At 63.4% G+C, this 115,343-nt stretch carries 100 protein-coding genes, 6 tRNA genes and 1 riboswitch (1 of these 107 running past the window's edge); of the genes, 35 read left to right on the top strand and 71 right to left on the bottom strand.

All coding sequences use genetic code 11. The features are described from left to right. Nucleotides 1-160: the 3' end of an alpha/beta hydrolase gene (locus ACX80C_RS00530; RefSeq protein ID WP_459324277.1), read on the top strand. 890 nt of this gene lie to the left of the window's left edge; the window shows 160 of its 1,050 coding nt (coding positions 891-1,050); its start codon lies beyond the left edge, outside the window; it ends in the stop codon at nt 158-160. Here the strand turns inward: ACX80C_RS00530 and ACX80C_RS00525 are convergent. From ACX80C_RS00525 to leuA, 3 genes are all read right to left on the bottom strand, one after another. Continuing rightward, nucleotides 148-942, bottom strand: coding sequence for an isoprenyl transferase (locus ACX80C_RS00525; RefSeq protein ID WP_459324276.1), 795 nt, complete (start codon nt 940-942; stop codon nt 148-150). The two genes, ACX80C_RS00530 and ACX80C_RS00525, sit on opposite strands and share 13 nt — an antisense overlap. Beyond that, nucleotides 939-1,688, bottom strand: coding sequence for a DNA repair protein RecO (gene recO / locus ACX80C_RS00520; RefSeq protein WP_459324275.1), 750 nt, complete (start codon nt 1,686-1,688; stop codon nt 939-941). The genes ACX80C_RS00525 and recO overlap by 4 nt, the downstream gene beginning before the upstream one ends. A 71-nt stretch (nt 1,689-1,759) precedes the next feature. Continuing rightward, entirely contained in the window at nt 1,760-3,499 is a 1,740-nt protein-coding gene (gene leuA / locus ACX80C_RS00515; protein WP_459324274.1) for a 2-isopropylmalate synthase, read from the bottom strand. 229 nt (nt 3,500-3,728) lie between these two features. Between leuA and ACX80C_RS00510 the strand changes: the two genes are divergently transcribed. After that, nucleotides 3,729-5,678 carry a M13 family metallopeptidase gene (locus ACX80C_RS00510; RefSeq protein WP_459324273.1) on the top strand — a complete coding sequence of 650 codons (1,950 nt, stop codon included), beginning with the start codon at nt 3,729-3,731 and terminating at the stop codon, nt 5,676-5,678. A 6-nt stretch (nt 5,679-5,684) separates the two neighbouring features. Here ACX80C_RS00510 and ACX80C_RS00505 read toward each other — a convergent pair whose 3' ends face one another. From ACX80C_RS00505 to ACX80C_RS00485, 5 genes are all read right to left on the bottom strand, one after another. Continuing rightward, complete coding sequence (locus ACX80C_RS00505) at nt 5,685-7,208, bottom strand: LCP family protein (RefSeq protein WP_459324272.1); 1,524 nt, start codon at nt 7,206-7,208, stop codon at nt 5,685-5,687. A 96-nt stretch (nt 7,209-7,304) separates the two neighbouring features. Next, nucleotides 7,305-8,234, bottom strand: coding sequence for a GTPase Era (gene era, locus ACX80C_RS00500; RefSeq protein ID WP_459324271.1), 930 nt, complete (start codon nt 8,232-8,234; stop codon nt 7,305-7,307). Then, nucleotides 8,231-9,553, bottom strand: a complete 1,323-nt coding sequence (locus ACX80C_RS00495; protein WP_459324270.1) for a hemolysin family protein — start codon at nt 9,551-9,553, stop codon at nt 8,231-8,233. Before ACX80C_RS00495 ends, era begins: the two co-directional genes overlap by 4 nt. 17 nt (nt 9,554-9,570) lie before the next feature. Next, the gene (gene ybeY, locus ACX80C_RS00490) at nt 9,571-10,044 is read right to left on the bottom strand and encodes an rRNA maturation RNase YbeY (RefSeq protein WP_459324269.1); all 474 of its coding nucleotides are present in this window, start codon (nt 10,042-10,044) and stop codon (nt 9,571-9,573) included. Further along, nucleotides 10,034-11,080 (bottom strand): PhoH family protein, encoded by a 1,047-nt coding sequence (locus ACX80C_RS00485; protein WP_459324268.1) that lies wholly within the window; start codon nt 11,078-11,080, stop codon nt 10,034-10,036. Before ACX80C_RS00485 ends, ybeY begins: the two co-directional genes overlap by 11 nt. Nucleotides 11,081-11,544: 464 nt before the next feature. Here ACX80C_RS00485 and ACX80C_RS00480 point away from each other — a divergent pair, with 464 nt between their 5' ends. Then, a complete protein-coding gene (locus tag ACX80C_RS00480; RefSeq protein WP_459324267.1) occupies nt 11,545-12,426 on the top strand; it encodes a GerMN domain-containing protein in 882 nt (293 codons plus the stop codon). A gap of 9 nt (nt 12,427-12,435) precedes the next feature. On the opposite strand, the gene ACX80C_RS00475 is transcribed toward ACX80C_RS00480, so the two are convergent. The 3 genes from ACX80C_RS00475 to hrcA form a co-directional block, all read right to left on the bottom strand. Continuing rightward, nucleotides 12,436-13,191 (bottom strand): 16S rRNA (uracil(1498)-N(3))-methyltransferase, encoded by a 756-nt coding sequence (locus ACX80C_RS00475; RefSeq protein ID WP_459324266.1) that lies wholly within the window; start codon nt 13,189-13,191, stop codon nt 12,436-12,438. A gap of 15 nt (nt 13,192-13,206) precedes the next feature. Then, nucleotides 13,207-14,334: a molecular chaperone DnaJ gene (gene dnaJ, locus ACX80C_RS00470; protein WP_459324265.1), complete on the bottom strand. Its 1,128-nt coding sequence runs from the start codon at nt 14,332-14,334 to the stop codon at nt 13,207-13,209. A 67-nt stretch (nt 14,335-14,401) separates the two neighbouring features. Further along, nucleotides 14,402-15,418, bottom strand: coding sequence for a heat-inducible transcriptional repressor HrcA (gene hrcA / locus ACX80C_RS00465; RefSeq protein ID WP_459324264.1), 1,017 nt, complete (start codon nt 15,416-15,418; stop codon nt 14,402-14,404). Between the two features lie 143 nt (nt 15,419-15,561). Between hrcA and ACX80C_RS00460 the strand changes: the two genes are divergently transcribed. Together ACX80C_RS00460 and ACX80C_RS00455 are read left to right on the top strand one after the other, a co-directional pair. Further along, nucleotides 15,562-16,416 (top strand): DUF3097 domain-containing protein, encoded by an 855-nt coding sequence (locus tag ACX80C_RS00460; protein ID WP_459324263.1) that lies wholly within the window; start codon nt 15,562-15,564, stop codon nt 16,414-16,416. Between the two features lie 118 nt (nt 16,417-16,534). Then, nucleotides 16,535-16,966, top strand: coding sequence for a DUF4870 domain-containing protein (locus ACX80C_RS00455; RefSeq protein WP_459324262.1), 432 nt, complete (start codon nt 16,535-16,537; stop codon nt 16,964-16,966). Nucleotides 16,967-17,013: 47 nt separating this feature from the next. On the opposite strand, the gene hemW is transcribed toward ACX80C_RS00455, so the two are convergent. Together hemW and lepA are read right to left on the bottom strand one after the other, a co-directional pair. Next, on the bottom strand, nt 17,014-18,243 hold the full coding sequence (gene hemW / locus ACX80C_RS00450; protein ID WP_459324261.1) for a radical SAM family heme chaperone HemW: 1,230 nt from the start codon (nt 18,241-18,243) through the stop codon (nt 17,014-17,016). Between the two features lie 27 nt (nt 18,244-18,270). After that, nucleotides 18,271-20,124 carry a translation elongation factor 4 gene (lepA, locus tag ACX80C_RS00445; RefSeq protein ID WP_459324260.1) on the bottom strand — a complete coding sequence of 618 codons (1,854 nt, stop codon included), beginning with the start codon at nt 20,122-20,124 and terminating at the stop codon, nt 18,271-18,273. Between the two features lie 177 nt (nt 20,125-20,301). Between lepA and ACX80C_RS00440 the strand changes: the two genes are divergently transcribed. Further along, entirely contained in the window at nt 20,302-20,808 is a 507-nt protein-coding gene (locus tag ACX80C_RS00440) for a type II toxin-antitoxin system PemK/MazF family toxin (RefSeq protein WP_459324259.1), read from the top strand. Nucleotides 20,809-21,015: 207 nt separating this feature from the next. Next, on the top strand, nt 21,016-21,279 hold the full coding sequence (rpsT, locus tag ACX80C_RS00435; protein WP_459324258.1) for a 30S ribosomal protein S20: 264 nt from the start codon (nt 21,016-21,018) through the stop codon (nt 21,277-21,279). Nucleotides 21,280-21,342: 63 nt separating this feature from the next. Here rpsT and holA read toward each other — a convergent pair whose 3' ends face one another. The 5 genes from holA to leuS all read right to left on the bottom strand — a co-directional run bounded on the left by holA (nt 21,343) and on the right by leuS (nt 29,622). Then, the gene (gene holA, locus ACX80C_RS00430) at nt 21,343-22,332 is read right to left on the bottom strand and encodes a DNA polymerase III subunit delta (RefSeq protein WP_459324257.1); all 990 of its coding nucleotides are present in this window, start codon (nt 22,330-22,332) and stop codon (nt 21,343-21,345) included. An 80-nt stretch (nt 22,333-22,412) separates the two neighbouring features. After that, complete coding sequence (locus ACX80C_RS00425; RefSeq protein WP_459324256.1) at nt 22,413-25,007, bottom strand: DNA internalization-related competence protein ComEC/Rec2; 2,595 nt, start codon at nt 25,005-25,007, stop codon at nt 22,413-22,415. Next, a complete protein-coding gene (locus ACX80C_RS00420) occupies nt 25,007-25,942 on the bottom strand; it encodes a helix-hairpin-helix domain-containing protein (RefSeq protein WP_459324255.1) in 936 nt (311 codons plus the stop codon). The genes ACX80C_RS00425 and ACX80C_RS00420 overlap by 1 nt, the downstream gene beginning before the upstream one ends. Before the next feature lie 223 nt (nt 25,943-26,165). After that, entirely contained in the window at nt 26,166-27,095 is a 930-nt protein-coding gene (locus ACX80C_RS00415) for a DegV family protein (RefSeq protein WP_459324254.1), read from the bottom strand. A 28-nt stretch (nt 27,096-27,123) separates the two neighbouring features. Beyond that, the gene (leuS, locus tag ACX80C_RS00410) at nt 27,124-29,622 is read right to left on the bottom strand and encodes a leucine--tRNA ligase (protein WP_459324253.1); all 2,499 of its coding nucleotides are present in this window, start codon (nt 29,620-29,622) and stop codon (nt 27,124-27,126) included. A gap of 361 nt (nt 29,623-29,983) precedes the next feature. Here leuS and ACX80C_RS00405 point away from each other — a divergent pair, with 361 nt between their 5' ends. Continuing rightward, a complete protein-coding gene (locus ACX80C_RS00405) occupies nt 29,984-33,442 on the top strand; it encodes a bifunctional proline dehydrogenase/L-glutamate gamma-semialdehyde dehydrogenase (protein ID WP_459324252.1) in 3,459 nt (1,152 codons plus the stop codon). A gap of 234 nt (nt 33,443-33,676) precedes the next feature. On the opposite strand, the gene glpK is transcribed toward ACX80C_RS00405, so the two are convergent. The 3 genes from glpK to ACX80C_RS00390 form a co-directional block, all read right to left on the bottom strand. Next, nucleotides 33,677-35,191 carry a glycerol kinase GlpK gene (glpK, locus tag ACX80C_RS00400; RefSeq protein ID WP_459324251.1) on the bottom strand — a complete coding sequence of 505 codons (1,515 nt, stop codon included), beginning with the start codon at nt 35,189-35,191 and terminating at the stop codon, nt 33,677-33,679. A 51-nt stretch (nt 35,192-35,242) separates the two neighbouring features. Next, nucleotides 35,243-35,986, bottom strand: a complete 744-nt coding sequence (locus ACX80C_RS00395; RefSeq protein ID WP_459324250.1) for an MIP/aquaporin family protein — start codon at nt 35,984-35,986, stop codon at nt 35,243-35,245. A gap of 136 nt (nt 35,987-36,122) precedes the next feature. Further along, the gene (locus ACX80C_RS00390; protein WP_459324611.1) at nt 36,123-37,850 is read right to left on the bottom strand and encodes a glycerol-3-phosphate dehydrogenase/oxidase; all 1,728 of its coding nucleotides are present in this window, start codon (nt 37,848-37,850) and stop codon (nt 36,123-36,125) included. A 159-nt stretch (nt 37,851-38,009) separates the two neighbouring features. Here ACX80C_RS00390 and ACX80C_RS00385 point away from each other — a divergent pair, with 159 nt between their 5' ends. The 4 genes from ACX80C_RS00385 to ACX80C_RS00370 all read left to right on the top strand — a co-directional run bounded on the left by ACX80C_RS00385 (nt 38,010) and on the right by ACX80C_RS00370 (nt 41,895). Further along, on the top strand, nt 38,010-39,008 hold the full coding sequence (locus ACX80C_RS00385) for a sugar-binding transcriptional regulator (protein WP_459324610.1): 999 nt from the start codon (nt 38,010-38,012) through the stop codon (nt 39,006-39,008). Between the two features lie 64 nt (nt 39,009-39,072). After that, nucleotides 39,073-39,909 (top strand): aldo/keto reductase, encoded by an 837-nt coding sequence (locus tag ACX80C_RS00380; RefSeq protein ID WP_459324249.1) that lies wholly within the window; start codon nt 39,073-39,075, stop codon nt 39,907-39,909. A 1-nt stretch (nt 39,910) separates the two neighbouring features. Continuing rightward, nucleotides 39,911-40,792: an alpha/beta fold hydrolase gene (locus ACX80C_RS00375; RefSeq protein WP_459324248.1), complete on the top strand. Its 882-nt coding sequence runs from the start codon at nt 39,911-39,913 to the stop codon at nt 40,790-40,792. Further along, nucleotides 40,789-41,895 carry a glycosyltransferase family 4 protein gene (locus tag ACX80C_RS00370; RefSeq protein ID WP_459324247.1) on the top strand — a complete coding sequence of 369 codons (1,107 nt, stop codon included), beginning with the start codon at nt 40,789-40,791 and terminating at the stop codon, nt 41,893-41,895. The genes ACX80C_RS00375 and ACX80C_RS00370 overlap by 4 nt, the downstream gene beginning before the upstream one ends. Before the next feature lie 4 nt (nt 41,896-41,899). On the opposite strand, the gene ACX80C_RS00365 is transcribed toward ACX80C_RS00370, so the two are convergent. The 13 genes from ACX80C_RS00365 to pyrR all read right to left on the bottom strand — a co-directional run bounded on the left by ACX80C_RS00365 (nt 41,900) and on the right by pyrR (nt 56,761). Beyond that, nucleotides 41,900-44,032, bottom strand: a complete 2,133-nt coding sequence (locus ACX80C_RS00365; RefSeq protein WP_459324246.1) for a primosomal protein N' — start codon at nt 44,030-44,032, stop codon at nt 41,900-41,902. Nucleotides 44,033-44,048: 16 nt separating this feature from the next. Beyond that, nucleotides 44,049-45,248 carry a methionine adenosyltransferase gene (metK, locus tag ACX80C_RS00360; RefSeq protein ID WP_459324609.1) on the bottom strand — a complete coding sequence of 400 codons (1,200 nt, stop codon included), beginning with the start codon at nt 45,246-45,248 and terminating at the stop codon, nt 44,049-44,051. A 109-nt stretch (nt 45,249-45,357) separates the two neighbouring features. Continuing rightward, a complete protein-coding gene (gene coaBC / locus ACX80C_RS00355) occupies nt 45,358-46,575 on the bottom strand; it encodes a bifunctional phosphopantothenoylcysteine decarboxylase/phosphopantothenate--cysteine ligase CoaBC (protein WP_459324245.1) in 1,218 nt (405 codons plus the stop codon). A gap of 24 nt (nt 46,576-46,599) precedes the next feature. After that, nucleotides 46,600-46,857: a DNA-directed RNA polymerase subunit omega gene (gene rpoZ / locus ACX80C_RS00350; protein ID WP_459324244.1), complete on the bottom strand. Its 258-nt coding sequence runs from the start codon at nt 46,855-46,857 to the stop codon at nt 46,600-46,602. Between the two features lie 46 nt (nt 46,858-46,903). Beyond that, entirely contained in the window at nt 46,904-47,473 is a 570-nt protein-coding gene (gmk, locus tag ACX80C_RS00345) for a guanylate kinase (RefSeq protein ID WP_459324243.1), read from the bottom strand. 17 nt (nt 47,474-47,490) lie between these two features. Next, the gene (gene mihF / locus ACX80C_RS00340) at nt 47,491-47,826 is read right to left on the bottom strand and encodes an integration host factor, actinobacterial type (protein ID WP_459324242.1); all 336 of its coding nucleotides are present in this window, start codon (nt 47,824-47,826) and stop codon (nt 47,491-47,493) included. Between the two features lie 100 nt (nt 47,827-47,926). Next, complete coding sequence (gene pyrF / locus ACX80C_RS00335) at nt 47,927-48,790, bottom strand: orotidine-5'-phosphate decarboxylase (RefSeq protein WP_459324241.1); 864 nt, start codon at nt 48,788-48,790, stop codon at nt 47,927-47,929. Further along, the gene (gene carB, locus ACX80C_RS00330) at nt 48,783-52,088 is read right to left on the bottom strand and encodes a carbamoyl-phosphate synthase large subunit (RefSeq protein WP_459324240.1); all 3,306 of its coding nucleotides are present in this window, start codon (nt 52,086-52,088) and stop codon (nt 48,783-48,785) included. Before carB ends, pyrF begins: the two co-directional genes overlap by 8 nt. Continuing rightward, nucleotides 52,089-53,336, bottom strand: coding sequence for a glutamine-hydrolyzing carbamoyl-phosphate synthase small subunit (gene carA / locus ACX80C_RS00325; RefSeq protein WP_459324239.1), 1,248 nt, complete (start codon nt 53,334-53,336; stop codon nt 52,089-52,091). Further along, nucleotides 53,333-53,872 (bottom strand): PH-like domain-containing protein, encoded by a 540-nt coding sequence (locus tag ACX80C_RS00320; RefSeq protein ID WP_459324238.1) that lies wholly within the window; start codon nt 53,870-53,872, stop codon nt 53,333-53,335. The genes carA and ACX80C_RS00320 overlap by 4 nt, the downstream gene beginning before the upstream one ends. Continuing rightward, on the bottom strand, nt 53,863-55,194 hold the full coding sequence (locus ACX80C_RS00315) for a dihydroorotase (RefSeq protein ID WP_459324237.1): 1,332 nt from the start codon (nt 55,192-55,194) through the stop codon (nt 53,863-53,865). The genes ACX80C_RS00320 and ACX80C_RS00315 overlap by 10 nt, the downstream gene beginning before the upstream one ends. Further along, nucleotides 55,191-56,189, bottom strand: a complete 999-nt coding sequence (locus ACX80C_RS00310; RefSeq protein ID WP_459324236.1) for an aspartate carbamoyltransferase catalytic subunit — start codon at nt 56,187-56,189, stop codon at nt 55,191-55,193. The genes ACX80C_RS00315 and ACX80C_RS00310 overlap by 4 nt, the downstream gene beginning before the upstream one ends. After that, nucleotides 56,186-56,761: a bifunctional pyr operon transcriptional regulator/uracil phosphoribosyltransferase PyrR gene (gene pyrR / locus ACX80C_RS00305; protein WP_459324235.1), complete on the bottom strand. Its 576-nt coding sequence runs from the start codon at nt 56,759-56,761 to the stop codon at nt 56,186-56,188. Before pyrR ends, ACX80C_RS00310 begins: the two co-directional genes overlap by 4 nt. Before the next feature lie 293 nt (nt 56,762-57,054). Between pyrR and ACX80C_RS00300 the strand changes: the two genes are divergently transcribed. After that, a complete protein-coding gene (locus tag ACX80C_RS00300) occupies nt 57,055-58,143 on the top strand; it encodes a PrsW family intramembrane metalloprotease (RefSeq protein ID WP_459324234.1) in 1,089 nt (362 codons plus the stop codon). Between the two features lie 42 nt (nt 58,144-58,185). On the opposite strand, the gene nusB is transcribed toward ACX80C_RS00300, so the two are convergent. The 13 genes from nusB to ACX80C_RS00235 all read right to left on the bottom strand — a co-directional run bounded on the left by nusB (nt 58,186) and on the right by ACX80C_RS00235 (nt 70,691). Then, the gene (nusB, locus tag ACX80C_RS00295) at nt 58,186-58,596 is read right to left on the bottom strand and encodes a transcription antitermination factor NusB (RefSeq protein ID WP_459324233.1); all 411 of its coding nucleotides are present in this window, start codon (nt 58,594-58,596) and stop codon (nt 58,186-58,188) included. Beyond that, on the bottom strand, nt 58,593-59,156 hold the full coding sequence (gene efp, locus ACX80C_RS00290; protein WP_459324232.1) for an elongation factor P: 564 nt from the start codon (nt 59,154-59,156) through the stop codon (nt 58,593-58,595). Before efp ends, nusB begins: the two co-directional genes overlap by 4 nt. 122 nt (nt 59,157-59,278) lie before the next feature. Beyond that, nucleotides 59,279-60,370: a 3-dehydroquinate synthase gene (gene aroB, locus ACX80C_RS00285; protein WP_459324231.1), complete on the bottom strand. Its 1,092-nt coding sequence runs from the start codon at nt 60,368-60,370 to the stop codon at nt 59,279-59,281. Then, nucleotides 60,360-60,875, bottom strand: coding sequence for a shikimate kinase (locus ACX80C_RS00280; protein WP_459324230.1), 516 nt, complete (start codon nt 60,873-60,875; stop codon nt 60,360-60,362). Before ACX80C_RS00280 ends, aroB begins: the two co-directional genes overlap by 11 nt. Nucleotides 60,876-60,916: 41 nt before the next feature. Beyond that, nucleotides 60,917-62,116: a chorismate synthase gene (gene aroC, locus ACX80C_RS00275; RefSeq protein ID WP_459324229.1), complete on the bottom strand. Its 1,200-nt coding sequence runs from the start codon at nt 62,114-62,116 to the stop codon at nt 60,917-60,919. A 31-nt stretch (nt 62,117-62,147) separates the two neighbouring features. Beyond that, nucleotides 62,148-63,041 carry a shikimate dehydrogenase gene (locus tag ACX80C_RS00270; RefSeq protein ID WP_459324228.1) on the bottom strand — a complete coding sequence of 298 codons (894 nt, stop codon included), beginning with the start codon at nt 63,039-63,041 and terminating at the stop codon, nt 62,148-62,150. Beyond that, complete coding sequence (gene mltG, locus ACX80C_RS00265; RefSeq protein WP_459324227.1) at nt 63,042-64,265, bottom strand: endolytic transglycosylase MltG; 1,224 nt, start codon at nt 64,263-64,265, stop codon at nt 63,042-63,044. It lies immediately after the preceding gene. Then, entirely contained in the window at nt 64,262-64,840 is a 579-nt protein-coding gene (gene ruvX / locus ACX80C_RS00260; RefSeq protein WP_459324226.1) for a Holliday junction resolvase RuvX, read from the bottom strand. The genes mltG and ruvX overlap by 4 nt, the downstream gene beginning before the upstream one ends. Nucleotides 64,841-64,858: 18 nt before the next feature. Beyond that, complete coding sequence (alaS, locus tag ACX80C_RS00255; RefSeq protein WP_459324225.1) at nt 64,859-67,537, bottom strand: alanine--tRNA ligase; 2,679 nt, start codon at nt 67,535-67,537, stop codon at nt 64,859-64,861. A 62-nt stretch (nt 67,538-67,599) separates the two neighbouring features. Further along, nucleotides 67,600-67,824, bottom strand: a complete 225-nt coding sequence (locus ACX80C_RS00250; protein WP_459324608.1) for a hypothetical protein — start codon at nt 67,822-67,824, stop codon at nt 67,600-67,602. 42 nt (nt 67,825-67,866) lie between these two features. Further along, nucleotides 67,867-68,241 carry a DUF948 domain-containing protein gene (locus ACX80C_RS00245; RefSeq protein WP_459324224.1) on the bottom strand — a complete coding sequence of 125 codons (375 nt, stop codon included), beginning with the start codon at nt 68,239-68,241 and terminating at the stop codon, nt 67,867-67,869. 153 nt (nt 68,242-68,394) lie between these two features. Continuing rightward, nucleotides 68,395-69,021: a 30S ribosomal protein S4 gene (gene rpsD, locus ACX80C_RS00240; protein ID WP_167993055.1), complete on the bottom strand. Its 627-nt coding sequence runs from the start codon at nt 69,019-69,021 to the stop codon at nt 68,395-68,397. A gap of 209 nt (nt 69,022-69,230) precedes the next feature. Next, a complete protein-coding gene (locus ACX80C_RS00235) occupies nt 69,231-70,691 on the bottom strand; it encodes a replication-associated recombination protein A (protein ID WP_459324223.1) in 1,461 nt (486 codons plus the stop codon). A 61-nt stretch (nt 70,692-70,752) separates the two neighbouring features. Between ACX80C_RS00235 and ACX80C_RS00230 the strand changes: the two genes are divergently transcribed. After that, entirely contained in the window at nt 70,753-71,412 is a 660-nt protein-coding gene (locus ACX80C_RS00230) for an acVLRF1 family peptidyl-tRNA hydrolase (RefSeq protein ID WP_459324222.1), read from the top strand. Nucleotides 71,413-71,457: 45 nt separating this feature from the next. Here ACX80C_RS00230 and rpe read toward each other — a convergent pair whose 3' ends face one another. From rpe to ACX80C_RS00205, 5 genes are all read right to left on the bottom strand, one after another. Beyond that, nucleotides 71,458-72,111, bottom strand: coding sequence for a ribulose-phosphate 3-epimerase (gene rpe, locus ACX80C_RS00225; RefSeq protein WP_459324221.1), 654 nt, complete (start codon nt 72,109-72,111; stop codon nt 71,458-71,460). Nucleotides 72,112-72,157: 46 nt separating this feature from the next. Continuing rightward, nucleotides 72,158-73,654 carry an RsmB/NOP family class I SAM-dependent RNA methyltransferase gene (locus tag ACX80C_RS00220; RefSeq protein WP_459324220.1) on the bottom strand — a complete coding sequence of 499 codons (1,497 nt, stop codon included), beginning with the start codon at nt 73,652-73,654 and terminating at the stop codon, nt 72,158-72,160. Continuing rightward, nucleotides 73,651-74,568, bottom strand: coding sequence for a methionyl-tRNA formyltransferase (locus tag ACX80C_RS00215; RefSeq protein WP_459324219.1), 918 nt, complete (start codon nt 74,566-74,568; stop codon nt 73,651-73,653). Before ACX80C_RS00215 ends, ACX80C_RS00220 begins: the two co-directional genes overlap by 4 nt. Beyond that, nucleotides 74,565-75,152, bottom strand: coding sequence for a peptide deformylase (def, locus tag ACX80C_RS00210; protein WP_459324218.1), 588 nt, complete (start codon nt 75,150-75,152; stop codon nt 74,565-74,567). Before def ends, ACX80C_RS00215 begins: the two co-directional genes overlap by 4 nt. Before the next feature lie 107 nt (nt 75,153-75,259). Next, entirely contained in the window at nt 75,260-76,165 is a 906-nt protein-coding gene (locus ACX80C_RS00205) for a cytochrome (RefSeq protein WP_459324217.1), read from the bottom strand. A 239-nt stretch (nt 76,166-76,404) separates the two neighbouring features. On the opposite strand from ACX80C_RS00205, the gene ACX80C_RS00200 reads away from it, so the two are divergent. From ACX80C_RS00200 to ACX80C_RS00185, 4 genes are all read left to right on the top strand, one after another. Further along, nucleotides 76,405-76,478: transfer RNA gene (locus ACX80C_RS00200), tRNA-Gly, on the top strand. Between the two features lie 54 nt (nt 76,479-76,532). Then, nucleotides 76,533-76,606, top strand: a tRNA-Cys gene (locus ACX80C_RS00195). Between the two features lie 21 nt (nt 76,607-76,627). Beyond that, nucleotides 76,628-76,699 (top strand) — tRNA-Val (locus tag ACX80C_RS00190). Nucleotides 76,700-76,730: 31 nt separating this feature from the next. Continuing rightward, nucleotides 76,731-76,804, top strand: a tRNA-Gly gene (locus tag ACX80C_RS00185). Between the two features lie 45 nt (nt 76,805-76,849). On the opposite strand, the gene ACX80C_RS00180 is transcribed toward ACX80C_RS00185, so the two are convergent. Both ACX80C_RS00180 and zapE read right to left on the bottom strand, forming a co-directional pair. Beyond that, the gene (locus ACX80C_RS00180; RefSeq protein WP_459324216.1) at nt 76,850-77,164 is read right to left on the bottom strand and encodes a DMT family transporter; all 315 of its coding nucleotides are present in this window, start codon (nt 77,162-77,164) and stop codon (nt 76,850-76,852) included. Between the two features lie 14 nt (nt 77,165-77,178). Then, a riboswitch (guanidine-III (ykkC-III) riboswitch) is annotated at nt 77,179-77,239 on the bottom strand. A 356-nt stretch (nt 77,240-77,595) separates the two neighbouring features. Continuing rightward, complete coding sequence (gene zapE, locus ACX80C_RS00175) at nt 77,596-78,630, bottom strand: cell division protein ZapE (protein ID WP_459324215.1); 1,035 nt, start codon at nt 78,628-78,630, stop codon at nt 77,596-77,598. 214 nt (nt 78,631-78,844) lie between these two features. Here zapE and ACX80C_RS00170 point away from each other — a divergent pair, with 214 nt between their 5' ends. Together ACX80C_RS00170 and ACX80C_RS00165 are read left to right on the top strand one after the other, a co-directional pair. After that, nucleotides 78,845-79,747 (top strand): sulfurtransferase, encoded by a 903-nt coding sequence (locus ACX80C_RS00170; RefSeq protein ID WP_459324214.1) that lies wholly within the window; start codon nt 78,845-78,847, stop codon nt 79,745-79,747. Nucleotides 79,748-79,836: 89 nt separating this feature from the next. After that, entirely contained in the window at nt 79,837-80,331 is a 495-nt protein-coding gene (locus tag ACX80C_RS00165) for a SufE family protein (RefSeq protein ID WP_459324213.1), read from the top strand. Here ACX80C_RS00165 and ACX80C_RS00160 read toward each other — a convergent pair. After that, on the bottom strand, nt 80,268-81,506 hold the full coding sequence (locus tag ACX80C_RS00160; protein ID WP_459324212.1) for an alpha/beta hydrolase family protein: 1,239 nt from the start codon (nt 81,504-81,506) through the stop codon (nt 80,268-80,270). The two genes, ACX80C_RS00165 and ACX80C_RS00160, sit on opposite strands and share 64 nt — an antisense overlap. A 104-nt stretch (nt 81,507-81,610) precedes the next feature. Between ACX80C_RS00160 and ACX80C_RS00155 the strand changes: the two genes are divergently transcribed. From ACX80C_RS00155 to ACX80C_RS00115, 9 genes are all read left to right on the top strand, one after another. Beyond that, nucleotides 81,611-82,102, top strand: a complete 492-nt coding sequence (locus ACX80C_RS00155; protein ID WP_459324211.1) for a hypothetical protein — start codon at nt 81,611-81,613, stop codon at nt 82,100-82,102. Nucleotides 82,103-82,116: 14 nt separating this feature from the next. Beyond that, nucleotides 82,117-82,563 carry a peptide-methionine (R)-S-oxide reductase MsrB gene (msrB, locus tag ACX80C_RS00150; RefSeq protein ID WP_459324210.1) on the top strand — a complete coding sequence of 149 codons (447 nt, stop codon included), beginning with the start codon at nt 82,117-82,119 and terminating at the stop codon, nt 82,561-82,563. A 160-nt stretch (nt 82,564-82,723) separates the two neighbouring features. Beyond that, on the top strand, nt 82,724-84,100 hold the full coding sequence (locus ACX80C_RS00145) for a DUF6421 family protein (protein ID WP_459324209.1): 1,377 nt from the start codon (nt 82,724-82,726) through the stop codon (nt 84,098-84,100). Then, the gene (locus tag ACX80C_RS00140; RefSeq protein ID WP_459324208.1) at nt 84,097-84,816 is read left to right on the top strand and encodes an SDR family NAD(P)-dependent oxidoreductase; all 720 of its coding nucleotides are present in this window, start codon (nt 84,097-84,099) and stop codon (nt 84,814-84,816) included. The genes ACX80C_RS00145 and ACX80C_RS00140 overlap by 4 nt, the downstream gene beginning before the upstream one ends. A gap of 26 nt (nt 84,817-84,842) precedes the next feature. Next, nucleotides 84,843-85,916, top strand: coding sequence for a threonine aldolase family protein (locus tag ACX80C_RS00135; protein WP_459324207.1), 1,074 nt, complete (start codon nt 84,843-84,845; stop codon nt 85,914-85,916). A gap of 81 nt (nt 85,917-85,997) precedes the next feature. Then, nucleotides 85,998-86,636 carry a DUF3000 domain-containing protein gene (locus ACX80C_RS00130; RefSeq protein WP_459324206.1) on the top strand — a complete coding sequence of 213 codons (639 nt, stop codon included), beginning with the start codon at nt 85,998-86,000 and terminating at the stop codon, nt 86,634-86,636. A gap of 82 nt (nt 86,637-86,718) precedes the next feature. Beyond that, nucleotides 86,719-88,011 carry an HRDC domain-containing protein gene (locus ACX80C_RS00125; protein ID WP_459324205.1) on the top strand — a complete coding sequence of 431 codons (1,293 nt, stop codon included), beginning with the start codon at nt 86,719-86,721 and terminating at the stop codon, nt 88,009-88,011. 78 nt (nt 88,012-88,089) lie between these two features. Further along, the gene (locus ACX80C_RS00120; RefSeq protein WP_459324204.1) at nt 88,090-89,337 is read left to right on the top strand and encodes a thiolase family protein; all 1,248 of its coding nucleotides are present in this window, start codon (nt 88,090-88,092) and stop codon (nt 89,335-89,337) included. Continuing rightward, nucleotides 89,334-91,445, top strand: coding sequence for a 3-hydroxyacyl-CoA dehydrogenase NAD-binding domain-containing protein (locus tag ACX80C_RS00115; protein WP_459324203.1), 2,112 nt, complete (start codon nt 89,334-89,336; stop codon nt 91,443-91,445). The genes ACX80C_RS00120 and ACX80C_RS00115 overlap by 4 nt, the downstream gene beginning before the upstream one ends. Before the next feature lie 79 nt (nt 91,446-91,524). On the opposite strand, the gene ACX80C_RS00110 is transcribed toward ACX80C_RS00115, so the two are convergent. From ACX80C_RS00110 to ACX80C_RS00085, 6 genes are all read right to left on the bottom strand, one after another. After that, a complete protein-coding gene (locus tag ACX80C_RS00110; RefSeq protein WP_459324202.1) occupies nt 91,525-92,484 on the bottom strand; it encodes an aldo/keto reductase in 960 nt (319 codons plus the stop codon). A 17-nt stretch (nt 92,485-92,501) separates the two neighbouring features. Beyond that, entirely contained in the window at nt 92,502-92,918 is a 417-nt protein-coding gene (gene ndk / locus ACX80C_RS00105) for a nucleoside-diphosphate kinase (RefSeq protein ID WP_459324201.1), read from the bottom strand. An 81-nt stretch (nt 92,919-92,999) separates the two neighbouring features. Continuing rightward, entirely contained in the window at nt 93,000-93,446 is a 447-nt protein-coding gene (locus tag ACX80C_RS00100) for a DUF4233 domain-containing protein (protein ID WP_459324200.1), read from the bottom strand. Between the two features lie 9 nt (nt 93,447-93,455). Then, nucleotides 93,456-94,841, bottom strand: coding sequence for a bifunctional folylpolyglutamate synthase/dihydrofolate synthase (locus ACX80C_RS00095; RefSeq protein WP_459324199.1), 1,386 nt, complete (start codon nt 94,839-94,841; stop codon nt 93,456-93,458). Then, a complete protein-coding gene (gene ileS, locus ACX80C_RS00090) occupies nt 94,838-98,119 on the bottom strand; it encodes an isoleucine--tRNA ligase (protein WP_459324198.1) in 3,282 nt (1,093 codons plus the stop codon). The genes ACX80C_RS00095 and ileS overlap by 4 nt, the downstream gene beginning before the upstream one ends. Nucleotides 98,120-98,430: 311 nt before the next feature. Beyond that, entirely contained in the window at nt 98,431-99,189 is a 759-nt protein-coding gene (locus tag ACX80C_RS00085) for an SDR family oxidoreductase (RefSeq protein ID WP_459324197.1), read from the bottom strand. Nucleotides 99,190-99,263: 74 nt separating this feature from the next. On the opposite strand from ACX80C_RS00085, the gene valS reads away from it, so the two are divergent. Continuing rightward, entirely contained in the window at nt 99,264-101,900 is a 2,637-nt protein-coding gene (gene valS / locus ACX80C_RS00080; RefSeq protein ID WP_459324196.1) for a valine--tRNA ligase, read from the top strand. A gap of 95 nt (nt 101,901-101,995) precedes the next feature. On the opposite strand, the gene ACX80C_RS00075 is transcribed toward valS, so the two are convergent. The 6 genes from ACX80C_RS00075 to ACX80C_RS00050 form a co-directional block, all read right to left on the bottom strand. Continuing rightward, entirely contained in the window at nt 101,996-102,616 is a 621-nt protein-coding gene (locus ACX80C_RS00075; RefSeq protein ID WP_459324195.1) for a mycothiol-dependent nitroreductase Rv2466c family protein, read from the bottom strand. 101 nt (nt 102,617-102,717) lie between these two features. Beyond that, a complete protein-coding gene (clpX, locus tag ACX80C_RS00070; RefSeq protein ID WP_459324194.1) occupies nt 102,718-104,010 on the bottom strand; it encodes an ATP-dependent Clp protease ATP-binding subunit ClpX in 1,293 nt (430 codons plus the stop codon). A 185-nt stretch (nt 104,011-104,195) separates the two neighbouring features. Then, entirely contained in the window at nt 104,196-104,870 is a 675-nt protein-coding gene (locus tag ACX80C_RS00065; RefSeq protein ID WP_459324193.1) for an ATP-dependent Clp protease proteolytic subunit, read from the bottom strand. A 42-nt stretch (nt 104,871-104,912) separates the two neighbouring features. Continuing rightward, entirely contained in the window at nt 104,913-105,509 is a 597-nt protein-coding gene (locus tag ACX80C_RS00060; protein ID WP_167995921.1) for an ATP-dependent Clp protease proteolytic subunit, read from the bottom strand. Nucleotides 105,510-105,730: 221 nt separating this feature from the next. Then, nucleotides 105,731-107,155: a trigger factor gene (gene tig / locus ACX80C_RS00055; protein WP_459324192.1), complete on the bottom strand. Its 1,425-nt coding sequence runs from the start codon at nt 107,153-107,155 to the stop codon at nt 105,731-105,733. Nucleotides 107,156-107,261: 106 nt separating this feature from the next. Beyond that, nucleotides 107,262-107,335: transfer RNA gene (locus ACX80C_RS00050), tRNA-Pro, on the bottom strand. A 146-nt stretch (nt 107,336-107,481) separates the two neighbouring features. Between ACX80C_RS00050 and ACX80C_RS00045 the strand changes: the two genes are divergently transcribed. Then, a tRNA-Gly gene (locus tag ACX80C_RS00045) sits at nt 107,482-107,555 on the top strand. Nucleotides 107,556-107,575: 20 nt separating this feature from the next. On the opposite strand, the gene ACX80C_RS00040 is transcribed toward ACX80C_RS00045, so the two are convergent. Together ACX80C_RS00040 and ACX80C_RS00035 are read right to left on the bottom strand one after the other, a co-directional pair. Then, complete coding sequence (locus ACX80C_RS00040; protein WP_459324191.1) at nt 107,576-108,469, bottom strand: Fpg/Nei family DNA glycosylase; 894 nt, start codon at nt 108,467-108,469, stop codon at nt 107,576-107,578. Further along, on the bottom strand, nt 108,469-108,942 hold the full coding sequence (locus ACX80C_RS00035; RefSeq protein WP_459324190.1) for a ribose-5-phosphate isomerase: 474 nt from the start codon (nt 108,940-108,942) through the stop codon (nt 108,469-108,471). Before ACX80C_RS00035 ends, ACX80C_RS00040 begins: the two co-directional genes overlap by 1 nt. A 176-nt stretch (nt 108,943-109,118) precedes the next feature. Between ACX80C_RS00035 and pepN the strand changes: the two genes are divergently transcribed. Together pepN and ACX80C_RS00025 are read left to right on the top strand one after the other, a co-directional pair. Beyond that, nucleotides 109,119-111,668: an aminopeptidase N gene (gene pepN, locus ACX80C_RS00030; RefSeq protein ID WP_459324189.1), complete on the top strand. Its 2,550-nt coding sequence runs from the start codon at nt 109,119-109,121 to the stop codon at nt 111,666-111,668. 66 nt (nt 111,669-111,734) lie between these two features. Then, nucleotides 111,735-112,229: an OsmC family protein gene (locus ACX80C_RS00025; RefSeq protein ID WP_459324188.1), complete on the top strand. Its 495-nt coding sequence runs from the start codon at nt 111,735-111,737 to the stop codon at nt 112,227-112,229. Here ACX80C_RS00025 and ACX80C_RS00020 read toward each other — a convergent pair. Next, nucleotides 112,226-113,209 (bottom strand): NAD-dependent epimerase/dehydratase family protein, encoded by a 984-nt coding sequence (locus ACX80C_RS00020; RefSeq protein WP_459324187.1) that lies wholly within the window; start codon nt 113,207-113,209, stop codon nt 112,226-112,228. The genes ACX80C_RS00025 and ACX80C_RS00020 overlap by 4 nt on opposite strands. A gap of 94 nt (nt 113,210-113,303) precedes the next feature. Here ACX80C_RS00020 and ACX80C_RS00015 point away from each other — a divergent pair, with 94 nt between their 5' ends. Both ACX80C_RS00015 and ACX80C_RS00010 read left to right on the top strand, forming a co-directional pair. Next, nucleotides 113,304-113,918, top strand: coding sequence for a mechanosensitive ion channel family protein (locus ACX80C_RS00015; protein ID WP_459324186.1), 615 nt, complete (start codon nt 113,304-113,306; stop codon nt 113,916-113,918). Continuing rightward, nucleotides 113,915-114,388: a globin gene (locus ACX80C_RS00010; protein WP_459324185.1), complete on the top strand. Its 474-nt coding sequence runs from the start codon at nt 113,915-113,917 to the stop codon at nt 114,386-114,388. The genes ACX80C_RS00015 and ACX80C_RS00010 overlap by 4 nt, the downstream gene beginning before the upstream one ends. 25 nt (nt 114,389-114,413) lie before the next feature. Here the strand turns inward: ACX80C_RS00010 and ACX80C_RS00005 are convergent, their stop codons facing one another. Continuing rightward, a complete protein-coding gene (locus ACX80C_RS00005; protein WP_459324184.1) occupies nt 114,414-115,085 on the bottom strand; it encodes a hypothetical protein in 672 nt (223 codons plus the stop codon). Nucleotides 115,086-115,343: the final 258 nt, after the last annotated feature.

Below are 115,343 nucleotides of genomic sequence, written 5' to 3'. Positions count from 1 at the left end.
GACGCAGCGCGCCATACAGCTCGGTTCGCACGTCACCGTGTGCAGGTTCGACGGCGCCCTCCACGACACCTTGCTCTCCCCTCCCCCGGTCCGGCAACAGGTCTACGCGGAGCTGGCGCGGTGGATCAACTGCTACAGCAGGCCGAATCAGCCGGATTGAGCCCGGTCCACGGCGCCGCCGTAGCGTCGGTCCCGCGAAGCGTACTCCTCCACGGCCCTCCAGAGGGTGCGCCTGTCGACATCGGGCCAGAGCACATCCAGGAAAACCATTTCCGCATAGGCGGACTGCCACAGCATGAAGTTGGAGGTCCGCTGCTCCCCGGAGGTGCGGAGGAACAGGTCGACGTCGGGCAGATCCGGTTCATCCAGATAGCGTTGGACGGTTTTCTCCGAAACGGATGACGCCTTCAGCCGCCCCGCAGCCACGTCTTCAGCGATTGCGCGGGCTGCGTCAGCAATCTCGGCCCGTCCCCCATAGTTCACGCACATGGTGAGCGTGCAGGTGGAGTTGGTCCTGGTGTGATCCTCGGCGATCTCAAGTTCCTTGATAACTGAGCTCCACAGGCGTGGACGCCGTCCTGCCCAGCGTATGCGCACGCCCCATTCATTCAGCTGGTCCCGTTGGCGGCGCAGCACATCGCGGCTGAATCCCATCAGGAACCGCACTTCGTCGGGAGATCTTTTCCAGTTCTCGGTGGAGAAAGCGTAGACGGAAACATAGCGCACGCCGATGTCAATAGCCCCTGCCAGCACGTCAAGAAGTGCGGCCTCACCCGCACGGTGGCCCTCGGTCCGCGGCAGTCCCCGCTGGTTGGCCCACCGGCCGTTGCCGTCCATCACGATTGCGACGTGTGCAGGAACCAGTTCCGGCGGTAGCGCGGGCGGCAAGGCTCCGCTTGGATGGGGCCAGGGTATGGTCGGCCTACTCTTGGGCTTGCTCACACACGCTCCACATGTTTGAGGGATTTGATTGCTCGTTCCAGATGCCACTGCAGGTAGGCCGCGACAAGGCCGGCACTCTCCCGCCGCGCGAGGTCATCGGACGCGTCAGCCACCTCCCAGTTCCCCGAAAGGAGTGCCCCAAGGAGCGCCATCGTTTCCGACGACGGCGAGGCGGAGCCGGGAGGGCGGCAAGCCGCACACACCGCTCCTCCGAGCGCCGCTGAGAAAGCGGAGTGCGGACCTGCCGCACCGCAACGGGCACAGTCCGTGAAGCTCGGTGCCCAGCCTGCAGTGGCGAGGGCACGCAGCAGATAAGAGTCCAGAATCAGCTCCGCTGCATGGAGCCCGCGGCTCAATGCGGAGAGCGCGCCAATCACCAACGCATAGTGGGCTCCCGCAGATTCGCCGTCAGCGTCGGTGAGCTTCTCCGCCGTCTCAGCGATCGCCGCAGCGGCAGTGTAGCGGGAATAGTCCGCAGCAATCCCCTGACCGTAGGCGCCGCGGGTTTGAGCCTGTGTGACGACATCGAGTGTTCGCCCGGAGACGAGTTGCAGGTCAACTGTCATGAACGGCTCAAGCCGCGCACCGAACTTGCTGCTGGTACGGCGGACACCTTTGGCCACAGCCCGCACCTGCCCGTGCTCGCGCGTCAGCAGTACGATGATCCGGTCCGCCTCCCCGAGCTTGTAGGTACGCAGTACAACGCCCTCTGCCCGGTAGGTACGGGATGCGAACGATCTGGCCACAGTCTATTTTCCCACTCGATGAACCCGATCGGACCAAAGCCGCGCCAACGAGCTTCGGGGACCAGGAAGGATCAGCCGCGGTCCCGGATAGCGCGGTTGACTGCGGAAATCACGGCCTTCAGCGATGCCATGGTCGAGTTGGAGTCGATGCCCACGCCCCACAGGACCCGTTCGCCCACGGCACACTCCACGTACGCCGCGGCTCGGGCATTACCGCCGGAAGAGAGCGCATGCTCGGTGTAGTCAAGGACCCGGACATCCACTCCGTCCTGCCCGAGGATTGCCACCAGCGCATCAATGGGCCCGTTGCCCTGCGCAGTACGCCGCTGTTGGATACCGTCCACCATGAGGGTCGCAGTCAGCTTGAACCGCCCGTCCTCGGCGGTGTCGGTGTTGGTGGACGTCAGCGCATAGTGGCCCCACGCGGGGGAAGCTCCTGCCCTCGAAGGAAGGTACTCGTCCTGGAAAACCTCCCACAGCTGCGTACCGCTGACTTCACCGCCCACGGTCTCGGTGCGGCGCTGGACGACCCCTGAGAACTCGATTTGCGCGCGGCGGGGAAGATCCAGGCTGTGCTCGTGCTTGAGCAAGTAGGCAACGCCGCCCTTACCCGATTGTGAATTGACGCGGATGACCGCTTCATAGGAACGTCCGATATCCTTCGGATCGATCGGCAGGTACGGGACGGCCCACGGTATGTCCTCGACCGTCTTTCCGGCGGATGCCGCGTCGGCTTCCATCCGCTCAAAGCCCTTCTTGATGGCGTCCTGGTGTGATCCGGAGAAAGCGGTAAAGACGAGATCGCCGCCGTAAGGGGAACGCTCCGGGACGCTCAATTGGTTGCAGTACTCCGCGGTGCGACGGATGTGGTCCATGTCGGAGAAGTCAATCTGCGGATCGATACCCTGCCCGTACAGATTCATGCCAAGGGTTACCAGGTCAACGTTCCCGGTCCGCTCCCCATTGCCGAACAGGCAGCCTTCGATGCGGTCAGCGCCTGCAAGGTATCCCAGCTCTGCGGCCGCAACACCGGTTCCGCGGTCATTATGGGGATGCAGCGAAAGAATGATGTTGTCCCGGTTGTCCAGGTTGCGGCACATCCACTCGATGGAATCGGCATAGACGTTCGGAGTTGCCATTTCGACCGTCGCCGGCAGATTCAGGATCATTTGCCGGTCGGAGGAGGCCTCGAATACGGCCGCAACCTCATTCGAGATGCGCGCCGCGAACTCAAGCTCAGTTCCCGTGAAGGACTCCGGCGAGTACTCGTAGGTGATCTGGGTGTCGCCCATATTCTCTTCGAACTTGCGGCATAACCGTGCTCCGGTCAGCGCGATGTCCACGATGCCGTCCATATCCTGGTTGAACACAACGCGTCGCTGAAGGACCGACGTCGAGTTGTAGAGGTGGACGATCGCGCGGTCGGCTCCCTCGAGGGACTCATAGGTCCGCTCAATGAGGTGTTCGCGCGCCTGCGTCAGGACTTGGATGGTGACGTCATCCGGGATGCGGTCGCCCTCGACTAACTGCCGGACGAAGTCGAAATCGGTCTGGGAAGCTGAGGGAAACCCGACCTCGATCTCCTTGTATCCCATCTTGACCAGGAGGTCGAACATCTTGTGCTTGCGCTCAGGGCTCATGGGATCGATGAGCGCCTGGTTTCCGTCGCGCAGGTCCACCGCGCACCACCGAGGCGCCTTCGAGATCACCCGGTCCGGCCAGGTGCGGTCCGGCAGGTCCACCGTGATCTGATTCTGGAACGGGACGTATTTGTTGAACGGCATTCCGGAGGATGTCTGTGCGTTGCGCATGGCGATGGTGGCCTTTCCCTTTTCAAGCTTGTCTCAAGCACTGGCTTTGCGAAATGGTGGCCGGCAACACAGACTCCGCGGCGGGGATTCGGCCTGCGACAGAAGTCAGTTGGTGACTAGATAGTCGGTTGGGCCCCGCCACGGCAGCTAAGAAGGAGCAGCTCTGCGCGCACGATCCCACCCTAACACGGCCCCTAGGATGAGAAGACGCACCAATAAAGGAGCCCACATGAGCGCAGCCGGCATCAACCTTGCCAACGTCGATCCAACCGTTCGCCCACAGGACGATCTCTTTCGCCACGTCAACGGCGGCTGGCTCAAATCCACGCCCATTCCGGACGACCGAGCGCGGGAAGGGTCCTTTTCGCAGCTTGCCGACGCCGCGGAAGGCTTTGTCCGGGGGATAATCGAGGAAGCAGCGCTGAACCACGACGACGACGGCGACATGTTCCGCATCGGCACCCTTTTCGCGGACTTCATGGACACAGACCGGTTGAACAGCGAAGGAAGCACTCCCGTACGGTCGCTGCTCAGCACCATCGACGCCGTCGCATCCGTTGACGAGCTCGTGCGGCTCGATGCTCAGTTGACCAGCACGGGGGCGGCAGGCCTGCTCCTGCCATATGTGAGCAACGACGCGGGGAATCCGGAGCGATACCTATTGCACCTGTACCAGTCCGGCCTCGGCCTTCCTGACGAATCGTACTACCGGGAAGATAAGTTCGCTCTCACCCGAACCGAGTACGCAGCACTGCTGGAGCGGCTTTTCGAACTGGCCGGGCGCAACGATGCACGCGCTGCGGCGGCATCCGTTCTCGACCTCGAGTCGAGGCTCGCGTCGTCGCACATGGATTCGGTCACCCGCAGGAACCCGCAGGCCACGTACAACCTGAGGGCAGTCAGGGACCTGACGGCCGACACCCCGTTTGTTGCAGAATGGCTCAAGGAACTGACCATTGGCACCGGTCTTCCCTCCGAGGTGATAGTCAACCAACCCTCGTACCTGTTCGCCCTTGCGGCCTCACTGGGCGAGGCTCCCCTCTCGGTATGGAAGCACTGGCTTGTGGCAAGAGTGCTCCTGCAGGCCGCACCCTACCTGAGCGAGAACTTCGTCAGTGCGCATTTCGACTTTTACGGAACGCATCTCAGCGGTACACCGCAACTGAAGGAGCGCTGGAAGCGGGGTGTCGCCGTCGTCGAAAGTGCTCTCGGTGAAGCCGTCGGCCGCGAGTACGTTGCGCGTCACTTCCCCGAGTCCCACAAGGCGATCATGCGCCAGCTCGTGGATAACGTGATCGCCGCCTATCACGAGCGGATCAATACCCTCGAGTGGATGAGCGCCGGAACCCGAGAACGGGCTCTCGAGAAGCTCAGCCTGTTCACCACGAAGATCGGTTACCCGGATCAATGGATCGACTATTCCGGGCTTGAGCTCGTTCCCGGTGACTTGTATGGAAACGTTCGTCGCGCGACAGCGTTCGAAACGAAGCGCCAGCTCAATAAGCTGGGAGGCCCCATCGACCGTCGTGAGTGGCACCTCACGCCGCAAACTGTGAATGCCTACTACATGCCAACGATGAACGAGATCGTTTTCCCCGCCGCGATCCTGCAGCCGCCGTTCTTTGACGCGGCGGCGGACCCTGCCGCGAACTATGGGGCCATTGGCGCGGTTATCGGTCACGAGATCGGCCATGGCTTCGACGACCAGGGCTCACAGTTTGACGGTACCGGTGCTTTGAACGACTGGTGGACCGAAGCGGACAGGACCGCGTTCGAGTCGCTGACGCAGCGGCTTGTTGACCAGTATGCCGACCTCGCGCCAACTGAAGCGCCCGAGCAAACAGTCAACGGCAAGCTCACCCTCGGCGAGAACATCGGGGACCTCGGCGGGCTCGGTATCAGCCTTGCCGCGTACCTGATCAGCCTCGATGGAGAGGACCCGCCCGTCGTCGACGGACTGAGCGGCATTCAGCGCTTCTTCTTCTCGTGGGCGGAGTGCTGGCGGCAGAACATGCGTCCTGAGGAAGCCGCGCGCCGCATTGCCATCGACCCGCACGCACCGAACGAGTTCCGGTGTAATCAGGTGGTGCGCAACCTGGACGAGTTCCACACCGCGTTCGATGTAGCGGAGAGCGACGGGCTATGGCTTGCCCCCGCAGGCAGGGTCCGGATCTGGTAGACCTGCTCAGGACTGGCAGGTGACCTGGGCGGCGGTCTGGCCGCTCAGGTCTCCCGTCACGCCCTGGGTATCCATGGAGTCGCCGTCCGTGAAATCGCCGCCGACGGACAGCTCAAGTCCAACGGTGGTTGCGCTCGGAATCAGCTGCACGTCGCTCAGACCGAAGAGCTCCGCGATCGCCGGCGCGATTCCCTCATAGCCCGGTCCCACGAACAGTTGTGTGGCGGGGCGGTCAGCCGTCTCCGAGACGGAAGCCTGCGAGTAGCCTTCGTTGAGCAGGATCTCCTGAAGCTCCCCTCCCCTGCCGGTCTCACCCGATGCGTTGAGCACAGAGATTGGTACCAGTGCGGGGTCGAAGCCCAGCGTTTCCGCTGTCGCTGCCTCAGAGGGGGCGGCGGTTGGTTCAGCTGAGACTGATGGGCTGGCACTCGCCGACGCGGACGACTCCGCGCCGGGGTCTCCCTCAGTGATATCGCGGTCCGCTCGAAGATCCGCGAACAGCTCACCTGCCATCTGATCGTCGAGCACCAGCCGGTTAATATCCGGTTCATACGGCACGACCGGAACGGTGACGAATGCGACGTTACCGAGATCCACCTCCTGGAGGCGGCCGGCAAGTTTCAGCAGTTCCGGAATCTCGGCCAGACCGTCGTCAACGGTGAGGTTCTGAGTTACGGCTTCGGCAATGGAGTAGAGCCGTGGGATATTGCTGAGAGTGCCCTCTTCCTTGATCTTCCGCGCGAGCGATGCCATGAAGGACTGTTGCGCCCGGATGCGGCCCTCATCGCCGCCGGTACCGAACGAGTGGCGGGTCCGCAGGAAGGCTAGGGCCTGCTCTCCTTCGACCTCGCTGGTTCCCGCAGGGAGCTGCAGGCCCGAATACTCGTCGTCGACCGGTTGGTTCACGCATACTTCGACGCCGCCGACTGCCTCGGACAGCTCGGTGACCGCGTTGAAATCCGCCATCATGAAGTGGTCAATCTGCAGTCCGGTCAGTTCGTTGATCGCCGCAACGGTGCATCCCGGTCCGCCGTTGGACAGAGACTCGTTCAACTGGCCTAGGGCCATCGGCTCGCTCGCTTCCCCTGTCTCGGGGTCTACACAGGCCGGTAGGGGTACCAGGAGATCGCGTGGGAAACTCACCATGGTGACGTTGCTGCGGTCGCCGGACATCGTCATGAGCATCATGACGTCCGCCTTGCCTTCTTCTGTAACCGGTTCGGTTGTACCTGCCTGCCCGGCCCGTGTGTCGCTTCCGATGATCAGGATCTGGACGGGATCCCTGCTCAGATCTACAGGAAGCTGCTCTTCACCATCGGTTGAGAGATTCAACGGTTGGGTTTCAACGTTTGACTTCAGCCGCAATACCGAGACCGCAGCGAATCCGGCACCGCCGACCAGCACTGCCACAAGGGCGAGCGCTACGACCGCGAGGGCACGCGGTCTGGTACGCCGGCCTAGATGGCGGCCGCCGGTTCCCACGCGGATGCCCTCCGGGGGTGCGGCCGGCTCGTCGCCGGATCGAGTCATGACGCTTTGGACCTTTCGCAGGAAATAGTATTTGGCATTGCCCTAACACCGGGCATCTTTGGCACAACGAGCGACGCGCGCCCGAAGTGCCCGGGTCTAGAAGCCGAGACGGACAAGCTGCTTTGGATCGCGCTGCCAGTCCTTGGCGATCTTGACATGCAGGTCAAGGTAAACCCTGGTTCCCAGCAGGGCTTCGATGCTCTTCCTGGCGGCAGTACCCACCTCGCGCAGGCGCGCACCGCCCTTCCCGATGATGATTGCCTTCTGTGAGGGCCGTTCGACGTAGAGGTTGACCCTCACATCGAGTAGTGGCTTGCCCTCCGGCCTGCCCTCCCGCGGCACGATCTCCTCGACGACGACAGCGAGCGAGTGCGGAAGTTCATCACGAACCCCTTCCAGCGCGGCTTCTCGTACCAGCTCGGCGACCATGACGGCCTCCGGCTCATCCGTCAACTCACCGTCGGGGTAGAGCGGCGGCGACTCGGGCATGTGGGAGGCGAAGACATCGGCAACCGTCGCTACCTGAAATCCATCCACCGCGGAGACGGGAACGATGTCGGCCCAACCCTCTTCACCGAGGACCTCGACCCCGAGGGCGGTCACGTCCAGAAGTTGCTTCGCCAGCAACTCCCGGCTTACGAGGTCCGCCTTCGTCACCACGGCGATCACCGGCTTGCCTCTCAGCTGACTGAGCTGCGACGCGATGTAGCGGTCCCCGGGCCCGACCTTTTCGTTGGCAGGAAGGCAGAAACCGATAGCGTCCACTTCGGCGAGGGTGTCTGCCACGAGATCGTTGAGGCGCTGCCCCAGCAGCGTCCGTGGGCGGTGCAGCCCCGGGGTGTCAACGAGTATGAGTTGGGCATCTTCCCTGTGCACGATGCCCCGGATGGTATGCCTGGTTGTTTGCGGCTTGGCGGAAGTGATGGCAATCTTCTGGCCCACCAACGCGTTGGTCAGGGTCGACTTGCCTGCATTTGGCCGACCGACGAGTGAAATGAAACCCGCCCGGTACTGTTCCATACTCATAGGTTCTCCACCGTTTCCTTTGTGCCTTCGTGGCTCTCGCCGGCGTGCCCCGGGTCGCCGTGGCCTGAATCCTGAATCTTCCAGGCAAGAATGTGTGAGACGCGGTTGCGCCGGCCTTCGAGTCGCTCCGCCCTCAGGGCGATCCCTCCAACCTGGACTTCGCTCCCTACAATCGGCACGCGGCCCAGCGTCTTGGCGAGTAGCCCGCCGACTGTGTCCACCTCGTCATCCTCGAGGTTCAAATTGAAAAGCTCCCCCAGGTCATCGATGCTCATCCGAGCGCTGACACGGAAGCCGCCCTCGGGAAGGTGCTCCATCTCGGGCATCTCAGAGTCGTATTCATCTACTATCTCACCGACGATTTCCTCGATCAGGTCCTCAAGGGTGACCAGGCCCGCTGTGCCGCCGTATTCGTCGATGACGATCGCAACGTGCGTCGATTCCCGCTGCAGTTCCTGCAGGAAGTCACCCACGGGCTTCGACTCCGGAACGTAACGCACATCCCGGCACACGCCGTCCACGGGATCATGTTCGCCCTGAGCTCTGCCGTTCAGGACCGCTACCACGTCCTTGAGGTAGAGGATGCCGCGTACATCGTCCGCGCTGTCCCCGATAACCGGGACCCGCGAGTAACCCGAGCGCAGGAAAAGGGACATAGCCTGTTTGAGTGTGGATCCTGCCTCAATGGACACCATGTCCGTTCTCGGGACCATCACGGATCGGACCTTGGTGTCGCCGAGTTCAAATACAGAGTGGATCAGCTCGGCTTCACTGTCCTCAATCATCTCGGCTTCGCTGGCACGCGAGAGCAGTTCACGGAATTCCTCCTCCGTGAAGAAGGCTGCTTCCGCGCGGGCCGCACCGGGGGTCAGCGCACTGCCGAGACCCACGAGCCAGCGCGGAACCGGTCCAAGAACTGAACGCAACACGCGGACCAGACGTGCGGTCAGCGGAACGAGGGTGTTCGCGTGGGTGCGGCCCAACTGACGCGGTGAGACTCCTACGAGCACGAAACCGAGACCGGCCATAGTGACAGTCGCAAGGAGCCCGGCAGTCCAAATATTGCCCAACAGGTCAAAGAACAGTAGGGCTACTGCCACAGCGGCAGCCATCTCGAACCACACCCGCCAGAACCTCAACGCATGCATGTGGGCGACCGGGGAATCCAGAATATGCCGGATCGATCCGCCCCTGGGCCCCTGCAGTTGCACTTCGGCATCCTGGCGCGGCAAGAAGCTGAACGCCGCTTCGGCGGCGGTCACAAGCGCTGCGATCAGGACGAATACGATGGCCATCAGGGCCAGGAGAATGACGGCCATGGATCAGAGGAGTTTCTTCACTGGGTAGTCTCCCGAGGTGCCTCACGGCCCAGGAAGTCGGCAAGGAGCTGCCTTTGCAGTGCGAACATTTCCTTCTCCTCCTCAGGCTCCGCGTGATCGAACCCGAGCAGATGCAACATGCCGTGCACCGTCAGGAGCAGAAGTTCTTCCGCCATACCGTGCCCTGCGTTAGCGGCTTGCGTTCGAGCCACCTCAGGGCACAGGACAATATCGCCCAGGATGCCGGAGGCTGTAGGTCGCGCCGCGGTGCCGGGACGAAGTTCGTCCATGGGGAAGGAAAGGACGTCGGTGGGCCCAGGCTCATCCATCCACTCGATGTGCAGCTTTTCCATGGCTTCGGCATCCACCAGGATGATCGACACATCCGATTCCGGATGAACATAGAGGCGTTCGAGCACATGACGGCCCACACGCACCAGGGATTCGTCCTCTACCTCTACGCCTGATTCGTTGTTGACCTCAATGCTCACGGCGCGGGCCCTTTCCTGAGAGCCTGCGGCCATCGGGTGATGCGCGCTGCGACTCGTCCCATCTGCTGTATGCGGAGACGATATCGCCCACCAGACGGTGCCGGACGACGTCAGTCGCTTCCAACCGGGAGAAGGCAACATCCTCGACGCCTTGAAGGATCTCGCTCACCACTCGTAGACCCGAACTGGTTCCTCCGGGGAGATCAACCTGGGTAACGTCGCCGGTGACTACCATCCGCGAGCCGAATCCGAGACGCGTCAGGAACATTTTCATCTGCTCCGGGGTGGTGTTTTGGGCTTCGTCGAGAATGATGAAGGCGTCATTCAGCGTTCTTCCCCGCATGTAGGCAAGCGGCGCCACTTCGATCGTGCCGGCAGCCATCAGCCGTGGGATCGAATCAGGGTCCATCATGTCGTGCAGAGCATCATAGAGCGGACGCAGATACGGATCGATCTTGTCATTCAGGGTCCCGGGCAGGAAGCCAAGTCGCTCCCCTGCTTCAACCGCGGGACGGGTAAGGATGATCCTGTTGACTTCCTTGTGCTGCAGAGCCTGAACGGCCTTGGCCATCGCCAGGTAGGTTTTGCCGGTGCCGGCCGGGCCGATACCGAAAACGATGGTGTGGGAGTCGATGGCCTCGACGTAGCTCTTCTGGTTCACTGTCTTGGGTCGGATGGTCCGTCCTCTCGAGGACAGGATGTTCATCGACAGGACCTCGGCCGGCTTCGCAGCGCCCTGTGTCTTGAGCATAAACAGCAGTTGCTCTAGAACCTGGGGGGTCACAGGGGTCCGGTTTACTGCCAGGGTCCGTACCTCGGCGATAAGGCTCGCCGTCCGTCCCACATCCGTCGCCGGTCCGGTGATGGACAATTCATCGCCGCGCACATGGAGACTGATGCCCGGAAACGCCCCCTCGATCAGGGCCAGGGCTTCATCATTCGCACCAAGTGCCTGCACCATCTGGTCGGCCGAATCAAAGTGTATGACCCGGCTGTCCAGGCCCGCTGCACCCATACCCACTGCAGAATCCGTCATAGTAGCGGCCCGTGGCCTTCCATCTCTCCTTATATCGCAATCAGTTGCCTGGCTCTCAGCCGTCCGGGCTGGTTCCAAGACGTTTGGGTGCCGCGCTGACAGCACCTCTCTAGGGTACCGCCGGAGGCTGCGCGCGGCGCGCAACGCGAGCAACCCAGAAGGATCCGGCGATCCCCCGACTGCTTCATAAGTCTCAACTCCGCAACAAGCGGATATCAATCACGTCTCAGTCGTGCGCCGATTCTATGAAAGCGCGCAAGGAGACTAGCGGCCTGTGCGAAGCTGGATTCTGAGGTCTTGCGCAAGCCGCCGGCTCTGCGCCCGTCAGACCTGTGCAGCTTGTTACCCCGAACCTGCACTCATCGCGACTGGAAGGAGAGGAAACGCCAGTGAAGCCTGCTCCTTTGCCCCCATCGCGAAGGCGGCGTTCCCCCTCCTGGAGGGTTGCAACCTTCCTTGCCGTTTTGGTATCGCTTCAGGCCTGCACAGTGGATGAAGAGCCGGCCTCTGCCCCCCAAGCCGCCAGCGAATCCGATGTCCTCCTCGAGTCCGCCACCAGCCGCCTGCCGGACGTTGAGCTGCCCAGTACCGCACCAGCCGAAAGCGCACCGCTTATCCCGGTGTACTGGCTGGGGGAACAGGACCAATTGCTCTATCGGGAGTTCCTGCCCGGCGAATCGACGGGCGATCCGATTGCCGCGGCGATCTGGGCGATGACCAGCACAGAGCCGCTGGATGACGATTACTACAGTCCCTGGCAGACGGCAACCGCTGTGAATACATCAATTTCCCCGGACAACGTCATCACCGTCGACATAACGTCAGATGCCTTCGGAAGCGACCTCGAGCCGGAGGTCGCATCGAACGCGATCCAGCAGTTGGTGTATACCGCCACGGCAGCTGCCGCCAACGCAGGACTCATCGCAAGTGGCAGCCCCAGCAGCGTGCGTTTACTGGTCGACGGTAAGGCCGGATACGAGGCTTTCGGCGGGGTCGAACTCGGCACGGAGTTGCGGCGGGATGTCGAGGCGATGGCTCCTGTGTGGATCATCAATCCACAGGACAGTTCCATCCGCAACGACCCGACAATCATCGTTCAGGGCAGTACCACGCAGACCGGATCCGAACTCGGCTGGCTTATACGACGTGTGGATGGGGGTGGTTCGCCTGCAGAAGAAGTGCTCAGTGGGACCGTCGCTGTGGACGCCGACGCGGGGTCAACCGGGCAGTACGAGTTCAGTGCCTCACTTGATCCTGGCACGTACATCGTCGAGGTCTATGTGCCGACAGAGGGCGAGCCGGCTGAATCAGGTAACGCCGACAACAAGCTGTTCAGCATTCGCTGAGGAGGCGTCCTACCATCGCCCAGCCAGGTGATTGAGGACGGAGATCGCGGCGGGCCCGGCTGTTGAGGTTCGCAGGATGTTAGCGCCAAGACTGACCGCAACTGCGCCGTGGGCAGTGAACAATTCAACTTCCTCCGGACTGACTCCGCCTTCCGGCCCGACGATGACGGCGAGGGTACCCGAGGTTGTTGTTCCGCTCAGCGACCAGTGGTCAGCAAGCGATTGCGCTGCGTCTTCATGCAGGACAACGGCTTGTTCAACACCGCCCAACCAGCGTGCGAGAGCGCGGCTGTCCAGCACATCGAGAACGTCGGGGACCCGCGTACGCCTGGACTGCTTCGAAGCAGCACGGACCAGGAACTCCCACTTCGTTTTGCCCTTCAGAACCTTCTCGGCACGCCACCGAACAATGCTTCGGTCTGCCTGCCATGGGACAACGGCGTCAACACCGAGTTCCGTTGCAGCCTCAACCGCGAGTTCTGCGCGGTCCCCTTTTGCGAGCGCCTGAACAAGCACTATCCGGTGTTTGGGATGCGGATCCCGGCCGATGGAATCCACAGTCAGCGTCACCGCTTGGGCGGACGCAGCAGTGACTGTGCCGGTCAATCGGCAGCCCTCGCCGTCCAGTATGTCCACCGATTCACCGGCTGCAACCCTCTTGACTCTGGCAGCGTGATGCGCCTCTGGGCCTGTCAGGGTGAAACGCGCGCCTACTACGGCTGACGCAATTTCAGCCGGTTCGCCGAAGAAAGCCTGGTTGGTCATGCGTTCGCGACGCCGCTAGAAGTTGCCGAGGCGTTCGCGCAAACGGGCAAAGACGCCTGATCCAGTGCTCGCAAGCTGGCCTTCGGCAAACTGCTCGCCGCGCAACTCCGCCAGGCGCCTGAGCAGCTCTTCCTGGGCAGCGTCTATGTTCCGGGGAGTCTCGACGCTGAGATGCACCAGCAGGTCCCCGCGTCCGTAGCCACGAAGGTGGGTGACTCCGAGCTCGCGCAGAGCGATCACCTCACCAGACTGTGTTCCCGGCTTAATGGTGATTTCCTGATCTCCGTCGAAGCTCGACATCTTCACGGTTGTTCCCAGGGCAGCAGCAGTCATCGGCACGCTCAGCGTGGCGTGGAGGTCATCAGCCTCACGCAGGAAGGTTGGGTCGCTGTTGACCCGGATCTCGACATAAAGGTCGCCCTGCGGCCCCCCGGCGGTCCCGGCCTCCCCCTGCCCGGCCAACTGGATGCGTGTTCCCGTTGATACACCGGCAGGCACCTTGATGGTCAAGCTGCGGCGGCTACGTACGCGGCCGTCGCCGTTGCACTCTGAGCAGGGATGGGGAATGACCGTGCCGAAGCCCTGGCACGTTCCGCACGTGGCGGTGGTCATGACCTGCCCGAGGATCGACCGCACCGCACGCTGAACCTGTCCGGAACCGCCGCAAATGTCACAGGTTCTCGGGGACGTACCCGGCTGGGTGCAGGATCCGTCACAGGTAGAACAGACGGCGGCGGTGTCGACGTCAATCTTCTTGTTGGTGCCGAAAACCGCGTCTTTCAGGTCGATACGCACATTGATCAAGGCATCCTGCCCGCGCTGCGTACGGGATGGCGGGCCGCTCGGTCCGCCCCCGCCGAAGAACGTCTCGAAAATGTCCTGGAAGGCGAACCCGGATCCTGAATATCCGCTCCCGAAGCCGTTATCAGTACCATTCTCATTGCCGGTGGTGTCGTATACGCGGCGCTTTTGCGCGTCCGAAAGAACCTCGTACGCGCGGGTCACCAATTTGAATTGGTCGGCGGCCTCCGGCCCCTGGTTCACATCCGGATGGAGCTTTCGGGCGAGCTTCCGGTAAGCCTTCTTGATTTCTTCTCCGCTGGCATCGCGTGCGACGCCGAGGACTTCGTAGTGATTACTCACTCCTGCACATCACTTCCTATGGTTCTTACCGCGCAAACGGTTGTGGATTGTTGGCCCCGCCATCCGGTCACGACTCATCGAGGATGCGGGAAAGATATCGAGCGACCGCTCGCACAGCGGCCATGGTTGTGGGGTAGTCCATTCTCGTGGGGCCGAGCACTCCCACCTTCGCCAACGCATCCGGTCCGTAACCGGTCGCAATCACCGACGCTTCGGACAGGCCTCCATGAGGGTTCTCGCGGCCGATGCGGACGGAGACGCCGAGTGCGTCCTGCTTCATTTCGGACAAGAGATGCAGCATCACGACCTGCTCCTCCAACGCTTCGAGGACGGGCCCGATGGTCAAGGGGAAGTCGAGCGTGGAACGTGCAAGGTTCGCCGTACCCGCCAGAACGATTCTGTCTTCCCTATTGGACGCGGAGAGTTGCTCAAGACTCTGCCCCAGCGATTGTGCGATGTCCTGCAGCGGCTGCGGGAGCGCAGCTATACACGCGGCAAGCTCCTGGGGGACGGTGGCGAGACGAACGCCTGCTACCTTCTCAAGGAAGCGCTGGCGCAGATCCGCCAGTTCGGATTCCTTTGTTTCCGTAGGAACCACCACGACCCGTTGCTGCACAGCGCCGTTGGTGGAGATCAACACGACTAGTACACGTCCGGGAGCGAGCAATACAAACTCAATGTGACGGACCGCAGCGCCGCCGAGGTGCGGATATTGCACCACCGCAACCTGGTTGGTCAGCTGTGCCAGCAGTCTCACAGTCCGGTCGAGTACGTCGTCGAGGTCGTCGGCGCTCTCAAGCAGAGATTGGATCGCCTTCTTTTCAGGACTGGATAGCGGCTTCACCTCGGCGATCCGGTCGACGAAAAGCCGGTACCCTTTGTCAGTCGGGATCCGCCCCGAACTCGTGTGCGGAGCGGTGATCAGTCCCTCCTCTTCGAGGAGGGCCATGTCGTTCCTGATGGTGGCTGAGGACACACCAAGCCGGTGACGCTCGACGAGGGCCTTGGATCCCACGGGCTCCCGCGAATGCACATAATCCTCGACGATGGCACGCAGCACCTCAAGCCTTCTGGGCTCGCTCATGTTCACCTCCGATGTCCTCAGCCGCACCTATCAACGAATTAGCACTCAACACGCCTAAGTGCCAAGTCTAATACGCTCGGACCGATTGTTAGCATTGGGGCGGTCCCGCGAAAGACGCGGATTCCGGAGGCGAGCTTCTTTATATGTCACATCATCCGTGGGGATCCCAGGATCTCTCAGTGCCACGATCGTCCCCTCTTGAGAAGGTGGAGGCCCGACCCGGCGTCGTTCTGGAGGACGTTCAGACTGGGTTCGTCGGAGAGATCCTCAGCACAGAGAAGTCCGGCGGGCTACACGTCATGGTGCTCGAGGACCGCCGCGGCAAGCGACGCACGTTTCCTCTTGGTTTCGGGTTTCATATCGACGGCGCTCCGGTCGAAGTCATCGCACCTCTCGGTGTCCGGGACACCCGCCCGCAGCGCACCGCCTCCGGGTCTGTCCGGGTATCGAACCAACGGGCACGGGTCGCACGCGCCGGCAGGATCTGGGTCGAGGGTAAGCACGACGCGGAACTGGTGGAAAAGGTCTGGGGAGATGATTTGCGGGTGGAGGGGATCGTCGTCGAACCTCTGCACGGCGTCGACGACCTCGCCGCTGTTGTCCGGGCATTTCAGCCGGGGCCGACGCGCCGCCTTGGGATTCTCGTGGACCACCTCCTGCCCGGCACCAAGGAAGCCCGCATCGCCGCCGAAGCGATGCGGATTCCCGGAGCGGCGGGAAATGTGCTGATCGTTGGACATCCCTACGTAGACGTCTGGCAAGCCGTCAAGCCGAGGGCGTTGGGCCTTGATACCTGGCCCGAAATCCCCCGCGGCGAAGACTGGAAAACCGGAATACTGGGCCGACTGGGCTGGTCGAATCGTTCCCAAGCGGACATCGCCAATGGCTGGAAGCGCATTCTCGGGGGTGTCAGTACCTATGCGGACCTCGAACCGTCGCTCCTCGGACGGGTCGAGGAAGTCATCGACTTCCTCACCGCACCAGGTCCCGGGGACTAACCGCGTGCGTGCCGGTTGACCGGGTGCAACCTGCGCTTTGGGGAAGTAGCCAGTACCCTTAGGAGGTAAGTTCCGCGGTGAGGCCCGCGGTGTGCTCCGATCCCCGAAGGATATATCGTTGTCCAACAACGCAGACCAGCACCGTGAACCACGGTCACGTCCTGTCTCCCGGGGCGGCGACGACGCGTTCCAAGGCTCAAGTTCAGATGCCCTGCCGCTGACACCTTCCGAAGACCGGCAGTGGGCAACCCTCGCACACTTCCTCGGCATTCTTGGGTTCGTGCCCTCCCTGATCATCTTCCTAATCTTCCGTGATCGCGGTCCGTTCACGGCGCAGGAATCGAAGGAAGCCTTCAACTTCACTTTCCCGCCCAGCATCCTCGCTGCGATTTCCTTGCTGCTTTCGCTGCTTCCCGTTGTCGGCGGCATCTTCGCGGTACTGAATGCCGTGATCTGGGTCACGCTCGCCGCCTTCTCGGTCGCCGCGGGGATTCACGTCAATCGTGGACGACCCTACCGGTATCCCTTCAACCTGCGCACCTTTCACTGAATCTCGCTTCGCTGAAACTCCTGCCGAGTTCTACGCCCGGTGTATCCTCAGGCCGGCAGTAGACGACGGACGACGGCGTCAGCCAGCAGGCGGCCGCGTCCGCTCAGGATGAGAACACCGCGGAACGCCGCAGCGGGCTCAACGAGCTCATCGGCAATGAGCCCTGCAACTGCCAGGCGACCCTCGGGCCGCAGACTCGCAGTCGGGAAACCTTCCGCGAGTCTGACGCGAAGGAGAACATCCTCGACGTAACGGGCATTGGCGTCGAGCGTTTCCCGCCCCGCGGCAGGGGAAGAATCCGCCTCAACCCTGTGTGCATAGGCTGTCGGGTGCTTGACATTCCACCAGCGGACACCACCGATGTGCGAGTGTGCGCCCGGACCGGCACCCCACCAATCCTCGCCCTTCCAATAGGCAAGATTGTGGCGGCATCCGTCCTGTTCGGTTCGCGCCCAGTTACTCACTTCGTACCATGACATTCCTGCGGAGCTGAGCATGGAGTCGGCCAGTTCGTACTTTTCGGCGTGGTCATCGTCGTCGATTCCAGGCATCTCGCCGCGCCGGATCCGCGCGGCCAACCGGGTCCCCTCTTCGATGATGAGTGCGTAGGCGGACACATGATCGGGTTCCAGCGAAAGCGCCGCATCGACCGATGAGGCCCAGTCTTCGATCCCCTCCCCTGGTGTGCCGTAAATCAGGTCGAGACTGACTTTGAGCCCTGCCTCGCGCGCCCACCGGACAGCCAGAGGCACTCGTTCCGGTAGGTGGGTGCGATCCAGCACCGCAAGAACGTGCGGGACCGCCGACTGCATTCCGAAGGAGATCCGCGTGAATCCGGCCTCCGCGAGGGCCGCCAATGACTCAGGGGTAACCGAATCTGGGTTCGCCTCGGTAGTTATCTCGGCCGTTGACTCCAGCCCCCAGATATCCCTCGCCGCGCGAAGCACGCCGACAAGATCCGCCGCAGGCAGGAGGGTTGGTGTACCGCCTCCGAAAAACACCGTGTCCAGCCGACGTACGGCGACGCCTGACGCTTCCAGCACACCCGCCCCGAAATCCAATTCTCGGCTAACCGTCTGGGCGTAATTCGCCTGCGAAGCACCACCGCCTAGTTCGGCGGCTGTGTAGGTGTTGAAGTCACAGTAGCCGCACCGCACCGCGCAGAAAGGGATGTGCACATATAGCCCGAACCGGCGGTCCCGGGACCCGGCCGCTGCCGATGCCGGCAACATCCCATCTGACGGGGCTGGATCGCCGAGAGGCAGGACGCTAGGCACTTGGAGGTCCAACGACTGGGACGCACGTCACTTCTTGGCTTTGTCCTTCGACTCGTCCGAGGACAGCGCGGCGATGAACGCTTCCTGGGGAACCTCTACGCGACCCACCATCTTCATGCGCTTCTTGCCTTCCTTCTGCTTTTCCAGCAGCTTGCGCTTGCGCGTGATGTCACCGCCATAGCACTTGGCAAGCACGTCCTTCCGAATGGCCCGGATGTTTTCCCTAGCGATAATGCGTGCGCCGATGGCGGCCTGAATGGGCACCTCGAACTGCTGCCTCGGAATGAGTTCGCGAAGCTTGCCGGTCATCATGACCCCGTAGGCGTAGGCCTTGTCGCGGTGGGTGATTGCGGAGAAGGCGTCCACCTGCTCCCCCTGGAGCATGATGTCCACCTTGACCAGATCGGCAACCTGGTCTCCGTCGGCCTTCCAGTCCAGCGATGCGTACCCTCGGGTTCTGGATTTGAGCATGTCGAAGAAGTCGAAGACAATCTCAGCCAGCGGAAGCCGATAGCGGATCTCCACACGATCCTCGGAAAGATAATCCATTCCGCCCATGACGCCGCGCCGGCTTTGACACAGTTCCATGATGGTACCGACGAACTCGTTGGGAGCCAGGATGGTCGCCGAAACCATCGGCTCACGGACTTCAGCGATTTTGCCCACGGGATACTCGCTGGGGTTGGTCACATGGACCACGCTTTTGTCCTCAAGCGTCACTTCGTACTCGACGTTCGGAGCAGTGGAAATCAAGCTCAGGTTGTACTCGCGTTCGAGGCGTTCTCGGGTGATTTCGAGGTGCAGCAGACCGAGGAACCCAACGCGGAAGCCGAATCCGAGCGCGGCGGATGTCTCAGGCTCATACACCAGCGCAGCATCGTTGAGCATCAGCTTCTCCAGCGCATCACGAAGCACCGGATAGTCGGCGCCTTCGAGGGGGTACAGCCCCGAGAAGACCATTGGCTTTGCGTCCGCATAGCCGCTCAACGACGCCGAGGCGGGTTTTGCGAGATTGGTGACGGTATCGCCCACCTTGGATTGACGCACATCCTTGACGCCGGTGATGAGATAGCCCACCTCTCCAACGCCCAACCCTTTGGACGGCGTGGGCTCGGGCGAGCTGACACCGATCTCGAGAAGTTCATGGCTGGCGCGCGTGGACATCATCTGGATGCGTTCGCGCGGGCTCAAGTGCCCGTCGACCACGCGGACGTACGTCACAACGCCGCGATAGGTGTCATAGACCGAGTCGAAGATCATCGCCCGCGCTGGAGCATTTGCGTTTCCCACCGGAGCCGGCAGATCCTTCACGATCTTGTCGAGAAGAGCCTCGACGCCCGCGCCGGTCTTTCCCGAAACGAGCAGAACTTCCTCAGGTTTGCCGCCGATCAGGTTTGCTAGTTCGGCCGCATACTTCTCAGGCTGTGCAGCCGGGAGGTCGATCTTGTTCAGGACCGGGATGATCGTCAGATCGTTTTCCATAGCGAGGTACAGGTTCGCGAGGGTTTGGGCTTCGATGCCCTGAGCCGCGTCGACAAGAAGAATTGCACCTTCACAGGCTGCCAGGGACCTCGACACCTCATAGGTGAAGTCAACGTGCCCTGGAGTGTCGATCATGTTGAGCGCGTAGCTCACGCCATCAAGCTCCCAGGGGAGCCTGACTGCCTGGGACTTGATGGTGATGCCCCGCTCACGTTCGATATCCATCCGGTCCAGGTACTGCGCCTTCATGTCCCGCTGCTCGACGACACCCGTGAGCTGGAGCATCCGGTCCGCAAGGGTGGACTTGCCGTGGTCGATATGGGCGATGATGCAGAAGTTCCTGATGATCGCCGGATCCGTGGCAGCGGGCACCGGGGCGGTGCGGGCCATGGGAGACACTCGATACCTCTTGCTTCTTGGGGCAGTTGATGGATGCTTCCGTTCCAGTCACCGCGGACGACGCCGGCGGCGCACCGCGGGCGCGGACTCATGCGTTTCCTTATTCTCCCACGCCCACCGGCAGACCTTTGAATCTGGACGGGATTCCGTCCATCCGTCTGCAGGTACTCTGACGGCATGGCTTCACGAATAAGCGCCGTGATCCGAAAAGCCGGAGCGGCCCTGAAGGAAATCACACAGCGAGGACCGTCCCGCAAACACACAAGGGACGGTCCTCGCCCCGATGCCCCCAAGCCGCGTCCCAAAGCTGGAGGCGCGCGACGAGGCTATGGGCCCTCCCCCGGCCACACGGCCGACCCGGGCGAGATCGTGTGGACGTGGGTTCCCTACGAGGATGACCCTTCTCAGGGCAAGGACCGACCCGTCCTGATCATCGGAACCGAGGCAAGCGTGCTGCTCGGTCTCATGCTCACGTCCCGGGACCGCAACAACGAGTCCAGCCGCGACGAAGGCTACATCGATATTGGCTCCGGGCCGTGGGATAGAAAGGGGAGGGACAGTGAGGTTTACCTGGATCGCGTGCTTCGGATCGACCCCCCGGCTGTGCGCCGCATTGGCTCCGCGCTTCATCGCTCCCGGTTCGAGAAGGTGATCGACGGATTGGAAAGGCGCGCGGGGCGGTAGCGCTTCGGCCGGACGGTGTCGCGAACCGCCGCCGTCGTCGTTCCGGCCGGAGATTGTGCCCACTTTCTGGTAGCCTGTATAGCTGTGTGTCCGCGCAGGTCGACGGGCACTTTGGCTCGGCCGCCACGGCATCCCCACGCCGCTCAGTCAATGGCCGCACCGAAAATCCCTCACCGACCAGTCCGCAATACAAAGAGAGTCTTATACGTGGCAAATATCAAGTCCCAGAAAAAGCGCATTCTCACCAATGAGAAGGCTCGTCAGCGCAATAATTCGGTCAAGTCCGAGTTGAAGACTGCGATCCGCGCCGTCAACACCGCAGTGGAGTCCACCGACAAGGACGCCGCTGCGGCCGCACTTGCCGTTGCCAGCCGCAAGCTGGATAAGGCCGTGAGCAAGGGCGTTCTGCATAAGAACAACGCTGCGAACCGCAAGTCGGGTATCGCGAAGCGCGTAAACGCGCTCGGCTAATTGCGCTGAAACTGAAGTGGCCGGCCCCTCATAGGGTCGGCCACTTTTTTGTTCAATCTGCAGTCAACGGATGCCGCCGCGCGAAATAGCGGCAACAGCACGCTCCACCGCGTACACGGGATCCCTAGCCTCTCCCTTGACCTGCGCATCGGCCTCCGCGAGGACCTGGATGCAGTAGTTCAGCCCCTCCGGAGTCCATCGCTGCGCTTCCCTGCGTGCCTGGTCCACCTGCCACGGAGCCATTCCCAAGTCCTTGGCGAGCTGGGCCGAGCCGCCGCGCACGCCATAGACCTTAGCGACTACACGCAGCTTCATGGCCAGAGCAGCCACAAGCGGCACGGGGTCGGCGCCCGTGGACAGCGCGTGCCGCAGCATGGCCAGTGCCTGGCCCCCGCGGCCAGCCAGTGCGGCGTCAGCAACTTTGAAACCTGTGGCTTCGATTCTTCCGCCGAAGTATTTCTCCACCGTTTCCGCGCCGAGCACGCCTTCGGTGTCCGAAATCAACTGCTGGCAGGCGGCCGCCAATTCCGAGAGGTTTGAGCCGACGGCGGCGACGAGTGCCCGCACCGCGTCAGCGTCAATGCGTCGCCTGGCGGAACGGAACTCGGCGGAGACAAAGTCGATCTTCTCCGAATCCTTCTTCAGCGGCTGGCAATCAACGACTGTCGCCTTCCCAGTCTTCAGCTGGTCAAGAAGCTTCTTGCCGCGAGTTCCGCCGCTGTGGTGCAACACCAGGACAACGTCGGGTGCGGGGTCGGTGAGATATGCCAGCGCGTCCTGCAGAAAGGCATCATTCATCTGTGCGAGCCCCGTTGCCTCGATGACCTTCGTTCCTCCGAACAGTGAAGGGCTGCCCAGGACGATGAGTGCCCCGGCCTCATACTGCGCGGCATCCAGCCGGACGGTGTCGACGTTGGGTTCAAGCTCGCGCATCCGCTTCCGCACCGCCTCGAAGCTGCGCATTGCGAGATACTCTTCGGGCCCCGACAGCAGGATCACCGGCGCGGGGGCTACCTCACGCCAGCTGGTGGCGCTCGACGCTGATGGGCTCACGTAGTTTCGGGCTCCTTGTTCGGAAGGTGATGTGGCTGGGTCAACTTTGCCATGGGTGCCGGTCGCAGGCCAAAGGCTTCTCAGAGGGATTGAATCCGGAAAGTACCACCATCAGCGAACAGCAAGAACGAGCCTCGCTGGTCCGTGCGTGCGGCATGTACTCCGGCAGCGTCCAGTGCCTCGAGGGTGGCTGGATGTGGGTGGCCGTAGTCGTTGTGCCTTCCCGCAGAGATGAGCGCTACGGAGGGCGACGTTGCCTGGATCAGGCGATGTCCGCCGTTGCGGGCGCCGTGATGAGCAACCTTGAGGATATCGACACCGGAGAGTGCGAGATCGCGGTGGGCGACCAGCATCTCGTCGGCCGCTTCCTCCTCGATATCACCGGTGAACAGCACATCGACAGCTGATCGGCCGTCAGTGCCACCGATGGTGACGAGGACAACAGCGGAGGCATCGTTCTCGGACGCGACGGTGGCGTCTGGAAAGGGCCAAAGTGCCGTCCAGGTGATCCTTCCGAGAACGCCTGTAGCTCCAGCGACAATTGGTTCCGGAACAAGACCGGCGTCCGTTGTTGCTTCGATCACTTCATCCGGCAGTGCAGCTTCGGACGTCGAGTAGAGCAATCGCCCTACCGAACGACCGGAGAAGACCCCCTCAGTCCCGCCGTAGTGATCCTGGTGCAGGTGTGTGATGACCAGGAGGTCTACGGTCTCAACCCTCAGTGCGTCCAGGCAGCGGTCGATCATTGCAGGGTCCGGGCCCGCGTCAAACACCATGGCGCTGTGCTCTCCCGTCCTGACAACAAACCCGTCGCCCTGTCCCACATCGCAGCCGGCGATCGTCCACTCGGGTTGCTCGTGCACCACCCCTGTTGCAGTCCAAAGACCTGCAGAACCGAGCGCAAAACCTGCGGCCACCCACTTCAGCGAGGTGATGCGCATGTCCCTGACTGCTGACCGCACCATCACAGCCGCTGATCTGACGACTGCGTGCAGCGGTTGCCACCACACCGCCGCGGCAAGTACCGCCAGGCTGACAAGCGCACTGAGAGCGGCGCCTCCAGCCCCCGAGGGCCACGGAATGACGGCAAGCGGAGCTGATGCGAAGAAGCCCGCGACGCCGGCCACCCACGATGCGCCCCAACCTGCGGCAACGGCGAATGGTAGTGCTGCAAGTGGCAGCAGGGAGACGAGCATTACCGCGAGCATCCCGGCGATGGTGATGAAGGGTACTACCGGCGCCGCTGCGATGTTTGCCAGTAGGGAGTAAGTCGGAATCGCAGGTTGGATCAGAATGAGGATAGGCGTGCAGAAGAGCTGCGCAGCGAGCGGCACGGCCAGGAGTTGGGCGATCCAGTGTGGCAGCAGCGTCTCGAAACGTTGTACAAGAAGGGGGCCCGCAAGCACCAGACCTGAGGTGGCCGCGACCGAAAGAATGAAGGCGTACTCCCCGCTGAGCCAAGGATCGACTGCCAGCAGGGCGGCGATGGAGAGGAAAAGCAGAGTCATGGACAGCCTGCCCCGCCCGGTGAGCACAGCGAGCACACCTATTGACCCCATGACTGCCGCCCGCAGCACGCTTGGTTCAGGTCGTACGAGGAGAACAAAGGCTCCGAGGGAAATTATGCCGCCTAGGGCCGCCGCCCATCGTGGGAGCCGGAATGCTCTGCAGGAGAGGAAGACGAACGCCAGTACGTAGCTGCAATTCGCCCCGGAGACGGCAGTCAAGTGAGTCAGGCCCGTGGACTGCATCCTCAGGACAAGGTTCTCGTCCACCGCCGAACGGGCTCCGATCACCATTCCCGCCATGAGCCCGTCATCCGGTGCGCCTGTGCTACCCGCCAGCGTCAGGAACTGCTCCCGGACCTGCTCCATTGGTCCGGTTTCAGTCTCGTGCTCCAGCCTGTCGGGCACGGTTGACGCGATCATCAGCGCCCGGGCACGCTCCCCGGGATCAGTGGCGGTAACCTTCCCCGCCGAACGGACTATGTCTCCGTCTTTCACTGCACTCCAGTCGTCCCCGCCCAGCACCACCAGCGGGATGCTCGCGGTGAAGCGCTCACCGCCGAAGGTACCTTCGAGCAGCGTCGCCTCGAGAATCCAGCGGGGGCTTCCATCCATATCCGGCGCGGAAGCCCGCGTGGCATCCCCCGTGGCGCGCAATTTCGCGGTTATGTGGCCTTCGGACGCGGTAGCAGCTTCCATGGGCTCAGATCCCTGCTGGTCGATCCGGGCCGCTGTGGGCAAACAAACCATCGCTGCGGCCCCCGTTGCTACGAGAATGACCTGCAGAATGCGGCAGTGCTTCTTTCGATACGCGACGAGCGCCATGCACCCCAACGCAACGGTTGCGAGAACAAGTCCCAGCATGAGCGCCGCCGGTGCATCGAGGCGCACGGCCACTGTCGCAGCGGTCCACGCTGCGGCTGCCGCCGGCAGCAGGCGCAGGTCCCGGATTGGTCTCCCGGACTCATCAGGCTCCACGGTGCGTTCCTCGCGGCTTCGCACCTTCAGCCACCACAGCTTCTGCGCCAACTGCGTGGCGATACGCCGGTCCCGGCTGGCCGTTATTGGCGCATTATTGCGCGTTGGGCGGCCATGCGAACCAGCCCGCACCGGGCTCTGTCCAGCAGCTGAAACGAGGAATCGGTCCCAGCGGGCCCGCCTTCCGGACATCAGAGAGTAACCAGAGGTAGAAGTGCTTCCAGCATCGCGGGACCAGTGCCTGGAATTGCGTCGAGCTCCTCGGCGCGGGTGAAGGCCCCATGTTCCGTGCGCCACTGAACTATCCGTTCGGCGAGGACCGGGCCCACCTTGGGCAACTCCTCCAGCTCTGCGACCTCCGCGGTATTCAGGTTTACGAGCGGCACTGAGTCCGGAGCCGGACCGGTTGCTCCCTGGTCGGCGTTCGCGGCGGCGGGCGGAATGGCTTCACCCACCGTGGGGATTACAACCTGCTGTCCGTCCACCACGACAGCAGCAAGGTTTACGGCGGACAAATCAGCCTCAGGAAGGGCGCCGCCGGCCGATTCCAGAACCTCAAAGACCCGGGAGCCGGGAAGAGCCTCGACGACTCCCGGTGAGAGGACAGCTCCGGCGACATGCACGACCACGCGGCCTGTCTCACCCGGCTGGCCAGCCGAATCCTTCGTGGCGACGCCCGCGCCCGCTGCATCCGCTGCCGGCTGGCCGTCCTTAGCTTCGGCGGACACCTCACTGGTCGTGCCCTGATCGGATGTCGGTGGCACTGACGAATCAGCCGGTGAAGTTTGAATGGGTATCACCTCCCCCTGGTTACGGTCGATCGAGGTGAACGCCCACACCCCCACTGCGAGCGCGCACCCCGCTGCGACGAGGGCGGCGCGACGGGTTGCCACCCAGCGCCTGCCCGGTCCCGCGGAGGTTTCCCCACGGGACGGATCCTCACCCCCAAAATCCCCTTCACAAACCCGGTCAATGTGCTCTGTGTCGACTCCGGGTTCTTGCGGAGAGATGGCTGCGCTTCCTTCGGAACCTGGTTCGCGATCGAATGAAACCGCACCTGCGAGTATTCGGTCCAACCGGTCAGGACTGCGGTTGGACGTGCCCGTCGCCCAGCGGTGCCTTGCCATGGCACGAGCGTATGGTGGCACACCCCGGGATTATCCGTCCCGTAGGCGCTATGTGGATAAGCCGCCCAAACAGCGTCCGATGTGGAGTAAGAGAGCGGCCAGGGGACCCGCGCGAGCTTGCGAGCGTGGGGGTGGCCGGGAACGAGAGCGGCCAGGGGACCCGCGCGAGCTTGCGAAAGTGGGGGTGGCCGGGAACGAAAGCGCGTCGCGTGGCCGCGGAAGATTATCCGCCGAACCGACGAAGTGGGTCGCAGACAGCGACCGCAAGGACGCCAAGACCGGTGTGAGCAGCCAACACGGCAGGCAAGCGGGTCAACACTGCCTCAGCGTCGCGCGGGATGCGGGCCGCTGCCGCTTCGGCCTGGGCGCGATTCCCGAAGTAGTGGAAAGCGGCGATGCTCCCCTCCGGCCTGTCCCGCAGCTCCGTCACTACCAGTTCATCGAGGCGTTGTTTGGCGCGCGCAGCCGTGCGAATGCGTTCCAAGGGCTCAATGGCCCCGTCCTTCACCGTCAGGATCGGCTTCACGGAGAGCAAGGTCCCGATCATTCCCGCCGCGGGCCCGATGCGGCCGCCCCGGCGCAACTGGTCCAGACTGGGCACGTAGAAGAGGAGTCTCGTGCGGGAGCAGGTCTCTGCAGCCAGCTTCACCGCCTCCTGTGCATTTGCACCATTCCGGAGTGCCAGGCAGGCAGCCGCAACACCTGCACCCTGCGCCATGGCGACCGTGCCGCTGTCCACCACGTGCACAGGAATGGACACCGAGTGCGCGGCCCAGCGGGCCGCGTCCACTGTGCCGGACAGTTTGCCTGACAGGTGGATGGAGACGATCTCCTCCGCGCCCTCAGCTTCCAGCCGCCGGTAAACGCTTTGGAACTGTCCTGGCGCCGGCCGGGATGTGCGCACGTCGGCACCCTCCGCCAACGCAACCGACAAGGGTTCGATCAGGTTGTCGCTGCCCTCCCCATAGTGGCGGCCCGAGATGATCACCGGCATTGGCACGATGGTGACTCCCACAGCGGAGCCGTCCCCGGTTACCCACTCATTCGGAAGCGCCGCGGCAGAATCGGTGACGACCGCCGTCGTCGTTCCCGGTCCTGCCTCCGGATCCCTGGTGACCCACCATGGCCCGGGACGCCGTTCGAACCATCTCATGGTTCAGCGCTCCTTGTCGGGTGTCCGATCAGGCGGGGACGATATTCACCAGTTTGGGAGCACGCACAATCACCGTTCGGATGTCCCTGCCCGCGAGGGTTCGCTGCACCTGTTCGGTGGCAAGTGCCAACTCCCTGAGTTCGTCCTCCGAAATGTCGGCGGACACCTCCAGGCGGTCGCGGACCTTTCCCTGCACCTGAACTACCGCGGTGACTGTGTCCTGCACGAGCAGCGACTCATCAACGACGGGCCAACCGGCAGCGGCGACCGAGGCCGGATGGCCGAGCCGCTCCCAGAGGTCCTCCGCGGTATATGGGGCAAACAGGCTCAGGATGATGGCCGTGGCCTCGGCCGCTTCGCGAACAGCCGGGTCACCGCCGCCTGGGCCGGAGTCGATCGCCTTGCGGGTAGCGTTCACCAGCTCCATCACCTTGGCGATGACCACATTGAACTTGTTGTTTCCCAACAGCTCGGTTGCGTCGGCAACGGTGCGGTGCGTTATGGCCCGCAATGCCCTGTCGCCGCCGTCTGTTGGGGTTCCAGGCTCGGAGGAAACATCCGCGCCGAGCCGCCAGGCCCGCGCCAGGAACTTCGCCGAACCCGACGGAGAGACATCGGCCCAGTCGACGTCATCTTCGGGCGGTGATGCAAAGACCATGGTGAGCCGCACAGCATCCACGCCGTAACGATCGAGCTGCTCGCTCAGGTCCACTCCGTTGCCCAAGGATTTACTCATGGCCTTTCCGCCGTTGAGCACCTGCCCCTGGTTCAGCAGCGCCGAAAACGGCTCCGTGAAATTAACCAGGCCCAGGTCGAAGAGCACCTTGGTGAAGAACCGGCTGTACAGCAGGTGCAGGATGGCGTGTTCAACGCCGCCGACGTACTGTCCGACCGGCAGCCATTCGTTCACCTTCTCGGTGTCGAACGGGGCGTCTGTGAGCTGCGGATTCACGAACCGGAGGTAGTACCAGGAAGAATCAACGAAGGTATCCATCGTGTCGGTGTCCCGTTTGGCCGGGCCGGAGCACTGCGGGCACTGTACGTTGACCCAGTCCGATGCCGCGGCGAGGGGCGAGGTTCCCTTGGGTGCCAGGTCCTCCCCGCGCAGGTTGCTGGGCAGCCGGACCGGCAACTGCTCGTCCGGCACGGCCATTTCACCGCAATCGGGACAGTGGATGATGGGAATCGGCGTGCCCCAGAACCGCTGGCGGGACAGCAGCCAGTCCCTCAACCGGTAGTTGACGGTCCGCTCCCCCGTTCCCTGCGCAGTGACGAGCTCGATGGCGCGCGCAATTGCGGCCTCCTTCGGCAGCCCATTCAGCTCATCCGAGTTCACGAGGGTTCCCTCGCCGGCCGTCGCCTTCCCGGTGACCGCGGGATCATCTTCCCCGGTGTCAACCACCATGCGGACAGGCAGGTCGAACGCGCGCGCGAAATCAAGGTCGCGCTGGTCGTGGGCAGGTACTGCCATGATCGCGCCGGTTCCGTAGTCCGCCAGCACATAGTCAGCTGCCCACACCGGCAGCCTCTCGCCATTGAGCGGGTTGATCGCGTAGCGGCCGGTGAAGACGCCGGTCTTCTCACGTTCTGTGGACTGGCGTTCGATGTCGCTGAGCGCGTTGACCTGTTCGCGGTATTCGGCCAGGGCTGTGGCGTGCTCTTCAGTCACCAGGTCCAGCGCCAACTGGGCATCGGCAGCGACGACGAAGAAGGTAGCACCGTGCAGCGTGTCCGGCCGGGTCGTGAATACCGTGACGTCCGTGGTTGGGGAATCGCCGTCGGCTTCGATGGTGAAGGTGACGTGTGCGCCTTCCGAGCGGCCGATCCAATTGCGCTGCATCGCCAGCACGCGCTCGGGCCAGTGGCCGGCGAGCGGCTCCATGTCCTCGAGCAGCCGGTCCGCATACTCGGTGATGCGGAAGTACCACTGGTTCAGGCTCTTCTTCGTCACCGGGCTGCCGCAGCGTTCACAGGCCCCGTTGATCACCTGTTCATTCGCCAGGACCGTCTGGTCCTTCGGGCACCAGTTGACGGGATGGTCCTTGCGGTAGGCCAGACCCTTCTCGAAGAACCGCAGGAACAGCCACTGCGTCCAGCGGTAATACTCGGGGTCCGAGGTGTGCACCCTCCGTGACCAGTCGGCGCTGATCGCGTAACGCTTGAAGGACGCAGCCTGGGTGTCGATGTTCGCGTAGGTCCACTCGCTGGGGTGGGCGTTGCGCTTGATCGCCGCATTCTCCGCAGGCAGGCCGAAGGAGTCCCAACCGATCGGGTGCAGAACGTCATGGCCCAGCTGACGCCAGTAGCGCGCGACGACGTCGCCCATCGCGAAAGCCTCGGCGTGGCCCATGTGCAGGTCGCCGGAGGGGTAAGGGAACATGTCGAGGACGTAGCGCCGTTCCCTCGTGCCGTCGTCAGCGGGGGCGAAGGTGTTGAGCCGCTCCCACACGGGTTGCCACTTCGCCTCAATGTCCGCGAAGCTGTAGGTACCGGCGTCCGACTCTTCGGCCGTGGAATTGCTGCTCACTGTTTTCGCCCTGTCTCTTGATCACTGGTGACCGTCGTTCGTGGTGCTGTAACTGCCGTCAATCCTGTGTACCAGCGGCAAACAGGGCCCCAGACACACAAAAGCCCCTCGACGTAGGAGGGGCTGCCGCGCGTGTCAGCGCGGCTAGGTAAGAAGCAGTTGCGCGCACATAGCTACACCTTAGCGCACTTTGGTAAGGGCGGTCCCTCAGGAGGAGTTACCATATTTCCCATTGAGCAAGATAGCTGTTATCGCGCCCATAAGATGCCGAGGCGGAATGCGCCCGCGGCTGATCGGCCAGTCTCTCCTCCGGAGGATCTCCAGGCATCCGCTGGCCCGTCGTCGTTAGGTAGACGAGATAATGACACACACCTTCCCTCCCGCAGATCCGGCGCCCCAGACCCTCGGCGACGACTCAGTCGCACTTGTCCGTCGATGGTTGCACCTGGATGACCCCACGTACGTGCCGCCGGCCACTCCATCCCGCGGCTCGAAGTCCGCGCAACTCCTCGCCGAAGTCCTGAAAGACCAGGACGGACTCGACTTCACGATCGGGTTCGTTGACCGCGTGATCCGGCCGGAAGATCCCGCCGTCGCGGCCCGTAACCTGGCCCAGTTGGCGCGGAAGACGCCGTCGTTCCTTCCCTGGTATATGAAAGGCGCGGTCCGGCTGGGCGGCGTCATGGCCCCGGCGCTGCCCAGGGTCGTGGTCCCCGTGGCGCAACGGGTTCTGCGTGAAATGGTGGGACACCTCATCGTGGATGCCCGGCCCGCGCGCCTGGGCAAGGCCATTGCATCGCTGCGCGGCGAAGGCATCCGGCTGAACATCAATCTCCTGGGTGAGGCTGTTCTCGGGCATAAGGAAGCCGATGCGCGGCTTGCGGGCACCCGCGAACTCCTGGCAAGGGACGACGTCGACTACGTCTCGATCAAGGTCTCCTCAGTAGTCAGCACCCTGAACCTGTGGGACTTCGAGGGCACGGTGGAACGTGTGACTGAGCGCCTGATCCCGCTGTACACGCTTGCCGCGTCCTCGCCGGCGCCGAAGTTCATCAACCTGGACATGGAGGAGTATCACGATCTCGACCTCACCGTTGCGGTCTTCAAGCGGATTTTGGAGACTCCTGCGCTGAAAAACCTTGAGTCGGGCATAGTGCTCCAGGCTTACCTTCCGGACGCCCTTGGCGCGCTGCAGGACCTGACGCAGTGGGCGCAGGCGCGCCGTACTGAGGGTGGTTCGGCGATCAAGGTCCGGCTGGTGAAGGGCGCCAACCTCGCCATGGAGCTCGTGGACGCCGCCCTCCACCACTGGGAGCCCGCGACCCTTCCCAGCAAACAGGCAACCGACACCAACTACAAGCGCTGTCTCGATTGGGCGCTGCGTCCGGAGAACGCCGACGCCGTCCGGCTCGGGATCGCCGGACATAACCTGTTCGACGTCGCACTTGCGCGCAACCTGTCAGTGGCGCGTGGTGTAGAGGACCGGATCGAGTTCGAGATGCTCCTCGGTATGGCCGAAGAGCAGGCCGCGGAGGTCCGTAAGGACGTCGGCTCGCTCCTCCTCTACACACCCGTGGTGCACCCCGAGCAGTTCGATGTTGCGATCAGCTACCTGATCCGGCGGCTCGAGGAGAATGCAAGCCAGGAGAACTTCATGAGCGCGGTTTTCGAGCTCACACGAAACGAGGAACTCTTCGAGCGCGAGACGAACCGATTCCTGGCTTCGCTCAAGGAACTTGACGATGTGGTTCCCGCGCCGAATCGCCAGCAAACGCCGGACCGCTTCACGGAAACGGCCGAGGGCGAATTCCACAACCAGCCGGATTCTGATCCTTCGCTGCCGGCGATCCGCGAATGGGCGAATGACGTGCTGAGCCGCGTGCCCGGCTCCACCCTCGGGGTGGCTCTGGTCGAGTCCTCGAGACTTGAAACGAACGACGACGTCGATGCGGCCATCGCGCGCGCCCGCTCCGCCCAGCAGGACTGGGGGTCCCTCACGGGCGCCGAGCGCGCGAAGGTACTGCGCGAGGCGGCGGCGATACTCGCGGCGAAGCGGGGGGAGCTGGTGGAGGTCTCCGCGAGCGAAACCGGCAAAACCATCGCCGAATCGGACCCGGAAATTTCAGAGGCAATCGACTTCGCGAACTACTATGCACTGCTCGCCGAAGAACTCGATGCAGTCGAGGGCGCACGGTTTGTACCCGCGAAGCTCACCGTAGCCACACCCCCGTGGAACTTCCCGGTGGCCATAGCTGCTGGTTCCGCCCTGGCTCCCTTGGCAGCAGGCAGCGCCGTCGTCCTGAAGCCGGCTCCCCAGGCGAAGCGTTGTAGCGCCGTGATGGTGGAGGCACTGTGGGAGGCGGGCGTACCGAGGGATGTCCTGATCTTTGCCGACGTCACCGAGGGGCCAGTCGGTCAGCACCTCATCTCCCATCCCGACGTGGACCGCGTGATCCTGACCGGCGCCTACGATACCGCGAAGCTGTTCCGGTCCTGGCGGACGGACCTTCCGCTGCTGGCCGAGACCAGCGGCAAGAACTCGCTCATCGTCACCCCCAGTTCGGATCTGGACCTGGCTGCCGCTGACGTCGTGAAGTCGGCGTTCGGACACGCGGGACAGAAGTGTTCAGCGGCGTCACTGGCGATCCTGGTGGGTTCCGCGGCGTCGTCCGCACGTTTCCGCAATCAACTCATTGACGCTGCCGCGTCCCTCAAGGTCGGTTACCCTCAGGACCCTGAGACCGAAATGGGCCCGATCGTTGAGCCTGCCGAGGGCAAGCTTCGGGATGCGCTCACGACGCTCGGTGAGGGCGAGTCCTGGCTTGTTGAGCCGCGTCAGCTGGACGATACGGGCCGGCTATGGAGTCCCGGCGTACGCGTGGGCGTCAAACCCGGCAGCTACTTCCACCTCACTGAGTTTTTCGGACCGGTCCTCGGCGTGATGCACGCCGATACCCTGGAGCAGGCCATCGAATGGCAAAACGCCAGTGCCTACGGGCTGACCGGCGGTATCCATACCCTGAATCCCGACGAGGTCACGCAGTGGCTGGAGTCAGTCGAGGCAGGCAACCTTTATGTGAACCGCGGGATTACCGGCGCAATTGTTCGACGTCAGCCTTTCGGCGGGTGGAAGCGCTCGTCTGTTGGACCCGGTGCGAAGGCGGGTGGCCCGAACTATCTGATCCACCTCGGCAGCTGGGAGCGGGAGGAGTTGCATCCGGGTAATGTGCACGCGCCCCTGTGCGAGTCGGTTCGTCAACTCCTGCACGCAGCGCAGGTTCAGGACGCCCACAAGGGTTTCCTTGCCCGCTCGGCAGCTGACGATCAGCGCCACTGGGTCCGTACTTTCGCCACGCACGAGGACGTCTCAGGGTTGGGGGTCGAACGGAACGAGTTCCGGTACCTTCCGGTACCTGTGACTGTCCGGCTGAACGAGGCCGGCGATTCGAGCGATTTCGTGCGCGTTGTCGGCGCGGGACTCCGTGCCGGTTCGACCATGCAGGTTTCGACACCTGAGCCCCTGTCGCCCGCACTGACGGCAGTTCTTTCAGCACGCGGTGTTGCGCACCGGGTGGAGGACGACGCCGCATGGCTGGCTGCTGCTCCGGGTGCGAAGCTGGGCAGGGTCCGCCTGATCGGTGGCGGGTACACCGAGCTGTGTGGGGCGACGGACGGTGACCCGGATGTGGCGATCTACGCCGGTCCTGTCACCGAGGCTGGGCGCCTGGAGCTTCTGCCGTTCCTGCACGAGCAGGCAATAACGATTACGGCGCACCGTTTCGGGAACCCGGACAACGTCTCAGGAGAGGTCCTCCGCTAACCCCTCCCCCCAACCCTCCATCCACCGAGTCACGGACGCCTGAGCAACGCAGGCGTCCGTGACTTCATTATGTAAGCCTGCCCGTCCAAGTGGCACTTGAGGTCCCCTTCGAGCGTGTGGTCGGCCACCGCGATGCCCCGGTGTGGTGGGCATCGCGGAGCGGGCAGGGCCCGCGGTGGCCGTCCACGCGCGGAGGCGACGTAAGCAGCAGAAGGAAGACCCAATAAGCGAGCCCTACCTAACGTCCTCGTCCACCCAGTCGAAGGTCTTCGTGACGGCCTTCTTCCAATTCCGCAACTGCCGTTCCCTTTCTGCGTCGTCGAGCGCCGGAGTCCAGCGCTTGTCTTCGGACCAGTTGGCGGCGAGTTCGTCGGTGTCCTTCCAGAAGTCGACGGCGAGGCCGGCGGCGTAGGCTGCGCCGAGCGCTGTGGTCTCGGTGACTTTGGGGCGGATGACGGGGATGCCGAGGATGTCGGCCTGGAACTGCATCAGGGCGTCATTGGCGACCATTCCGCCGTCCACTCTCAGATCCTCCATGTTGACGCCGGCGTCCGCGTTTGCAGCGTCAAGGACTTCCCGTGTCTGGAAGGCTGTGGCTTCCAGGGCGGCCCGGGCGATGTGTCCCTTGTTGACGAACCGGGTGAGGCCGACAATCGCGCCTCGGGCGTCGGAGCGCCAGTAGGGGGCGAAGAGGCCGGAGAAGGCCGGAACGATGTAGACGCCGCCGTTGTCTTCCACTGTGTCGGCGAGCTGTTCGACCTCGGGTGCGGATTTGATGATGCCCAGATTGTCCCGGAGCCACTGCACAAGTGAACCGGTGACGGCAATGGATCCTTCGAGGGCGTACACCGGTTTGGCGTCTCCGAGCTTGTAGCAGACGGTGGTGAGGAGTCCGTTGGTGGAGTGCACCATCTCTTCTCCGGTGTTCACGATCATGAAGTTGCCGGTGCCGTAGGTGTTCTTCGCGCCGCCCTTGTCGAAGGCGGCCTGGCCGAAGGTAGCTGCCTGCTGGTCACCGAGGATACCTGCGACGGGAACCTCGCGGAGCAGCTGCGAGCTGTGGACGTTGCCATAAACCTCTGACGAGGATTTGATGGCCGGCATCATCGATTCCGGTACGCCGAAGGTCTCGAGGATGGAAGCGTCCCAGCTGAGCGTTTCCAGGTCCATGAACAGCGTTCTTGAGGCGTTCGTGACGTCGGTGATGTGTACTCCGCCGTCGGTGCCGCCGGTGAGGTTCCAGGTAACCCACGAGTCGGTGTTGCCGAAGAGCAGATCACCGGATTCGGCTTTCTGCCGCGCGCCGTCCACATTGTCGAGGATCCATTTGATCTTGGTTCCGGAGAAGTAGGTGGCCAACGGCAGCCCGACCTGCTGCTTGAACCGTTCGACGCCGCCGTCCGCCGCGAGTTCATCGACGATGGGCTGGGTGCGTGTGTCCTGCCAGACAATGGCGTTGTAGACGGGCTGTCCGGTGTTCTTGTCCCAGACGACCGCGGTCTCCCGCTGGTTGGTGATGCCTACAGCGGCGATGTCGTGGCGGGTGAGGTTGGCTTTCGACAGGGCGTTGCCGATGACCTCTCGGGTGTTGTCCCAGATCTCAATGGGGTTGTGCTCCACCCAGCCTGCCTTGGGGAAGATCTGTTCGTGCTCCTTCTGTCCGGAGGAGACGATATTTCCCTGATGGTCGAACACGATGGCGCGGCTCGACGTGGTTCCCTGGTCGATGGCTATGACGTACTGCGGCATTGCTGCTCCTCGTTGAGTTGTTGGAATTGGGTTGGTGGACGCTTGCGCTTATCAGGCGGGCGTCGGGAAGGTGATGAGCATGGCAGCCAGTCCGCCGAGAAGGCCACCGGCGATTGGTCCGACTACCGGAACCCAGGCGTAGCTCCAGTCGCTGCTGCCTTTGCCCTTGATCGGCAGGAAGGCGTGCGCGATGCGCGGACCGAGGTCGCGGTTGGGGTTGATGGCGTAGCCGGTTGGGCCACCGAGTGAGGCGCCGATACCGACGACGAGAAGTGCGACGGCCAATGGCCCGATCTGCGTCGGCGTTCCAGCGAAGGAGATGATTACGAAGACCAGGACAAACGTGCCGATGATCTCGGTGATAAGATTCCACGCGCTGGAACGGATCGCGGGACCGGTTGAGAAGACGCCGAGCTTGTTCGCGGGATCCGGCTCATCGTCGAAGTGCTGTTTGTAGGCGAGCCAGCAGCCTACTGCGCCCAGAATCGACCCGATCATTTGGGCTGCAAGATAGCCGAGCGCGTTCACGAAGTTCTTATCGACGCCGGGAGCGAACTCGGCGGTATCCCCGTTTGCCCACAGACCGACCGTCACAGCGAAATTCAAGTGGGCGCCTGATAGGGCGGCGACATAAACACCGGCGAAGACTGCGAGCCCCCATCCGAAGTTGACCATCAGGAACCCGCCGTTATTGCCCTTTGTCCCGGCAAGCGCGACGTTCGCCACGACTCCGGTGCCCAGTAGCAGCAGCATGAACGTGCCGAACATTTCGGCGACGAATACTTCCAGAGACATCTTTGACTCCTCTACCTATTCACCTGTGGGCTGTTGAGCCCCGGTACCGTGAGGGTCGCGGTACCGTGTTACTCCCCCCGGCAACTGCTGCCGTTGGTAGCAGCTGTCCGAGAGGACAGCTGCTGGTCGCGAATGCTTACGCGACCAGACTATGGACGTCCACCCGGTGCTGTTGCGCCAGCACCCGGCGGACGTGGGCGAGCTCCTGTTCGCGCTGCGTGGTGGACCATCCGAGGAGATCGCTGAGGACTCCGGCCACCTCCTCGATCAGCTCCTCGCCGATCAGGCCGTTGAAGGCCAGCGAAGTTCGACGGATCAGGACATCGTCGATGTGCTGGACCTGCTCGTGTTCGACCATGTAGGCGAGTTCCCGGACGGAAAGTTCGTGGCTTGAACGCAGCGGCCTGTCTTCACCGGAGGTGAGGAACGCCGCGACATCTGCAGCGCGGGTGCCGTAACGGCCAAGCAGGTTTTTCATGCGGTCGGCAGGCAGTCCTGCGCCGTTCGCGTCAATCCAGTCCGCTGCTTCGTTCGGACTCTGCGGGAAGTCCCTTCCGCCACCGATCGCGAGCTTCGCGGTCGTTACCGTTCTGCTCCGCTGAAGCAGGGAGAGCACCTCGTTGGTCAGGTGCTCGGACAGTGCACGGAACGTCGTCCATTTTCCACCGACGAGGCTCAGAAGTGGGGTCCCGCCGGTGCTGCCGTGTTCAATCCTGTAGTCCCGGGAAACGAAGCCGGGCTGGGTATCGTCATGGCGCGGCAGGGGCCGTACACCGGAGAAGGAGTAGACAACATTCTGGCGTCCAACGGTGATCGATGGGAACACGTGCGCAATGAGGTCGAAGAAGTACTCCATCTCGTCATCGGTGCACACTGCCCCAGAGCCCAGGTCGGTCTCAATATCCGTGGTTCCTACCAGCACACGCTCCCCCATCGGGTAGATGAGAACTATCCTTCCGTCAGAGTGCTCGAAGAAGATCTCACGTCCGGCACAGGCGGCGAGCAGCTCGGGGTGGTCCAGCACGATGTGGGATCCTTTGGTGCCGCCCATGAAGCTGCTCCGCTGCCCGAGCGCGGTATTGGTTCCGTCCACCCAGGCGCCGGTGGCGTTGACGACGACATCGGCGGCCACTTGAAAGGTGCGGCCGGTGAGTTCGTCACGGAGGATGACGCCGTCGTCGTTGCTTCCCACCGCGCTCACATAGTTGAGCGCACGTGCTGCGGGATTCGCGGCAAGGCCGTCGCGAAGGAGATCGAGTGTCAGCCGCTCCGGGTTGTGCACGGAGGCATCGAAGTAGGTAGCCGTGTACTTCACGTCCGGCCGAAGCTTCGGCAGCTGTGAAAGGGAGGCGGAGCGTCCAGCGAACCTGTGCCGGGGAACCGTTCCACCCGCCCGGGAGAATGCATCGTAGAGCGTGAGGCCCATCTTGATGAGGATCGCGCCGCGCTCCCCCGGCGCACCCTGGCGATGGGTGAGGAACCTTAGCGGTGCGCTGAGGATTCCGGAGAAGGTGCTGAAGATCGGGATCGTCGTCTGGAGCGGCTTGACGTAGTGGGGTGCGAGCCGCAACAGCGCGTTCCGTTCAACCACGGACTCCCGGACGAGCCGGAACTCGCCATTCTCGAGGTACCGGATACCTCCGTGGATCATATGCGAGGACGCTCCGGACGCGCCCTGGCAGTAGTCGCCGCGTTCCACCAGGGTGACGTCGACGCCCTGAAGCGCCAGGTCACGGAATGTTCCAACCCCGTTTATCCCTCCGCCGATGACAAGAACGGAGGTTCTCGGCGAATCCTCCAATTGCCGTACGGACTTCCGGACCTCATCATGATGCGCGAACGCTTTTTGTGCGGACTCCGGCAGTGATGACGACGACGGGTCGGTGCTGTTCCTCACGAGTTGACTTGCTCCCCTGCTTGGTGGCGAAAACAGAATCTGCCCCCTATTCTTCGAAGGGTTGGGAATAGTCGTCAATGGCAATGCACAAACGTGCAGACGAGGCCGGGAGAAACTGTGAACACGATGATGGGCTCGTCGCCGGACCGCACCGGCAAGCGCTCGGCTGAGCCGGGAACGCCGCGGAGCCGTGACGCCCTGAGGGCTGCGCAGATGTACTACTTGCAGGACCTCACCATGAACGCCATTGCCCGCGAACTCCGCACGTCGCGGTCCACCGTCTCCCGGTTGCTGTCCATGGCACGGGAAACCGGGCTGGTGCAGATCCAGATCAACAATCCGCTTGACCGCGCGCCCGCGCTGGAACGTGAAATCCGGTACCGGTACGGGGTCGAAGCGCATGTAGTGCCTGTGACGGACCTGGTAAGCGACTCCGACGTGCTGGACCGCGTTGCCATTCAGGCTGCACGGACGTTGGGGCCGCTGGTCGACTCGAACGCGATCATCGGCGTCGCCTGGGGTTCGACGATCAGCGCCGTCAGCCACCATCTGACCCGCAAGGTCACCCACGACAGCACGATTGTGCAGCTCAACGGTGCAGGCAATACACAAACGACGGGTATCACTTACGCGAGTGAGATCCTTCGTCGCTTCGGAGCGGCGTATGGAGCGCGGGTGGAGCAGTTTCCGGTGCCCGCGTTCTTCGACCACGCGGAAACCAAGACAGCCATGTGGGCCGAGCGCAGCGTCAAACGGATCCTGGATCTGCAGCACCGGATGACCATGGCGATCTTCGGCGTGGGTTCGGTGGGGGCCGGAATACCGAGCCACGTGTACTCCGGCGGCTACCTGGACGAGGATGACATGCGCATCCTGAGCGAGAGCCGGGTAGTGGGCGACGTCGCGACTGTCTTCTTCCGGGCCGACGGCACACACAGCGACATCGTGCTCAACGAACGAAGCACCGGTCCCGAACTTGAGCTGCTGGCACAGGTAAGCCGGCGTATCTGCGTGGTCTCGGGAGAGACCAAGATCAATGGCCTTCGCGGTGCGCTCGCGGCCGGGCTGGCCACCGACCTCATCCTGGACGAGCGATCCGCGCGCACCCTGGTGCAGCAAAGCTGACAGCCGCCCCGGACACAGCGGACACCGGCACACCATCGCACGCGGCGCTCGGTAGAGTCGGTGTATGCATAAACCGGACACGGTGTCCTTCTCCAATGGGGTCCTCATGGACCGGCTGGGCTATGGCCTCTACAAGGTCCCTTCCGGGGATGCCCACGGTCTCTGCACCCTCGCGCTGGAAGCGGGCTACCGGTTGCTGGACACCGCAGCGCTCTACGGAAACGAGGAAGGGGTCGGCCAGGCGGTGCGCGACGCGGTGAGCGACGGTCATCTCGAACGGGGCGACATCTTCGTGACCTCGAAAGTCTGGAATGACCGTCACGGTTACCGCAGTACGCGCGAAGCGTTCGACGAATCGCTTGCGAGGCTGGGTCTGGAGTACCTGGATCTGTACCTCATTCATTGGCCGTGTCCGGGCACTGACCTGTACATCGATTCCTGGCGGGCGCTGGAGGAGCTCTACCACACCGGGCGTGTGCGCGCGATCGGCGTTTCCAACTTCCAACGCCACCATCTGGAGCGGCTGCTGTCGGAAACCGAAGTGGTACCGGCACTGAACCAGGTCGAGCTCCATCCCCTCCTCCAGCAGCACAGTCTCCGCGAGTTCAACGCGGAGCATGGCATCATCACCCAGTCCTGGAGCCCCCTTGGCCGCGGCAGGGTGCTAGACAACCCGACCATCACCCATATAGCGGCCAAGCACCACCGCTCGCCCGCCCAGGTGATCCTTCGATGGCACCTGCAGACCGGCGTTACGGCAGTCGCCAAAGCGAGCAGCCGCGAACGCATCACCAGCAACCTGGACATCGCCGACTTCGAACTGGACGCGGTCGACATGACGGCGATCGGTCAATTGAACGCCGACACCCGCTTCGGCTCGCACCCGGATTTGGTCAACTGACGTGATAGAACTCCACCGCACCGCCACGGCGCGCACGCTGCGCTACCGCGGAACCATTCAGCGTTACTGGGATTTCGAGCCGGACGGCAGCGCACCCGTCCGTCCCCCGTTGTTCATGGTGCATGGATTCCGCGGAGACCACCACGGGCTGCTGCGGATCGTCGAGGCGCTGCCCGGGCACCGGGTTATCACTCCCGATCTCCCCGGTTTCGGGCAGTCCGAGCCGCTGCCCGGAACCCACGACGTCACGGCGTACGCCGAGTTCGTGCTCTCCAGCGTCGGTGCGCTCGGCCTGGGCCCGGACACGGTGCTCGTTGGGCATTCCTTCGGGTCCATCATCGCCGCCCACGCTGCTGCGGACGCCTCCGGAACCTTCAGCGCGCTGGTGCTCATCAACCCCATCAGCGCTCCTGCCCTGGAAGGCTCCAGCCGAATCGCCACGCGCCTCGCCGAGCTGTACTACCGGCTGGGGTCCGTTCTTCCTGAAAGCGCAGGGCAACAGTTGCTGCGGAACAGGGCCATTGTCCGCGCCATGAGCGAGCTGATGGCCAAGACCCGGAACCGGGACCTCCGCCGCTGGATCCACGGGCAACACCGGGCATACTTCAGTGCCTTCGCTTCACGGGATGTGGTCCTGCAGGCTTTCACTGCTTCGATCAGCGGAACGGTCCGGGACTCCGCACCGCATCTATTGCTGCCGGTTCTCCTGATCGCCGCCGAGAAGGATGATCTGGGTTCCATTGCGACACAGCAGGCCCTCGCGGGACTGATCCCTGACTCGAAGCTTGCCGTTATTGAGGACGTTGGCCATCTAATTCATTACGAGACACCCGACATTGCTGCCCGTACGATCACCGAATTCCTGGAGGACATTGCAACGTGAAGGTGCTGATAGATGCGAGGTTCACCCGGCTGGACCACCATGACGGCATCAGCCGTTATGGCGCCAGCCTCATCGAGGCGCTCTCCCGCAAGGCAGAGGTGACCATGCTCATTCACGATCGCCGCCAACTTGCCCTTCTTCCTGATGTGCCCCACGTGCTCGTGAACAGCCCGCTGTCACCGGCAGAGTTGTTTGTTGCCCGGCGGATCAACCGGCTGCAGCCCGACGTCGTCTTCTGCCCGATGCAGACCATGGGGTCATTCGGGCGGCGTTATCCGCTCGTTCTGACGCTCCATGACCTGATTTACTACCAAAACCCCACCCCGCCCGGTTTCCTCCCGCTTCCTGTGCGTGCGCTGTGGCGGCTCTACCATCTGGCGTACTGGCCGCAGCGGCTGCTCCTCAACCGCGCCGACGTCGTCGCCACCATTTCGCAGACCACCCGGGCGCTGATGACTCAGCACCGGCTCACCCGTCGGCCCATCCGAATTGTCGGGAACGCGCCGCAGGAGAGGCCAGGAGGGGTGCCACGAAGGCCTGTGCCGCAAAAGTCCCTGCTCTACATGGGTTCGTTCATGCCGTACAAGAACGTCGAGACCCTGCTGGCCGGTATGGCGGGCCTGGACGACTATACGCTTCACCTGCTGAGCCGAATTACACCGGAACGGCGTCTGGAGCTGGAGGCGCTCATTCCGGCAGGAGCGAGCGTCGTCTTCCACGACGGCGTCACCGACGAGGAGTACGAGGAGCTACTGCTGGGATCGACGGCACTGGTCACGCTTTCCCGTGCCGAAGGATATGGGCTGCCCGTAATCGAAGCCATGGCACTCGGAACGCCGGTCATCGCTGCCGATACACCGATTTTCCGTGAGGTGGGCGGCACGGCAGCCCTCTATGTCGACCCCGATGTGCCGGCTGCCTTCACCGGCGCGGTGCGCACCCTCTCCGAGCCGGGCCGGTGGGGGTCAATATCCGTAGCAGGCCTTGCCCAGGCGGCCGAATACTCCTGGGATTCTTCCGCGAACTCACTCCTTTCTGCGCTCGTCGAGGCCAGGGAATTCCATGCCGGGAACCGCGTGCGAAATAGGGCGTCTGCGTCCTAGCCTGCTACAGGAGGTCGAAGGGGTCGATCCGGACATGGACAGGTTCGCTTGTCCGCTTTGCGGAGCGGGAAACCTTGCGGGCGCGAAGTGACGAGACCACGGCCGCCGCATCCCGGTAGCTGAAGAACAGCAGCGAACGGTGCGTGCCTGCCGCGGACTGCTGTCCGGGTTTCTCGGCGGCTCCCGGACCACTCGGCCAGTTCGCTGCGCCGGAGACGACGGTCGGTCCCACAACCCTGCACGACGGCGGGAGTGCGAGACCGTCAAGAAAGGCGGCGATCGCAACGAGCGTGCCGGTGAGGGCTGCATACCGGAGAGCTGGAGGAAGTCCCAGCTCGGTTCGGCCCGCGAGTTCCCTCCCCGCTGCCCCGGACGGATCCCAACGGACGAGGTGACCGGCAGCGGCGTCGTCGTCGGCTGTCACAACCACCACCCCGCCCGACGTCGCCGGGCGTGCCAGCGCTGCAGCGCTGAACCAGCGCTGCAGGGTCGCTTCGAGCGCGCGGAGGGACTCCCGTCCGAGCAGCGCGTTGCCGTCAAGGAGCAGGACCGCCGCATAGCCCGTCGGCGCCACCGGTTCGGCGCCGGGTGTAGCAACGACAACCCGGGGTTTGTCATCGACGACGTCGAGGACGTGGTCACCCGAGGAAGAGACGACGGCGGTACCCGGGAACGCGCGTCCGAGCTCCTCCGCAGTGCGTGCTGCGCCGCTGACAGTAGACCTGAGACGCGGGCTGCTGCAGTTCGGGCAACGCCAGACGCTCTCCGGCCGCCCGCACCATCTGCAGGCGATGACGGCCGCACGCCCGGACTGCGCAAGCGGACCCGCGCAGTGCCGGCAGCGGGCGGGCTCGCGGCAGTCCTCGCACGCGAGAGCCGGGGAAAACCCGGTGCGCGCAACCTGGATCAGCACGGGGCCGCGCTCCAGCCCCTCCCGCGCCGCGCGCCAGGCGACAGGCGGAATACGTACGCGGTGGGTCAAAGGTTCACGATCAGTGTGAAAGGTGTCTGCAGAGTGAAGGATGCGCGGTGTGAACCGCCGGATGGTGGGGCGGTCGGCCTGGATGGACTGGGCCCAACCGCTCTCGACCAGGCGCTGGGATTCCACGCTCCTGGAGAGAGAGCCGAAGAGCAGGGCGCAGTCCTGCTGCTCGCTGCGTAGGAGCAGGACGTCGCGGACATGCTGGTAGGGTGCGCGCGGTTCGCTGTGGAGATCGTCGCCGTCGTCCCAGAGGCACACCAGCCCGAGATCGTGCACCGGCGCATAGGCCGCCGAGCGGGTTCCAACTGCCACCCGGACCTGCCCATGCAGCAGCTTCAGGAAGCTTCGGTACCGCGGCGTCGGGCCGTCCTCGGCGGTGAGGCGTACGAACTGGTCTCCGCCGATACTCTCGGTGAGCGCCGCCTGCACCCGTGCCAGGTCCCGTTGGTCCGGAACAACGACGACGGCGCCGCGTCCCATTGCCCAGACAGTTGCCACCGCCTCAGCTAATTCTGCGGGCCAGCCGGCCGCACCGTACCCTCCCAGGCTGGTGAGTATGGCCTTGGGGCTCTGCCCGGCGGCGAGGCGCATCAGGAAGGAATCGCCCTGGGAGTACCTGGCGAACAGGCTGCGGCCGCCTGTGACACCACCGGTTTCCGGGGCGTCGCCGGTGTCCGGTCCGGGTGACGTCGCCGGGCCCTCGGCCCCGAATTCCTTCTCCACCCGCGCCACGCGCGGCGGTACTGCCGAGCGCAGGACATCGCTGGTGGAACCGGCGTAACGGGCCGCGACTGCTGCGGCAAGCGAGAAGATTTCCGGTGCGACAACGGGCTGTGCCGAGACCACACGGGAGAGGGGCAGAAGGCGTGCGGGACTGTCAGAGAACTCGCGCCTCTCAACGATGAACGCTGCGTGCTCACGACCGGCGAACCGCACCTTCGCCCTCGCACCCGGGACGGCGTCGTCGTCGTACTCCGCGGGGACGAGGTAATCGAACGGACGGTCCAAATGCGGCAGGGGCGAGTCAAGTACCACACGGGCCACCGGCAGCCGGGCGGCCGTAGCGGACTTTCCGCGCGGCACGGCGGGCGCCGTGAATCCCTGCAGCAGGGAGAGCTGCGCTCCGCCGCCGGATCCGAAAGTGTCGGAACTCATGCGCTAGGGAAAGCTCCTACGCGTTGAAGTGGCTCTTGAGGTTGTCGACACGGTCTGTGAGCTCCCAGTTGAAGCCCTCGCCCTCGCGGCCGAAGTGGCCGTGCGCCGCAGTTTTCTGGTAGATCGGACGCAGCAGGTCCAGCGAGTTGATGATGGCCAGCGGACGGAGGTCGAAGATCTCACGAATGGCCGAACCGATCGCCGCCGGATCAACCTGCTCGGTCCCGAACGTCTCCACGTAGATGCCCACCGGCTGGGCCATGCCGATCGCATAGGCGATCTGGATCTCGGCGCGGCGGGCCAGGCCGGCCGCAACCACGTTCTTCGCAACCCAGCGCATCGCGTACGCGGCGGACCGGTCAACCTTCGAGGGGTCCTTTCCGCTGAAGGCACCGCCGCCGTGGCGGGCCATTCCACCGTAGGTGTCGACAATGATCTTGCGTCCGGTCAGACCGGCGTCACCCACCGGGCCGCCGATCACAAACTCGCCGCCCGGATTGAGGATATGGCGGACGTTCGAGACGTCCAGGGGGGACGTGGCAAGCACCGGGTTGATGACGTGCTCCACCAGGTCACCACGCAGCGTATCGAGACTCACGTCCTGCGCATGCTGCGACGAAATGACGATCGAGTCAACGCTCACCGGGATGTCGCCGTCGTACCCGACGGTCACCTGTGTCTTGCCGTCGGGCCGCAGGTACGAAAGGGTGCCGTCCTTGCGGACCTCCGTCAACCGCTCCGACAAACGATGCGCCAGCCAGATGGGGGTGGGCATCAGGACGGGCGTCTCGTCGCTGGCGTAACCGAACATGATGCCCTGGTCTCCGGCGCCCTGGGCGTCATAAGCGTCCGAGCCGGTCCCCTGCCGGCTCTCCAGGGAGTTGAAAACTCCGGATGCGATCTCCGGGGACTGCTGCCCGATCGAGACGGACACACCGCACCGGGCGCCGTCGAAGCCGTTGGCGGACGAGTCATAGCCGATGCCGAGGATGGTTTCGCGGACAATCTCGGGAATCTCGACATACGCATCGGTGGTGACTTCGCCCGCGACATGGACCAGACCGGTTGTGACCAGGGTTTCCACGGCCACCCGGGAGTGGGGATCAGCGGCCAGCAACGCATCGAGGATGCCGTCGCTGATCTGGTCGCAGATCTTGTCGGGATGACCCTCGGTCACCGATTCCGAGGTGAACAGTCGCAACGAAGAAGGCGTCATGGAGTTGGGCATATGGGGTGAATTCACGTGATCACTCTACTTGGTTCGGCTACGGCTCGGACGGGTTGTGTGACCGGTTACTACGGCGGCCTCCGATGCCAAAGGTCGGTCAGCCGCCCGCAGGGAGGGCCGCGGCGACCCTCGCAAGAATTGCTCCGGCCACCTCGCTCTTGCTTCCGCTCACGGTTTCCGGTTCGGCGCCGTGTGCATCAAGGATGGTTACCTCGGTGGAGTCCTGCCCGAAAACGAGCGAACGGCCGACGGTGTTGAGGATCAGCAGGTCGCACCCCTTGCGCTTGAGCTTCTGCAGGCCGTGCGCCAGTGGGTCGCCGCTCTCATCCCCCGTCTCGGCTGCGAATCCGATGATCAGTTGCGGCGTGAGTGCGGCATCGCGCTGCTGGACGGCCTCCTTGAGGATGTCCGGGTTGCGGATCAGGGTGATCACCGGGTCCTCGCCGTCGTCGCGCTTCTTGACTTTCGTCTCCGACACTGACTCGGGACGGAAATCCGCGACTGCCGCGGCCATGATGAGCGCGTCCGAGGTCTGCGCGAGCTCCAGCGTGGCTTTCCGCAGCTCCTCGGCAGTTTCGACGACGGTGAGCTCCACTCCCGGTGGCGGAGTGACTTCCATGTGGGCGGCGATGAATCGCACGGTTGCGCCCGCGGCCAGCGCCGCCTGGGCCAGCGCTACGCCCTGCTTGCCCGACGAGCGATTGCCCAGGAACCTGACTGGGTCAAGAGGTTCCCGCGTCCCGCCGGCCGTGATGGTGACGGTCCGCCCGGCGAGCGTTCCGTTCGCCGGCGCCGAGGAGAGATTCAGGGCTGCGTGGAAGATCTCCGCCGGCTCCGGTAGGCGCCCAGGACCGGTGTCGGTGCCGGTTAGCCTGCCAACCGCCGGGTCGAGCACGACGGCGCCGCGTCCCCTGAGGGTGGCGACGTTGGCAACCGTTGCGGGGTGCTGCCACATCTCGGTATGCATGGCCGGTGCGAACAGGACCGGTGCCCGGGTGACCAGGAGCGTACCCGTCAGCAGATCATCAGCCATACCCGCGGCGGCGCGCGCCAGTAAATCCGCTGTAGCCGGCGCAATGACCACCAGGTCCGCTTCCTGACCAAGACGGACGTGGCGAACCTGGTCGACGGCGTCGAACACGTTGTTGCTGACCGGATTTCCGGAGAGCGCTTCCCAGGTGGCAGTCCCCACGAACCGTTGGGCGGCCTCCGTGGGGATGACGGTCACCCCGTGTCCGGCCTCGGTGAACAAACGAAGGAGGGACGCCACCTTATAGGCAGCGATCCCTCCTCCTACACCCAGTACGATGCGCATTCGTTCAGCAGAGTATCTGTTGACCTACTCCGATACCTCCGGCGAGGAGACAAGCATGCCCTCGTTGATCTCGCGAAGGGCGATGGACAGCGGCTTCTCGTTCAGCCGGGTATCCACGAGCGGGCCGACATACTCGAACAGGCCCTCATGCAGCTGCGAGTAGTAGGCATTGATCTGGCGCGCACGCTTGGCCCCGTAGATCACGAGCGCGTACTTTGAGTCCGACGCCTCCAGCAGGGAGTCGATCGGCGGGTTGATGATGCCTTCGGGCTGAGTTGACACAAAATCTCCAATATTCGCTGGGCCGTTCAGTCGCCGCGCTCGCTCTTTAGTGTGCGTGCGCGGTCAGGCCCATCAGTGAAACAAGCTCATCTGCTGCACGCTGGACGTTGTCATTGACCACCGTGTGGTCAAATTCCGGTTCTGCAGCTAGTTCCAGTTTAGCGGTTTCGAGCCGCTGCTGCTGCTCCTCGGCGGTTTCAGTGCCCCGACCCACCAATCGGCGGACCATTTCTTCCCAGCTGGGTGGCGCGAGGAACACGAAATTCGCCTCCGGCATGGTCTCCTTGACCTGACGCGCGCCCTGCAGATCGATCTCCAGAAGCACCGATTTCCCATCGGCCATCGCGTCGATCACGGTCCGGCGCAGCGTTCCGTACCGGTTCCTTCCGTGCACATGCGCCCATTCGAGCATCTGGCCGGATTCAACGAGGGCATCGAACTCTTCGGACGAAACGAAGTGGTAGTGCACGCCCTCCACTTCGCCCGGACGCGGCGGGCGCGTGGTAGCCGAAACAGAGAGCGCGACCTCCGGATAGTTGTCGCGTATGTAGGTGGATACCGTGCCTTTACCCACAGCCGTTGGGCCCGCGAGCACGGTCAGCCGCGGCTGATTCACAAGATGCTTCCTTCTCTCTAGGGGCGGCTATTCGCCGAATGATGCCTCAGATGCTCGATCAGCGCACGCCGTTGGTGGACGCCCAGTCCGCGTACACGGCGGGTGGAAGCTATCCCGACGGCATCCATGATCCCTGCCGCCCGTTTCTCACCGACGCCCGGAAGCGCCTTGAGCAGGTCGAGGACACGAAGCCTTCCGATCGCTTCCTCACTCGAGTGGCCGTTGATGACCTCGCCAACGGTGATGTCTCCCGATTTGAGCCGGGACTTCAGCTCGGCCCTCACCGCCCGCGCCGCGGTGGCTTTCTCCCGCGCCAATGTTCGTTCGCTGTCGGTGAGGGGCTTCAAACTCACTCGTGCTCCCTAAGCAGTTGGAACCGTCGGCTGAAGCACCGGCAGTCACGGATCTGTAGTTTGGGCTTGCACTGAACCTATCCGCTCGGACGGCAGAAAATCAATCCGTTCCGGATGCCGCATCCGCCGTCGTCCTCAGAGCGTTCTGGGTTGCTTGGACCGCTTCCCTGAGCGCAGACACTTCCGGTCCGGCTCGCAGGATCTCCCTGCTCGAGTTGGGCAGGACCACGCCTGTTGCACCTGCAAACGTCGTATCCAGTTCCGTCCGACCGGCCCCCTGCGCTCCGACCCCTGGGGCCAGGATGGGGCCGTTTAGCGACCCCAGCTCCAGGCGAAGCTCCCGCACGGCCTTTCCCGCCGTCGCGCCGATCACCAGGCCCACCGATCCCGGACCGTCCGCCAGGTTCTCCTGGGCAGCAGCGCGAACTATTCTCTGCGCCACCGAATTCTCACCGCCCACGTGCTGTACCGATGCCCCCTCCGGGTTGGAGGTCAGCGCCAGGACGAAGACGCCGCGCCCTGACTCCCGCGCTGCCGTCAATGCCGGACGGAGGGATTCGAATCCGAGGTACGGACTGAGGGTAACGGCATCGGCAGCCAGTGCCGAGCCGTCCTTGAGCCACGCGTCGGCGTAACCGGCCATGGTGGATCCGATGTCCCCGCGCTTGGCGTCCGCGATCGTCAGCAAACCGTTGGCCGCACTCCGCACCAGGAGGTCCTCAAGGACGGCCAACCCGCGCGACCCGTGCCTTTCAAACAGTGCCACCTGCGGTTTGATGACAGCTACCCGACCGGAGACCGCGTCCAGGACTGTATGGGAGAAACGCCGCAGGCCCTCCGGCGTGTCTTCGAGTCCCCAGGCCTCCAGAAGCGATGCGTGAGGGTCCACGCCAACGCACAGACTCCCCCACTGTTCGACGGCGGAGGCAAGGCGCGCGCCGAAGGTCGCCTTCGGCTCAGGCATTTGCCACTACGGTTTCCCCGCGGATGGCGCGGGCGTGATCCTGGAGACTGGTGACCGACCACTGATAAGTGCGCAGCGCTTCGATCGCCTGAACTGCGGCATTGAACTCGGCAACCGTCGTGATGCACGGGATACCGATGGACGTTGCGGCTGCGCGGAGCTCATAACCGTCGCTTCGAGCCTCACCGCCGGAGGGGGTGTTGAAGACCATGTCAATGTCCCCAGCGACGACGAGGTCCGCAATAGTGCCTTCACCTTCGGCACTGCTGCCTTCGGCAACCTTGCGGACCGGTGTGGCCTGAATTCCATTGCGCCTCAGGACATCGGCGGTCCCGCCGGTGGAGATAATCTCGAACCCCAGGTCGGACAAACGCTTCACGCCCATGATCACGGAGCGCTTGTCGCGGTTTGCAACGGATACAAACACCTTTCCAGAGGTGGGCAGGGCGTTGTTCGCCGCCGCCTGGCTCTTGGCAAACGCTGTGTCGAAGTGCTTGTCGATGCCCATTACCTCACCCGTCGAACGCATCTCCGGACCAAGGAGGGAGTCCACAACTTTCCCCTCGGGAGTACGGAAGCGGCTGAACGGCAAGACTGCCTCCTTCACGGAAACCGGTGCGTCCAGCGGAAGACCCCCGCCGTCTCCGGTTTCCGGCAGCATCTTGTAAGCGGTGCGAAGCTGGTGGATGGTCACGCCGGTGCCGATGAGTGCGGCGGCTTTCGCCATCTGCACGCCGGTCGCCTTCGAAACAAAGGGCACCGTCCGCGAGGCGCGCGGGTTAGCTTCAAGGACGTAGAGCACATCCGATGCCAGCGCGAACTGAATGTTGATCAGGCCGCGGACTCCCACGCCTTCCGCGATGGCGTGGGTTGCCGTGCGAACCCGCTCAAGCACGTTTGCACCCAGGGTGATTGGTGGCAGGACGCATGCCGAGTCACCGGAGTGGATGCCGGCTTCCTCGATGTGTTCCATGATGCCGCCGAGGTACAGGTCCTTGCCGTCGTAGAGGGCGTCAACGTCGATCTCCACCGCGTCCTCAAGGAACCGGTCGATCAGGACGGGATGGTCCGGGGTAATCTCGGTGGCGTTGGCGATGTAGCGGGACAGGTTCGCTTCGTCATACACAATTTCCATGCCGCGCCCGCCGAGTACATACGATGGGCGCACCAGGACCGGATAGCCGATCTCGTTAGCGATGCCCCGCGCGTCCTCGAAGGACACCGCGGTGCCGTTCTTCGGCGCGATGAGCCCCGCCTCATCCAGCACCCGCGCAAACTCGCCGCGGTGCTCCGCCAGGTCAATCGCCTCCGGAGAGGTCCCGAGAATGGGGATACCGGCGTCGGCCAGTTCCTTCGCCAGCTTCAGCGGCGTCTGGCCGCCGAGCTGCACGAAAACACCCATAACTCCGCCCGTGCGCTCCTCCGCGGCGATGACCTCGAGCACGTCCTCGAGCGTGAGGGGCTCGAAGTAAAGCCGGGTGGAAACGTCATAGTCGGTGGAGACGGTTTCGGGGTTGCAGTTGACCATGACGGTCTCGTATCCGGCCTTGCGCAGCGCCATAGTCGCGTGCACGCAGGAGTAGTCGAACTCAATCCCCTGCCCGATCCGGTTCGGCCCGGATCCTAAAATGATGATGGACGGCTTGGCATGCAGCCCGACTTCGTCTTCTTCGTCATAGGAGGAGTAGTGGTACGGCGTGTATGCCGCGAACTCGGCCGCGCACGTGTCCACGGTCTTGAAGACCGGGCGGATATCCAGCGCGTGGCGGACCCCGCGCACAACGGCCTCGGGGGTATGCGTGAGGAGTCCGATCTGTTCATCGGAGAACCCGTGGCGCTTCGCCAGGCGCAGGGATCCGGGGTTGATACCTTCCTTCCGCACGGTGGCGGCCACCTCGTTCAGCAGGACAAGCTGGTCCAGGAACCATGGGTCGATGCCCGTCGCGGCATAAAGGTCCTCCACGGTGGCTCCGCCCAGCAGCGCACGCTGGACCTGCGAAAGCCGCTCGGTCGTGGGACGCTTGGCCGCCTCGATAAGGTCTGGCACCTCGAAATCGTTGATTGAGTCGAACGTCAGCTGTGAGCCCTTCTGTTCGAGCGATCGCAGCGCCTTCTGCAGTGCTTCAGTGAAGTTACGACCCATGGCCATCGCTTCACCCACGGACTTCATGGTGGTGGTGAGGGTGGGATCCGCCGCCGGGAATTTCTCGAACGCGAAGCGCGGAACCTTCACTACGACGTAGTCCAGGGTCGGCTCGAATGAGGCCGGTGTCTGGCGTGTGATGTCGTTCGGGATCTCGTCGAGCGTGTAGCCGAGTGAGAGCTTGGTGGCGATCTTCGCGATGGCAAAGCCTGTTGCCTTCGAGGCCAGCGCCGAGGAACGCGAGACACGCGGATTCATCTCGATAACCACTACCCGACCGGTGTCCGGTTCCACCGCGAACTGGATGTTGCAACCGCCCGTGTCCACCCCTACCTCGCGGATGACGGCGATCGAGATATCCCGCAGGCGCTGGTACTCGCGGTCGGTCAGGGTCAGCGCAGGAGCAACTGTGATCGAGTCGCCGGTATGGACTCCTACGGGATCGAAGTTCTCGATGGAGCAAACGACAACAACGTTGTCCTTCTTGTCCCGCATCATCTCAAGTTCGTACTCCTTCCAGCCGAGGATGCTCTCCTCGAGGAGCACCTCGCTGGTAGGGCTGTACTGCAGGCCCTGGCCCACGATGCGGCGCAGGTCGTCCTCGTTGTAGGCGAGACCGGATCCCAGTCCGCCCATTGTGAAGGACGGACGAACAACCATCGGGTAACCGAGATCGCCGGCCGCATCCAGGGCGCCGTCGATCGTGTTGATGATGCGCGACCTGGCGGACTCGGCGCCGCAGCGTTCAACCACTCCCTTGAACTTCTCGCGGTCCTCACCGAGTTCGATCGCCGCGATATTGGCGCCGATCAGCTCCACGCCGTACTTTTCGAGAACGCCGTTCTTGTCGAGCGCAATCGCAGTGTTAAGTGCCGTCTGCCCACCCAGGGTCGGGAGGATGGCGTCGGGACGTTCCTTTTCGATGATCTTCTCGACCACCTCGGGTGTGATCGGTTCAACGTAGGTCGCGTCAGCGAACTCCGGGTCGGTCATGATCGTGGCCGGATTCGAGTTCACGAGGATGACACGCAGTCCCTCTTCCTTCAGGACGCGCAGTGCCTGGGTGCCCGAGTAATCGAACTCGGCGGCCTGGCCGATGACGATCGGACCGGATCCGATGACCAGTACGGACGAAAGATCGGTTCTGCGGGGCATCTAGTTTTCTTCCTGCGCGGGGGTGGGAGCTTTTGAGACGTCGGAGGCATCAGGGGCATCCGAGCCATTCCGGTAGGCATTGGCAGCATCGGTCATGAGATCGATGAACCGGTCGAACAGGTATGCAGAGTCATGGGGGCCGGCAGCCGCTTCCGGATGGTACTGGACCGAGAAGGCGGGGAGGTCGAGGCACGCAAGGCCCTCCACGACGTCGTCGTTCAGGCTGACGTGGCTGACCTCCACCCGGCCGAACCGCTCCTCGGGAGCGGTCACCGGCCCATCCAGCGGCGCGTCGACTGCGAAACCGTGGTTCTGGCTCGTGATTTCAACCTTGCCGGTGCGACGGTCGAGCACGGGCTGGTTGATGCCCCGATGGCCGTAGCGGAGCTTGTAGGTTCCGAAGCCGAGTGCCCGGCCAAGTATCTGGTTGCCGAAACAAATCCCGAAGAACGGCACGCGTGCGTCCAGGACACGCCGCAGGAGCGCAACCTGCGCGTCCGCGGTGGACGGGTCTCCTGGGCCGTTGGATATGAACACGCCGTCAGCTCCCGCGGCAACAACATCCTCGTAGGAGGCGTCGGCAGGCAGCACTACCGTGCGCACGCCCCGCTGTGCGAAGTGCTTGGGCGTCATCGCCTTGATACCGAGGTCCAAAGCCGCCACGGTGAAGCGCGGATCCCCTTCCCAGCCATGATCGGAGGGCTCGACGGCGTAGCTTGAGTCGATACTCACCTCTTCGGCAAGGCGCGATCCTTCCATGCTGCGCTGCGCGGTTACCTCCGCGAGCAGCTCGACGTCGCTGCGTGCGGCGTCCGGACCCGAGAAGATGCCCGCCTTCATAGCGCCGCGCTCCCGCAGGTGCCGGGTAATGGCGCGCGTGTCCACGCCCTGGATTCCCACGACACCCTGTTCGATGAGCTCCTGGTCGAGAGATTTCTCGGATCTCCAGTTTGAAGGCCGCCGGGCGGCGTCGCGCACGATGTAACCAGACACCCAGATTCGGCGCGATTCGGCGTCGTCCCGGTTCACGCCGGTGTTCCCGATGTGAGGGGCTGTCTGCACCACGAGCTGGCGCGCATAGGAAGGATCAGTGATGGTTTCCTGGTAGCCCGTCATGCCGGTGGCAAATACCGCTTCGCCAAGCGCCGTTCCCTGAGCGCCATAGCCGCTCCCCCGGAACGTCCGTCCATCTTCCAGCACCAGAACCGCTGCGGTGCCCGCCCGCGTTACCTCCGCGTGTGTTGTCACTGTATTTCCTTGCTGTTTGGGCTTGTTGGGTTTGTTGAGGAGTCCGGTTCCCCGATCAGCGCGGTCACCGCAGCCAGGAGCTGCGGCTTGTCCGCCGCATACCTAGTCCGGAACCCTGTGTCATAGGTTTCATCTCCGAGAGCCCAGGTCACCACGAGCAGTCCGTCCTTTTCGACGAACTTCCCGGCCATACCGCGCTCCAACCGGACTCCGACCAGGCTGTCCCGCGCGATGTAAATCTCGCGCTCACCCGAACGGTCGAACAGGAGCCCGTGGGAGTAGACAGCAGCCGTTGCCGTCGCCTTGTTGCCGAGTCCATGCGCGCTGACTCGGTCCAACCAGTCACCACCAGATGTTGTGACGACGTATTGCCCGACGGCTGCGTAAAGCGGGGCTCCCCGGTCCTCCGGAGCTGCCGACGGAGGCTGGATGTGCTGCTGCCTGCGCAGCCGGTTCCGCCAGCCGAGAGCCATGAGACCAAGCAGAACGACGATCGCGATGAGGGAAACGACGACAGCGGTGGTTGCTACGTCCATGCGGGAACCTCGTCTCGGGACGGATGTGGTGAGTTCAATGCACCGTCGAGCACTGTGGGGTGGCCGGCAAAGAAGGTGGCGACAACGGCACCGGGCAGTTCCAGTCCTGCGAACGGGCTGTTGCGGCCCTTGGTAGCCATTTTATGGGGATCGACCGTCCACCGGGCTGCCGGATCGACGAGTGTGACATTCGCCATTTCGCCCACCTCCAGCGGCCTGCCCTGGCCCCCGACCCGCCCGATTCGCGAGGGGAGGATCGACGTGGCCTCGGCGAACCGCTCCCAGCCCATCAGCCCGGTCTCGATCATGCTGTGCTGGACCACGGACAGCGCGGTTTCGAGCCCGGTCATGCCCATGGCGGCCTGCGCCCACTCGCACTCCTTGTGTTCGGACGGGTGCGGTGCGTGGTCCGTGCCGACGACGTCGATCGTGCCGTCGGCAAGTGCATTACGGAGTGCCTCGACGTCCTCCGTGGTCCGCAGCGGCGGGTTCACCTTGTAGACGGGATCCCAGGAACGCACGAGGTCGTCGGTGAGCAACAGGTGATGCGGTGTAACTTCAGCGGTCACGTTGATTCCGCGCTGCTTCGCCCAGCGGATGATCTCCACTGACCCCGCCGTCGAGACATGGCACACGTGCAGGCGCGAGCCGACGTGCTGCGCCAGCAGCACGTCACGCGCAATGATGCTCTCCTCGGCCACGGCGGGCCAGCCGGCCAGGCCCAGGACAGCTGAGACTGCGCCCTCGTTCATTTGCGCGCCCTCGGTCAGGCGGGGCTCCTGTGCATGTTGGGCGACGACGCCGTCGAACGCCTTCACGTACTCCAGGGCACGACGCATCAGCACCGGGTCCCAAACGCAGATACCGTCGTCGGAAAAGACCCGTACGCCGGCGCTGGACTGCGCCATCGCTCCGAGTTCCGCCAGCCGCTCCCCTGCCAGGCCGACGGTGACGGCGCCAACAGGACGCACGTCAACCCAACCGGCACGGCGGCCCAGGGCGTGGACCTGTTCTACCACGCCGGCTGTGTCCGCCACGGGAGAACTGTTGGCCATCGCATGGACGGCCGTGTACCCGCCGAGGGCGGCAGCCCTGGTCCCGGTTTCCACAGTCTCGGCGTCTTCCCTGCCGGGCTCGCGGAGGTGGGTGTGGATGTCCACCATCCCCGGCAGCAGGATGAGGCCATCGGCGTCGACGACGACGGCGCCCGTCGCGTCGAGCGCACGCCCCCGCTCCACGATCCGTCCCCGCTCAAGCAGGATGTCTACGCCCCTCTCGCCGGAGGGCATGGTTGCACCCTTGATCAGGTAGCGGTCACTCATACAGTTGCCTCCTGGGCAGGCGTGGTGGTCGCTGTGTCCTCTCCGGACAGCAGCAGGTACAGGGCAGCCATGCGAACGGAGACCCCGTTGCGCACCTGGGCGAGGATGGTGGATCGGGGCGAATCCGCGGCGGCGGAGGAAATTTCCAGACCACGGTTCATCGGCCCGGGGTGCATGATGATGGTGTCTTTCCCGGCGGTTGCCTCCAACGCAGCGAGCCGGTCATCATCGAACCCCCAGGTCCGGGAATATTCGCGTGCGGAGGGGAAGAAGGCAGCGTTCATGCGCTCCCCCTGGACCCGGAGCATCATGATCGCGTGCGGATTGTCCGCCAATGCCTCGTCGAGGTCGAAGCTGACCCTGCACGGCCAGCCCTGAATTCCCACGGGAAAGAGGGTGGGCGGCGCGACGAGCGTAACCTCGGCTCCCAGGGTGTTCAGCAGCCAGAGGTTGGAGCGGGCGACACGCGAGTGCAGGACATCGCCCACGATGACGATCCGAAGGCCACGCAGGTCCTGGCCGGTTGATGGCCGACCGGCCAGTGCGCAGACGTGCCGGCGGAGCGTGAAGGCGTCGAGCAGTGCCTGGGTCGGGTGCTCATGGGTTCCATCGCCCGCGTTGATCACCGCAGCATCAATCCAGCCCGAGGCGGCCAGACGAGCGGGCGCGCCGGAGGCCCAGTGGCGGATCACCACGGCATCGGCGCTCATGGCCTCCAGCGTCTGCGCGGTGTCCTTCAGCGACTCGCCCTTTGAGACGGACGATCCCTTAGCTGCGAAGTTGATGACGTCCGCCGACAGCCGCTTCGCCGCTGCTTCAAAGGAGATGCGGGTACGGGTTGAGTCCTCAAAAAAGAGGTTGACTACCGTGCGCCCGCGAAGGGCCGGGAGCTTCTTCACCTCGCGTTCGCCGACGGCTGCCATCTCCTCCGCGGTATCGAGGATCCTGACGGCGTCGGACAGGCTGAGGTCTTCGGTGGACAGAAGGTGTTTCATGCGGGCCCTTCGATCACTACTTCATCCACCGAATCAACCTCGCTGATGCGCACGCGGACCTTCTCCGCCGATGAAGTGGGAAGATTCTTTCCCACATGGTCGGCCCGGATGGGAAGCTCGCGATGTCCGCGGTCCACCAGCACTGCCAGCCGTACGCTCCGCGGCCTGCCGAGGTCGACGATGGCGTCAAGGGCCGCGCGGATGGTGCGGCCGGAATACAGGACGTCATCGACCAGTACGAGAACCCGATCGTCAATGCCCGACGGCGGCAGCTTTGTTGGTCCGGGAGGGCGCGTTGGGTGCCGTCGAAGATCGTCGCGGAACATGGTGACGTCGAGGCGACCGACGATCGCTTCAGCATCCACTGCGGGATCGGTCCGGGAAATCTTGTGGGCAAGGCGCTGGGCGAGGGGAAATCCACGCCTGGGAATCCCAAGAAGGACGAGATTATCCGAGCCTTTGTTGGCTTCGAGGATCTCGTGGGCGATCCGGGTCAGGGCCCGGTCAATGTCGGCTTCACCGAGCACGACTCGTGCGATTGATCCGCTGGGTTCGGCGTTGGGCACACTCATGTAACGCTTCCTCCTTCTCCGCCTCACAGGACGGCCTTTAAAGGTGTGGCTGCGCATTCAAAACTACCACAGCAGCGGGGCCGAACTATCCTGTGTGGATGAGTATGAACTCGCCCGCAGACCAGCCTCGGCCAATTAACAGCGAACGGCGGCCGGGGCTATGGCAGCAGGTGGGAACGGGGCCCCTGATACCGCACTCCCCACTATCTCCAAGTGGTCTTGTACCCACAGTCGTGCCATCACATGGCGGTTTGGCATCCTCCCCGACTAGGCGTTCCGTAGGGGGCTCCGCCATGCTGAATGGGTCTTTGCTCGTCTTCGCGGCGGTTGCCGTGGCCGGGATCGGAGTACTGCTCACCGGGATGCTGGGGGCTGAAGCGCTGTTCCTCTGCGCGCTGCTGGCGCTTATTCCCCTTGCCATCTGCTTTCTCGGCGTCCGCTGGGTTGACCGCTGGGATCCAGAACCCCGGGGTGCGCTTGCTTTCGCATTGCTGTGGGGTGCAGGTATGTCGGTCGCTGTCACCCTGCTGGCCGGTCCCACGGTAACGGCCATGCTTACCGTCGCACTGGACGGAACCGCTCCCGACGTCGTTGGTCCCGTATTTCAGGCGCCCCTCGTCGAAGAAGTGGCCAAAGGGCTTGGCGTACTCGTGCTTGTGTTCTCCCGCCGCAGCCACTTCGACGGGCCGGTGGACGGAATCGTCTATGCCGGCACCGTGGGTGCCGGTTTCGCCTTCACGGAAAACATCCTCTACTTCGGATCAGCGATCGCTGGCCCGGCGGACCTCGGCGGGCTACTGACGGTCTTCGTGATGCGCGGACTTTTCTCGCCCTTCGCGCATGTAATGTTCACGGCCTCCCTCGGTTTTGTCCTTGGGATGGCTGCCGTCAAGGGTAGGTCCGCCGGACGGCTGGTCGGAGCGTTCGCCGTTGGCCTGATTCCGGCGATTGCAGGCCATATGCTTTGGAACGGCGGCTTGGTAGTCCTGTTCACCGACTTCTTCGAGTTCTACTTCCTACTTCAGCTTCCGCTCTTTATTGCTTTCATCCTCGGGGTGCTCTGGCTGCGCCGGGCCGAACGAAAACTGACGTTCCAGCGCCTCACGGATTATGCCCAGGCGGGTTGGCTCACCACGGAGGAAGTCGGTCTGGTCGCTTCCCCGGGCGGACGGACACAGGGACTGGACTGGGCCGGCGCAATCGGAGCCCGTCCGCTGATGAAGCACTTCATCAGCTCAGCGACCAGGCTTGCATTTGTGAGGCAGCGGCTATTGGCCGGGCATGGCTCGTCAATGGACGCCGAGCATGAGATGCACCTGCTCAATGACCTGACCGCCACGCGTGGGCGCATGTTCGCCGCCGCGGCAGCCCGCCGAGTGTAAGGCGTGTTCCCGGGCAGGTTTGCTCTCGGCTAACGCCTCGCTCTAGGCCAGCAGCGTCGGTTTGAGCTGTTGCAATCTACCGAGGAGACCGTTGATGAATGCAGGCGACTCATCGGTGGAGAGCATGGTCGCGAGCTGCACGGCCTCGCTGACGGCCACCGTGTCAGGCACGTCCTCGTTGTACAGCAGCTCCCAGGTTCCTACGCGCAGGATCATGCGGTCCACTGCCGGCATCCTGTCCAGCGTCCAGCCCTGTGAGTAAGTGCTCAGGAACTCGTCAATCTGCGCACCGTGTGAAATGACGCCCTCAATGACCTCGACCGAGTACTCATTGATGACTGTGTCGGTTTTCTCACGCCGCGCCTGCAGCGCCTCGAGCGGGGAGACTGAACGTTGTTCGGCCTCGAAGAGGATATCCAGTGCCCGACGCCGCGCCTTGCTCCGGGCACTCACTCGTTGACGCGTCCCAGGTAATCGCCCGTACGGGTATCGACCTTGACCTTCGTCCCGGTTTCCAGGAACAGCGGAACCTGGATTTCATACCCTGTTTCCACAGTTGCCGGCTTGGTGCCGCCGGTGGAGCGGTCGCCCTGCAGGCCGGGTTCGGTGTAGGTGATTTCCAGAACGACCGACGGCGGGAGCTCCAGGTACAGCGCTGCCCCTTCGTGCATGGCGATCGTGGCCATCTGGCTTTCAAGCATGAAGTTCTCAGCGTTGCCGACCGTTGCACCGGGGACGGTGATCTGGTCATAGTCCGTGGTGTCCATGAACACGAAGTCTTCGCCGTCCTTGTACAGGTACTGGTAATCGCGGCGGTCCACCGTGGCGGTTTCAATCTTCAGGCCCGCGTTGAATGTCTTGTCAACGACCTTTCCCGACAGGATGTTGCGGAGTTTGGTGCGAACAAACGCTCCGCCCTTGCCCGGCTTTACGTGCTGGAACTCCAGCACGTTCCAGAGGTTGCCCTCGAGCTTGAGCACGGTGCCGTTCTTGATGTCGTTCGTGGTAGCCACGGATTCTCTTTCGTCGATTGACTGATTCTGACGGTTTCACTGCGGCGTCACAGCGGTGTCGCTGCGCGGCGACTGCCCGCCAAAAGACCAGAAGCCAGTCTACCCTGCCGCTGCGCCGCGATTCAGGAGGCAATCTCCTGGTAGGTCGCGAAGAGGAGCGATGTATCCGGTACGTCGAGGATTCCGGGTTTCGCGATCTCATCGAGTACCACGAAGCGCAGGAGATCCCCGCGTGCTTTCTTGTCCCGACGCATACCGTCCAGGAGTGCTGACCACCGGTCCCTGCGGTAGGACACGGGCAGTCCAAGGGATTCCAGGATTGTACGGTGCCGGTCGGCAGTCGCGTCGTCCAGGCGCCCCACCATGCGCGCCAATTCCGCGGCGAAGACCAATCCCACAGAAACTGCTGCGCCGTGACGCCAGGAATACCTTTCAGCGAGCTCGATGGCGTGGGCCAGGGTGTGCCCGTAGTTCAGGAACTCACGGCGTCCGGATTCCTTGAAGTCTTCGGAAACGACGGCTGCCTTCACGGCAATGGAACTTTCGACCAGTTCACGGACCGTCTCGCTCGCAGGGTCCTTTACCGCTTCGGGATTCGCCTCGATGAGTTCGAGGATGCGGGGGTCGGCGATGAAACCGCACTTCACCACCTCGGCCATTCCTGTGACCAGTTCGTTCACGGGCAGTGTGCCCAGGGCGTCGAGGTCGGCCAACACACCGGCCGGCGGATGAAAGGCGCCCACCAGGTTCTTGCCCTCGGCAGTGTTGATTCCGGTTTTGCCTCCCACCGCGGCATCGACCATCCCGAGGAGGGTTGTCGGAAGGTGGATAACCTTGACCCCGCGGAGCCAGGTCGCTGCGACGAAACCGGCGACATCGGTGACAGCACCGCCTCCGACGGCGACAACGGCGTCGGACCGCGTGAAGTCGTTCTGGCCAAGCACCTGCCAGCAGAAAGCTGCGACCTGGATGTGCTTACCTTCCTCGGCATCGGGAATTTCTGCCGTCACCGCGGTGAAGCCGGCGTCGGCCAACTGCTCGCGCACCGTGTCTCCCGTCGTGCGCAGCGCCCGGGGGTGGATCACGAGGACACGCCGAACCCGCTCCCCCAGCAATGGCTCGAGCCGATTAAGCAGCCCGCGCCCCACGAGGACGTCGTAGTTCTCCGCCGGAGCACTGCCCGTAACGCGGATGGTGGTGGGCTCAGCGGTCATTGCCGTGGTCCTTTCCTTCAGCAGGGCGCACGCGGCGGACCTGCTCCTCAAGTCGATTGACGACGTCGTCGATTGTTGCGTCCCTTGTGTTGATCACCAGGTCCGCCAGCGCCTCGTACACCGGACGCCGCTCACGGTCCAGGCGGGCCCACCGCTCACCGGCGCCGCCGGCGAGCAACGGCCGGCCGGTGTCGCCCTCAAGCCGCGGCAACACCGTTGCGACGTCTGCGTCCAGGTAGGCGACCAGTGCCCTTGAGAGCAGTTCCTGCGTGCGCTCGTGCAACACTGATCCCCCTCCGAGCGAGACCACCGTATCGCCGTCCGCCCCGGAAAGCACCTCGGCGACGACGCCTGCCTCTACCTCACGGAAACCGCTCTCTCCGCGCTGGGCGAAAATCTCGGCGATTGAACCGTGGCGGTCCACGATCACGGCGTCCGTATCAACAAACCGCCAACCGTGGCGGACCGCCACCCGCCTGCCGACCGTCGATTTTCCAGTGGCCATCAGGCCGATCAGCACCAGCGGTTTTTCCCCCGCCGGCGACATCAGCGCGAGACCGAGTTTAACGACGACGGAATGTTGGCCAGGTAGGACTCGAGGTTGCGCCTGGTCTCCGTCACCGAATCACCGCCGAATTTCTCCGTTACGGCCTCCGCGAGGACAAGCGCGACCATGGCTTCCGCCACCACACCCGCCGCAGGCACAGCACAGACATCGGAACGCTGGTGGTGGGCTTTCGCAGCGTCACCCGTGCTCACGTCGATGGTCTGCAACGCCCTCGGCACCGTGGCGATCGGTTTCATCGCGGCCCGTACCCTCAGGACGTCGCCAATGCTCATGCCGCCTTCAATGCCCCCGGCCCGGTTGGTTGCGCGTCCGATGCGCCCCGTTTCCTCCCGGACAATCTCATCATGTGCGGCCGATCCCCGCCGCCGGGCGGTTTCGAATCCGTCCCCCACTTCGACACCCTTGATCGCCTGGATGCCCATCAGGGCTGCAGCGAGCCGCGCGTCCAGGCGTCGGTCCCAGTGTACGTAGCTGCCGAGGCCCGGCGGCAACCCGTAGGCAATGACCTCCACCACTCCACCGAGTGTTTCGCCCTCCTTGTGCGCGGCGTCGACTTCGGCCACCATCGCATTCGAAGTCTCCCTGTCGAAGCAGCGCAGGGGGTCTTCATCCAGGGCGAGGACGTCCCGGGGACCGGGCAAGGGTGAGCCCTCCGGAACGGCAACGGAGGCAACGGCTACGGTGTGGCTGACGAGCCTGATGCCCAACGCTTCGAGGAAGCTTGATGCAACGGTGCCAAGCGCAACACGGGCTGCCGTCTCCCGGGCGCTGGCCCGTTCGAGGACCGGACGTGCCTCGTCGAAACCATATTTCTGCATGCCGGTGAAATCGGCGTGGCCGGGTCGCGGTCGTGTGAGCGGCGCGTTTCGGGCTGAGTCTTCAAGGACCGCCTGATTCACGGGATCGGCAGCCATGACCTGCTCCCACTTCGGCCACTCGGTGTTGCCCACCTCGACGGCCACCGGGCCGCCCTGGGTACGTCCGTGCCGGACACCCCCGATGATCCGGACCTGGTCCTGTTCGAACTTCATGCGGGCACCTCGCCCGTAACCAAGGCGACGACGGGCCAGGGCGGCCTGGATCCCTTCGCTTAGAACTTCGACGCCGGCAGGCATCCCCTCAATGATTCCGACCAACGCAGGACCGTGGGATTCCCCGGCCGTCAACCAACGCAACATGAGTCCATCCTGCCACGCGTGGGCGGGGAGCTCAGCGCCGGGGAGCCCCTACAGCGTCACACATCACATTTATGACAGCACGCTCGTCCCGGAAGGCATCGCCTGCGAAGAGCTTCACCTGTTCAACCGCCTGGTAAAGCAACATTTCAAGACCCGGGACGATCACGCCGCCGCTTGCCGCCCAAGCACCGGCGATGGCACTTGGCCAGGGGTCATAGGCAACATCGAGAAGCACACGGGGCAATCCTGCGCTCTCGCCGATCTCTTGAGCGGCGCCAGCCAGCTCACGGGCCAGCTCGTCTGCACCATGGGGAGGCAGGGTCGAGATGACCAGGGAAGCGTTCGAGCACAGGTTCGCCGCCTCAGCAAAGCGCTTCAGACGAGCGTCTATTCCAAGCTGCTCCCCGAGGAAGACAAGACCGGAAGCCTTCGGTATGGAGCGCACACAGACGTCGGTGAGCCCCACGCCGAGGCGCGCAAGCGCCGCAACCGCGGCAGCGGCGGTGCCTCCCCCGCCCAGCACAACCGCACGATCGGGAGACTCGGTGCCGGCGTGCCTTACTGCATTCACAATGCCGGCCACGTCCGTGTTGTAGCCCATCAGCCGGCGGTTATCGGGGTCGCCCTCGGCGACGACGGTGTTGATGACGCCGAGGGCACTGACATCCGGACCGACGTCGTCCATGTGCTTCAGCGCAGCGGCTTTATGGGGCATGGTGACCGACAGTCCGCGCCATGCATTGTCGGACCGGATATCCGCGATCAGATCATTGAGTTCGTCCGGCAGGGTGTCGATAGCCGTGTAGCTGCAGTCGAGACCAAGAAGTGCGTAGGCAGCCCGGTGTAACCCGGGCGATTTCGAGTGTGCAATGGGGTGGCCGGTTACGCCGGCCCGGAAACGAGCCGGCGGTACCGCTTTGTCCACCTATTCGCACCTTCCCGCGTTATCGGCGCACCAAGCCTGATATTCCGCGACGTAGCGGGCGTGCTCGGCAAGGGTCTCCGAGAACTTGGTTTCACCTGTATCGAGATTCACCGTTACCCAGTAGTAGTAGGGAACGTCAGCCGGATTGACCGCGGCATCAATGGCTCTCTCCCCAGGTGACCCGATGGGCCCGACAGGAAGGCCGGGGATGGCATACGTGTTGTACGGGTTGCTCTCGTCAGCCTTCTCCTCCTCGGTGAGGCTGTAGCTCTTGCGTCCGAGCCCGTAGGTGACCGTCGCATCCGATTGGATCAGCCCATTGGTTTCAGTGTTGTCCGGCCCGAGGCGATTCATGATTGCCCCTGCAACCTGGGCATAGTCGGCCTGGCCCGCCTCGGCCTGCACAATGCTCGCGATGGTGAGGATGCGATACTGCTCATCGGGGTCGGTGACGCCGGCTTCCTCGAGCGCGGCCATGCTGTTGTCGACCATCTCCTGGATGATCTCTGTGGCGGAAACGTCCAGGTCGAACCGATATTCACCAGGGAACAGGTATCCTTCGAGGCTCGGCGCCTGCTCTGGGATACCGAACCGGGTAGGGTCCTCGGCCAAAGCTTCGAATTCCTCGCGCGGAATCCCGCTGGACTCAACAAGGATGTCGAAAACCTCGTTCTGGCGCAGATTCTGTGCGACGGGCACGTAGTGCACCCCTGCGTCTGCGTCGAGGAGAAGGGCTCTCGCCGCTTCTTCGGAACTCATTTGGTACTTCATCTCGTACTCACCGGGCTGGATGAGCCGTCCGTCAGCAACTGTGCTGAGCGCTTCCATGAATTCGTCGGCGTCAGCAACGATGTCCTGCTGTTCGAGCGCACCGCCGATGGTGAGCGGCGCCGCTCCGGCTTCCACCGTGAACGTGACGGAGCCGGTTCCCGGACCGGCATAGTCGGTTATTTCGCCAACCCCGAGGAGGTTCCTGAGGAACATTGCGACTGCAAAGACCACCCCCACGAACCCGAGCACAACCACGAGCATGACGATCGTGCGGCGCCGGCGGCGCCGTTGACGTGCCTTCGACGGGCGACGTGTGCGCCGCGACGGCAGGTCCGCTTCGAAAAATTGCTCCACCGGTTCAGGATGGGTGGAGTAGTGGTCGTCCAGGTAATCGTCGGGGTGCTGGTCAGCGCCGTGGTCGGCTGCCGGGAATGGAGGATGGCGGTGGCTCATTGCTCCTCTTCCCTCCTCCAGTTGATGTGCGAAATGTCTAGCTCCTCGGATGAGGCCGACGGGGACCCCGAAAGGTCCCGCCGCCGATGATGAACGACCGGCTCCCCCACATCCCGCTCAAGGTTTCGTTGCATGTCGATGGCGTGCTGAAGTATTTCCACGGCCGCCACCTGATCTACAACCTTACGATGTTCGCGGCTGTTCAAGCCAGCCTGCCGCAGTGAGCGGTGCGCTGACACGGTGGTCAAGCGCTCATCGATCAGCCGAACCGGCACGGACAACCCGGCGGCGTCCAGCGTTTCCGCGAGGTCCACCGCGTACTGGCGAGCCATCGCGGTGGAGGCCGATTCTGTCCCGCTCATGTTCCGGGGCAGTCCCACAAATACCTCAACGGCCGCCAGTTCCTGAATGTTCCGGACCAGCAGGAAGAGGTCGTTGTTCTTCTTCTGATCACGTTTGAGCGTTCGCACTGGTGTCGCAATCAGACCATCCCTGTCGCTGGCCGCGATTCCCACGCGCACCATCCCGACGTCGACGCCGATCTTGACTCCGCGGGGGAAGCCTCCGGTCTCCACTGTTCGTCGCCGTGCCCGCTACCGGGAGCCTAGCGCCGATCGAACCGCCTGCAGCGCCGCCGGCACCTTGGAGGGGTCGGAGCCGCCACCCTGGGCCATATCGTCCTTGCCGCCGCCGCCACCGCCCAGCACCCCAGCGGCAACGCGCACGAGCGCTCCGGCCTTTGCTCCGGCCCTGCGCGCTTCTTCGTTCGCGACAACCAGGATGACCGGACGGTCCTTGCTGACACCAGCCGCCGCTACTACCGATGCGCCGGAACCAAGCCGTCCACGCAGGTCGAGTGCCAGATTCCTGAGATCATCTGCACTGGCGACGACGCCGGCATCATGGGTGATGAGCCGTACGCCGTCGACGTCGACGGCCGTATCAACCAGCGACGCCGCGGCGGCAGACAACTGCTCCTTCCGGAGGCGCTCCAGTTCCTTTTCGGCTGCTTTCAAACGGTTCAGCGTTGCACCCAAACGCTCCGGCAACTGGGGTGAGGGTACCTTCAACATCTCGGATAGCTCATTCACGAGTGCGCGCTCCGCAGCACCGTGCCTGAAGGCGTCCATGCCGACAAGTGCTTCTACACGGCGGTTGCCGGAGCCAACCGACTGTTCGCCGAGCAGGGTTAGTGTGCCGATGAGCGACGTGGAGTCCACGTGGGTTCCGCCGCAGAGTTCGCGCGACCAGGCACCGTCAATCTCCACCACGCGCACTTTGTCGCCGTATGCCTCGCCGAACAGGGCAGTGGCCCCGAGCGCCTTAGCATCATCCAGCGCCATGACCTTCGTCTCCACCTCGTGGTTGCTTCGGATGGCGAGGTTCGAAACCTCCTCGATCTCGGAGCGCGCGGCCGGACTGATTCCTTCACCCCAGGCGAAGTCGAACCGGAGGTAGCCTGCCTTGTTGAAGGAACCGCGCTGCAGTGCTTCGGGGCCGAGGATCTGATGGAGCGCCGCGTGCACGATGTGCGTGCCGGAATGGGCCTGCTCGCCGGCGTCGCGGCGCTGGCGGTCGACGGCGGCAGTCACCGGCGCGTCACGGGTGATCTCACCCTCGCGTACGACGGCGCGGTGAACGCTCAGCCCCTTCACGGGACGCTGGACGTCGGTTACCTCCACGACGAAGCCGTTGCCGGTGATGAGTCCGACGTCGGCGGCCTGGCCACCGGCCTCGGCGTAGAACGGGGTGCGGTCGAGGATGAGTTCAATCTCGTCATTCTGCTTCGCTACCGGGACGGATACTCCGTTGCTGATAATTCCACGCACGGATGCTTCGCTGGTCAGCTCCTCGTATCCGGTGAATACGGTCTCTCCGGTCGAAAGCAGATCGTTGAAGACCGTCATGTCTGCGTGACCGGCCTTCTTGCCCCGCGCATCAGCCTGCGCACGCTGCCGCTGCTCAAGCATGAGGGCGCGGAAGCCGTCAGCGTCCACCTGCACTCCGGCTTCCTCGGCCATCTCAAGGGTGAGGTCGATGGGAAAGCCGTAGGTGTCATGGAGGCTGAATGCGTCTTCGCCGGACAGCGACCGGCCGGCACTCTTAGACTCCCGGACTGCCTCCTCCAGGCGCGCTGTCCCGGACGCGATGGTGCGCAGGAATGCCTTCTCCTCGGCGTAGGCAATCCTGCTGATGCGCTCGAAATCCCGCTCAACTTCCGGATAGACGCCCTTCATCGCATCGCGGGAGACCGGCAGCAGATCCGGCAGGCATGCCTTCTCGACGCCGAGCAGGCGCATGGCGCGGACGGCTCGACGGATGAGGCGGCGGAGAACGTAGCCTCTCCCCTCGTTCGAAGGGGTGACGCCATCGGTGATCAGCATGAGTGCAGAGCGTACGTGGTCTGCCACCACGCGCATGCGGACATCGTCCTGGTGGTGGGGATCGTCGTCGGACTCGGCGCTGGTGTATTCCCGCCCGGAGAGCTCAGCCGCCTTGTCAAGGACGGGACGGACCTGATCGGTCTCGTACATGTTCTCGACGCCCTGCAGGATCATCGCCAGACGCTCAAGGCCGAGTCCCGTATCAATATTCTTTTTCGGCAGTTCGCCGGCGACGTCGAAGTCTTCCTTGCTGCGCACGGCGGAGAGGCGGTACTGCATGAAGACCAGGTTCCAGATTTCGATGTAGCGGTCCTCGTCGGCCTCCGGACCGCCGTCCCTGCCGTACTCCGGCCCCCTGTCGAAGAAGATCTCCGAGCATGGCCCACCTGGACCGGGCTGGCCGGTATTCCAGTAGTTGTCCTTCTTGCCGAACTTCTGGATGCGCTCAACCGGGAAGTCGACTTCGTCGCGCCAGATGGCTAGGGCTTCTGAGTCCTCTTCGTAGACGGTGACCCACAGCCGGTCGGCAGGAAGTCCGAAGCCGCCGTCGTCGACACTGGTGGTCAGAAGCTGCCAGGCCATGCGGATGGCATCGTGCTTGAAGTAGTCGCCGAAGGAGAAATTCCCGCACATCTGGAAGAAAGTGCCGTGCCGGGCGGTCTTGCCGACTTCTTCGATATCGGCGGTGCGGATGCACTTCTGGATGCTCGTCGCGCGGTCGTACGGCGGTGTTTCGCGGGCGGTCAGATAGGGGATGAACGGCACCATGCCGGCCACTGTGAAGAGGAGCGAGGGGTCGCTGGAGACCAGCGATGCCGATGGCACGCGGGTGTGCCCCTGGCCTTCGAAGTAATCAAGCCAGCGACGGGCGATCTCTTGGGACTTCATGGGGGATCCTTCTGTGTTGCTCGCGGCCCAGGCACGGCCGCGGGTCGTGGGGACAGGCCTTGTCAGGAACGGTGATCGGCGTCGATACCCAGGGCGGATCGGAGGTCTGCCTCCCGTTCGTTCATACCCTGGCGCAGCGCTTCTGCGAAGTCAGCGACACTGTCAGTCAACTGCGCGACGGCACGGTTCAGCCCTTCCGGACCGACGGCCGATTTCATTGCTGATACTTTCCGGACAGCGACGACGCCGATGGCGACCCCGGCTGTGAGCCAGAAAACCCTCTTGATCATGGAGAAAACCTCGTCTGTCTATTCGTGCGTCGGGCGGGTTCAGCGACTACGACGGCGCGGTGCCGGCTTTCGCCGGGACGCAAGTGCGCTGCGGACGCCGTAGGAGAATGCCGCGACCTTGATGAGGGGCGAACCGACAGAGGCGGCGACCAGGGAAGAGAGCGCCGAAATATTGGCGGAGGCATCCGAGACGTGCGTGGTGATCCCGTCGACGTTCTTCAATTGCTTGTGCGTGGTCGAGACGGTGCTGGTCACTTCATCGATCAGCGGAGTGGTGCCGTCGCTCACAGATCGGATCGCCTGGCGGAGCTCATCGAAGACTTTCCCGAGCTTCCAGACCGGAATGGCAAGCAGCGCCACGAGAACAGCGAAAACCCCGGCTGCAATGAGTCCGGCGATATCTCCACCTGACATTGACGAACATCTCCTTACGCGCTTGGCTGGGCAGGCTCACGCCCACAATTCCCTTAGTACCTTACCTACTCCTGGAGCCCGCGGCGTGCGCCACGGGCTCCAGGAGTAGATGCTATTCAGTTGTGCTGTCAGGCCGTGCGGAACGGCGCTGGATCAGCGTGCGTAGTATTCCACCACGAGCTGCTCTTCGCAGGTCACGGGAACCTCGGAGCGCTTGGGACGGCGGACCAGGCGGGCCTGGAGCTTCTCAAGCTGGACATCGAGGTAGCCGGGAACAGCCGGCAGCACGTCGCGGTGCGCGCCTGCGGCGGCAACCTGCAGCGGCACCATGGTTTCACTGCGGCTGTGGACGTGGATGAGCTGGCCTTCCTTCACACGGAAGGACGGACGGTCAACGCGTGCACCGTCAACCATGATGTGGCGGTGAACCACCAGCTGGCGTGCCTGGGCACTGGTGCGGGCGAAGCCGGCGCGCAGCACGAGCGCGTCCAGGCGCATCTCAAGCAGCTCGATGAGGTTTTCACCAGTCAGACCGGCGGTGCGGCGTGCTTCCTCGAAGACGCGAGCCATCTGCGCTTCGCGGATACCGTACTGTGCGCGCAAACGCTGCTTCTCGCGCAGACGTACTGCGTAGTCGCTGTCCTGCTTGCGGCGGGAACGGCCGTGCTGACCCGGCGCGTACGGGCGACGCTCCAGGTACTTTTCAGCCTTGGGAGTCAGGGCGATACCGAGGGCACGCGAGATGCGCACCTTCCGGCGGGCACGTGTGTTGTTGGCCACGTTTTACCTTTCACTGTTCTACGGCAAAGCAGTTCAAGCAGCTTCCACCGCATGAACTCTTTCTTGTGTCGCTGGCCTCCATGTGCGGAGAGCCGGAAGGGGCCGCTTTCCGGTACTACAGTCCGCGGTCCTCACAGCCCAGGGATCGCAGATCCTGCTGGGCGCGCGTGAGCCGCGACTTGCCAGTCAACGAATAAGCCTAGCAGTGCTCAGCGCTTACGAATAATGGGGCGCAGCTTCTCCAACCTGGCGGCGACGGCGCGCTCCGCCCCGCGGTCGGAGGGAAGATAATAATCTGTCCCCACGAGGTCATCGGGGGCATACTGTTGGGCCGCGACGCCGTGCGGCTCATCGTGGGAGTACACATAACCCTTGCCATGGCCCAACTGCCGGGCGCCCGGGTAATGCGCATCACGCAGATGGGCCGGTATCCCCTGGCCCTTGCCTGCGCGGACGTCCGCGATGGCCTGGTTAATTCCGTTGTAGGCGGCATTCGATTTCGGTGCTGTCGCAATGTGTACGACCGCCTCGGCAAGGATGATCCTCCCCTCCGGCATGCCGATGAGTTGCACCGCCTGTGCAGCTGCGACAGCTGTCTGCAAGGCGGTGGGATCCGCCATACCCACATCCTCGGCCGCCGAGATCATGAGCCGCCGGGCTACAAACCGGGGGTCCTCCCCCGACTCGAGCATGCGTGCCAGATAATGCAGTGCGGCATCGACGTCAGAGCCCCGGAGGGACTTGATGAACGCGCTCGCAACGTCGTAGTGCTGATCCCCCGCCCGGTCATAGCGCAATGCCGCGACGTCCACGGCTTTCTCCGCATGGGCGAGGGTTATCCGCACTGTCTTGTCCGCGACCGCAACCGCGGCCTGGACCGACGGCCGGTCGGTTGGATCATCTGCCGGCCTGTTCGCTGGATCGGGATGGGCACCCCCGGTTTGTGCAACTGCGGCAGCCGCTTCAAGCGCCGTAAGCCCCCGCCGCGCATCGCCTGCCGCGAGCCTGACCAGATGTGCGAGGGCATCATCTTCGAGACTGACCTGCCCGGCCAATCCACGAGGGTCCCCGGCGGCCCGCCGCAGGAGTGCCGCGATATCCTCCTCCGTCAATGGCTTCAGCGTCTGCAGCAGGGAGCGCGAAAGCAGCGGCGCTACCACGGAGAAGGATGGGTTCTCGGTTGTCGCTGCTATGAGGACCACCCAGCCGTTCTCCACGCCCGGCAGCAGTGCATCCTGCTGGGCCTTGTTGAAGCGGTGGATCTCATCGAGGAAAAGCACGGTCGTGGTGCGATGGAGGTCACGGGCAGACAGCGCCTCGTCCATGACGCGGCGGACGTCCTTCACGCCCGCCGTGATGGCGGACAGCTCGACGAACTTCCGGCCAGGCCCCCGCGCAATGACATGGGCAAGGGTTGTCTTTCCGGTGCCGGGCGGACCCCAGAGAATCACTGACGTCGGTGCGCCCACCCGCGCCGCGGGCTCCCCGCCCGCCAGGGTCCGCAGGGGCGAACCCGCCCCCAGGAGGTGCTGCTGCCCTACGATCTCATCGACCGTCCGTGGCCTCATCCTGACTGCAAGCGGGCTGCGCGGCCGGTTGCGCGCCGTCGGTTGCCCGGATGCAGGCTCGTCTTCCTGCTCGCCGTGGTCCACACTGAATAGGTCACTCACAGTGCCAAGGCTACTGTGATCCACTGACAGGTTCCGTCCCATACCGGCGAAAGGAAGCATCGTGCAGGACAACCGCCAGGTGCTGGTACAGCCGGAACGTCTGGTCGGCTGGGTGGAGCGCTTCGGGGAACGAAACGGCAACTTCAGTGTGGAAGCGGCGGGCGCCGTCGTCGTACTGCGTGCCATCAATGGGTGCACGGCGGAGCTCACCGCACCGCTCTGCCTCGTTGTCGAGAACGGCCCGCCGGACGTCAGCGACGAGCAGACTGCCGTCGACGCGCTGATTCAGGCCGCATCAATCCCGGCGACGCTGGGACTGCTGCTGATTCGCCGGGGAGGTTACGCAGTCGGAGTGTCGCGGAACGGAAAACTGGTCGCGTCGAAAACGGGCACGCGCTATGTGCAGTCGCGTACAGCGGCGGGAGGTTGGTCGCAGCAACGGTTTGCCCGAAGGCGGGCCAATCAGGCGGACGCGCTTGTCGAGACGACTGTGGACCGCGCACAAGCCATTTTCGAAGGGCATCGCCTGGACGCGGTTCAGGCCGGCGGGGATGCGCCGCTGGTGGCGGACTGCCTTGGACACCCCAGGCTCAACCGTTACCGGAAACTCCCTGCCTTGCCGCTGCTGACGGTACCCGATCCGCGCCGGGAGGTGCTCGTGAAAGCGGCAGCAGATGCCCGCGCCGTCCGCGTACGGCTCACGGGGATCCCGGTGAGCTGAACTGAATTTGCCGGATCCTTTGACCGCCAGCCCTCGATCGCGGGGCTACGACGCTGCACGGTGAAGGCCGGCGATGGCTGCCGCCGGATCCTCCGTGCCGTAAACGGAGGAACCGGCCACGAAGACTGTTGCACCGGCCTCAGCCGCACGCCCGATGGTCTCCTCCGTGATACCGCCGTCCACCTGGATCGCCACAGCAAGGTTTCCACCGCGGATTGCCTCGGCGGCCCGCCGGATCTTGGGCAGCGTCACGTCCAGGAAGGGCTGACCGCCGAATCCGGGCTCGACCGTCATGACCAAGAGCATGTCCAATTCACCGAGCATGTCCAGATAAGGCTCGACGGCTGTAGCCGGGCGCAACGCCATGCCTGCCTTCGCGCCGGCAGAGCGTAGCTCGCGGGCCAGCCTGATAGGGGCACGGGCCGCTTCGGCGTGGAACGTCACCGAAGACGCGCCGGCGCCCGCGTACTCGGGTGCCCACCGGTCGGCGTCGTCGATCATGAGATGCACATCGAGCGGGATCGGGCTCACCGCCTGGATACGCTTCACAATGGGCAGCCCGAGCGTCAAGTTGGGAACAAAGCTGTTATCCATCACGTCAACGTGGACAGCGTCGGCGGATCCGATGCGCTTCAGTTCCGACTCAAGGTTCGCAAAATCCGCGGAGAGGATGCTCGGGTGAATACAGCACGTTGTCATGGACAACCTTTCGTTGGTGGTCGGGAGTTGGCGATCATCGGCGCGCTCAGCCCCGTGTACGCCGAATCAGCGCCAGGAACATCGCATCGGTGCCGTGGACATGTGGCCAGAGCTGCGCGGTGGACTCGTGTCCAGCGTTCAGGGCACCCGTCCTGCTTACTGCATCCAGCGCGGCACCGGCGTCGAGGAGTGCGAAGTCCTTCCGGCCGCGCAGACAGTCCTGCACAACGGCGGTTGTCTCGGCCGGGTGTGGCGAGCAGGTGACGTATGCGACCACTCCACCGGGGCGTACTGTATCGAGCGCTTCGCTCAGCAGGCCGCGTTGAAGCGGCGCCAGGTCGACGAGATCTGCGGGCTTCCGGCGCCAACGCGACTCGGGACGGCGACGCAGCGCGCCCAGCCCGGTGCATGGCGCGTCAACCAGGATCCGGTCGAACCCATCCGGATATGCTGCGCCGACGGTCCTGCCGTCATCAACGCGCACGGTCCAGACATGCGAAGGGACGGCGTCCAACGCCTGGCGCACCAGCGCAGCGCGATGTTCCGCGGGCTCATTGGCAACCAGGACGTGGCCGCGCTCAGCCGCGACCGCCCCGAGCAGCGCCGCCTTGCCGCCCGGCCCTGCGCACAGATCGAGCCAGGTCTCGCCCTTCCCGCCCCCGGAATCCAGTTCCACCGCAGCCAGCGCCCGGGCAACGAGTTGCGAACCGGCGTCCTGCACGCGGACCTTTCCGGAGCGGACGCTCTCCAGCCGGCCCACATCGCCGGCGGCAAACACCGCGGAGTCTTCCACGAGGTCACCAGGGCGCCCGCCGGCTTGGAGCACCTCGTCCAAAGTACCGATGCCGGGGAGCGCGACCAGGTTGACTTCGGGCGCGGCGTTGTCAGCCTGCAGCAGGTTGTCGATTTCACTGACGTTTCTGCCGTGTGCCACGAGGCTCTGGCGTAACGCCCGGACGATCCATTCGGGGTGGCTGAACTTCAGTGAGCTGACCCGGACCGGCTCTTCCATCCCGCCAACAAGCTCGTCGAGCCACTTCGCGAGCGGTCGGCGTGAGACCTTCCGCAGCACGGCGTTGATCAGTGAGGAAGGTCCCGCGCCGATGACTGCGCGGGCGAGCCCGACGGTCTGGTCCAACGCGGCATGCGGCGGCACACGCATCGCCATGAGCTGGTGCACCCCGATCCGCAGTGCGTCAAGGACGGCCGGATCAAGCTGGTCCAGGGGACGGTCCACACACTGCCCAAGGATTGCGTCATATGTTCCTTGCCCACGCAGGGCGCCGTAAGCCAGTTCCGTGGCGAAGCCGGCGTCCTGGCGTCCCAGCCGGTGCTTACGGATACTGCCGGGAAGAACCAGATTGGCGTAGGCGTCGTCCGCCGAGACGGCCCGCAGCACCTCAAACGCAACAAGCCGCGCCGGGTCGGCACGACGCGTGCGCTCAGACGGTGCCGCCGTCGAGAATTTTCGGGATCCTGACCGGTTGCGTTCGCGTCCACGCTCATTGCGCCGACTGGGATCGTTGGGGCGTCTGTCGGTCATTCGAACCTCACATCTTTTCGTTGTGCGCCACGGAACCAGTCGGCGGCTGCGAGGACGGTGCGGCCCGATGGCTGTAGGACGCCCAGCTCGACCGCGTGGGAACCGGTGCCCACCAGAACAGCACCATTACGCTGCGAAGCCTCTCCGGGCGGCAGATCGGTCACTTCCGGACGCAGCAGCACCGGGCCAATCTTGCACCGTTGCCCACTCAGCGTGGTCCAGGCGCCCGGTTCCGGTGTCACGCCGCTGATACGCCGTTTCACGGCAAGGGCCGGATCACTCCAGCGGATCCGGCCGTCCTCGCCCGAGAGTTTCGGGGCGAGGGACACCTGGCCCTCCTGCGGAAAAGCCTTGGCGCGCCCCTGCTCAATCGCAGAAAGAGTCTGCGCAAGCAGCACCGCCCCGCTGGCGGAGAGTCGTTCCAGTAGAGCGCCGCTGGTGTCCCCTGGCAGAACCGATTCGGTCACAGTACCGAAAACAGGGCCGGTATCAAGGCCCTCTTCAAGCAGGAAAGTGGACGCTCCCGTCACATCGTCGCCGTTGATGAGCGCGTGCTGCACCGGCGCTGCGCCACGCCAGGCCGGCAGGAGCGAAAAGTGCAGATTGATCCAGCCGTGTCTGGGAATTGTCAGCGCAGGTGCCGGCACAATCCCGCCGTAAGCAACAATCGCCGCAGCGTCGAGGTCCAACCCGCCAAGACGTGCGACGACGGCGTCGTCGATACGGTTTGCTTTCACGGTTTCGAGCCCAAGCCTTGCCGCTGCCTGAGCCACGGGGCTCGGCGTCAGGACTTTCTTCCGACCCACCGGGGCATCCTGGCGCGTGAGAACCGCCGCAACATGGTGGCCTGCACGGATAAGCTCAGCCAGCGACGGCACTGCAACGTCGGGTGTGCCCGCGAACAACACCCTCACCGGCTGCCGCCTTTGCTCTGGCTGAGTGACGGACCGGTCCCGAAGGCCGAACCCACTGAAGCGGACCTCCTCTGGACTGTCTCCTGCGTAACCGATCGGTAGTGCGCATTCCTTAGTGCCTGCATCGCCCGGCGACGCTCCTCACCTTCCAACCGGTCAATATAGAGCCGGCCATCCAGATGGTCTGTTTCATGCTGGAAGCAACGGGCGAGCATGCCGGTGGCTTCCAGCTCAAGCGGAAATCCCGAGGCATCATATCCCCGCAACCGGACCTGCGCTGCCCTCGGCAACTCAGAGCCGATTCCGGGAACCGATAGGCATCCCTCCAGGTCACCCGACTGTATTGATTCCGCCAGCGTCAATTCAGGGTTGACCACGTGCCCTTCCGCGCCATCCACCGCATACGTGAATATCCGGAGCCCGACGCCCACCTGTGGGCCCGCCAAGCCCGCCCCGTTCACGCTGTGCATAGTCTCAGACATGTCCTGGACCAGCCGCGCGAGGTCAGGACCGAAGTCCACCACCTCAGACGCCCGTGTGCGCAGCACGGGGTCTCCGATCATTCTGATGCTCAGAACTGCCATTCGGTTGTGTGTCCTCACTTGTATGTGGTGATGCCGAGGCCGAACACGCTGCCGGGGCGCGGGTTCACCTGGGAAAACATGGTCAATTCTAGGGCCGGCGCTGAGGTTCAGTTGCCCTGCGCAGAAGCCGCGGAGGCCACCTGCCCAGCGCCGGGCTGCGCCGCCTGCGGACGCGGGGGCGGCGGGACGACGAGCAGCGGACGTCCTGCGCTTGCCACTTCTCCCCCCACCTCCCAGGTACGCCTCAAGGCGCAGAACTTGTACCAATGGTGCTTGAGGACCTCCGGATTGGCACGCAGTGCACGCACCTCAGTCTGCCCGACGGCCACTCCGAGCAGGATCGGATCCGCGCCGTGCTGCCACGGTTCCCAGGTGCCGGAGACAGGATCCACCAGGGACTCCTGCGCTTTCATTCCCGCGACGAGCTGCATGACTACTTTTTCATCCAGGGGCTTGACCATGCCGTCCCTGTCCGTAGCACGGGTCTTGAAATCCAGGATGCATAAGCGTCCGCCGATCGTTGCCACGAGGTCCAACGTTCCGGCATAGCCCAGCTCACTGTTCCACACAGTGATTTCAGGCTCGATGGGCTGCACCTGGTAGAGATCCCACCACTCATCGAACCGTGCCGCGAATCCCTCTTCCCCATGCTGCACAAGGTCGGTACGTGCTTGCTCAACCCGGTGTTCCCGGCCAAGGTCCCGAAGCGCGATCTGCTCGCAGTAGTAGTGCACCCTGGTACCGCGACGCGCGGCGTCGTCCCGGTAGCGCTCCGCAGCTTTCGAGGCGTCCTGTATGACCGCCCTCATCTCCGAAGCGTTGCCGAGAGAGGAGGGCAGGCGCGGATCCTGAGCCAGCGCACTGGCAGCCATATAGCCGAACCAGCCGTCAAGCGAGGACGACTGTGCCTGCGAGATGACCGTAGTGATGGATGGGACGAGGGGCGGCTCCGAGGTGGATCGGGAGTACATGCGCCCGCGTTCAGTGGCATGGGCGAGGAGCGGCTCGGTCATGATTCCAGTGTGTCACCCGCTACTGACAGACCGTGAACCGGCAGCAATGGCCACCGCATAGTCGAATGACTTCGGTGACGGCGGCGTGCTTATACCGTATTGCCTTCTCCAGGATGTGCAGGCTCTCCGGGGTGCGGTGAATTGGACGAACCCCCCTTCCTCGGATATTGTTTTTACTCGTTGGAAAGACGCCGTGAGCGGAGCTGAATGTTCCTGAAACTCCCGGCCACATTCCTTTCGCGGACGTAGCTCAGCTGGCTAGAGCACCACCTTGCCAAGGTGGATGTCGCGGGTTCGAATCCCGTCGTCCGCTCGCAAGTCACTGTATACGCTGGCCTAGGTCAGTAGTCCTGCTACGGCAGGTCACGGTGGGGTGGCCGAGAGGCGAGGCAGCGGCCTGCAAAGCCGTATACGCGGGTTCGAATCCCGTCCCCACCTCCATACGGTTATATTGCACAGCACGGGCGATTGGCGCAGCGGTAGCGCGCTTCCCTGACACGGAAGAGGTCACTGGTTCGATCCCAGTATCGCCCACGCAAGGCGCCTCCATGAGAGGCGCCTTTTCGCGGACGTAGCTCAGCTGGCTAGAGCACCACCTTGCCAAGGTGGATGTCGCGGGTTCGAATCCCGTCGTCCGCTCTCCTACCTGGCCAGCGCCACTCCAACGGATCAGCGCAGCTGACCTTAGTGGAGCACCTTCAGACCCACTACACAGCCCACGATCCCGAGTACGAAGAGCACTTTCAGCAAGGATGCGGCCTCGCCGTCGAAGACCATTGCGTACGTAACAGTGAGTGCAGCGCCGATTCCCACCCACACGGCATAGGACGTTCCGGTCGGAAGGGTGCGCATGGCCCAGGCCAAGCCAATCATGCTCAATATCAGCCCTACGGCAAAAATCACCGTGGGCCACAATTTGGTGAAACCCTCCGACTTTCCGAGCGCAGTCGCCCAGACAGCTTCCAGTACTCCGGATATAACGAGAATGACCCAAGCCATGATTGATCTACTCCTGAGCGCCGTCTTGTCGCTGGCCGGGTACGGCGCACTCGTCCGGGTGCCATCTGGCTGAAATAAGGCTGTCACACCGGGCCCTGGTGGGCAAGATTGCACTCGGCGGAAATCACGCTCAGGGCGAAAGCGGATACTCTTGGCGGCGCAACGAAGCCTCCTTATGATGGTGTCCGGAGGGAACAAAAGGTTCCCTCAAGGAGAAAGGAGGTGTCTGTGTCTGTAGTTGACGGGCTCAAAGGCAAGGCCGGAGAGTTGAAGGACAGGGCAACCGGACTGACGGGCAGGACTGTGGACAGCACAGGAAGCGATCGGTTCGCTTAGCTCACCGAAGCCTCCGGCCTTACGTATAAGCCTTTAGCACGACAAGGAAGCGCCGACCCTGCCGCGAGGCAGTGTCGGCGCTTTTGTCTTTCCGCTTAGGTGCTGGGTTCCTCTGCCTGACGGGCAAGCGCAGTGAGGCGGGACACCGCGCGGTAGTACTTCTTCATGTAGCCCCCGCCCATCATTTCCTGCGTGAAGAGGTCACTCAGGGGCGCTCCACTGGCGAGTATCGGTACGTCCTTGTCGTAGAGCCGGTCAGCCAGCACCACGAAGCGTAATGCGACAGCCTGCTCGGTGATGGTGTCGACGTTGTGCCAGGCCACCACATCGACGCCGTCGATGAGCTGCCGGTAACGGCTCGGGTGTACGCCGGAAAGGTGTTTGATGAGGTCGGCAAAGCTGTCCTCGGCAACTGTGGAGCCGTCGTCGTAGGAGCGGACTCGACTGCGCACCTGTTGCTCGGTGAGCGACGGAGGGGCCTCGGGAAGACCCCGGTGGCGATAATCCTCTCCGTCGATGCGGACGGTGTCGAACTGGTCGGCGAGCACCTGGATCTCACGTTGGAAATCAACGGCTGCGAATCGTCCCTCGCCCAGGGAGCCGGGGAGCGTGTTCGATGTTGCCGCGAGCTTTACCCCTGCGTCGGCCAGTTCCCGCATCAGCCGGGACATCAGCACTGTGTCCCCAGGGTCGTCCAGTTCAAACTCATCAATGCAGACGAGCTGGTATCCGCTGAGCGCGTCGACAGTCTTCCTGAAAGAAAGCGCACCCACCAGGTTTGTGTACTCGACAAAAGTGCCGAAAGCCTTCCTCCCACTGGTTGCATGCCAGAGGGAGGCGAGCAGGTGCGTCTTTCCGACGCCGAACCCGCCGTCGAGATAGATCCCGGCGCGGCTCTCCTGCCGCTTGGAACCGAAGAGCTTTCGCAGTCCGCTGGGCTTCGGGGCATTCACAGTGGCCGCGAAGTGGCGCAGGGCTTTCACGGCTGCTGCCTGGGACGGCTGCTGTGGGTCTGGCCGATAGGACTCGAAGGAGACAGATCCGAATCGTTGCGAGGGATAGAAGCCGTCCAGGAGTTCATCCACTGAAACCTGTGGAGTTCGCTGGGTCAGATGTTCAATGGTTGCCACAGATTGGTAAGTCTTTCGGCTTGGGAACTGCCGGCCGGAAAGCCGTGCTAGGCAAGAATACGTCAGGCTGGGAGAACGCCCTCCTACCACGGTTCCTGGAGTTCCCGCCGACGCTGGCAATATGGCGTTCCATGACCTGTCCGAAAGCAATAGCCTGCGTACGTGGTTAGGCTAGGTGGGAATCAACCGTCGATACAGGAAGGCCCTTTTACGGATGAGTGTCGCAACAGACCCCAACGAGAAGTTTGCCGATTATGCCCACCCGGAACGCCTCGTCTCCACAGACTGGCTGGCAGACAATCTGGGAGCGCCCGGGCTGGTGGTCGTGGAATCCGACGAGGATGTCCTGCTGTATGAGACCGGCCACATTGAAGGTGCGGTCAAGATCGACTGGCACACCGATCTCAATGATGAGGTATCGCGGGACTACGTCGACGGCGAGGGTTTCGCCCGCCTCATGTCCGCCAAGGGAATCGCGCGGGACACCACGGTTGTCATCTACGGCGACAAGTCCAATTGGTGGGCAGCCTACGCGCTGTGGGTTTTTACGCTCTTCGGTCACGAGGACGTCCGTCTGCTTGATGGAGGCCGCGACAAGTGGGTCGCCGAAGACCGGCCGCTTACAACCGACGTACCGCAGCCTACGGCCACCGACTACCCCGTCGTGGAGCGCAACGACGCTCCTATCCGTGCGTACATGAGCGACGTTCTGGAGCACTTCGGCAACCCGCTGATCGATGTCCGTTCCGCAGATGAATACACCGGTGCCCGCACCCATATGCCCGCTTATCCAGAGGAAGGCGCGCTCCGCGGCGGCCACATCCCATCCGCGGCATCGGTCCCGTGGGCACGCGCCGCAGCCGAAGACGGCACGTTCCGCGCCCGAACGGAGCTGGAGGCGATCTACCACGGCGAAGCCGGCTTGAAGGAGGGTGACGACGTCGTCGCGTACTGCCGTATCGGCGAGCGTTCCAGCCACACCTGGTTCGTGCTCCAGCACCTGCTCGGGTTCGAAAATGTGCGCAACTATGACGGCTCGTGGACCGAATGGGGCAACGCTGTACGGGTCCCGATCGTCAAGGGTACAGAACCCGGTGTTGCGCCCGCCCGCAATTAGCATTCATCTGCAGCTCTTTCGCGCGGCATTACGCGTAGCATTAATTGAAGTAGCCCCGGGCGCATGCCCGGGGCGTGGTGAGGATGGCAGTGGAAACAAGCGCATTACCCCGACAGCTCGCAGAAATTGTTGACGATTTTCAGGCACTTTCCGAGGCGGACCGGCTTCAGTTGCTGCTGGAGTTCTCACGTGGGCTGCCTGCGTTGCCCGAACGGCTGCAGGGTCATCCAGAACTCCTCGAGCAAGTGGTTGAGTGCCAGAGTCCCCTGTTCCTTACCGTTGAAATTTCCGACGACGAACAACGTTCCGTAGCGCTTTTTTTCTCGGCACCCCCTGAGGCCCCTACTACCCGTGGGTTCGCCGGTGTCCTTCAGGAGGGCCTGGACGGCTTACCGGCGGCTGACATCCTGGCAGTGCCGGATGATGTTCCCGAACGCCTCGGCCTGACCCGCGCTATCACTCCCCTGCGGATGCGCGGCATGGCGGCCATGCTCGGACGAATCAAACGCAAGATCAGGGATCAGCCGCCTGAAGCGCCGCGGGGAGCGGGACGGTCGAACACAACACGCCGTAGCCACTCCTGAGTGACTGTGTGCCATTGAACAGGATCCGCGTTCCATTCCTTGGTGTGCCGAGCCCTGTGAAAGCGTTCAAATGTGACAAATCGCGGGTTGCGTTCGGCCAGCTCGGCGGACGGCCCCACGGGGACGAACTCGTCATCCTCGCTGTGCAGGATCAGGGTCGAGACCGTAAGCTGCTCGGCCCTGGAAACCCAATCCATGCTCTTCAGGTCCACCGGAGTCGCTAGCCCGGTAACGGCCCGTCCAATGCTGTTCGAGATCAGCCACTGACCCAGTCTGCCCGCAGGAGCCGGGATGCGGTTGATTTCGGCGTGATGGGTAAGCACGTCCATCCAGTCGATGACCGGACCATCCAGGACAAGCGCCCTGATCCGGTTGCGATATCTCGACACGTCCGCAACCTGCAGGCAAATGGCACCACCCATCGACCAACCGAACAGCGCAATGTCCTCCGCGCCGTTGGCGAACGCGTACTCCATGGCGGACTCAACGTCCTGCCATTCGGTCATTCCAAGCCCGTAACGGCCGTCCGGCGCATATGGGGCTTCGCCGTCGTTCCGGTAGGAAACGAGCAGGCTGGTCATACCGAGCTCCCGTGCGGTGTGGACTGCCCTCAGGCCCTCCGAGCGCTGCACTCCCCTACCGTGAACCATGATTGCCCACGTTCTTGCCGGCGTCTCGGCCCGGATAAGCCACGCCGGCGCGTAACCCCCAGAGACCGGAACATCCACGTGTTCATCCGCATAGCCCAGGGCGGAGGGCGTTGGATAGACCGCGCCGCTCCACCATCCGCGTGTGGCTGAGCGGAGGTCGCCCGAGTAAACGGCCTCGACGTCGCGTTGCACCGTGCCTTCCCTCGGCACATACGAACGAATGGCTCCGATGCGGGCATGACCGCGGCCGCCATCGAAATAGAGACTGTAGGTTCCCTCTATGGTTGTGTCCTCATTCGCGGGCAGGATTACCTGCTGGCCGTCCGCTGTCTGTATCAGCGCAAGAATTTCAAGCTTCTCGTCGCGCTTGCGCGGCGTGACTACTTCCTTGGCGAAGTGGGCGGCCAGGGCGGAGGTGGCAGCGGCGACGATGGAGGTTGCCGCGGCGCCCGCGCCGAGGCCAACAAGGGTCCAACGTAGCCACGGCCGGCCAGTTGCGACGGCGGATGCGGTACTGGTTGGCATACCCCTATTGTGGCTGACTGTACTCTCGCGGGACGAACATACCGGGTGAGCGGAGTGTCGATGGACAGCTAGGTGCGTGAGCCGCGGCGCACTACTGTGGACTCATGGTTGAGACGATCGTGGTACTGGCGGAAGAGCCCATCGAAGCGGCTGATATCCGTAACCTTCAAACTCTGGCAGGCGAGGACGCTCCCAGCTACTTCGTGGTGATACCCGAAGACCGTCATAAGAACGTACTCGGGGAGTTCCTGCACCATCTCAGTCTTCTTGAGTTCGCGGAGGCGTTCCGTGATCTGTCGCAAGGACAGCCAAGCCCCGAAGAGACGCGGGTTTCGGCCGAAAGCTCCCTGCAACGCTCCCTCGCAGCACTGGCAGCCGCCGGATTGGACGCACAAGGGGCTGTAGCTCCGGGCAATGCCGTAGAAGCCGTGGTCAACGCGGCCAACGAACGCCAGGCAAGGCAGGCAGTTGTGATCACACGCCCACACGCTGTGGCGGACACGTTCCACACCGATTGGGCGAACCAGGCGCAGGACAAACTCGGCGTGCCGGTTTTGCATCTGTATTCGGGTTCGGGATTTATCGGCGACTCCTAGTCGTTAACGAGGACATGAGCACTCCAGAGCAACTTCCTGAAACCGGCCACGGCGCCGACACCGACCGTATCGAGAAGACCGACGAAGAGTGGCGTCAGGAGCTGACACCCGAGGAGTACCACGTCCTGCGCCAGGCAGGCACTGAACGGCCTTTCACCGGTGAGTACCATGACACGCACACCCGCGGAATGTACCAGTGCAGGGCATGCGGACATGAGCTGTTCACGAGCAACGAGAAGTTCGATTCCCACTGTGGTTGGCCATCGTTCTGGGCACCGCTCGCCGAGGATCGCGTCCGTTACATCCGGGACAAGACCCTGGGCATGGAGCGGGTCGAGGTCAGATGCGCGCGCTGCGACTCGCACCTCGGCCATGTTTTCGAGGGCGAAGGGTACGGCACGCCCACGGACCAGCGCTATTGCATCAACTCGGTCTCCATGCGTCTGGTGCCGCAGGGCTGACGAAGCCGAAGGGGCCGTAGAAGCCAAACCCTTGTTCTACGGGATACGGAATAAGAGTTCCTTACGCATGACGTTCTGATGGATTAGGTTACCTGTTCTATTGCTACCCTCGGAAGCAATCACCACGCTACTGATCCACGCAACCGAACCAGGAGGAATCGTGACCCAGACCCTCGACTCCAGCATCCGGACGAATCCCGAGAACCAGCCGCACACGCTTCCCGCATGGCACGATCTCAAGGGTGCCGCGGCAGCCCTCCAGCCTTTGCAGGCGAAGGACGGCTCCATTGCCGACCAGGCGGACATACCGGCAGCCTCGGCGAACGTGGATACCATCATCCGCTGCATCCAGGAACTCGCGCCGCTGTTCCCACACGACCATGCGTATCTGGATGCGCTGGTGACCGACTTCGGCCGTTGGAAGGACGCAGGTCTCGGCGTGCCGGACTTCCTGGATTCGCTGGTGCAGTTCCAGCCACAGCTGGAGCGCGCCAACGGACGCCGACATCTGGTGATCTTCCCCATGTATACCCAGAACGGAAGTACCAACCGTCTGGTCGAAGCCGTGCTCATCGAGGTTCTCTGGCCGGAGTTCATCGCTGAGCTCGAGGCCGGCGACTACTCCAACAAGCTCTTCGTTCCCATCAGGTTTCTTGACTTCACGCCTGGTTATGACACCAACTCCGCGGTGCTTTTCCCCGAGACCGTCGCCGTCCGCGAGACCCCACAGTTCACGTGGGGAGCTATCTTCGCGGACCGGGAGGCAGCCCGCTTCCGTCGTGTCGTGGCAGCGGCGGCCGACATCACGCGCCTGGAGCTGCCGGAAGAGGCCCGTCTTCTCCTCGAAGACCAGCACCTCGCCGAAGAGACTTTCGTCATGTGGGATCTCATTCATGACAGAACACACATGCGCGGTGATCTGCCATTCGACCCCTTCATGATCAAGCAGCGTATGCCGTACTTCCTCTACTCGCTTGAGGAGTTGCGGTGTGACCTCACCGCCTTCCGCGAATCCGTCCGGATAGCGGCCGACGACGATGCCTCCGATGAAGCGCGCCGCCACGCCCGCCTCGTGCAGTACGCGGTGATTTTCGACCGGATCTTCCGATTCGCCATCACGGGCAGCCGGGTGCGGAACTACGACGGCCTCGGAGGGCAGCTGCTCTTTGCCTGGCTGCACCAGAACCGCGTATTGCACTGGACCGACACCACCCTGACCGTCGACTGGGACGAAGTACCCGGCGTCGTCATTGCCCTGGGTGAGAAGATCCAGCAGCTGTACTGGCGCTCGATCGACCGCCCCAAGATTGCGCACTGGCTCGCTGCCTACGAACTCGTTTCTGCAACCGTCACGCCGCACCCTGCCTCGATCTGGGCCAAGGGACCCGATGCGCTGCCGCTGGACGGACCGCCGCGCGGTCTTACGGACGCCGTCCTGGACGATGAGTTCCCCCTCTCCATGTTCTTCGAGGCGCTGGACCGCAAGATGAAAGACGTCATCGAATCGACAGCCGGCATCACTGGGCGTAATTCGTGAGCGACCATTCAAATCTGCACGTCCTGATCGCAGGAGCAACGAGCCCGGCCGGAATAGCCACGGCTGAGGTGCTATCTGGTGTGGGTGCGAAAGTGATAGCCGTCGGGTCGGACTCCGGACGCCTGCAGAGCAGCGCGCTTGGTCACATGCCCACGGTCGACCTACGCACGTGCAACCTTGCGGACGCTGGCGAAGTCGGTTCACTCGCAGCTGGTCTGCGGGACGAGGGCATTGCGGTAGACGGACTGATTCACCTCGTAGGCGGGTGGCGGGGAGGAACGGGCATCGAAGGACAAGCCGAGGAGGACTACGAGTTCCTGCACACGTCCGTGCTGACAACGCTGCGAAACACCACCCGTTCGTTCGCTGCGGATCTTGCGAGGTCCCCTCGGGGAAGGCTCGCCATCGTCTCAGCCACCGCCGTCGATCAACCCACCGCAAGCAACGCCTCGTACGCGGCTGTGAAAGCAGCCGCCGAAACCTGGGTTCGCGCGGTGGCACACGAATTCGCCGGTCAGTCCGGGAGCGATGCGAAGGGACCGGCCGCCGCGATCGTCGTCGTCAAGGCACTGCTCGACGACGACATGCAGGCCGCGAGACCGGACCGACGCTTTCCCGGATACACGCACGTTCGGGACCTTGCCGCCACGCTGGCCGGTCTCTTCGACCAGGAGCCGGCCTCGATCAACGGCCTGCGTCTGGTACTCGCGGACTGAACCTACCGATACGGAATACTGGAATAGTGACTGAAACCATCTCTGTCCCTGCCCGCCTGCACGACCCCAGCGTGCGGGGCTTCGCCTCCGACAACTACTCCGGTGTACACGCCGAGGTACTCACAGCTCTTGCTGCCGCCAACCATGGCCATCAGGTCGCCTACGGCGAGGACGTGTACACCTCACGCCTGGGCGAACTGATGGTGGAGCATTTCGGCGACGGAACTTTGGCCTACCCGGTATTCAACGGCACGGGCGCCAACGTTCTGGGCCTGCAGTCGCTGCTGCCGCGCTGGGGTGCGGTGATCTGCGCGAAGACCGCCCACATCAATGTGGACGAGAACGGTGCTCCGGAGCGGGTCGGCGGAATGAAACTGCTCGCTGTCGCCACGCCGGACGGCAAGCTCACGCCCGAACTGATAGACCTCGAAGCCTGGGGCTGGGGGGATGAACATCGGGCGCAGCCGCTGGCAGTCTCGATCACCCAGACCACCGAACTCGGCACGCTCTATACCCCTGAAGAGATCCGTGTTATCGCTGACCATGTGCACGCCCGCGGCATGCATCTGCACCTGGACGGAGCACGGATCGCCAATGCGGCTGCCGCCCTCGGACTACCGCTCCGTGCCTTCACCCGGGATGCCGGCGTCGATGTCCTGTCTTTCGGTGGGACAAAAAATGGCCTGATGTTCGGCGAATGCGTGGTGGTGCTGAATCCAGCTGCGGCCACTGGGCTGGAGTATCTCCGCAAAATGAACATGCAGCTTGCCTCCAAGATGCGATTTGTTTCCGCCCAGCTCCTCGCGCTCCTCGAAAATGGACTTTGGCTTCGCTCCGCGAGCCACGCCAACGCCATGGCGGCGCGGCTCACGGCGGCCGTCTCCGGGATCGAGGGCGTCACGTTGACGCAGCCGACGACGGCGAACGCGGTTTTCGCGATCCTTCCGCCCGGTACGGCGGACCGCATCCGCGAGCAGTTCCGTTTTTACGACTGGGATCAGTCCACAGGTGAGGTGCGGTGGATGTGCTCGTTCGACACTACGCCTGAGGACGTGGATGCCTTCGCCGCGGCAATCCGGAGCGAAGTGGCGGCCGGTTAGCTGCGTTTTCAGCCGGGTGTTTGCAGCATCGTCCGGCGTGGCACTCCGAGTGGACACCGGGTTGGGGCATAACCTTCGAAGGTGAGTGCTATTGGTGACCTTTCGAAGGTCCCCCCAGAATTCCTGAATGCCCTTGCCGGCCTGAGGCACGCGAAGTGCCGCAGTGAACTCCGCCTCGATGAGATTCCGGCGCCCTCCCGGCTCGCGCCATACGCGGTGGCCTTGGGCGCCGAGGTCCTGCAGGACGCTCGTCCGGGTCCCGTTCCCGTGCATGGTCCGGCACGGGCCGCCCTACAGCCTGCAGATCCCGAGGAGCTGGCCACAGGCCGCTTTATCCTCCTCTATGACCCAGACGGGTCCGAAGTCTGGGATGGAACGTTCCGGATCGTCACCTACATCCGCGCCCAGTTGGAGCCGGACATGGGCAATGACGCCCTACTGGGCTCCGTTGCATGGACCTGGCTGGTTGAAGCGCTGCAGACGCACGAGGCCGGCCACCGGTCAGCAGGAGGAACCGCCACGCGCATCCTCTCTGAAAGTTTCGGATCGCTTGCCGATCGTGTTGACACCATTGACATCGAGCTGCGGGCTTCCTGGACCCCCGATTCGGGAAGTGTACAGAACCATCTCGAAGCCTGGGCCGACATGGTGTGCACGTTTGCCGGTCTTCCGCCGTTGCCCGACGGCGTTGCCGCACTGACCAACCGACGCCGAAACTAGGGCTGCGCTGCGGATCAACAGCGAACCAGGGGCGTTGCAATGCCCCGGTTCCGCGCAGTAGCACGGTTAGACTGGCATCACCATGATCCAGCAGCAATCCGAGCCTGACAGCAGCGCCGCAGGTGTCAGCGCATCCGCTGCCGGCCCCGCCACTGAACTTCCGTTGCTCGAATCGCCCCGCGAAGGCGTCCCGTTTGTCATCGACACACCCGCCGGTCTGGAACGCGCGGCAAAAACGCTGGCCTCCGGGACCGGGCCCGCAGCAGTTGATGCTGAACGAGCGTCCGGCTTCCGTTACGGTCAGCGGGCCTTCCTGGTCCAGATCCGTCGGGAGGAAGCAGGCACCTGGCTGATTGATCCGGAGCCTTTTCCCGACTTGTCGATCATCAACGACGCGCTCTCTGGGGTTGAGTGGATTCTCCACGCTTCCACCCAGGACCTTCCGTGCCTGTCCGCGCTCGGTATGTGGCCGGATAAGCTTTTCGACACCGAGCTGGCTGCCCGACTGGCCGGCTTGCCGCGGGTAGGGCTTGCCGCGGTCATCGAGAGCCTGCTGGGGTTCACGCTGGCGAAGGAACACTCGGCAGCGGACTGGTCCCAGCGTCCCCTGCCGGAACCATGGCTGCGCTATGCGGCCCTGGATGTTGAAGTGCTCGTGGAACTGCGCGCGCACCTCATCGAGATCCTCGATGGGAACAGGAAACTGGCAATCGCGCAGGAGGAATTCGAGTTCATCCGGACCAGTCCGCCGGCGCCCCCGAAGGTGGATCCCTGGCGTCGCACATCCGGCGTCCACCAGGTGCGTGACCGGAGGCAGTTAGCGGCCGTGCGCGAGTTATGGACGGAGCGGGAGCTCCTGGCGGAAAAGCGCGACGTCGCACCCGGCAGGCTGATCCCGGACGCCGCGATAGTGGCAGCGGCACGGGCCATGCCGCAGACCGTACCCCAGCTGCTCAGCGTGAACGGATTCCATGGCAGGGCGGCCCAGCGTGAAGCTCCGCGATGGCTTCGGTGTATCACCGCGGCTCGTATGTCACGGGACCTCCCAGAGCTGCAGCTACCCACCAACGCCCCTCCTCCCCCGCGCGTCTGGCCGGAGAAGGATCCGGCGGCGGCCGCACGGCTGCAAACCGCCAAGCCGCGGGTAGCCGCCGTGGCGGGAAAGCTAAATATGCCCGTCGAAAACCTTCTCACTCCCGACTACCTTCGCAGGCTTGCCTGGCGCCCTCCCTCACCAGCAGACCTCGACACGGTGTCGGCCGCTCTGGCCGAGCTCGGCGCCCGCCGCTGGCAGATCGAGCAGGTAGCCGCGGTGATCACCGTTGCCTTCCTTGACCCCGATCCGCTTCAGCCCAAACAACCCAAAGGCCAGTGAGCGCGTCGGACGTATTGCGGCGTGATGTTACCCACGAGTAACATAAGGGCTGATCCAGTTACTCGATGAGGAGCAATCATGCCCACAGAGTCCACAGCAACAGGGCGGCAAGTTCGGGAGGTCGTCTTTGTTGACGGCGTAAGGACGCCTTTCGGCAAGGCCGGCGAGAAGGGGATCCACGCGGGAACCAGGGCAGATGACCTTATCGTCAAATGCATTCGCGAACTTCTGCGCCGCAATCCGTCGCTCCCCCCGGGACGCATCGACGACGTCGCAATTGCCGCAACAACCCAGACCGGCGATCAGGGGCTCACACTCGGACGAACGGCCGCCCTGCTCGCCGGGCTTCCGCGAACGGTCCCTGGATTTGCCATCGACCGAATGTGTGCGGGCGCCATGACCGCTGTGACCACCACAGCTTCGGGCATCGCCTTCGGGGCCTATGATGTCGTCGTCGCCGGCGGTGTTGAGCACATGGGCCACCACCCGATGGGCGCCGGGTCCGATCCCAACCCCCGGTTCCTCACGGAAAAGCTCGTCGACCCGGCGGCGCTCAATATGGGCAACACTGCGGAGAACCTGCACGATCGCTTCCCTGCGGTCACCAAGGAACGTGCTGATTCCTATGCCGTCGCGAGTCAGGCGAAACTCGCCGAAGCCTACGGAAGCAACCGGATCCAGCCCGACCTCGTGCCCGTTGCCGGGAGGAAATCCGGTTCGGGCTGGACTCTGCACCACGAAGACGAGCCCCCTCGCCCCGGCACATCTCTGGAGGATCTGGCTTCGCTTCGCACACCGTTCCGCCCGCACGGGCGGGTCACCGCCGGCAACGCAGCAGGGCTGAACGACGGCGCGACCGCGGCCCTGCTCGCTTCCTCCGATGCTGCGGCCGAGCTGGGATTGCCGGTGAAGATGCGCCTGGTCTCCTATGCCTTCGCCGGTGTTGAACCCGAAGTGATGGGAATCGGACCAGTCCCTGCCACAGAGAAGGCACTGCGCCAGGCGGGGTTGCGCATTGAGGATATCGGCCTGTTCGAGATCAATGAGGCGTTCGCCGTTCAAGTGCTTTCGTTCCTGGATCATTTCGGGATCGCGGACGATGATCCGAGGGTCAACCGCTATGGAGGCGCGATTGCCGTCGGGCATCCACTAGCCTCCTCGGGGGTGCGTCTGATGACCCAGCTGGCTCGCCAGTTCGAGGAGGACCCCAGCGCGCGTTATGGGATGACCACCATGTGCGTGGGATTGGGAATGGGCGGAACCGTCGTCTGGGAGAACCCGCACCACGCAGATTACTCGCTGAAGATCTCGGAGGACGCAGCATGAGTTTTTATCGCTTCGAAGAACTGGCCGCACTGGTGCCCGATGAGGTGGTAACGCACTCGCTCGTGCAGGATGTTGAACTCCCTGGCGGTGCCGGGACCATGGCGCTGATCACGCTGGACAACGGACTGGATGACAACAAACCAACCACGCTCGGGCCCAACACGCTCATCGAGTTCGGTCGCACCCTGGAATCGCTGCAGAAACGCGCAGGTGCGGGTGAGCTGGTCGCCGTCGGGCTGACGGGCAAACCCTATTTCCTCGCTGCAGGCGCCGATCTGTCAACGGTGAAATCGTTGAAGGCGGCCGAGCATGGCCGCCTCATGGCCGAGCTTGGCCACTCCGCGTACAACCTGCTCGGCGGTCTGGGTGTGCCGAGCTTCGCCTTCATCAACGGTGTTGCGTTGGGCGGCGGGTTGGAAATTGCACTCGCGGCCACCTATCGCACAGTCTCGACCGGAGCTTCCGGTATCGGACTACCTGAGGCTTTCATCGGGTTGGTCCCGGGCTGGGGCGGCGTGTATCGGCTGCCCCGTCTCACCGGCCCGGCTGCGGCGTTGAAGGTGATGATTGAAAACCCGCTCAGCAACAACCGCATGCTGGACGGCCGCGCGGCATATGACATCGGCATCGCTGATGCGCTCTTTGAGCCGGCGGATTTCCTGGAGCAGTCGCTTCAGTGGGCCCCGGGCGTGCTCTCGGATGCTTCTTCCGTGGAGGCGCGTCGCGCCGACCTGTCCCGGTATGACGACGGCGAATGGAAGGCTGCTGTGGTGGCCGGACGTGCCTTCGTCGAGTCGAAGACGGGAAATGCTGCCCCGGCGCCCGGAAAGGTGCTGGACCTGTTTGAGGCGGCCCAGCACCGAACGCGCGAAGAATCGGCAGCCGCGGAATGCGAGGCACTTACGGAACTGATGCAGTCGCCCCAGTTCCACGCAACGGTGTATGCGTTTCTGGACCTGGTCCAGAAGCGGGCCAAGCGTCCCGCCGGCGCACCCGATGCAGCCCTGGCGCGGCCTGTTACCAAGGTGGGCGTGGTTGGTGCCGGATTGATGGCGAGCCAGCTAGCACTGCTTTTCGCACGGCAGCTTCGCGTTCCGGTTGTACTCACCGATATAGACCAGTCACGGGTGGACAAGGGCGTGGGCTGGGTGCACGGCGAAGTGGAAAAACTGCTCGGGAAGAAGCGCCTGTCCGCTGACGCCGCCAACCGGATCAAGGGGCTGGTATCCGGCTCCATATCGAAAGCAGCCTTCGCCGACGCTGACTTCGTCATCGAAGCGGTGTTCGAAGAACAACAGGTGAAGAAGGGCGTGTTTGCAGAGGTGGAGGAGGTCGTTTCCCCGGACTGCATTCTTGCCACCAACACGTCCTCGCTTTCCGTTGCAGCGATGGCTGAGGACCTCAAACACCCCGAGCGAGTGGTGGGTTTCCACTTCTTCAACCCTGTGGCCGCAATGCCGCTGCTGGAGATCGTCAACGCTCCGCACACCAGCCAGGAAGTCCTCGCCACCGCGTTCGCGGCAGCCAAGGAACTCAAGAAGTCCGCGGTCCTCGTGAAGGATGCGCCGGCGTTTGTGGTCAATCGAATTCTCGGCCGCATGTTCGGCGAAATCACGGCGGTCTTCGATGAAGGAACAGCTGCCGCCACGGCGGATAATGCGCTGCGCCCGATGGGCCTTCCCATGACACCGTTCAAGCTCCTGGCCCTCGTAGGGCTACCTGTCGGACAGCATGTACAGGAATCACTGAACCACGCTTTCGGCGACCGTTTCCATCTGTCGAAGAACCAGCAGCGGCTTATTGACGCCGGGAAGCAGGGACTGTGGCAAAAGGATGACGCCGGAAACGACGTCGTGCCGGAAGAAACCCTTGGGCTGCTTGAGTTTGGTTCATCGTCCTCGACCAGCGAGGAAGTGCTGCGGCGCACCCAGGACGCGCTCGCGGATGAGATTGGCCGGATGCTGAGTGTTGGCGTGGTTGCCGCTCCCCAGGATATTGACCTCTGCATGATCCTCGGCGCCGGCTGGCCCATGCATCTCGGCGGTATCACTCCCTACCTCGACCGGGTGGGTGCCTCCGAGCGCGTGAACGGCCGAACGTTCCACTGATTGCTCATCGAGCGGGCGGCAGTAACGGATTCCATTTCTGTAGAAGCGTTATTGCCGCCCACTCGAAGTGTGCCCGGCGTCAGTTTGCCGGGAAGATCCTGTCCAGCTCCTCAAGGTCTGCCTCCGTGGGAACCCAGCTGACGGCCTCCGCGTTCTGCCTGACCTGCTCCGGCTTTGTAGCGCCGGCGATGACGCTGGTCACGGTGGGCCGGCTCGCCAGCCAGGAGAACGCCACCTGGAGCTCGGTCAGGGAGCGGGCCCGCGCGTAGGCGCTGAAATCAGCCAGTTGGTCCCAATCCGCCTGGTCGAGCAGGTTTGTGCGGGAATGCGTCAACCGGCTCCCCGCAGGAGCGCTACCGGCCCCGTACTTCCCCGTGAGGAGGCCATTGGCGAGCGGGAAGTATGGCAGGAGACCGAGGCCGTAAGCGGTTGTGGCCGGGACAACCTCACGTTCCACCTTGCGTTCCAGCAGGTTGTAGTGGTTCTGCGCTGAGATAAACCGGGTACACCCGAGTTGGCGGGCAACGTACTCGGCTTCAGCGACCTGCCAGCCCGCGAAATTTGAGTGCCCGATGTACCGGACCTTGCCGCTCTGTACAAGGTGGTCCAGCGCGGACAGCGTCTCATCGATCGGCGTTGCGGCGTCGGGCGCATGGTACTGGTAGAGGTCGATCCATTCGGTGTTCAACCGTTTCAGAGAAGCTTCGACAGCCCGGATGATGTATCGACGGGAGCCGCGGGCACCCCAGTCCGGCCCGTTGGCGCCCTTCAGGTCGAGTCCAAACTTGGTTGCCAGAACGACGTCGTCCCGGTTGCGCCCCAGCGCCCTGCCGAGCATCTCCTCGCTCAGCCCGGGCGTCCGGCCGTAGGAGTCAGCGACGTCGAACAGGGTGATGCCCGCTTCAACCGCCGCGCTGATGACGGCGTTGGCGCCTCGTTGCGATTCCGACGGCGTCCCCGGCCGGCCAAGGTTGTTACACCCCAGGCCGACCACCGAAACGCTCAATCCAGATGTGCCAAGTCTCCGGTATTCAGTCATGCGCTCAAGCCTACGGGTCAGTTGAACCAGATGCCGATTTCCTTTTCCGCGGACTCCGCGGAATCAGATCCGTGCACGAGGTTCTGCTGCACCTTCAGCCCCCAGTCACGGCCGAAATCGCCGCGGATGGTGCCGGGTGCCGCCGTCGTCGGCTCCGTTGCTCCGGCAAGTGAGCGGAAGCCCTCAATCACACGCTCGCCCTCAAAGACGGCCGCTACAATGGGCCCGCTGAGCATGAACTCGACGAGGGGTTCGTAAAAGGGCTTGCCGACGTGCTCGGCATAATGGGCTTCGAGCTTGTCCCGTGTGGCGGAGACAAGCGACAAATCGACCAGTTTGTACCCTTTGGCCTCAACCCGCGCGAGGATTTCCCCGCTCAGTCCACGGGAAACGCCGTCGGGCTTGACCAGTACCAGGGTGCGCTCAGCACTCATCGAACAACCTCTTTCCACGTTGATGCGGCCAGCGTAGCCGGCCCGTTTCCACCGTTGACTCTACTAAACTCAGGTGGAGTCCTACGCGCCGTCTGCCTGCTCGGGGTGTGCGCGCTCCCATTCGGCCTGCTGCCTGTCGCGTTCCACGTTCTCGCGATCCAGCCGGGCGCCTGTCCTGATCCCGTACAGCCAGGTCAGGGCAAACAGGACTCCGACCACGAACATCATCGGCTCAGCGATTCCCGTCAGAATGATCAGCCCCTGCAGTATCCAGCCCAGGAGGATACCGTACGGTTTGGTCAGCAGCGCGCAGGAGAAAATCAGCACCGCACTCAGTCCCAGGCCAACTCCGAGGATGGCCCCGACGGAAATCTCGTCGCCGCGCAGCCCGAACACCACCAGAGTGGCGAAGAGCACCACGAACGCTTCAAGGAGCAGCACGGTGGAGGCGAACATCACCTTCACCGAACGGCGTTTCTTCGGCATGCCGGGGCGCCATTGACGCTGTGCCTTGGTCTGTCGAACCATCGCCGTCTCCTACTTGCCGAGCAGGGTGCGGGCTTCGCCCACCACCGTGATTGAACCGGTCACGAGAACTCCACCACCACCGAGATCCCCGTCTGCCTCGGCCGTCATGACTGCCCATTCGAGCGCATCGTCGAGGCGTTCCGCGATGTGTATGCGTTCATCGGCGAACCCTGCCGCGAGCGCTTCCCGACGCAACTCCTCCGGCGGGATCGCACGGGGCGAGGTTGACTGGGTGAGGCACACGTCCTCCAGGATGCCACCGAGTTCCTCGTGCAGCTCCGCAAGGATGGCACCGGCATCCTTGTCCCTAAGTACGCCGATCACCAGGACCAGCTTGCTGAACTCGAACGCCTCGTTGATGGCCTTGGCCGAGGCGCGGGCGCCCGCAGCATTGTGTGCCGCGTCGATCAGGATGCTCGGCGCCGTCCTCACGAGCTCAAGCCTCCCGGGAGAGGTCACCGACTCGAGCCCGGCACGGACGACGTCGGCATCGAGCTCCTTGGTGCCCCCGCCAAGGAACGCCTCCACAGCTGCAATGGCTACCGCTGCGTTCTGTGCCTGATGCTCGCCGTGCAGCGGAAGCAACACCTCGGAATACCTGCCGGCGATCCCCGTCACGGAGATTTGCTGGCCGCCAACAGCGATCCGACGCTCCTCCACCCCGAACTCCACTCCCTGGAAACGGAACTCGACACCGGCGTCACGGGCCCTCTCGAGGAGCACCTGAGCCGCGTCCTGCGGCTGCGCGGCGCTGACCAGGAATCCACCGGGCTTGATGATCCCGGCCTTCTCTACAGCGATGTCACCCGGGGTGTCCCCCAGCAGCTCCGTGTGATCGAGCGAGATCGGCGTCACTACTGCCACTGCTCCATCTCCCACGTTCGTGGCGTCCGTGATGCCGCCGAGCCCGACTTCGAGCACGGCAACATCCACCGGCTCATCAGCGAAGACCGCGAACGCAAGGATGGTCACGCACTCGAAATAGGTCAATCGGGGCTCACCCGCGGCGTCGAGTTCACCGTCGACGATCTCCAGGTAGGGGCGGATCTCGTCCCAGATCCGAACGAAGGTCTCGTCCGCTACCGGTTCGCCGTCGATACTGATCCGCTCCGTCACGCGCGTGAGGTGGGGACTGGTGTAACGCCCGGTTCGCAGGTCGTGTGCGCGCAGGATCCCCTCGATCATGCGTGCCGTGGATGTCTTCCCGTTGGTTCCGGTGATGTGGATAATCGGCACTGCCCGGTTCGGTTCGCCAAGGATCTCCATGACCCGGAACAGCGGAGCCATGCGCGGCTCCATCTTGTTCTCAGGTGCGCGACTCAACAGTTCCGCGTAGACGCTCTCGACCGAGAAGCGGTCGATGCCGCCGTCGGACTGGTTGCTATTCTCGCTCATGCCTGCCGCACCACCTTCACCACTACTCCATCCCCTTCGGATGACTCGCCCCTCACCAGCTCCAGTTCGGCGGTCAGGGTCTCCTGCTTGACCAGTTCGGCGTGCACCGAGAGGGCACCGAGGACCTCCTCCCCCGCCTCCACCGTGGTGAGGACGCGGTCACTGATATGAAGATCCGCATCCCGTCGCGCCTGCTGGATCGAGCGGATTACGTCGCGGGCTGTGCCCTCGGCCGCCAACTCGTCAGTGACGTCTGTGTTCAACACGAGGAAGCCACCGCCCGGCAGCACGCTGACCGCGGAGGAGGATCCGGCGTCGTCGTTCTCCACGACCGTCTCCAGTGTGTACTCGTTCGGCTTGAGATCGAGCCCTCCGGCGGTGACCGCGCCGTCGTCGTCCACGGACCAGTCCCCGGCCTTTGCGGCCTTGATCGCCGTCTGCACGTTCTTCCCGAGGCGGGGCCCTGCGGCCCGCGCATTGACCACGAGCTTCCGGGTGATGCCGAACTCCTCGGGCGAGGCGTCAGCGGAGTCGATCAGCCGGACCGACTTGATGTTCAGCTCATCCGCGATGATTGCGCGGTAGTTGCCTTCCAGCTCGCCTGCACCAGGGGCGACCACGGTCAGCTCGGCGAGCGGGAGGCGCACCCGGAGGTTCGCCGCCTTCCGCAGGCTCGAGCCGGTTGAACAGATCTGCCTGGTGCGGTCCATCCGCTCCACGAGGTCAGGGGCGGAAGAGAACGACGACGACGGCGCCCAGTCCGTCAGGTGCACCGACCTGCCGCCCGTAAGTCCCCGCCAGATCTCCTCGGTGACCAGGGGCAGCAACGGAGCCGCAACCCGGCACACAGCCTCGAGGCAGGTGTAGAGCACGTCGAACGCGTCGGTGTCCTCGTCGAAGAAGCGCTGCCGGCCGCGCCGGACATACCAGTTGGTCAGGGTGTCCAGGTAGCGGCGCAGAGATTCACAGGCGTCACTGATATTGAAGGCGTCGAGCGAGACTGTCATGTCCTCGACCAGGTTCCCGGTGTAGGCGAGAATGTAGCGGTCCAACGGGTCGGCCAGTGTCGAAGCCGCCTCGGCCGTCACGGTCTTGGCCTCGTAACCCGCGCCGCCGGCCGCGGCGTTGGTGTAGAGACGGAAGAAGTGCCACACGTTCCACAGCGGCAGGATGACCTGGCGGACGCCATCGCGGATGCCCTGCTCGGTCACGATCAGGTTGCCTCCGCGCAGGATGGGCGAAGCCATGAGGAACCAGCGCATGGCGTCGGAACCGTCGCGGTCCAGGACCTCGGACACGTCCGGATAATTCTGCAGGCTCTTTGACATCTTCTGTCCGTCCGAACCGAGGACGATGCCGTGGCTGATGACATTCTTGAACGTCGGGCGGTCGAACAGTGCGGTTGCCAGGATGTGCAGCGTGTAGAACCAGCCGCGGGTCTGCCCGATGTACTCAACGATGAAGTCGGCCGGGTTGTGGGACTCGAACCAGTCCTCGTTCTGCATCGGGTAGTGCACCTGTGCGTAGGGCATCGACCCGGAGTCGAACCACACGTCCAGTACGTCGGAGACCCTCCGCATGGTGGAGTTCCCGGAAGGGTCATCCGGGTTGGGCCTGGTCAGCTCGTCGATGAACGGGCGGTGCAGGTCCACCTCGCCGGCGGCGTTGAGCGGCAAACGGCCGAAGTCCCGTTCGATCTCCGCAAGCGAGCCGTAGACGTCGGTCCGCGGATAGGTGGGGTCATCACAGACCCAGACCGGGATCGGACTGCCCCAGTAGCGGTTGCGGCTGATCGACCAGTCGCGGGCGTTTTCAAGCCACTTACCGAACTGGCCGTCCTTGACGTTCTCCGGGATCCAGTTGATCTGCTGATTCAGCTCAACCATGCGTTCCTTGATCCTCGTCACCTCGACGAACCACGAGGACACTGCCCGGTAGATCAGCGGATTGCGGCAGCGCCAGCAGTGCGGGTAGCTGTGGACGTAGCTCGCCTGGCGGACCAGCCTGCCTGCGTCGCGCAGAACCCGAGTGATGGTCTTGTTGGCATCGAAGACCTGCAGGCCCACGATGTCGGCCAGCGGACCGTCTTCGAACATGGGAAGAAAACGCGCACCTTCATCGACCGAGAGGACAACCTGAATACCGGCCTCCTCGCAGATCCGCTGGTCCTCTTCACCGTAGGCGGGCGACTGGTGGACGATGCCGGTGCCGTCCGTCGTCGTCACGTAGTCCGCCACGAGGAAACGGAACGCGTTGCGGTATCCGCCGCGTTCCGGATCAACGAGGTAGTCCCAGAGAGGCTGGTATTCAAGGCCTTCGAGTTCAGTTCCCCGGTGGGTACCGACGACGACGGCGCGCGCCTCCTCGGCGGAGGCGTAACCCAGGTCCTTGGCGTACCCTCCCAACAGCTCCTCGGCGATGAGGAACCGACGGCCCTGGACCTCACCGGCGCCGGGAACGATGGCGTAGTGGATGTCCGGCCCGACCGCCAGCGCGGCGTTGGTCGGCAGGGTCCAGGGCGTGGTGGTCCAGGCGAGGGCTTCGACGCCGGCAAGCTCACGTGAGAGGGGGGTATCACCGGGAACGAGCGGGAAGGTGACCGTAACGGTCTGGTCCTGGCGGTCCTGATAGACGTCGTCGTCCATCCGCAGTTCGTGGTTGGACAGCGGAGTCTCGTCCTTCCAGCAATACGGCAGCACACGGTACCCGTTATAGGTCAGGCCCTTGGTATGGAGGGTCTTGAAGGCCCAGAGCACAGACTCCATGTACTCGACATTGAGGGTCTTGTAATCGTTCTCGAAGTCCACCCAGCGCGCCTGGCGCGTGACGTAGTCCCGCCATTCCCCGGCATACTTCATCACCGACGCGCGGCAGGCATGGTTGAATTTGTCGATGCCCATCGCTTCGATCTGCTTCTTGTCGCTCATCCCGAGCTGCTTCATCGCCTCAAGCTCTGCAGGCAACCCGTGCGTGTCCCATCCGAAGCGGCGCTCGACCCGGCGTCCGCGCTGGGTCTGGTAGCGGCCCACGAGATCCTTGGCGTAACCAGTAAGCAGGTGTCCATAGTGCGGCAGTCCGTTGGCGAAGGGAGGGCCGTCGTAAAAGACGAACTCATTCGCACCGTTCTCGCCGGCGTCGCGCTGGTCAATGGAGGCCTGGAAAGTACCGTCTTCATCCCAGTACTTGAGTACGCGCTGCTCAAGCTCGGGGAACCTTGGGGAAGCGGACCCGGAGACGGCCGGATCAGCGGCGCTGGCCTTGGGGTAGATCTGTGACATGGTACGTCCTGAAGCTGGCGAATGTGCGACGGGCAATGGTGGTTCGCTTGTGCAAGGACGGATTCCCCCTGGCCGAAGCCGTGGATGGACCCGTGGTACCACCTCGCTTGCCTCTCCCTGTTTCCCCGATCTTCACCGGACACCCAGGCACAGGCCGCTTCATGACTGCTGTGACGGGCTTACCCGTCCGGTTCTACTGGCCCCTGCACGGGGTTTTCTTCCGGAAGCTCACCGGTGATTGCCGGATCAAAGCTGCTGGCTCAATTCTAACGGCCGGCGTAGTTTTCGGCGAACCGCGCCGGTCAGCAGCACTAGTTGGTGCGTCGAATCACCTTGTGCGCGGCGGCCTGTGCAACCGGACGCACAACGATCTCATCCAGGTTGACGTGGTGCGGCACTGACACGGCATAGGTGACTACGTCGGCGACGTCCCCGGCCGTCAGCGGCTTCTCGACCCCGGCATACACGTTCTCAGCGGCAGACTTGTCACCGAGTCGGTTCAGGGAGAACTCCTCGGTGTGCACCATCCCGGGAAGAACCTCAACCACCCGCACGTTGTTCTCCACCTCCTCCAGCCTGAGTGCGCGCGTCATTGCACGTTGCGCTGCCTTCGCCGCGTTGTAGCCGGCGCCGCCCTCGTAGGAAGCTGTCGCCGCCGTCGACGTCAGGTTCACTACCGTGCCCTCGCCGTGTTCCCGCAGCATCGGCAGGAACGCGCGGGTCAACTTCATGGTGCCGACAACGTTGACCTCGTACATCCACTCCCAGTCTTCGGTCTTGGCATCGGCAACCCAGTCGGTGCCCCTGGCTCCCCCGGCAATATTGATCAGTGTGTCCAGCCCACCCGCAGCGGTGACCTGCTCCACGAGACGGGTAACGCCGTCGTCGTCGGTGATATCCAGCGCGACGGCGGTGGCGCCGGTCTGATTCGCCAAAGCGGCCAACCGTTCTGCCCGCCGCGCGACTGCCCAGACACGCCAGCCGTCCGCCGCGAGCCTCCGAACGGTCGCCTCGCCGATTCCAGTGCTCGCACCGGTTACCACTGCCGCCCTGCCCTGCTGGAAAGTCATACCCTCAAACTATCCGAAAGGCCGCGTGGAGCACACCCGCGAGCACCCGCGCGTCCGCATGGAACAATTGACCCATGGCACACAACAACGAGGGTACAGACACGCCCACAACCGCCCCCATCAACGTTCCCGAGAAGCCCGCCCTCGAAGGGTTGGAAGCCGCACTGAACAAGCGCTGGCGCGAAGAAGGAACGTATACCTTCAACCGTGAGACCTCCCGCGAAGAGGTCTACTCCATCGATACACCGCCTCCCACAGCTTCCGGATCGCTGCACGTCGGACACGTGTTCTCCTACACCCAGACCGACGTTATGGCCCGCTACCAGCGGATGAACGGTAAGAACGTCTTCTACCCCATGGGTTGGGACGACAACGGGCTGCCCACCGAACGTCGCGTCCAGAATTACTATGGTGTGCGCTGCGATCCAACTGTCGCCTACGACACCGGTTACCGGCCGCCCGCGCAGCCCGCCAAGAACCAGCGCGACTTCGACGTGATCTCGCGCCGTAACTTCATCGAACTGTGCGAGGAGCTGGCGGTTGAGGACGAATTGGTCTTCGAGAACCTCTTCCTCTCGCTCGGCCTTTCCGTGGACTGGAACCTGACCTACCGCACGATCGATTCGACGTCCCGCGCCGTGTCCCAGCGCGCGTTCCTGGCCAACCTCAAACAGGGAGACGCCTACCTCGCCGAAGCGCCTACCCTCTGGGACGTCACGTTCCGCACCGCCGTAGCCCAGGCCGAACTCGAGGACCGCGAGGTGCCGGGCGCCTACTACCGGTACCCGTTCGAAGCCGCGGACGGCACGAAGATCCACATCGAGACCACCCGTCCCGAACTGCTTGCCGCCTGTGTGGCGCTCGTTGCACACCCCGACGACGAGCGTTACCAGCCATACTTCGGGCAGAAGGTCACCTCACCGTTATTCGGTGTGGAGGTAGAAGTCAAGGCGCACGCGCTCGCAAAACCGGACAAGGGCGCCGGCATCGCAATGGTGTGCACATTCGGCGACCTGACCGACGTCACCTGGTGGCGCGAACTCGAGCTGCCCACCCGCGCCATCGTGGGCCGCGACGGCCGCATCCTCGCGGACATACCGGAGTGGATTACGACGACGACGGGCCGCGAGAACTACGCGCGGATCGCAGGGAAGACCGTCTTCTCGTCCAAGGAAACCGTGGCGGAGATGCTCACCGAGGCTGGGCTCCTTGACGGCGAACCGAAGAAGATCTCCCACCCTGTGAACTTCTTCGAAAAGGGCGACAAGCCACTCGAGGTGGTGACCAGCCGCCAGTGGTACGTCCGCAACGGCGGACGCGACGCCGACCGCCGGGAACGCCTCATCGCCCGCGGTCGTGAGATCGATTTCCATCCCTCGTTCATGCGCAGCCGGTTCGAGAACTGGATTGAAGGACTCAACGGCGATTGGTTGATTTCCCGCCAGCGATTCTTCGGCGTGCCGTTTCCAGTCTGGTACGCACTGGACGAGGCCGGTGAGCCGGATTATGAGAATCCGATCCTGCCCTTGGACGAGATGCTCCCGGTCGACCCGGCCGCCGAACCGGCGCCCGGCTACGACGAATCGCAGCGCGGAGAGCCGGGCGGATTTATGGGCGACCCCGATGTGCTTGACACCTGGGCCACGTCGTCGCTCTCGCCCCAGATCATCGGCGGCTGGTCCAGGGATGAAGACCTCTTCGCAGCCGTGTACCCGTTCGACCTGCGGCCGCAGGCACACGACATCATCCGGACCTGGCTCTTTTCCTCCGTGGTCCGTGCGGATTCGCTGCTTGATTCCGCTCCCTGGAAGCATGCGGCGATCTCCGGATGGATCCTTGATCCGGACCGCAAGAAGATGTCCAAGTCGAAGGGGAACGTTGTTGTCCCGACTGACGCCCTGGAACAGTTCGGTTCCGACGCCGTGCGTTACTGGGCAGCTTCCGCGAAGCTTGGGGCGGACACCGCTTACGAGATCGCCCAGATGAAGATTGGCCGACGACTGGCCATCAAGTTGCTGAACGCGTCGAAGTTCGTACTCAACCTGGGAGCTACTGAAGCCGACGTTGCTATCGGAAACGCCCCGGCCGTCACCAACCCGCTCGACCGTTCGCTGCTGGCCTCCCTCGACGAGGTCATCGCGCAGGCGACAGCCGCTTTCGGGAAGTACGACTATGCGCGAGCACTGCAACTGAGCGAAACCTTCTTCTGGTCCTTCACGGACGATTACGTCGAACTGATCAAGGACCGTGCTTACGGCAGTGTCGGGGAGGCGGAGAAGGCATCGGTACTTGGCGCGCTCGCAACCACGCTCGATGCTCTGCTCCGCCTGTTCGCACCGGTTCTCCCGTTCGCGACCGAGGAGGTCTGGAGCTGGTGGCGGCGGGGATCAGTGCATCAGGCGGCCTGGCCCGCTTCCGGGAACTTCGCTGCGGCAGCTTTGGAGGCCGACACCGGGCTTCTCCCAACGGTAGGCGCGGCCCTAGGCGGTCTCCGCAAGGCCAAGTCCGAAGCAAAGGTCAAGCAGCGCACCGAGGTGCTATCTGCCGTCATCACCGGTTCCGAATCGCAAGTGCGCCAGCTCGATGCAGCGCGCTCGGACCTCTGCGCCGCCGGTAACGCCAGTTCGCTCGAACTGCTGGTGCGCGATGGCGAATTGACGGTGAGCGACGTGCAGCTCGCGCCCAGCGAAGAAACCGGGAACGTCTCCTGACAACCTGCTGATGCGGCATGGTTGAGGCCCCCCAACGCACTTGCGTTGAGGGGCCTCAAACATTCTCCGGCCGGCTATCCAAGCCGGTTTCGGACTTAGTCGAAGGACGGGCTTGAGGTGCGGGAGCGCTTGAGTTCGAAGAATTCAGGGAACTCGGCCATCATCACGGCACCATCGAAAATGCGTCCCGCCTCCTCGCCCCTCGGGATGCGGGTCAGGACAGGTCCGAAGAAGGCGGTGCCGTTGAAGGCGACAACAGGAGTTCCAACCTCGTCGCCGACCTTGCTGATCCCTTCCTCGTGGGAAGCGCGAAGGGCGTCGTCGTACTCGTCGGAGGACGCATGGTCGGCAAGCGAGGCTGGGAGGCCCACCTCCGCAAGCGATTCGCGGATCACTGCCTGGTAATCCTTGTTTTCTCCGTTATGAATGCGTGTGCCCATGGCGTCGTAAAGCTTCTTGATATTGTCTTCGCCGTGAAGTTGCGCAGCCGCGATGATGACGCGCACCGGCCCCCAGGCCTCGTCCATACCCTTCCGGTAATCCTCAGGCAGATCGCGTCCTTCATTCAGGACCGAAAGACTCATGACGTGCCAGGCCACCGAAACGTCCCGAACCTTCTCGACCTCGCCGATCCAGCGTGACGTGATCCAGGCAAACGGACAGATGGGATCAAACCAGAAGTCTGCGGTCTTGGTGGTTTCAGCAACAGCGGTCATAGAGGAATCTCCTTGGTCGCAGGATTAGCAGGTCACCCGATCGGTGCCATCTCTGATGCCAACCCACGCTGATTCGGCAGTATTCCCCGACGGTGTGCGGACTACGCGGACTTGTTACGCCGCTTCGCGACGACGTCGTGCGAGATCAGCGTGGGCTCCGCGGTCTTGTCGACGACAGCTGCCGTGATCACCACCGTGGCGATGTCCTCGCGGCTAGGAAGATCGAACATCACCGGGAGCAGCACTTCTTCCATGATCGCCCTCAGGCCACGTGCACCCGTGCCACGCTCCAGTGCCTGATCAGCGATTGCTTCGAGCGCCTGTGGCTCGAACGTCAGTTCCACCCCATCCAGTGCAAACATCTTCTGGTATTGCTTGATCAGTGCGTTCTTCGGCTCAGTAAGGATCTGCATCAGGGCGGGCCGGTCCAGGTGGGTGACTGTAGTAATGACCGGCAAGCGGCCGATGAACTCCGGGATCAGGCCGAACTTGAGCAGGTCCTCGGGCATCACGTCGCCGTAGCTTGCTTCCTCGTTCTTGAGCGAACTCAGCGGCGCTCCAAAGCCGATGCCCTTGCGGCCTGCCCTCGAACCGATGATCTCCTCAAGGCCTGCAAATGCCCCCGCGACGATAAACAGCACGTTGGTGGTGTCGATTTGAATAAACTCCTGATGCGGGTGCTTGCGCCCGCCCTGCGGGGGCACCGACGCAACGGTACCTTCAAGAATCTTCAGGAGCGCTTGCTGCACGCCTTCGCCTGAGACATCGCGGGTGATGGAGGGGTTCTCACTCTTGCGCGAGATCTTGTCTATTTCATCGATATAGATGATTCCCTGCTCGGCCTTCTTGACGTCATAGTCGGCGGCCTGGATCAGTTTGAGCAGGATGTTCTCTACGTCCTCACCGACATACCCGGCTTCAGTAAGGGCAGTGGCGTCAGCGACAGCGAAGGGGACATTCAGTCGGCGTGCGAGGGTCTGGGCGAGATAGGTCTTGCCGCACCCGGTAGGTCCGATCAGGAGGATGTTCGATTTGGCAATTTCAACATCTTCAGCCGGTGCCGCATCAGAGAGATTGGCTGACGCGCGCGGCGTGTGACCGGACTGGATGCGCTTGTAATGGTTGTACACGGCCACCGCCAGGGAACGTTTTGCCGGCTCCTGACCAATGACGTACTCCTGCAGGAAATCGAAGATCTCCCGGGGCTTTGGCAATTCGAAGGTGCCCAGATCGGCTACCTCAGAGAGCTCTTCCTCAATGATCTCGTTGCAGAGTTCGATGCACTCGTCGCAGATATATACGCCCGGCCCGGCGATAAGCTTCCGGACCTGCTTCTGGCTTTTGCCACAGAAAGAGCACTTGAGTAGATCGGTGCTCTCACCAATGCGAGCCATGTGTCAGTCCCCTAACGTGGTCCTCAGTGTCGCTTTGAGTCTTCGGCCGCTACCAGCAGCTGCTGATGGGACGGTCTCCATGCGTCGACTAAGTTCCACTCTAGGCCACTTGGTGCTGTGAATCAGCAACCTCACACCCCGTGGCCCTCCGCCGATGCGAAAGGTCACGGGGGTGTGAGCGTAAGTTACGGCTTATTGATCTTCGGAGGCGTGATCTTGCGGGAGGTCAGCACCTCATCCACCAGACCATATGCCTTGGCGTCAGCTGCAGTCAGGATTTTGTCACGCTCGATGTCAGCGTTGACCTGCTCCGACGACTTTCCGCTGTGCAACGCCAGCGTGTCTTCGAGCCAGGTACGCATGCGCATGACCTCATTCGCCTGAATCTCGAGGTCGGATGCCTGGCCGCCCTGACCGCCGCCCAGCGCAGGCTGGTGAATCAGCACTCGCGCATTGGGGAGGGCGAGCCGCTTGCCCGGAGCTCCGGCAGCCAGCAGCACTGCGGCAGCACTTGCCGCCTGGCCCAGGCAAACTGTCTGGATTTCGGGCCGGATGAACTGCATCGTGTCGTAGATCGCCGTCATGGCGGTGAAGGAGCCGCCGGGAGAGTTGATATACAGCGTGATGTCGCGTTCAGGGTCAGTGGACTCCAGAACCAGGAGCTGTGCCATGACGTCATCCGCAGAGGCGTCATCAACCTGCACGCCAAGGAAGATAATGCGGTCTTCGAACAGCTTGGTATAAGGGTCCTGGCGCTTGAAGCCGTAGGGTGTGCGCTCCTCGAACTGCGGCAGCACGTAGCGGCTGGTGGGGAGCTGTCCGGCGCTGCCCCCGGCTTCGGTGTGAAAACTGTGGTTCATTGTGCCTCCTGTTATCAGGTTAGGGAAGTGGGACGGGAGCGGTCAGTCGCGGCTTGTACCGCCGCCGCCGGAAACGGAACCGGCGTGCGCCGAGATGTGGTCGAAGAACCCGTACTCCAGTGCGTCCTGGGCGGTGAACCACTTATCCCTGTCATTGTCCTTGAGAATTGTCTCCACGCTCTGCCCGGTCTGTTCCGCAGTCAATTCCGCCATGACCTTCTTCATATGGAGGATCAGCTCCGCCTGAATGCGAATGTCGGATGCTGTTCCGCCGATACCGCCCGACGGCTGGTGCATGAGGATGCGTGCGTGCGGCGTGGCATAACGCTTGCCCTTGGTGCCGGAGGAAAGCAGGAACTGCCCCATTGAGGCCGCCAGTCCGGTGGCAACGGTGACCACATCGTTCGGGATGAACTGCATGGTGTCGTAGATGGCCATGCCTGCTGTCACCGAGCCGCCCGGAGAGTTGATGTAGAGGAAGATGTCCTTGTCCGGATCTTCCGCCGACAGGAGAAGCAGCTGCGAGCAGATCGCATTGGCGTTCTCGTCCCTCACCTCGGAGCCAAGCCAGATGATGCGCTCCTTGAGGAGCCGGTTATAGATGTAGTCGTCACGGCTGGCCGGATCAACAGTTGCCATGGTCGGGATGGTGGGTTCGGTTGCCATTGCTGATTGACCTCTCACTCAGGTTTATCTCTCACTGGACACTAACCTGTTTGACGGCGTGTTTGCTCCCGCTCCAACAGCTGTTCGCTGACGGCGCATCAAGCATCGGACATCACCGCGGACGCTTTTGAAACATCACTTAAACGCGCAGTGCCGCCAGCTACTTGAGCTGACGGCACCGAATGCGCAGGGCGTTAGGACTTCTTGGTTTCCGCTTCGTTTTCCGTTACGGACTCCTCGGTTCCGGCGCCGTTCTCTGCAGCGTCACCGGCGTCGGATGAAGATGCTTCCGCCGCATCCTCCGGTGATCCCGACTCGTCAGCACCTGCAGGGCGCACGAAATCAGTCAGGTCCACAGTCTGACCCTCACTGTCGGTAACGACGGCGAGTTCAAGTACCTTCGCGAGCGCCTTACGACGGCGGACCTCGCCCACAATCATGGGAACCTGGCCGCTCTGGTCAAGCATTTGCGCGAACTGGTTGGGGTCCATGCCGTACTGGCTCGCTGAGCTGACAATGTAGTCAATCAGCTCGTTCTGGCTGACACCGATTTCTTCCTTTTCAGCTACAGCGTCGAGAACGATCTCGTTGCGGAAAGCCTGTTCGGTGTTCTTACGAATCTCCTCGCGGTGCTCTTCGGTGTCGTGATCCTCCGCAGCCGAGTGGCTGTTCTCGGAATTGAAGTGCTGCTCGAGCTGGTCCTCGATCACGGAGCCGGGAACAGGGACCTCCACGAGTTCCAGGAGCTTCTCCAGAACCTTGTCCCGGGCCTCGACGCCCTGCTCTACAAGCTTGTCTTCGGCCGCACGCTTCGCCAGATCCTCGCGCAGCTCACCGATGGTGTCGAACTCGCTGGCCAGCTGCGCGAAGTCGTCGTCCGCTTCTGGGAGTTCGCGTTCCTTGACTGCCTTTACGATCACGGTGACCTGGGCGTCCTTACCTGTGTGCTCGCCGCCGGCAAGCTTTGTCTCGAAGGTTGCCGATTCTCCCTCGCTCAGGCCGGTCACTGCCTCATCCATGCCTTCCAGCATGGTCCCGGACCCGATCTGGTAAGAGATGTCCGCTGCGGAATCGACGTCCTCGCCGTCGATCTTCGCGGTCAGATCGATGGTCAGGAAGTCCCCGTCGGCTGCGGGACGGTCCACGTCCTTGAGCGTGCCGAAGCGGCCGCGCAGCTCATCCAGTGCCTTGGTGATGTCTTCATCGGTTGCCTCGGTTGCCTCAACGGCGACCTTGAGACCGGAATAGTCGGGAAGCTCGACCTCCGGTCGAATGTCCAGTTCAACTGTGAACAGGAGCTGGCCGTCCTGGGCGGAGGGATCAGGAACCTCGGTGATTTCAACCTCGGGCCGGCTCAGCGGACGAATCTTCGTCTCCTGGACGGCGTTCTGGTAGAAGCCGTTCAGTCCGTCGTTGATTGCCGTCTCGATGACGTAGCCGCGACCCACACGCTGGTCGATGAGCTTGTTGGGAACGTGGCCCTTGCGGAAACCCGGAACCTGCACCTGGCCGGCGATGGTCTTGTAGGCAGCTTCGATGTTCGGCTGGAGTTCCTCGAAAGGGACCTCCACGTTGAGCTTCACTCGCGTGGGAGTGAGATTTTCGACAGCGCTCTTCACAGCCTAGTACTCCTGAATGATAGGGATCGGTTCTGCACCGGGTATACACATCCCGCGTAGGATTCTGCACAGTTTCAATACATGTTCTGCACCGTCTAATACAGAGTCGGGGTGACAGGAGTTGAACCTGCGACTTCCTGCTCCCAAAGCAGGCGCTCTACCAAGCTGAGCTACACCCCGTAAGTGCAGAGGCAAGTCTACGAAAGAAAGTGCTCCGTTGCACATTTGGAAATTCGAGCCGCCTTATGATGTAGTTATATCCGTTCCGGCCCATGGCAGGCCCGCGGCGCTTCAAACCGCACGGAAAGCATAGTTCAGCCGGTTCCGGGGATGTAGCTTAATGGTAAAGCCTCAGTCTTCCAAACTGATTACGCGGGTTCGATTCCCGTCATCCCCTCCACTTCCTCCCCGAATTCCGCCTTACGCAGCCTGACAGCGCGGACACCAGTACAACTTGCGGGCACCCATCTCGCTCATCGAGACACTCGTGTGGCAAATTCTGCAATCAAGCCCGGTCCTCTTGTAGACGTAATGCGCGTCATCCACGGGAACGAGGCCGCCATCGGCAACCGGCCTGGAGCGATGGCTGGGCGCCGTCGTAATAATCCTGCCGATTCGGACTCCGTCAGCCATCAGGACTTCGAGGTCAGCCCATAGGGCGAGGGCTTCCTCTTCGCCGAGTGAGAGTCCTGCCAACCATGGATTGATTCGACGCCTGAAGAGCGCTTCGGCCCGGTAGACGTTTCCGACGCCGGACACCACAGCCTGATTCATCAGCGACAGACCAACACTGGTCCGTGTCCGGCGTATCCGTGTAACGAACTCGGTGGCGTCGGAGTCCACGTTGAGCGGATCCGGACCCAGCTTGGCGACGACGGCGGCACGCTCGCCCGGCGTAATGACCTCACAAGCTGTGGGTCCGCGAAGATCGGCCCAGCCGCTGTCCGACACCAGCCTGACCCTCACCGCGCCAACCGGTGCCGGCGGACCCGCATAGCCGCCGTCGTCGTCGTCGCGACTTTCCTGCTCACCTATCCGCCGGGGCGCACCGATGCTTGAGGCCCCACGGAACGAACTGTCCCCACCGAAGCTCCACGCTCCATACAGTCCAAGGTGGACACGCAGCACGAGGTCGTTGTCGAACTCGAGAAAGAGTTGCTTGCCGTGAGCGCGCGCGTTCGTCAGGACGGTCCCGTCGATGCGTTCGGCTCCAGCCTGGAAGCGGCCCTGCGGACTGCTCACCGCCAGCTGCTTGCCCGCAAAAACCGACTCGAACTGTTGCGCCAAGCGGTGGATGGAATGACCTTCGGGCACTATGGGAGGACTTCGCCGGTGGTCTCGTAGGCGGCGATCTTGCTGATGCGCCGGACATGGCGCTCGGCACCGCTGAACGGTTCGGCGAGGAAGGCCTCAACGATCTCCGTGGCCTCCTCCAGGGAGTGCTGGCGTCCACCGAGCGCCACGACGTTGGCGTCATTATGCTCGCGGGCCAACCTTGCGGTATCCAGGTTCCACGCCAGCGCAGCCCGCACGCCGCGCACCTTGTTCGCCGCGATCTGTTCGCCGTTGCCGGAGCCGCCAAGCACAATGCCGAGGGAGTCCAGTCCGCCCAGTTGGTCATCGACCACAGCGAGGGCTGCGTTGATGCAGAACGCCGGGTAGTCGTCCTCGGCGTCATATTCGGCGGGGCCGTGGTCCACCATCTCGTATCCCTTGCCACTGAGGTGGCGGACGAGGTGGGCACTGAGTTCCATGCCGGCGTGGTCGGTTGCGATGTGAACGCGCATGTAGAAGATCCATTCGAAAGAGCGTGCATTTCTTCGACCTAAGAGTACTTGCTGGCTTGGCCGGCGCCCGCAGTCCCGGATGGTGAAGGGGCGCGGTTGACGCGTAAGGTGGGTCACACCGCACCATTCCGCGGCCAGATCCACCCCCCACTCTCGGAGGCAGCACCTTGCCAGGTATGAACCTGACGCGGGACGAAGCACGCCAGCGCGCGGCCACAGTCAGCGTCCACAGCTACGCCATCAACCTTGATCTCACCCGTGGCGATTCCGTTTTCGGCTCGACGACCGTCGTGTCCTTCGACGCCGAACAGGGTTCGTCGACCTTCATCGACGCAGTCACCTCCGCGGTGCACCGCGTCACCCTCAATGGCGTTGACCTCAACGTCGACGATGTGGCCGACGGCGTCCGCATCCGGCTCGACAATCTCGCGGCGTCTAACGAACTGGTTGTCGACGCCGACATGCTCTATATGAACACCGGTGAGGGCCTTCACCGGTTCGTGGACCCGGTGGACAACGAGGTCTACCTGTACACCCAGTTCGAAGTGCCTGACTCACGCCGCGTCTTTGCGGTGTTCGAGCAGCCCGACCTGAAGGCAACCTTCCGTTTCACCGTGACGGCGCCGTCGCACTGGGACGTCATCTCCAACTCACCCACGCCCGCGCCGGTCGAAGCAGGCTCCGCAGAGGACGGCGGTGCCCGCTCAACCTGGGCCTTCGAACCGACCCCCGTACTCTCCTCGTACGTGACGGCTCTCATCGCCGGACCGTACCAGGCGGTACGCAGTGAGCTGACCAGTTCGGACGGCCGCACCATCCCGCTGGGCGTCTTCGCGCGAAAGTCCCTGATGCAGCATCTGGACGCCGAGAACGTCTTCAAGCTCACGCGCCAGGGCTTCGAATTCTTCGAGACACAGTTCGGCACGCCGTACCCCTTCGAGAAGTACGACCAGCTGTTCGTCCCCGAGTTCAACGCGGGCGCCATGGAGAACGCCGGAGCCGTCACCTTCCTTGAAAGTTATGTCTTCCGCTCCCGGGTCACCGAGGCCACGATCGAACGCCGGGCCATCACCATCCTTCACGAGCTGGCACACATGTGGTTCGGCGACCTCGTTACCATGCGCTGGTGGAATGACCTGTGGCTCAACGAGTCCTTCGCTGAATTCATGTCCACACTCGCCTCGGCCGAAGCGACCGAGTTCACCCAGTCATGGACCACCTTCGCTTCGCTTGAGAAGGCGTGGGCGTACCGCCAGGACCAGCTGCCGTCCACCCACCCGATCGTCGCTCCGATCAACGACCTCGAGGACGTGCAGGTCAATTTCGACGGCATCACCTACGCCAAGGGCGCCTCAGTACTGAAGCAGCTCGTTGCCTGGGTTGGGCAGGACCATTTCATGCAGGGGGTGCGTGAGTACTTCTCGAAACACGCCTGGTCGAATACCGAACTCTCCGACCTGCTGACGGAGCTGGAAAAGGCGAGCGGCCGGGATCTCAAGGAATGGTCCGCGCAGTGGCTGGAAACAGCCGGCGTGAACACCCTGCGTGCCGACATCGGTTACGACGACGGCGTTATCACCTCCTTCGCTGTGCTGCAGTCGGCTATCGCGGACTTTCCCACAATCCGGCCGCACCGGCTGGCGATCGGCTTCTACAACCTCAACGACGATGGAAAGCTGGAGCGTTCCCATCGGGTGGAGCTCGATGTCGCGGGCGAAAGCACTGACGTGCCGGATCTTCTCGGCCTTCGACGCCCGCACCTCGTGCTCCTGAATGACGATGATCTCGCCTATGCGAAGATCCGCCTCGACGAGCACTCCCTGCGCACGGCAACCCGTCATCTGAAGGACTTCAGCGAATCGCTCCCCCGGACCCTGGTGTGGGCTTCGGCGTGGGATGCTGCGAGGGACGGTGAGACACCCGCACGCGATTATGTCGAGCTGATCCTGCAGAACATCGCCTCAGAATCGGACTCCTCCGTGGTTCTGGTGCTGCTGCGCCAACTCGCAACCACGTTGACGTTCTACGTCAACCGGGATGACCGTCAGGCTATGGAGGTCGCGGCGGCTGACAGCCTGTGGGATCTTGCACGCGGAGCTGCTCCAGGATCCGACTCGCAGCTCCAGTTCGTCAAGGCATTCGCCGGACATGCGCAGACCGGCTCCCAGCTGGACACGGTCGCGTCCATGCTGGACGGTTCGGAAGTACCCGCGGGTCTTGCCGTCGACGCCGATCTCCGGTGGGAGTTGCTGACCTCACTGGTGGTAGGCGGGCGCAAGACGCAGAGGGACATCGACGCCGAGCTGGAACGGGACGCGACCGCCACAGGTGCACTGGCCGCTGCCCACGCAAAAGCAGCCATTCCCACAGCGGAGGGCAAGGCCGCCGCATGGGCAGCCATCGTTGAAAGCTCGGACATGCCCAATGCGGCGCAACGTTCTGCCATTGCAGGTTTCACCCGGGTGCATGACACTGCCCTGCTCGAGCCTTTCGCCGAAAAGTACTTCGCCGCTGCAAAGGATGTCTGGGCCACCCGCACACACGAGATTGCTCAGCAGATCATCGTGGGACTGTATCCGGCACGCCAGACCAACCAGGCGACACTGGATGCGACGGAGGCCTTCCTGGGTACCCTCGACACCGATCTCGCGTCGCTGCGCCGACTCACGCTGGAGAATCGGGACGGGGTGGCACGCGCACTCCGGGCGCAGGCCGCAGACAAGTAAGTACGCCCCTACAGATTGCCCGGGATTGGTAACCCTGACCCCGGGCAATCGGTGTACCTTGAGCGTATGAACCTCTCCGAACACCATTACCGGGTGGATGTCGTCTGGACCGGAAACCGCGGGGAGGGAACCACCAGTTACCGGTCCTACAGCCGCGACCACAAGGTGTCTTCTGCGGGCGTACCGGAGATCGAAGGTTCCGCTGACCCGACGTTCCACGGCAACGCGGCACGCTGGAATCCCGAGCAACTACTCCTTGCCGCTCTTTCCCAGTGCCACATGCTGTCCTACCTGCACATGGCGGCGAAGAACGACGTCGTCGTGGTCGGCTACGAGGATGCTGCTGAGGGCGTCATGAGACTAAACCCAGATGGAAGCGGCGAATTTGTGAGCGTCACCCTGAAGCCGCGCGTCACTATTCAGGGCGCCACGGGCAAGCACACCGCGCAGTCCATCCACCACGACGCCGCGGCCGCCTGTTTCATTGGACGCTCAGTGAATTTTCCGGTCCGGCACGAACCAGTTGTGCTCGTCGAAACGGTTGAAAGCGGGCAACGCTAGGAAACCGCCGTTTGTCCGACCAGCCGTTGCTCTGTCTCCGGCGTGAGGCCCGACTTTCTTTCCCGGTCGAGACCGCGGTCCAGCTCATCACCGAGCACTTCCCCGATGGTCTCCTCCACCGGGCGCAGGATAAGTCCACTGCGAAGTGCAGCAGCAGCGGAGCGCGTTGCAAACCCGTCGAAGCCCTCAGGAAGCCAGTGCGGCAGCGAGTCGGGCCCGGCCCAGTAGGATACGCCTTGCCGCGCCAACCACGATGGCGCGCACCAACGGAACTCGCCGGCGAACTCCGTGATCACTCCAACTCTCGCAAGCAGGTCTCCAAAGGATACTGACGGTCCCAGCGCGTTGAAGGTACCGGTCAGGCCCGCTTCAGCCGAACGAACTATCCAGGCGGCAAGATCACGTACGTCGATGGTCTGGGTAGCAGCCTTTCTGATGTCCGGTGCGATCACCGTGCCGCCGCGTGCGAGCCGGGCGGGCCAATAACCGAAGCGGTCGCTTCCGTCGCCCGCCCCGCAGATCAAGCCGGGACGAACGATGTGTGCACGATCGCCCAATGCCCTTGCGTAGATCTGCTCGCAGGCGACCTTCGCCTCCCCGTACTTCTCCCTCGGCGCCGGCCCCTCGCCGTCGTACGCTGAGAGAATAGCCGCCGACTCGTCCTGTCCCGGCGTGCCCTGGTCTGCATACACAGAGCAACTGGACACGAACGTCCAGTGCCCCGCATCGCTTCCCAGCGCGGTTGCGGCTTCCCTGGCGTGCCGGGGCTCGCTGGTCACGTCGACGACGGCGTCCCACTTCTCCCGCAGATTGCTGTAAGCATCCGCACCGTCCCGGTCCCCTCGGACGAAGCGGACTCCCCGCGGTGGAGAACCGTGGATTCCGCGGGCGAAGCAGGTAACGTCCAGGCCCGCCTGCAGCGCCGCTGCAGCCACCGCACGGGAAAGGAAGACGGTGCCACCCAAGACCAGAATGCGCATACAGCCAGCCTACGACGGTAACCTTGACCTGCCCGAAGAACCGCGGGCTTCCATTGCGCAACTTGTCGGCGCGCTTTCAGTGAGAGGTGTCCCTATGCAGTTCCTGGACCAGCTTGGATACGGCGGGAACGTGATTGCTGCCGCATTGATTCTGCTGGCCGCGTTCCTCCTCTGGCTCGCGCTCCGTGTACTGATCAACCGCTCGGTTCGGCGGGTCAAGAACGGTTACGAGATGTTCAAGAAGCCACATTTCCGGTGGGCTCACCCGGTGCTCCGCAACCTCGACCACAAACGGCGGGAGCAGCGCGCGGAGACCATAGGTGCCTTGCTGCGCAGCGTAACTGCCGTGACTATCGCGGTCATCGCCGTAATGACCGCTCTCGGGGAGCTGGGCGTGGAGATCGGGCCTATCCTCGCGAGTGTCGGCATTGTGGGCATCGCGATCGGCTTCGGCGCCCGCGAAGTGATCCGTGACGCCTTTCTTGGCTTCTTCATCACGATCGAGGATCAGTACGGCATCGGTGACACGATTGAGATCGGCGACACCGTAGGAGTGGTTCAATCCGTTGGGTTGCGTATCACCCGCCTGGTCGATGAGAACGGCGCCATCTGGTACGTCCGGAACGGTGACATCATGAAGGTGGGCAACAGGTCCCAAGGAAACTACGTTGCGCCCGTAACCGAGGATGGAAAGGCTGAAGCCCCGTGAGTGATCAAACACCGGGACAAATTCCCATACCCTCCCGATTCGGGGAGCCGATAGCCCGGCTGACGCCTGTTGGACCACGCTTTGACCAGCCCTCCTACACCGACAATTTCTACGAAGCCGTGGGCGGCCACGAGACGTTCGTCCGTCTGGTGGACGTGTTCTATGACGGTGTCGCGGGTGACGAACTGCTCCGGCCGATGTACCCCGAAGAGGACCTCGGGCCGGCGAAGAAGCGGCTGCTCCTTTTCCTGGAGCAGTACTGGGGCGGCCCCAAGGCCTACGGTGAGCAGCGTGGCCACCCTCGTCTGCGGATGCGCCACCAGCCGTTCCAGGTGACGCCTGTGGCCCGTGACCGCTGGCTGGCGCATATGCGTGACGCCGTCGATTCGCTCGAACTTTCGCCGCTTCACGAGGCCACACTGTGGGATTACCTCGAGCGCGCGGCCCATTCCATGGTGAACTCGGCCTAACGCAGGATGATCACCCGAGCTGTGTTCAGAGGACGGCGGCGCGCCGAACGAGGATGTGCCCGCCCGGGGTACTGAGCCTTGTCCAGCGCCCGTTCGTGAACACGTTCGTCTGCGTTCCGGGCACGCAGAAGCCAAGTGCAAAAGCCCCGAATGCGGCCCCGGCGGGAAGCCCCGTTGAAACCTCGGCTACATTGCGGCCCCACACTGCTCCGCGGGCGTTGTTCACGATGATCGCTCCGTGGTTGCTTGGTACGCTTTGGGCGATCTCGCGAATTCCTTCCCGCGCATGATCGAGCAGGGCATCCGTTGGAACCGTACCGGCAGGGCGCCACCCCGAGCGCGGCGGCAGCACTCCGGCCCAGGTCTCGGTCACCGTGGTGGGAGGCACAGACAGGACGAGGTCGCCGTCGTCCATGCGCGCGAGACGGTCAGCCACCGATGCAAGAGCGACAGTGGTGTCGAGCCGGCTTGCCGCGACCAGGGGCATGGTCCGCAGGCCCAGGACGGTGGGAGTTGCTTCGCCGAGGATCCGTGGTCCGAGAATGCAGACGTAGGCCGCAAGGACGTTCGATGACGCCTGCAGTCGGACGGCCCCGTCTTCAGCTGCCCGCGCACGCCCCACAAAGGTCCTGAGGTCGGAAACCACCTGCGGGTCGGGAAAGGCGAGCTCGGACGTGTTGGTGGAGAGGCTGGCCATATCGCAATCCTCTCATCCTCCCGGCAGCCGAAACCATTTCCTGTGACCTTCCGTCCCTCGTTCGTCCTGTCAGCACCTAGTGTCCTGCGCCGTAAATTAGTTCTATAAGTTGTAGAATGGGGTATGCCACGAACCGGTCGCCCCAAAGCCGAACTGACACTGACTGATGATGAACGCCAGACCCTGACCCGGTGGGCCCGTCGTGCCAAATCATCACAGGCGCTGGCTTTGCGCTCGCGTATTGTTCTGTCCTGCAGT

It is taken from the genome of Arthrobacter tecti (assembly GCF_054511355.1).
This window is presented reverse-complemented; position numbering and strand designations above follow the sequence as displayed.

What these genes read in the sequence shown, in the direction of transcription:
- leuA (WP_459324274.1), bottom strand. Translation starts at nt 3,499, where the DNA reads ATGCGCAACGCACAGACATCCTCCGGAATGCCGTTCAACAAATACGTC.
- ACX80C_RS00510 (WP_459324273.1), top strand. Translation starts at nt 3,729, where the DNA reads ATGAGCGCAGCCGGCATCAACCTTGCCAACGTCGATCCAACCGTTCGC.
- ACX80C_RS00505 (WP_459324272.1), bottom strand. Translation starts at nt 7,208, where the DNA reads ATGACTCGATCCGGCGACGAGCCGGCCGCACCCCCGGAGGGCATCCGC.
- era (WP_459324271.1), bottom strand. Translation starts at nt 8,234, where the DNA reads ATGAGTATGGAACAGTACCGGGCGGGTTTCATTTCACTCGTCGGTCGG.
- ACX80C_RS00495 (WP_459324270.1), bottom strand. Translation starts at nt 9,553, where the DNA reads ATGGCCGTCATTCTCCTGGCCCTGATGGCCATCGTATTCGTCCTGATC.
- ACX80C_RS00485 (WP_459324268.1), bottom strand. Translation starts at nt 11,080, where the DNA reads ATGACGGATTCTGCAGTGGGTATGGGTGCAGCGGGCCTGGACAGCCGG.
- ACX80C_RS00475 (WP_459324266.1), bottom strand. Translation starts at nt 13,191, where the DNA reads ATGACCAACCAGGCTTTCTTCGGCGAACCGGCTGAAATTGCGTCAGCC.
- hrcA (WP_459324264.1), bottom strand. Translation starts at nt 15,418, where the DNA reads ATGAGCGAGCCCAGAAGGCTTGAGGTGCTGCGTGCCATCGTCGAGGAT.
- ACX80C_RS00460 (WP_459324263.1), top strand. Translation starts at nt 15,562, where the DNA reads ATGTCACATCATCCGTGGGGATCCCAGGATCTCTCAGTGCCACGATCG.
- ACX80C_RS00440 (WP_459324259.1), top strand. Translation starts at nt 20,302, where the DNA reads ATGGCTTCACGAATAAGCGCCGTGATCCGAAAAGCCGGAGCGGCCCTG.
- ACX80C_RS00425 (WP_459324256.1), bottom strand. Translation starts at nt 25,007, where the DNA reads ATGTCCGGAAGGCGGGCCCGCTGGGACCGATTCCTCGTTTCAGCTGCT.
- ACX80C_RS00420 (WP_459324255.1), bottom strand. Translation starts at nt 25,942, where the DNA reads ATGGCAAGGCACCGCTGGGCGACGGGCACGTCCAACCGCAGTCCTGAC.
- ACX80C_RS00415 (WP_459324254.1), bottom strand. Translation starts at nt 27,095, where the DNA reads ATGAGATGGTTCGAACGGCGTCCCGGGCCATGGTGGGTCACCAGGGAT.
- ACX80C_RS00405 (WP_459324252.1), top strand. Translation starts at nt 29,984, where the DNA reads ATGACACACACCTTCCCTCCCGCAGATCCGGCGCCCCAGACCCTCGGC.
- glpK (WP_459324251.1), bottom strand. Translation starts at nt 35,191, where the DNA reads ATGCCGCAGTACGTCATAGCCATCGACCAGGGAACCACGTCGAGCCGC.
- ACX80C_RS00395 (WP_459324250.1), bottom strand. Translation starts at nt 35,986, where the DNA reads ATGTCTCTGGAAGTATTCGTCGCCGAAATGTTCGGCACGTTCATGCTG.
- ACX80C_RS00385 (WP_459324610.1), top strand. Translation starts at nt 38,010, where the DNA reads ATGATGGGCTCGTCGCCGGACCGCACCGGCAAGCGCTCGGCTGAGCCG.
- ACX80C_RS00380 (WP_459324249.1), top strand. Translation starts at nt 39,073, where the DNA reads ATGCATAAACCGGACACGGTGTCCTTCTCCAATGGGGTCCTCATGGAC.
- ACX80C_RS00365 (WP_459324246.1), bottom strand. Translation starts at nt 44,032, where the DNA reads ATGAGTTCCGACACTTTCGGATCCGGCGGCGGAGCGCAGCTCTCCCTG.
- metK (WP_459324609.1), bottom strand. Translation starts at nt 45,248, where the DNA reads ATGACGCCTTCTTCGTTGCGACTGTTCACCTCGGAATCGGTGACCGAG.
- coaBC (WP_459324245.1), bottom strand. Translation starts at nt 46,575, where the DNA reads ATGCGCATCGTACTGGGTGTAGGAGGAGGGATCGCTGCCTATAAGGTG.
- pyrF (WP_459324241.1), bottom strand. Translation starts at nt 48,790, where the DNA reads ATGCCTGAGCCGAAGGCGACCTTCGGCGCGCGCCTTGCCTCCGCCGTC.
- carB (WP_459324240.1), bottom strand. Translation starts at nt 52,088, where the DNA reads ATGCCCCGCAGAACCGATCTTTCGTCCGTACTGGTCATCGGATCCGGT.
- ACX80C_RS00320 (WP_459324238.1), bottom strand. Translation starts at nt 53,872, where the DNA reads ATGGACGTAGCAACCACCGCTGTCGTCGTTTCCCTCATCGCGATCGTC.
- ACX80C_RS00315 (WP_459324237.1), bottom strand. Translation starts at nt 55,194, where the DNA reads ATGAGTGACCGCTACCTGATCAAGGGTGCAACCATGCCCTCCGGCGAG.
- ACX80C_RS00310 (WP_459324236.1), bottom strand. Translation starts at nt 56,189, where the DNA reads ATGAAACACCTTCTGTCCACCGAAGACCTCAGCCTGTCCGACGCCGTC.
- pyrR (WP_459324235.1), bottom strand. Translation starts at nt 56,761, where the DNA reads ATGAGTGTGCCCAACGCCGAACCCAGCGGATCAATCGCACGAGTCGTG.
- ACX80C_RS00300 (WP_459324234.1), top strand. Translation starts at nt 57,055, where the DNA reads ATGCTGAATGGGTCTTTGCTCGTCTTCGCGGCGGTTGCCGTGGCCGGG.
- aroB (WP_459324231.1), bottom strand. Translation starts at nt 60,370, where the DNA reads ATGACCGCTGAGCCCACCACCATCCGCGTTACGGGCAGTGCTCCGGCG.
- ACX80C_RS00280 (WP_459324230.1), bottom strand. Translation starts at nt 60,875, where the DNA reads ATGGCCACTGGAAAATCGACGGTCGGCAGGCGGGTGGCGGTCCGCCAC.
- aroC (WP_459324229.1), bottom strand. Translation starts at nt 62,116, where the DNA reads ATGTTGCGTTGGTTGACGGCCGGGGAATCCCACGGTCCTGCGTTGGTC.
- mltG (WP_459324227.1), bottom strand. Translation starts at nt 64,265, where the DNA reads ATGAGCCACCGCCATCCTCCATTCCCGGCAGCCGACCACGGCGCTGAC.
- alaS (WP_459324225.1), bottom strand. Translation starts at nt 67,537, where the DNA reads ATGAAGTCCCAAGAGATCGCCCGTCGCTGGCTTGATTACTTCGAAGGC.
- ACX80C_RS00245 (WP_459324224.1), bottom strand. Translation starts at nt 68,241, where the DNA reads ATGTCAGGTGGAGATATCGCCGGACTCATTGCAGCCGGGGTTTTCGCT.
- rpe (WP_459324221.1), bottom strand. Translation starts at nt 72,111, where the DNA reads ATGACAACGTGCTGTATTCACCCGAGCATCCTCTCCGCGGATTTTGCG.
- ACX80C_RS00220 (WP_459324220.1), bottom strand. Translation starts at nt 73,654, where the DNA reads ATGACCGACAGACGCCCCAACGATCCCAGTCGGCGCAATGAGCGTGGA.
- def (WP_459324218.1), bottom strand. Translation starts at nt 75,152, where the DNA reads ATGGCAGTTCTGAGCATCAGAATGATCGGAGACCCCGTGCTGCGCACA.
- ACX80C_RS00205 (WP_459324217.1), bottom strand. Translation starts at nt 76,165, where the DNA reads ATGACCGAGCCGCTCCTCGCCCATGCCACTGAACGCGGGCGCATGTAC.
- ACX80C_RS00180 (WP_459324216.1), bottom strand. Translation starts at nt 77,164, where the DNA reads ATGGCTTGGGTCATTCTCGTTATATCCGGAGTACTGGAAGCTGTCTGG.
- ACX80C_RS00170 (WP_459324214.1), top strand. Translation starts at nt 78,845, where the DNA reads ATGAGTGTCGCAACAGACCCCAACGAGAAGTTTGCCGATTATGCCCAC.
- ACX80C_RS00160 (WP_459324212.1), bottom strand. Translation starts at nt 81,506, where the DNA reads ATGCCAACCAGTACCGCATCCGCCGTCGCAACTGGCCGGCCGTGGCTA.
- ACX80C_RS00155 (WP_459324211.1), top strand. Translation starts at nt 81,611, where the DNA reads ATGGTTGAGACGATCGTGGTACTGGCGGAAGAGCCCATCGAAGCGGCT.
- msrB (WP_459324210.1), top strand. Translation starts at nt 82,117, where the DNA reads ATGAGCACTCCAGAGCAACTTCCTGAAACCGGCCACGGCGCCGACACC.
- ACX80C_RS00125 (WP_459324205.1), top strand. Translation starts at nt 86,719, where the DNA reads ATGATCCAGCAGCAATCCGAGCCTGACAGCAGCGCCGCAGGTGTCAGC.
- ACX80C_RS00120 (WP_459324204.1), top strand. Translation starts at nt 88,090, where the DNA reads ATGCCCACAGAGTCCACAGCAACAGGGCGGCAAGTTCGGGAGGTCGTC.
- ACX80C_RS00115 (WP_459324203.1), top strand. Translation starts at nt 89,334, where the DNA reads ATGAGTTTTTATCGCTTCGAAGAACTGGCCGCACTGGTGCCCGATGAG.
- ACX80C_RS00110 (WP_459324202.1), bottom strand. Translation starts at nt 92,484, where the DNA reads ATGACTGAATACCGGAGACTTGGCACATCTGGATTGAGCGTTTCGGTG.
- ndk (WP_459324201.1), bottom strand. Translation starts at nt 92,918, where the DNA reads ATGAGTGCTGAGCGCACCCTGGTACTGGTCAAGCCCGACGGCGTTTCC.
- ACX80C_RS00100 (WP_459324200.1), bottom strand. Translation starts at nt 93,446, where the DNA reads ATGGTTCGACAGACCAAGGCACAGCGTCAATGGCGCCCCGGCATGCCG.
- ACX80C_RS00095 (WP_459324199.1), bottom strand. Translation starts at nt 94,841, where the DNA reads ATGAGCGAGAATAGCAACCAGTCCGACGGCGGCATCGACCGCTTCTCG.
- ileS (WP_459324198.1), bottom strand. Translation starts at nt 98,119, where the DNA reads ATGTCACAGATCTACCCCAAGGCCAGCGCCGCTGATCCGGCCGTCTCC.
- ACX80C_RS00085 (WP_459324197.1), bottom strand. Translation starts at nt 99,189, where the DNA reads ATGACTTTCCAGCAGGGCAGGGCGGCAGTGGTAACCGGTGCGAGCACT.
- valS (WP_459324196.1), top strand. Translation starts at nt 99,264, where the DNA reads ATGGCACACAACAACGAGGGTACAGACACGCCCACAACCGCCCCCATC.
- ACX80C_RS00075 (WP_459324195.1), bottom strand. Translation starts at nt 102,616, where the DNA reads ATGACCGCTGTTGCTGAAACCACCAAGACCGCAGACTTCTGGTTTGAT.
- clpX (WP_459324194.1), bottom strand. Translation starts at nt 104,010, where the DNA reads ATGGCTCGCATTGGTGAGAGCACCGATCTACTCAAGTGCTCTTTCTGT.
- ACX80C_RS00065 (WP_459324193.1), bottom strand. Translation starts at nt 104,870, where the DNA reads ATGAACCACAGTTTTCACACCGAAGCCGGGGGCAGCGCCGGACAGCTC.
- ACX80C_RS00060 (WP_167995921.1), bottom strand. Translation starts at nt 105,509, where the DNA reads ATGGCAACTGTTGATCCGGCCAGCCGTGACGACTACATCTATAACCGG.
- ACX80C_RS00035 (WP_459324190.1), bottom strand. Translation starts at nt 108,942, where the DNA reads ATGCGCGTTCACATCGCAACCGACCACGCCGGCATGGAACTCAGTGCC.
- pepN (WP_459324189.1), top strand. Translation starts at nt 109,119, where the DNA reads ATGAACCTGACGCGGGACGAAGCACGCCAGCGCGCGGCCACAGTCAGC.
- ACX80C_RS00025 (WP_459324188.1), top strand. Translation starts at nt 111,735, where the DNA reads ATGAACCTCTCCGAACACCATTACCGGGTGGATGTCGTCTGGACCGGA.
- ACX80C_RS00020 (WP_459324187.1), bottom strand. Translation starts at nt 113,209, where the DNA reads ATGCGCATTCTGGTCTTGGGTGGCACCGTCTTCCTTTCCCGTGCGGTG.
- ACX80C_RS00015 (WP_459324186.1), top strand. Translation starts at nt 113,304, where the DNA reads ATGCAGTTCCTGGACCAGCTTGGATACGGCGGGAACGTGATTGCTGCC.
- ACX80C_RS00005 (WP_459324184.1), bottom strand. Translation starts at nt 115,085, where the DNA reads ATGGCCAGCCTCTCCACCAACACGTCCGAGCTCGCCTTTCCCGACCCG.